The sequence below is a fragment of the Bremerella sp. JC817 genome (genome assembly GCF_040718835.1).
In the GTDB taxonomy this organism is placed as follows: domain Bacteria; phylum Planctomycetota; class Planctomycetia; order Pirellulales; family Pirellulaceae; genus Bremerella.
The window spans coordinates 519,044-634,386 of the sequence record NZ_JBFEFG010000274.1 but is presented as its reverse complement, the minus strand read 5'-3'; the positions used below and the strand labels follow the sequence as shown (position 1 = coordinate 634,386).

Genomic DNA, 115,343 nt, shown 5'->3' with positions numbered 1-115,343 from the left:
CCTTTTATCGATATCGGCTTGAGCCCCCAAGGAACTTGAGAACTTTTTTTCATGTCGACTGACGCCGAACAAAACGAAGCTCCTGAAGCAGCCGAAGGGGAAGCACCTCGCGGCGGTTTCATGGGCCTTTTGGGCAATCGGATCTTTCTGATTGTCGGCGTGATCGCTCTGGCAGGTATCGGCACCGGGACGGCCTGGGTCTTGATGGGAAGCAGCGAGACCGACGAGCAGTCGTTGGCACATGGCATCGCCCTTTACGAAGAAGGGGAAGTCACGAAAGCTCGCGAGATCGCTCGGGCTCATATCGACGACCTTCGCGTCGAAGAGCCGTATCAGGGAGCCGCTCCGTTTCTGCTGGGGATGACCCTGTTCGACGAAGCGAAGGACTATCTTAATCCGAAAGATCGCGAGACGGTCTATCGTGTCGCGGCTCAATACCTCGAAAAGGCGAAAGAACGAGGCTATCCGCCTGGTTACGAAGTCCGAGGCGATTTCCTGCTGGGCATCAGCCAGATGGAATCGAAGCAGTACGAGAAAGCGATCGAAACCCTTAAGGCCGTTTATCCTCAGTATCCAGTTCAGCAACTGGAAATCGAAGACGCTCTGGCCGACTGCTACCTGAAGCTGGATCCAACCACGCCGGAGAATCTCGAACAGTCTCGCAAGTGGAGCACGCAGTACGGCTCGCACCCGGGGCTTTCGCCGGACGATCAGTCGGGTGCCTTACTGCGATTGGCCAAGATCGAATATGAACTGGGTGACCTTGAAAAGGCCGAGCAAACAATCCAGAAGATCCCTCCGACTTCGCAGCGCTACGTCGATGCGATCATCGTTCAAGGTCTCGCCAGTCGCCGCCGTTATTTAAACCTGCTTGCCGCTGGCGAAAACGACAAAGCTCAAAGCGCCCTCGAAGCTGCCATTCGTTTGTTCCGCAAAGCGGCCAGCAACCAGTTGGTTGCTGCCGATTCGACTCGTAAGGCTTCGTACTTGTTGTCGGTGATGCTACGAGCGAACGGCCAAACCGAAGAAGCAATGGACCAGGCTTCGCGAACCCGAAAGATCTATTACCGCACGCACGAAAGTGTCGCCGCTGGTCTCGAAGAAGCAGAACTGCTTCGAGCCGCCGGGCAAGATGAAGAAGCGGTGGAAATCTATCGCCGTGCTCTTCGCGAATCGACCCTGACCGGTCGTTACGAAAACCCCTGGGTCGACGAAGTTACTTTCCGTCAGCGGGTCACTTCGGCAATCGATGCCTGGAAGTCGGTTCAAAAATATAAGCCAGCCGTCGAAGTTGCCCAGGTCTTGCGGCCTCTGTTTCCAGCCGATCAAGCTTTGCAGATCTTGGCCGATGTGCAGTACGAATGGGGTGACTACCTCGCAGCCCAGGCCGAAAAAGTTCCCTTCAACGAATCGCTCGAACTGCGAGCCAAAGCTCGCTTCCGTTTCCGCAGTGCCGGCAAGGTCTATTTTGACCTGGCGGAAAATCGCTTCGCCACGGCCGAATATACCAACGATCTATGGAAGAGCGCTTCCGCCTATCTGCGAGGGCAAGACTTCAGCAAAGCAGTCGAGATCCTGGCGGAGTATCAGCGTTACGAAACTCGCGAACATCAACCGCGAGCCCTGGTCGCTACGGGCCGAGCGCTCATCGCCCTTGATCGTGCCGAAGATGCGTTGGCTCCGTTGAATGAGTGCCTCGACTTCTATCCGAAAGATCCTTCGGTGTACGAAGCTCGCGTGTTGGCAGGCGAAGCCTACATGGAACTGGGCAAGCTGGCGGAAGCGAAGAATGTTCTGCGAGCTAATCTCGACGATGGTCGACTTGAACCAAGCAGCCGTGAATGGCAAGACTCGCTCTTCTCGCTCGGCCAGGTGCTGCAGTTGGAAGGGGAAATGTTTGAAGCCCAGGCACGCGTGAAAGGTGCTTTGGAGTCGCCGGAAGCGATTCCACGCGAAGCGTTCCAGTTCCTGGAGCAGTCCAACGAAAGCTATCAGGGTGCCATCAAGTATTTGCATGCCGCCGTGCGACGGTACCCAGACGATCCTCGTTCGGCGAGTGCTCGTTACCTGATTGCCGAGTGTCATCGTCGCTCGTCGATGTTGCCGAAGAAGAAGTTTCGCCTGGTGAATATCGAAACGCAGCGGATCAAGTTCGACAAAGAAGTGAAGGATCACCTGGAAACGGCGATCGAGATTTACAACCAACTGGAATACGAACTGACCACCAAGTTGGAAACGCAAGCCGAGCTTGATCCGGTTGAGTCAAAGATCTTACGAAATTGCTACTTCGCCCAGGGCGCGGCGATGTTTGAACTGGGCCGTTACAAGGAGGCGATCGAAGCTTACTCGACCGCCTCGAACCGCTATCAGAACGAACCGGTGTCGTTGGAAGCGTTCGTGCAAATCGCCCACTGTTACCGGTACTTAAATCAATCGAACGAAGCTCGCGGAACGGTCGAGCAGGCCAAGATTGTCTTGTCGCGATTGGATGACACCGTCGACTTTTCCAACACGACACATGGGTCTCGCGATGACTGGAAGAACTACCTCGACTGGTTAGGGACAACCCTTTAAGAGGAAAGCCAAAAGCATGCCTTGCCTGGAGGAAACCGACCAACTGGTCCAACTGATCGACCAGAAACATGAAGTGCTGACGCAGCTCTTGACGCTGTCGCAGTATCAACTGCGTTTGGCGGGCCACGAGCAATACATTGGCGACCTGATGCGAGTCCTGGGAGCCAAGCAAACCTTGATCGAACGCTTGACACGCATCGATCGAACCATGGATCCGTTTCGCCAGCAAGATCCGGAATCGCGGGTCTGGCGAAGTGCCAGTGAACGAACCCAATGCTCGCAGAAGGCCAAGCAGTGCGAAGTACTGCTGAGCGAACTGAAGCACATGGAACAGAAGAGCACCGACGTGGTTTCGGCCCACCGGGACGAGATCGCCAAGATGCTGCGGGACACCAACAGTTCCGTCGATTCTGCCTCCGCCTACACCGATATGAATACCCCCACGAGCCGCGGTTTCGATTTGACCGCCGAGTGAAAAAGGGACGGCCCATATGACCTCTCCTCAAGAGCAACCACAAATGCCTGAAACGAACCGACTGTTCAATATGTCGCCCGACGACGAGTCGATCGATCTGCGTGACCTGCTGCAATGCTGGGACAAGGCAACCGCTCGCCTGCAGGAAACACACGAATCGCTTCGCAAGGAAGTGACCCGGCTGACCGACGAGTTGGAAGTCAAGAATCGTGAACTGGCCCGCAAAAATCGGCTGGCCGATTTGGGGCTCGTCGCGTCGCATATCGCCCACGAAGTACGCAATGGCCTGATGCCATTAACGCTGTATACCGGTTTGCTCAAGCGAAAGATCGGCGCCGATCCCGAAACGAATCGGATCGTCGATAAGATCGAGTCCGGCCTTACCGTGCTCAACACGACCGTCGACGACCTGCTGCACTTCACCGCCGATCGTCAGCCGAACCAAACGTACGTGCCAACCTCGAAAATGATCCTCGAAATCTGCGAAGACCTTGCTCCGCAGTTTCAGGCCCAGAACGTTCAGTTGCGTCTCGATCTGACCGAGCAGGAGATGTTGCTGGCCGACAAGGACATGCTCAAGCGAGCGTTCCTCAATCTGACGCTGAATGCTTTGGATGTGATGCCCGAAGGTGGCATCCTGACGATTACCTCGCAGGTCAACTTTGGCCACTTGGAAGTCGAATTCGCCGACACCGGCTGTGGAATCGCGGCTGGCGATGTTCGACGCATCTTCGATCCGTTCTTCAGCACCAAAAGCACCGGAACTGGCCTTGGCCTGGCGATCGTGCAGCGGGTGATGGAAGTGCACCAAGGCCAGGTTTCCGCGATGAATTGCCCCGACTTCGGGGCCGCATTCATGCTTATGTTCCCCATGAAAGCAGCGAAGGCAGCCGCATGATTGATACGACCAAAAATCACTCGAACAACCACTCGGTCCTGGTGGTCGACGATAACCCGCACTCGCGCGAGAGCTTGTGCGATGCCGCGTCGATCATTGGCTATCAAGCGGTGAGCTGCGGCAGCGGTCGCGAAGCGTTGGATCTGCTGGCCAAGCAGTCATTCGACGTCGTCGTGACCGACCTGCAGATGCCCGGCATGGATGGCTTGGAGCTGGTTCGTCAGGTTCGTGCCCAGCACGAGAAGACGCAACTGGTCATGGTCACCGCGCATGCCAGCATTCATACGGCTGTCGAAGCGATGCGATTTGGCGCGCTCGATTACCTGGAAAAGCCAGTCCAGTTGGAACCGCTCGAAGCGGCCATCCGCCGAGCGATCGAATCGACCACGCGTGGCGACCGTGCCACGGCGATTCCTCCAGGCGGAACGAGCGACAGTGTCGTCATGATCGGCGACAGTCCCGCCATGCGAACGCTGCGGCAACGCATTGCCTTGGTCGCTCCGACCGACGAAACCGTGTTGGTAACTGGTGAAAGCGGCACTGGTAAAGAACTGGTCGCCCGTTCGATTCACCTGGCCAGCCGTCGTTGCCGCGAAGCGATGATCAGCTTGAACTGCCCTGTGCTGTCGGCTCACTTGATGGAAAGCGAACTGTTCGGGCACGAACGGGGTGCGTTCACCAGTGCCGATCATGCACGGGTCGGTCGTTTCGAGTTGGCGGACAAGGGAACGATCCTGCTCGACGAAATCACCGAAATCGACCTGCCGCTACAAGCCAAGTTGCTGCGAGTGCTGCAGGAGCGACGTTTCGAGAAAGTGGGCAGCAGCACCACGATCGAAGCGGACGTGCGTGTGCTGGCGACCTCGAACCGTGATCTGCTGGCGGAAGTCACCGCGAATCGTTTTCGACAGGACCTTTACTATCGCTTGAATGTCGTTCCGATCGAATTGCCACCGCTCCGCAATCGTACAGAAGACATTCCGTTACTGGTTGACCACTTCCTGGGGGCGGCCGTTCAGCGGGTTGGTCGCGAGATGTTGACCGTGGCGGACTCGGCGATGGATGTCCTGCAAAGTCATACCTGGCCAGGCAACGTTCGCGAACTGGAAAACATCGTCACGCGAGCCGCCCTGCTGACGATCGGGCATGATCTGACCGCCGATCAGATTCGCCCCTGGCTGCTGGAAGGCAATCAGGAAGCCATTTCGCTGCAGCCATCCGGCAATGTGTCGGTGGTCGGAATGCGACTGGAGGAAGTTGAACGCCAGTTGATCGAACAAACCCTGGAGCACTACGAAGGTCACCGAGAAAAGACGGCGGCCGCGTTAGGCATCAGCGTACGAACTTTAAGTAACAAACTGCGAAGCTACGGCCTGGCTCCTCGGGCTCGTACCTTCGCACATGTTTAGTCGAGGTGGCATGCATGAACTGCTATCGGCAAGACTTTCCGGAAACGTATCGGCAACATTTGCCGGTCGCCGAAAGGGTAAAAGTTGCCGGGAAAGTGGCTTGCCGCAAGATTTGCCGGACATGGCAAAGTTTGCGGGTCGCTGGCAAACGAATTTCATGCAAGCATCAACCTCGGCACACCCTTTGCAATACGTCGGTCGCCTAACTTAAGGAAGCCCACGATGGAATCTTCGATTCTCAATGCGAACACCGTCCCTGTTCTCGAACAGGTCGTGAACTTCGCGCAGAAGCGACATTCCATTCTGGCCACGAACATCGCCAATCAGCGTGTGCCTGGTTACAAGGGCCGCGACTTGAACGTCGATCGCTTCCACGAAGTTTTGGCCGAGGCGATCGAGCAGAAGAATCAACCGAACGAGTCGCTTCCGTCCGGGTTGGTCAGCACCAAGCAAGGTGACCCAATGCGAGAAGTGCGAGAATCACTCAACGGAATCCTGTTTCATGACGAGAGCAATCTCGACATCGAAAAGCAGGTTGCCGAGCTGACGAAGAATCAGCAGATGCACAACATGGCTCTTACCATTATGGAAAACCAGTTTCGTCTGTTGAATGTTGCCATCAGCGAACGACTTTAATCCCCCCCGGATTTTATTTAGTCAGGAAAGGACGTATCGATGATCTCCGCCTTGGATATCAGCACGAGTGGCCTGGTCGCCCAGCGCGAACGCCTGACCACGATTTCGCAAAACATTGCCAATATGTCGTCGCTGCGTGACGCCAATGGACGCATTGGTCCTTACAAAGCGAAACATGTGATTTTGGAAACCGATCACGAGTTGGCCACCACCAGTGGTGCCGCCGGCGTGAAGGTTGCCGAAGTGCGTGAAGACAACGTCGATCCGAAGCGACGTTGGCAGCCAGACCATCCTCTGGCAATCAAGGATGGCAAGTGGAAGGGATACGTCGAGTATCCGAACGTCGATATGACCGAGCAATTTGTCGATGCCCTGGAAGCGACCCGGGCCTACGAATCGAACGTCGGCGTGCTCGAAATGACCAAGAACATGACGAATCAAACGCTTCGCATTTTGGCGTAACAATGGTGATCTCCCCCGATGGCATCCATTAACGCAATCCAACAGCAACTGAACATCCCCACCACGCCGAACGTTTTGCCTGGCAAAGCGGACGAAGCGTCGGGATCGTTTGGTAAGTTCCTTCTCGAAGGAATTCAGGAAGTCAACCAGATGCAACAGGACGCCGACCGAGCGGTCGAGTCCTTGTTCACCGGCGGCGATGTCAATCCGGCCGAAGTTTTGACCGCCGTGCAGAAAGCCGACATGTCGTTCAAATTGATGATGCAGGTCCGCAACAAAATGATGCAGGCCTATGCGGAAGTGAAAGACATTCGCGTTTAGCGACAAAACGGTTAAGCTCACGGATCGAGCGACCGCCAGCGGCCATCCATCGAAGGAGTCGATGATGGCAAACCTTACCAACTAACGAACATTTTCGCAGCTTGAAGGGTCCAAGGATGGACTTTTTGAACAAAGCGTTCGAGCAAGTTAAAGACCTCTTCGTCTCGATGACACCCGGTTCCCGGATCATCGCAGGCCTGTTGGTCGTGGCTATTGTTACGAGCGTCGCCTTTCTGTTTCAAAGCGAGATGTTCCAGAAGGATGTCCCGATCCTGTCTGGCGCCCCGATCGCCCCGGCCGATCAAAAAGCCATTCTGGCCGCCTTCGCTGCCGAGACACTCGACGACTACGAAGTGATCGGTAGCCAGATCTACGTCCCCCGCAGTCGCCGTGTCGACTACATCGCGGCGCTGGTCAAGAACAACGCTATCCCGCCAGATTTTCACGACAGTGTCGAAAAGGCAATCGGCGAAGCGAGCCCATTTGAATCAGAGAAGCATCGCTCGGATCGGCAGAAGGTCGCTCGCGAAAAGGAGATGGCTCTCGTTCTACGGAACATGCGCGGCATCGAGTACGCCTCGGTTCAGTACGACATCGAAGACAAAGGTGGCTTTCCGCGTGTGAAGGTTTACACAGCTTCCGTCGTCGTGCGTCCTTCCGGCTCCGATGATATCGATCCTAAGACCGTTAAAAGCATTCAAAACTACGTCGCTCACTCGATCGCTGGGCTCAAAGCAGAGCATGTTTCGGTGACCGATCTGAATTCCCGTCGGACTTACAGCGGCTTGGACAACGACCTGGCCTCGGTCAACGACGATCCCTACGCGGCTCGTAAGCAATGGTTCGAGCAGCACTGGACCGACACCATCCAGAACGCCCTCCGTTTCATCAACGGTAACAACGTGACGGTCAACGTTGAACTCGATCCCGAGATGAACCGCATTGAAAAGGGAATCAAGTACGATCCACGTCCGACGCCACTGGCCTCTAAGGCTGAGAAAACGTCGGACATCAAACGGACGCCAATCAATGCAGGTCGTCCTGGGCTCGAAGCGCAGCAGCCCAATCAGCAAGCGGCCGTCAGCCAGACGCCCATGTCAGAGCAAACTTCTGAATCGAATCGCGAAGAAACGCTTGCTGTGACGAACCAGGATTACATGCAGAAGCAACTCGCTTCGTTGACTCCGAAACGGGTGACCGTTTCGGTAAGCATCCCAAGCCAGTATTACGCCGATGTCTGGCATTCCCGCAATCCAACGCCTGCTGGTCAGCCGGCCAAGACCCCCGATCCAGGCGAACTGAAAAAGATCGAAGATGAAACCAAGAAGGCGGTCGAAACCACCGTCGTGACTTTGCTGCCGGAACAAGCCCAGGGAGAAGATCCTTATCCGCAGGTCTACGTGATGACCGCTCCCCAACTTCCCGAGACCGCGACGGAAGAGCCTGCGATTGCCGACACGGCAATGGCCTGGTTGGCGACCAACTGGCAAACACTCGCAACCATCGGGTTTGCCATTTTCGGTTTGATGATGCTTCGCAGTATGTTGGCCGGCGGTGCTCCTGCGCCCGAGTCAGCGCAAGCCTTCAAGCTGGAAGATCCAGCGAACGCCCAAGCCAAAAAAGAGGCGAAGCCGAACGAAGAGTCCGAGAGCTCGATGCAGGGGCTACTCAAGAAACGATTCAATCAGGGTGGTGGTCCTAACCTGAAGAACGAACTGGCCGAAATGGTTCGCGAAGATCCTGACACGGCCCTGGGAATTCTGCAGAACTGGATCGGAAGCACCAACTAGCGGTTAAGCCACAACAGATCAACAAGCCATGAACACATCGCCTGAAACCATCCGCAAAGCCGCCATCGTGATCGCCAGTCTCGATGAAGTCTCGGCCGACAAGCTGCTCGACAGCATGCCGGAAGAGGTGGCCTCGCAAATTCGCTGGATGTCGATCGAACTCGAAAACGTTTCGGACGAAGAACGCCAAACCGTCCTCGACGAGTTTCTGCGGAACTCCGGTCGACAGGTTGCCATGGAAGATCCTGGCGTCGAGATGGAATTCACCTACCAGCAGCCTGAAGCACCGGTCGCCGCACCACAGCCTTCATCGGTGCCAACGCCTCCGCCGTTCGCTTTCTTGAACGACGCCCCCAGCGAGATGCTGGCCCCGTTCTTCGAGCAAGAACACCCGCAAGTGACCGCTATGGTCATGAGCTACCTCCAGCCAGAGCGAGCCTCGGAAATCTTGCGACAGCTGCCAGCTCGCCTCCAGGCCGAAGTGGTCCACCGCATCACCATGCTCGACGAGCCATCGCAAGAGATCGTGGCGGATGTTGAAGCCCGCATCAAGCAAATTGTTTCGCGTCAAACACTCGCCTTCGAGCGACGTCGACTCGGAATGGCTGCCGCCCAGGCAATCTTGAAGGCATCTTCCAACGACCAGGCCGAGCAGCTTCTCGCCGAACTAAGAAGTCGCGGTTCGCAGATTCCTGGCGACCTGGAAACTTTCCAGCAGACTGCCAACGCAGCCTCGGTGATTGTCCAGCCAACGCCCGCCGTCGTGCCCATGCCGCAGCCCAAGGTCGAACCCAAGGCACAGCCATTTGCCGCCACGGCTCCGATCGAAGTGAAGAAGCCCGAGCCGAAGACGCCGGAACCGAAGAAGGCACCGGTCGCCAAGATCGAAGCAACGGCTCGCGAGCTTCCGCAGCCGAAGTTCCCGTTCGAGAAGTTCGCAATGCTTGACGATGCTTCGCTGGCTCGCGTGCTGCATCAGACCGGACCGAAGGTCGTTTTGCTCGCACTTTGCGGGGCTTCACCAGCGGTGATGAAACGAATCTCGCGTGGTCTTGGTGCTGGCGATGTAAAGTTGCTGGAACGCAAGATTCGCGAGATGCAGCCGGTGTTGCTCTCGGACATCGATCATGCCAAGCGTCAGATGTGCCTTGCGGCAGATTCGACCCTGACGCCCACGCTGGCCCGCGCGGCTGGTCAACTTCAGGCCGCCGCATAAGGAGAAGCACCCATGGCAGTGATCAAATCTGGCAACCTGCAAAACGAACCCAACCTGATGGCGACCGTCGCGTTCAATCTCGACGATGTCAGCAGCAAGGCTCAAAACGATCTGAACAGCGTCAAGCTGAAAGCGGCCGAGCTGGTCAAGCAAGCCCAGGAACAAGCCAAGCAGATCCGGGCCCAGGCCGAACAACAAGGTCGTCAGGCAGCCGAAGAAAAGGCTCGCCAGTCGATGAAGGTAGAAGTCGATCAACAAGCCGCGACGCTGCTTCCAGCGTTGCGAACGTTAGTCCAAGAGCTGACGACCGCCCGTCAGGCCTGGCTGAACCAATGGGAGCAAGTCGGCTTACAGGTTGCTGTCGCGATCGCGGAAAAGATCATTCGCCGGGAAGTTGCCGCCGATCCGCAAGTCTCGGCCACGCTTGTTCGTGAATCGTTGCAACTTGCCTCTGGCTGTGGCGAGATCCATGTGCGACTCAACCCACAAGATCTCAGCAGCATGCAAAGTGGCGAAGCGATGTTGTGCGATGAACTGAAGAAGCTGGCTCCGGCACAAATCATCGCCGACAGCTCAATCACCCGTGGTGGTTGCATTGTCGAAACCAAGTTTGGTTCGATCGATAATCGCATTGAAACCCAACTCAGCCGCATTGCCGAAGAACTGGGAGGTGCCGCGTGATTGCTTCCCTGAAAAGTCGCCTGGCCCAGGTTATGCCGACATCGGTGACCGGAAGTGTTGTCGAGACCTTCGGGACCACCACCGCCGTAGCCGGTTTTCCGGTGCCGATTGGTGCGGTCGTCGAAATCGAACGCCAGGTCGGGCCGGCGATTCCTGCCGAAGTGATTGGGTTTAAGGGAGAACACACCCTGGTCTATCCGTTGACCGGAGTGCAGGGGATTCGCCGCGGCAACATCGTGCGTTTGCGAAAATCGTTCCGCACGGTCGGCGTGGGGGATCAACTGCTGGGGCGAATTGTCGATGCCCACGGCAAGTGCCTCGATCACCTTCCACCGCCGATCGCTGTCGACCGGCTGGGACTCGATCGCGATCCACCGAATGCGGTCAATCGTCCGCGAATTGATCAAACGATCTCGACGGGCGTGCGTGCCATCGACGGCATGCTGACGTGCGGTCTCGGTCAGCGTGTGGGGATCTTCGCTGGTAGTGGCGTCGGTAAGAGCGTCACGCTGGGGATGATGGCCCGTTACACGTCGGCCGATGTGAACGTGATTGCCTTGATCGGTGAACGTGGTCGTGAAGTGAACGACTTCATCGAACGCGACCTCGGTCCTGAAGGGATGGCTCGTAGCGTGGTCGTTGTGGCGACCAGCGATCAGCCTGCCATTCAGCGAATGCAGGCCGCATTAACCGCGACGACCATTGCCGAATACTTCCGCTCGTGTGGCAAGAATGTGTTGTTCCTGATGGACAGCGTGACCCGCTTCGCAATGGCTCAACGAGAGATCGGTTTGGCCGCCGGCGAGCCGCCAACGACGAAGGGCTATCCGCCGTCGATGTTTGCCTTACTGCCGCGCCTGGTCGAACGAACCGGACGCACGGCACAGGGGAGTATCACTGCCTTTTATACCGTGCTGGTCGAAGGGGACGATACCAACGAACCGGTCGCCGATACGGTGCGAGGGCTCCTGGATGGCCACATCGTGCTTTCCCGAAAGTTGGCTGGCAAAGGGCACTATCCGGCGATCGACATCATGCAGAGCATCAGCCGTTTGATGAACGACCTGGTTAGCGACGAAGTTCGCACCGGCGCGCTGGTGATTCGCGATTTGATGGCGACCTATGCCGAAAATGAAGACCTGATCAACATCGGAGCCTACCGCCAGGGAGCGAATCCTCGGATCGATATGGCGATTCGATTGAAGGACGAGATTGATCGTTTCCTGCGACAGCGGGTGGACGAACAAGCCAGTGTCGAATCAGCCCAGCAGCAGTTGCTGGCCCTGGTTCGTAAATGCAGCGCACCGCAGCCCAACCTGGGCGGCGCCCGAGTTAACTCCAAGTAGCTCAGAGAACCTGAATGGCCAAGTTTCGCTTCCGACTCGAGACCTACCTCCGGCTGAAGATGGCCGCGCGCGATCAATGTCGTGCCGACCTGGCCGAGGTGCTGCGAGCGGAAGATCAACTGAAACAGCACCAGGCCGACATCGAACGCGAGATGGAAGAGCACAACACATACGTTCGATCAGTTTCACAAAAGGGAACCTTGAACGTCGACCTGATCGCGGCATCGCAAAGCGAGTTCGTATTTTTGAAAGCCCTGCGGCAAGAGAAGTTGAATTTGATGCAGCAGTTGCAGCCGCACATTCAACAACGTCGTCAAGCATTGATCGACGCCGACCACGAAGTCCGCACCCTGGAACGATTGAAGGAACAGAAGCACGAGCAGCACCAACAGTGGGAGCTCGCTCTGGAAGCAAAACAAATGGACGAAATCGCCCTGGGCGGTTTTCGGCGTAAAGGAGACTAGACGTGGCTTTGGTACGTATGGCAGGAGCATTTATTGCCTACCTCTGCGTAGCGACCGTCCTGGCGCAGGTAATCTGCGTGGCGATGTTCGCCAACTCCGGGACGTTCACCAAAGAGCGTTTCTACTCGCTGATGGCGATCGTCTATGGCATCGACGAAGATGCGATCCGGGAAGAAATCCAGAAAGAGGACGAGCCGGAAGAAGACAACGAAGAGCCGGACATGCAGCAGATTATCGACGAGCGTGCCCAGCGACATCTGGCACTCGACTTTCGCCTGCAAGCACTGGATACCGGGATCGAGAACCTGCGGAACATGCAATCGAGCCTGATGGAAGAACGTCGGCGTTACGACCAGTTAAAGCAAGGTTTCGATCAGCGTCTGAAAGCCCTGGAAGATGGTGTGCTGGATGAAGCTATCGTGGAAGTGCAGCGGACGCTGGAAGCATTAGATCCACGCCAGGCGAAAGAACAAATTCTGATGATGCTCGAGCGGGACGACAAGGCGATGACCGACGTGGTGAAGATCGTCAAAGCGATGTCGACCGACAAGCGTAAGAAAATTATGGGCGAGTTCCGTAGCGAGGAAGAACAGCAGAAGCTGGCCGATATTCTAGACGAGATTCGCCGGGGCATGCCGGATACGGACATTTTGGGAGACGCTCGCGATCAGCTTCAGCAGTTCGCGCCGCCGTCCAAATAACGAGGAAGCAGATGGAAACCTCATCATCGAGTTCGATCAATTCCACCTCCAACTGGGCGGGGAATTCGCGCAATCAGCAAGCTTCGGCTGCGGATCCGATGGCCTTCTTCGACTTAATCATGAAGACCTCGCAGTCGCTGTCGGGGAAAGGGAAGAACATTTTCGACCCAGCCGCGCCCGCCAGCGGTAAAACCAGTGTCGCCGACGAACCCTACACGGCGGTTACCGACGATCCCAGTCTGCACGACGATCACTACGAAGAAGCGGCGAGTGCCGTTCCGGTTGAAGCGGCTCGGAACGATGTGTCTGACAGCAGTCAGCGAGCGGATGACTCGATCGATGCGGAAGATGTCGCTGCCGTGGCGGAACTTTCGGAGAAGGGTTCCAACGAAGAAGATACCGACAACCCTGATCAAGCCGCGCTCGAAACGGCCGCTGCTAGTCAACAAGAACAGACTCTCGCCACGCCAGAAATCGTGGCCACTACCGAGGGAGACGAATCAGAAGTCGCCGCAGAGCAGGGCGGGGCGGTCGAAGTCAACCAACAGAAGACATCACAGGCCAACGCCGGCAACATCGATACCGACCAGCCGCTCGATACCAGTCCGATCGAGGAATCAGCGACAGACGCGGATCAGGAAAATCTGGGAACCGATGCCAATGCGGTTGCTCAGAAGAGTGATGGCAAGGATCAGGCCGAAGCAGCCCAACAGGCTGAACAGATTACCACTGAAGTCGCCGCGACCGACGAATCGCAGGCTGATCACGAGACCGTGGCCAGTGCAGACGAAACCAACGGCGAAGAGCTAACCGCGGAGCAAACCGAGGATGCCAGCGCGCCTGAGATCGAAACCACTTCGGGTGAAGAAGCGAGCGGACACGATTCGTCACGCGACAACGAGTCCCGTTCGGTGCAACGCCGAACCGACAAGCCGGATGCGAAAGTTGACGCAGCGAAGGCACCAGCAGAGGTCTCCGCCGAAACCACTTCGAACATCGCCGCCAGCAGTGAAGCAAGCGAAGCGGTTGCCGCAGCAGCGGCAGCTTCCGCCGCGGCGCGAACAACAACGACGCCAGGCGGCAGCACGTCCAATACCAACGGTGGCGTGAACAACATCGCCTCGCTGCTGCAACGCGGGATGCAACGTGGAACGCTGCAAAAGACCACCGAAGGAAAGCCTTCAACGCAGCTCGATTCGCGTCAGCAAATTCGTTTGATAAACCGAGTTGCCCGAGCCGTTGAATCGACTCCGCCAGGCCAGTCGATCAAGATCCGCTTGAACCCTTCCGAATTGGGGCAACTCAAGGTCGAGATCAAGGTTGAAGATGGGAACATGATCGCCAAGATCGAGGCCGAGAACACTTCGACTCGCCAGGTGTTACTCGACAATCTGCCGCAACTTCGCGAACGATTAGCCGAGTCGAACATTAACGTGCAGCAGTTCGAGGTAGAGCTAATGGGGCAGCAGACGTCGCATGACGGGGCTGCTTCCGACATGGCCGGTCAGTCATCCGAGCAAGGAAATCAACGCACGCCAACTGGTTCGTCGTTAGGCAAATCGGATGGCGAAGAAGCAACTCCGACGATGACCGAAACGGTCAACAAAGAAGCCGAACGAGACAGTCGAAATTTGAACATCACCATTTGATGTTCGCTGGCAGCAAGACACCAGTAAACAGATCGCATATTGTCCGCATTTCATGTTGAAGTGAGCGAATCATGTCAAGAGTCGATTCGAGTACGTCGACCAATACTACGAGCAGCGGTGCTTCGAAACCGACAGATCTTCGTGAACTGTCGATGGACCATTTTCTGCAGCTGATGATCACTGAGCTTCAAAACCAGGATCCGCTCGATCCGATGGAGAACTCGGAGATGTTGCAGCAAATCAGCCAGATTCGTGAGATCGGGGCGACCGATCAGCTTCGCGAGTCGTTGGAGTCGATGCAGCAGAGCCAAGGCATCTCGACGGCCAGTGGGCTGATTGGCAAACAAGTCCAAGCCCTGACCGATGACGGGTACGTTTTGTTTGGCGTGGTACAAAGCGTGCAACTGGCTCCGAATGATGATGGAACTCGTCAGTTGACCTTAAAGGTGAACACTGGCGACCAGACGGTTGACGTGAATATGGACGACATCTTCACGATTCTTCCGGCGAACGTCAGCGATACCGACGTCGATGGAACGGATTCGACTGGCAACGGTACCGGAACGGATGAAACCGATACCGACAGCAGCGACGATTCCACTAGCGACGAAACTGAAGAAGTCACTTCCTAAAACAACCACGCTCTCCAAGGATTTGGAGAACGCATCATATCTTTGAAGGAGTTTATCCATGGGTCTGGCATCGGCACTATCGACCGCTTTGACGGGGATGACCGCCGCGGAAACGCAGATCGACGTTACCGGCAATAACCTGGCCAACTCGCAAACGGTCGGCTTCAAAGCGTCGGAAGCTCGGTTTGCGACGCAGTTCCTGCAGACCCAAAGCTTGGGGTCGAAGCCGACTTCTTCCAACGGTGGTACCAACCCACGTCAGACCGGTCTGGGTACGAAGGTTGCCGAAATCACACCGAACTTCACTCAGGGTACGATCGAAGTCAGTAACAGCCCTTCCGACCTGGCGATCCAGGGAGACGGTTTCTTCATCGTCGAAGGTGGCAACGGCGAAACGCTGTATACCCGTAACGGTATCTTCAAGACGAACTCGCAGAACGAACTGGTGACGATCACCGGTCAACGCGTGCTTGGTTTCGGTATCGACGAGAACTTCCAGATCCAGCGCACGCAGTTGGTGCCGCTGACCATTCCGCTGGGTGCCAAGAGCGTGGCCAAGGCGACTGAAAACGTTTACCTCGAAGGTACGTTAACTGCAACGGGCGACCTGGCAACGCAGGCTCAGGTGATTGAAAGTGCCATTCTCGGTAACTCGGCCGTACCACGACCCGATACGACCTCGTCTTCGGTCGGTGTCGCCGCGCAGCCTAGTATCGCCGCGACCACCTCGGCATCTGCCGTGACCCCAGGCGTTGCCACTACGACTGATGCGCAGACTGAAGGTGCCGGTGGTAGCGTTCCCGATGGTAACTTCAACTATCGCTTCACGTTCTCGAACGTCGGGCTGTCGGGCGAAACGTTGGCTTCGGCAGACTACGCCGTCGCGTTGGCAGATGGTAATGCCTCGGCTAACGACAATACGGTGACCTTCACCGATCCTCCGCAGTCGAGTTCGTTCTCGCAATTGAACATGTACCGCAGTAATGACGGCGGTGCGACCTATTACCTGGTGAACTCGTTCGCCATGGGCGCCGCCGTTGAAGATACGGCCGCCGCCCCGACCGCTACGCAGTTGTCCGCTTCGATGATCGGTGGAACCGGTGTCGACGGTATGCTCGATGGCGGCGACGTGTATCAGTACCGCTACACTTACCTTGATTCCGACGGCAACGAAACCGCTCCGTCGAACTCGCACACTGTGACCGTGTCGGGCGCTCCTGCCGATGGCAACGGTTACTCGATTCTGCTGGATAATATTCCAACCAGTGCCGACTACGATTCGGTTCGTATCTACCGCACGCAGCCAGGTGGATCGGACTTCTACGAGTTGGACACCCTCGACATGGCGACCGCTGCCGGTGGTTACGTCGACGATGGAACGACGGTGCTGTCGACCAACCAGCTTGATGCCCAGACCATCAATGGCAACTACACGTACCTGGTCACCTTCGCTCGTTCGGGTGAAGAAGAAAGCCGACCATCGCTGGCCCTGGGGCCACAAAACGTGGTGAATGGTCGTATCGAACTTTCCAACTTGCCGATTCCACCAACCCCGCCAGCTGAAGGTGGTTTTCCGGCTTACGACAAGGTTCGCATCTATCGTAACCTTTCCACGGACTCGTCGTCGTTCTACCTGGTCGATGAACTCGATCCTGGCGAAGACTACATCGACACCAAAGCCGACTCCGAAATCTCGGACTTGTCGATCACCGGTAACAAGACGATCGACCTCGATGGTCCGAAGATCGACTCAAATACCTTGCTGGTCGACGTTGTCAAACGTGACGGTCTGAATTTCGAGAACGTCTTTGAAGTGGGCGAGCTGAGTTTCACTGGCTACAAGGGCGAACGTAAACTGGATGAGCAGACGTTCACGATCACCGATACGACGATCGTGCAGGAACTGCTCGAGTTCATTCGGGCATCGACCGGTATTCAGCCATCGGTGAATGGCAATGCCAACCCGATCCCTGGTTCCGAGAACTCCATTCCTGGAGAATCGACTGACCTGACCCAGGGGCTTTCGATCCAGGATGGTCGCATCCGAATCGTCTCGAACAACGGTGTCGACAATGGCGTCGATATCAAACTGTCGTCGTTCACGCTGGACAACAACAGCGGCGTGCTTCAGAACCCGAACCTCAACTTTGGTACCGTGCAAGAGGCGGTCGGCCAAAGCACGGTTTCCGACTTCGTGGTTTATGACACGTTGGGTATCCCCGTCAACGTCCGTGTGACCGCCGTGCTGGAACATCGCGATGGTACCAATACGGTGTATCGCTGGTTTGCCGACTCGCCGGACAACGACGCCGCCATGGACACCGGCGATATTGGTGAAGCCCAGATCGCGGTTGGTACCGGTCTGATTTACTTCGACGGCGATGGTAACTTCGTCGGGAGCGATAACAACACGGTTACCATTCAGCGTCGCGACGTTCCTTCGCAGTCGCCATTGGAGTTCGACCTCGACTTCACGCAGTTGTCGGGCCTGGCCCAGGACGAACCTACCCTCAACGCTTCGCGACAGGATGGTTCGGGGACCGGTACCCTCAACAGCTTTATCATCGGTGAAGATGGTGTGATCCGAGGCGTGTTCTCGAATGGTGTCGACCGCGACCTGGGGATGTTGCAGTTGGCTCGTTTTGGTAACCCGGCCGGTTTGGAACAACGTGGTGAAAACCTGTTTGCCACCGGCGTGAACTCCGGTTTGCCGGTCACCGGCGATCCGGGGGCGGATGGCCTGGGTGATGTGATCGCTGGTGCGGTCGAACTGAGTAACACCGACATCGGTGGTAACCTGATCGACCTGATTCTGGCGTCGACGCAATATCGTGGTAGCTCTCGGGTTATCACCACGGCTCAGCAGTTGTTTGACGAACTTCTGAACCTGCGTCGATAAAACGCTAGCACGCCACTAATTCTGACCTAAGTTTGAACGCCTAGTGCGCACCAGAAGTGCACTAGGTGTTCGGTGCTTCGAACGGGAGCGGTTTGCGATGATCAAGTTGACCCATCTTGCGGGCGAACCTTTCGTCTTGAATGCGGAACTGATCCGCTACATCGAGGCCAGCCCCGACACGTTCATCACCCTGGTGAATGGGGACCGAATTGTTGTCCGCGAGGGAACTGACGTTGTGGTGGATCGTGTAATTGAGTACCACCAACGCAAAAATCTGTTGCCTCCTGGTATACCCAGGCCCAATTCCGGGGAAACTTAGAACAAAACGTTATGGATATCGCATCCGTCGTCGGACTGCTGGCTGCCTTTGGGCTGATCTTGGTCGCGATCTTGATCGCACCAGGTTCTTCGCTCATGGCGTTCATCGACGTGCCATCGCTTTTGGTGGTGTGCGGCGGGGCCCTTGCGGCGTGTCTGATCGCCTTTCCGCTGAAATCGATGCTCGCGATGCCGATGACCATCAAGGTGGTCTTTCTGAACAAAGCGGTCGACTACGGCGCATTGATCAAGCAGATCGTCAGCCTGGCTGAAACTGCCCGTCGCGATGGTCTTCTGGCCCTGGAAAATCGCATCGGCGAGATTGATAACCCGTTTATCATCACCGGAATTCAAATGGCAGTCGACGGTACGCGGCCCGATGCTATTGAAGATATCATGCGCACCGAAATGGACGCCGTGTCGACCCGGCACCGAGATGCCAAGGCTGTCTCGGACCAGATGGGACGATTTGCTCCGGCGTACGGGATGATCGGGACGCTGCTTGGTCTGATCATTATGCTCGGTAACATGAGCGATCCGAGCTCGATTGGTTCCGGTATGGCCGTGGCGTTGCTCACGACGCTCTACGGAGCGGTCGTGTCGAACGTGCTCTTTCTACCATTCTCGGAAAAGCTTGGCTTCCTCAACAAGCAGGAACTGCTGGGCATGGAAATCGTGATCCGAGGCATCATGTCGATTCAGTCGGGCGAAAACCCGCGCGTGATCGAACAGAAGCTACGCACGTTCCTGCCGCCGTCAGTTCGCGCCAAGATGGACGCCGATAAGTAAAGGGGCTGTGCCGTGGATGATGATGAGGGAGACGCAGGGATTCCTGAGTGGGTCGTGACCTTCGGCGATATGATGTCGCTGCTGCTGACCTTCTTTATTATGCTCGTCTCGATGAGCGAAATTAAAAAAGACGAGCAATACCAGGCCCTCGTCGAGTCGTTTCGACGTCAGTTTGGCCACGATAGTTCGATGGAAAGTGTGATCGCCGGCAACGCGAAGCCACGTAACTCGAATCTTGCCAAGCTGGCCACCATGGGGCGTGCCAAGCGATTCTCGACCCACGCAGGTGGCGACAAAGTGAAGGCTCCGGTCGGGGATAGTCCGCAGGTGCGGATTATTCGGCCTGGATCGAAAACCGCGATTGGAACGGTTGTCTACTTCGACGAAGACAGCGACAAGCTGACCGACGCCGCCAAAGAAGCGCTTCAAGCCCAAGGTCTCGAGTTTGGTGGGAAGCCGCAGAAAATCGAAATTCGCGGCCATACCTCGCTCAAACCACTGCCGAAAGACAGTCCCTTCAAATCGCATTGGGACCTGGCTTACGCCCGCTGCGTAAAGGTAAAGGAATTTTTGATCTCGTTAGGGATCGACGAACGACGCATCCGGGTCGCGGTTTCGGGCAAGAACGAACCCTTCCACATCGGGACCGATCCGCTGCTGCTGAAGCAGAATCCAAGGGTCGAGGTCTTCCTGTTGGACGAGGTTATCGACGACCTGGTCGGCACCGCCCAAGAGCAGGCCAATCGCCGGGCTCCGCCAATCGAGGCAACTGGAAAATAGCGCCGGACGCGCACATTTTCGCATGCTACGTTTAGGAAGCGTAATAAGAATTGACCTTCCAATAAGCGGAAATCATGTCCGACTCAGCGACAAGTCCGGTACCTCAGGATGCGAAAAAGGGCCCACCCATGAAAGCGAAGTTGCAAATTCTGGGGGGTATCCTGGTTCTGGTGATCCTTGAATGTGCCGTCGCGTACATCGTAATCCCTAGTCCGCAAGATGTGATTCGGGCCGCAGAAATGCAAGCTCAGGTTGCCGAGGCGGAAGGGGAAGAGAACGTCGACGAACCGAAGCCATTGGCTCCGAATGAAGAGACCGTCGAGATCGATCTGGGCGATCCGTTTGGCATTACGGCCTATCGTCCGTTGAGCGAGTCGACCATGCGAATCGACTTCCACCTGTATGCTACCATCCGTGCCAGCGACCAGTCCGACTTCGAGGCTGCGATGGAAAAGAACAAGAATCGCTTCCGCGAACAGGTGATCGTCACCGTCCGCAGTAGCGACGAAGGCGAATTGACCGATCCAAGTTTGGGGTTGCTCAAGCGTAAGATTTTAGAGAAAACCAACAACATCCTCGGAAAACCAATGGTTCACTCCATTGTTTTCAGTGAGTTTTCTTTCGTCGAGCAATAAGACGCCGACCGCGACATTATCATCTGGAATGGAATCCGATGACTGACGATCAAATGGGACAGGACGAGATTGAAGAACTGCTTCGTCAGGCCCAAGGGGCTGAATCGAGTGCCAGTGCTCCTCCGCCCCAGCCCAAGGAAGAGCTCGAATCTCTTGATCAAAGCGAGATCGAAGCCTTGTTCCAGCAGCCAGGATCTTCCGGACCTCCGAAGCCAGCAGCAGCGCCTCAGGCGGCGCCTGCCGCCGCACGTCCAGCTGCACAAGCAGCCTCGGCAGCGGGTGGCAATGGTCCTTCCGACATGGAATACCTGCTGAACCAGGCCGAAGCCGCCCTGGCTTCTCTCAGCTCTCCCAACGAAAACCTGCCAGCCGGGATTGCTCCATTTACGCTGCGTGATTTCGGCGGCTCTCCTGCGAGCACCGATAAGGCCACCCTCGATCTGGTTCGCGACGTCGAACTGGAAGTGAAGATCGAACTGGGCCAGGCTGAAATGCACCTGCAGGAAGTGCTGCAGATGAAGAAGGGCTCGGTCGTGCCGCTCGATAAGCTGGCAGGCGACCCGGTCGATGTCTTCGTGAATGGGCGTCTGATTGCCCGCGGCGAAGTGTTGATTCTCAACGACAACTTCTGTGTTCGTATTACCGAACTGATTGTCGGAGACGCGGTGGTCTAAGTGACAATCGCCATTTGCTAGCAGAATCGGCCAGCCAGTCTCTCGGATTCGTCTTGAGCCAAGTCGCCCCAGTTCCTAAGATGCCACACCCCTCGTTTTCGAGCGGGTGATGGGAGGCGGCAGGAAGCTAACTCCCCACTATCTTTTTCGGCCTGATCGCTTCGGCGACTTGAGGAATATCGGGAAGATTTTCATGCGGAACGGAATCCTGGGCGGGTGTCTGGCGTTGCTGGTGTCGTTGACCTGGTCGAACATAGTCGTGGGGAACGATTACGCCGGCTCGCAGGTACCGCCGAATCGTCCTCTTCAGATTCGCGAACAGCAGCAACAGATGCCGGCCGAATTTCCTCCGTTGGCTCAGGCCCTGCATGTCGAGCAGCTTCCTCCTGAGCAGGCCGGCCACGCTCAACCAGTCGTCGCCGAACTTCCTCAGGCTGGCGAACCGTTGCCATTGCCGAAGCGCAACGACACCCCTGCGGAATCGATGTCGTTGCCCTCATTCAATTTCAAAGGCAACCAAACCGCCAGCATCGCGGCCAGCTTGTTCGTGGTGGTTGGCTTGTTTCTGGTGTTTGCCTGGGTTGGTAAGAAGAACATGAAGCCTGGCTCGACCCGGCTTTCCAAAGAGATTCTGCAAGTCCTCGGTAAGAGCCAACTCAGCGGCAAGCAGCAACTCGAACTCGTTCGCGTGGGTCAGAAACTGCTGCTGCTGTGTGTCACTTCCAGCAGCGTCGAAACGCTGACCGAGATCACCGACCCGACCGAAGTCGAACGCCTGTTGACGATCATTCGTCAAGACTCGCCGGGCAGCATGACGGCGACCTTTCAGGAAGTGTTGACGCAGATGGGACACAAGCCAACTCGCGGATTCCTGGAGGCTTAACGATGCGAACCTTGCTGCTGATCGCCATTGCTCTGCTGGGAACACTTTCGCTCGATTCGATCGCGCTGGGTCAGAATGGCACGTCGATCCCCGACATGCTGATCGAGTCGCCGCTCGATCGTCCGGTACAGAAAGAAGTCGAAGACCTGAGCGACTTCGTCAAAGCGGGACCAGAGCATTGGACCAGTCCTGAAGGACTTTCCAGCACGATTCAAATCATGGTGCTGTTGACCGTGATCAGTATCGCTCCAGCGCTGCTGATCATGACGACCAGCTTCATTCGCATCACGATCGTGCTGGGGCTTTTGCGACAAGCAATCGGCACGCAGCAGTTGCCGCCAAGCCAGGTGATTACGGCGCTGGCGATGTTCATGACCTTCATGGTCATGCATCCGTACTGGCAAGAGGTTTACCACGAGGCGATCGGTCCTTACACGCGTCAGGAAATTAATCCTGCCACCGGACAGCCATTCAAACTGTTCGCGGAGGACGACCCGGTGACCGGTGCCCCAGGGCCTGACGAAGCTTGGGAACGGGGTGTCCTGCCGATTCGCCGCTTCATGTCGAAGCAGATCGATATCGCCGGTAATAGCGACGATGTCTGGATGTTCTACGAGTTCCTACCGAAGAAAACTCGCGAAGAAATCGGCGAACCCAAGTCGTACGACGACGTTCCGCTGCAGGCGCTTGTACCTGCCTTCATGCTGAGTGAATTGAAAACTGCCTTCCTGATTGGCTTTCAGATCTACCTGCCGTTTTTGATTCTAGACATTGTGATCGCCAGCGTGACGATCTCGATGGGGATGATGATGTTGCCGCCGGTGATGATCTCGTTGCCGTTCAAAATCTTGCTGTTCGTGCTGGTCGATGGCTGGACGCTGATTGTCGGCATGTTAATGCAAAGCTTTGCCCCCACCCTTTAACGAAAGCCTCGCCGCATGGATGCGCAAACGACAATCGATCTTACCCGTCAGGCGATGACGATGTGCCTGATCATTGGTGCCCCGGTGCTGATTGTCGGGATGGTGGTTGGTCTGCTGATCGGTTTTCTGCAGGCTTTGACCCAGGTCCAGGACCAAACGGTGTCGTTTGTCCCGAAGATCCTGGCGATGGCGATCACCCTGGCATTCACCTTGCCTTGGCTCTTTCAGAAGTTGGCGAGCTACAGCATCGAATTGTTCAGCCACATCCCCGATCGAATCGCGGGTGGTTAATTGCAGGCGGAAGGGGGCGTGACATGGAATTGCTCCGGTATCTGGAACCGAGCCTGGAACAACTGCTGATTTTCGCGGCAATCGTGACGCGAGTCGGTGGACTGGTGGCAACGGCGCCGGTGCTGGGAGCGAGCTATGCTCCGATCCAAATCAAATCGTTCCTGGCGGTCGCCATCTCGCTGATGCTGACGCCTGTCTTTTGGGACTATGACTTTCCCGAGCCCGGCAACGCGGCGAACCTGCTTCTGATTATGGTCGGCGAGCTGTTGATCGGCTTGTCGCTCGGGCTGGGGATTAAGATTCTCTTTGCCGGCGTGCAGATGACCGGTCAGTTGCTGGGACAGATCGGTGGTCTTTCGATTGCCGACGTCTTCAACCCGGCATTCGACGACAACGTGCCGATGCTGGCGATCATTTTCGATTTGGTCGTGTTGGCCGTGTTCCTGGTGATCGGTGGGCATCGTTTTTTGATGTCGGCCCTGCTGGGCACCTTCACCGAGATTCCCCCAGGGATTGCCGCCGTCGACGTGCAACTGGTGCATGTCATTCGCGAAACGTTGGCGAACTCGCTGATGTTGGGCGTTCAGGCGGCCGCACCCGGAACGGTCGCGCTGCTGGTCGGCGTGTTGGTGATGGGCGTCATCAGTCGAACGCTCCCGCAATTGAACCTGATGGCGGTTGGTTTCAGCATGAACACAATGCTGCTAATGGCATTTGTCATGCTGACCATTGGTAGCGTGGTGTGGATCTTCCAGGGTTCGGTCGAACCGACAGTCGATAATATTCGATCGATGTTTCATACGTCCGTCGAGGCAGCGAAGAACTAGGCCATGTCGGACCAAGAAAAAACAGAAGAAGCAACCCAGCACCGGCGCGATCAAGCGCGCGAGAAGGGGCAGATCCCGAAGAGCCAGGATCTGATCTCGGCGGTAATGCTGGCGGTCGCCCTGGGATCGCTGATGTATCTCGGTCGCGATATCGTCGACTTCCTGGGGCAGTTTACCCGTGACGAACTCGGGACCGTCCCACCTTTGAACCCTTCTGAATTGTGGGCCACGAACCACACCGCGACCGCGATCTGGCGGATGTCGATGGTTATGGTACCGATGCTGGTCATTTTGTTCATCGCCGCAATCGCGATCAACATGATGCAGTCAGGCGTGTTGTTTCTGCCGGATAAGGTAGGCTTCGACTGGAGCCGCATCAATCCGGCGTCTGGCATCCAACGCATGTTCTCGCTAACGAACCTGATGAAGCTGCTCTTCGGCATCGGCAAGGTGATTATCGTTTCGGTAGTGGCCTGCGTGACGTTGTACTTCGAGATGGAAACGATCCTTGGTCTGTCGGCGATGAGCACGATTGAGGTGGCCAGCTATCTGCTGGATACTGCGCTATGGACCTCGATGAAGATTGCGATCGCGTTAGTGATCCTGGCGATTCTCGACTACGGCTACCAGGTCTGGAAGCAAGAACAAGACTTGATGATGACCAAGGAAGAGATTCGCGAAGAAATCAAATCGATGCAGGGGGATCCGCAAGTGGTCGCTCGGCGTCGTCAGGTGGCGCGGCAGTTGGCCATGAGCCGCATGGCAAGCGATATCCCGAAAGCGGACGTCGTGGTGACCAATCCCACCGAGTTGGCGATCGCTTTGAAGTACGACCCTTATGAAATGTCGGCGCCCGTGGTCGTGGCCAAAGGGGCCGGGACTGTGGCCCAGCGAATCCGACGCCTTGCTCTCGAAAACAACATTCCGGTCGTGGAACGCAAAGAACTTGCCCGAGCACTTTATCAAGAGGCTGAGATTGGGCATCCTGTGCCGGCCGATCGCTACGCGGCCGTCGCCGAAGTGCTGCGTTATGTCTATGAACTGCAAGGGAAGCAGCTGCCGACGATGGCCGATCTGGAACAAGCCGACCGAGACCGGGGCAGGGCAGCGTAAGCGAACAGGCTGCTTCTTTAGGCTGCTTGCGAGCGACGAGCCTTTTTCGCCCACGCAATCCAATTCGTAACCTCGGCCAGGTCGGGCGGATTGCTACTACGGATGATCCGTTGTCCTTCGTTCGTTTCGGCGAACTGCGCGACTTCGTCCAGCAACTGTTTCGCCGAAGCCCTCGCGACATCTTCCGGAGCCTCGTAGCCGCAAGCGGTCAACAGTTGAGCGTCGTGCCCGCGAAGCATCGGGATGCGATAGGCCAATTCGGCTTGGGCTTGCCACTCGGCGAACAACTTCGGTGTGATGTGTTTTGCCTTCAGCTTGGGAGCGACCGCTTTAGGATCGGCGGAAATCAACTGAGCCACCGTGCGGATGCCAACCGCGGTCAAACGCTTGGCGGTCTTGTTGCCGATGGAAGGGGCATCGACGACGTCGTCTTCCCAGTTGAGGTAAAACTTCAGCGTCGAATCTTCGACCGGCTTCTTCTCTTGAATCGCTCGATCAGCTCGAACCGTCTCCGATGCCTGGTGCGTAGGCTTGGTGCCAGGATTCGGCATCGGCCGCGATGGTTCTGGCCTAGGAGCTTCCGCCGATTCGTCCTCGTCGAGCTCGGGTTCCGACACACGCAGATTGATGCGGTTGCGTTTGGCGGGCCGAGGATCGGAGTGAACTGGCAACTCTTCGTCGTCCGGTTCGTCGCTCTTTAGCTTCGGGCGAATGGTCACGCCCTTGGTTGGATGAAACTCCTCTTTTCGCTCGACGGTCTCTTCGCGAGGCGGCTCGGGGAGAGGCTTTTCAGCGGCTGGCTTCTTCTCGGCAGCGACCGATTTCGGCTCGACCTTGGGCGGCTCTTCTTCCACCGAGGGCAAGGGAATCGAAATCCGTGGCTGGGCAGGTTCTTCTTCGACCTTTGGTTTGGGCTTTGCCTTGGGAGCCGTCGGTTTAATCGATGCAGCCTTCGGTGTCCCGGCCAGCCGCAAGCTCGAAAGGCTGACTTCGGGGAGCTGCGGTACTTCGTATAGCGGTGTGCCTGATTGCTCGGCAACCTTATCGGGATTCATGGCTTCGAACAGTTCGTCTCGAACGGTTCGGACGTCTTCCGGCAGGTACTTCTCGACTTTGCCGCACTTCTGGTACTCGCGGAACATCCGTTTGACTTCTTCGGCTTGCTCGGCGTTCTCCATGCGGTTGGTGACCCACTGGATCGGCATCTCAAGGGTCGCGAAGACCGTTTCAACCACCAGAAAAACGGCAGGCGGTTCGGTGGCGGCTTCCTCGAAGGCTCGAGTCAAAATCTTGGCGATGCCAGCGATCGCATGCCCTAGAAGCTCGGCGACCAGATCGCGACAAACGACATCGAGCCCGCGCGGTGGATTGCGACGACCAAGTTTGAAGTTGTAGTGGTCGATCAGCGTCTGGTAGTGCTTGTGCGATTTCTCGGCCCCATCGCGGACCATTCTCTCGAGCCAGTCGGAACCGCTCGGAACGCGAACGGCCGGCAACCCGCGTAGCTCGGCCGTGGCTCGAAGCCGATCGTACGAGCAACTGATGCTCCACTCAGCAGCTCGGTGAATGTTGTTCTCCGCTTCCGACTGCGCGGTATGAAACGGCATGATCGGGTCCGAGTAATAATGAGAAAGCACGCCAGCGTTATAAGCGACTTCGCTCCAGTTACCACTGCGAATCGATTCGACCAGCGTGTCGTACCATTTGCGAGCGGCTTTCTCCGCGCCACCCCAGTAGTTTTGCGAGACATGCAAAACGTGATTGCGGAAGTCTTTGAACTTCTTATCCGGATCTTTCGATCCGCGAAGGTAAGCCTCGTGATGCTTCAAGAAGATATTGCGGCGCCGATCGGCCTGATCGCTAGTCAGATGGTTCAAAGCATCCATGGCCAGCTTGTGGTGCGTCCCATTGGCATGGGCGGCGTACAGAATATCGAACAGCAAATGCATCCGGGCGTCCTTTCCCGTCCCAACTCGGCGTTTGCGGGGTAAACCTAATCGATCGGTGACTTGCTATTCTAGCGAAAATAGGCTGTTTCCCCCAAGTCGGATTTCCGGACTAAACCTCGTCGAGCGGGTATCCGTTCGCCTCGAAGTAACCTCGCCAGCGTCGCTGGATCTCTTGGCGGGTCGCATCGTCCATGGTGTGACGGTTGCGGCGGAAGTCTTTGGTACGCTCGGCGTAGGCCCGGACGCCTGGTTCGACCTTGTCGAGGCCATCGAGCCCCAGTTCGCCATAGATCTTGCCGATCACGGCCATCGGGTCAGCGACCAGATCTTCGTAACGAATCTGGCAGACACGATCCTGCGGGACGGTTGCCAGGCCCCGATCGTAGGCGGCATACATCCGCTCGAAGCAATCGAAGACATACTCGCGGTAGTCATCTTTCGAGAACTGGAACGATTGAACTTCGTCCATCGTGTTCCACAAGCGGACCGTCGACGCGAAGACGTCGTACGGATCTCGGGCAATATGGATAAACTTGGCGTCTGGGTAGCGCTGGGCAAGCTCGCCAATACGGCCGGTATGGGTAGGAGACTTCAGGATCAAAGGCTTCTTTTCCTGAACGATCACCATCCGCATGAACAAGTCGAGCGTGTCGAGCCACTCTTCGCGGTCTTTTTCCGGCACAGCGGCTAAATCGAGGAAGTCTGGATCTGGCTTCGCGTTGTTGGGGAAGGCCATGCGAATGTAGGGGGACATCTTTCCCAGGTTCAGCACGGCGAATTCATCTTCCTGCGGTTTGTCCCACCCCATGGTCATGTTGTCCATCGGGCGATTGCGGGGCATGAAGAAGCTGAAGTACTTCTGGATGATTGGCCCGTAGTTCAGGAACAAGCAAGGAGCAAAGCACTGGATGGTGCTGGGAGTCGCGTACCGATCGTCGGAAGACATTAGTTCGTGCAGCAGCGTGGTGCCGCTTCGCCAATGTCCCAGAATGAAGATCGGGGCTTCGATCTTCGCCTCGCGGATCTTCTTGCCGAAGATCAGGTTCTGCAGTTGATAGCTGAGGCTGTTATTGATCGAAAACAGCGTCGCTGTGGCTGCCAGGCCAAGCTTGAACGGATGGATCTTGCATTGATTCTGGAGAACCAGCTTCGACCAGGTACCAAACCGCATGCCATGCCAAACCCGCGGACTGTACCAGGGATAGCTGTTGGCTTTGGGCTTCTTGCCACCGGCGGTAGCGTCGGATCGGCCCTTGGAATCGGCAGCGGAAGATGTAGCGTTCAAGTCGCTCGTTGTCCTGATGGCGGCGTGAATTAAGTCTTTAGGAACCGAAGTTTACGTCAAAATCGCCGGATCGACTAGCGAAGCTCCCCTCATGGGGAGTGCTGGCGAGGGTGACGATTGCGCCCGGAAATCGCCGTGAAGGCCTAAGCCAGCAACCGGCTTGCCCGGGCGAACTTCGTCGACGGGACTGCATCCACGGGCTAACCGCCGCCAGGAAGGCACGGAAATGCTAGCAGGCGAGGCCGTGGATAACTCGTCTGAGAGCAACGACTTCCACTCGATTGATCGCTCTAGACACCCAAAGTGGGTTTCAGTAATCTTCGCCACGCTCGATGTCGGATCGGGCCGCAGAAAACTTGACACAAACCTCAAAAATAATCGCAAATCGTCGTGGATTTAAGTCTCAGCAGACTCAAGGACCTCATCTTACCGATTGGTATCATCACCAGCGTGCTGGTGATTCTGATGCCATTGCCGGCATGGTTGATGAACTTATTGCTGACCGCCAACATCACGGCGGGGGTCATCATTCTGCTCACGACGATCTACGTGAAGACCCCGCTCGAGTTCAATATTTTCCCGTCGCTACTGCTGGCCACCACGTTGGCTCGGCTCGTTTTGAACGTTGCGACCACTCGATTAATTTTGACAGGGGCCGCTTCCGAAGGGATGGATGCCGCCGGCGGGGTGATCCAAAGCTTTGGCGAGTTTGTCGCCGGCGACCGGGTCGAAGTCGGGATCATTATCTTTATTATTATCGTGCTCATCCAGTTTCTGGTGATCACCAAAGGTGCGACCCGTATTAGTGAAGTCGCCGCCCGCTTTGCGTTGGATGGTATGCCGGGTCGTCAGATGGCGATCGATGCCGACCTCAATGCAGGCATCATCGATGAAATCGAAGCCCAGCAGCGCCGAGCCGAAATCACGCAGCAGGCCGACTTCTTCGGGGCCATGGACGGTGCTAGTAAGTTCGTCCGTGGTGATGCCATCGCCGGTATCGTGATCACGCTGATCAATATCATCGGTGGTCTGATCATCGGTGTGACCTCGGGAATGGAAGTCTTCGAGGCGGCACAGGTCTATACCAAGCTGACGATCGGTGACGGTCTGGTGAGCCAGGTTCCCGCGTTTCTGATCTCGTTGGCTGCCGGTTTGCTGGTGACTCGTAGCACGGAAGAATCGAACCTGCCCGTCGAATTCATCCGCCAGCTGTTCTCGCGCCCCGAAGCCTTGAGCGTCGCAGGCTGTTTCCTGGGACTGCTAGTGTTCTCGGGGCTGCCGACATTGCCGCTGCTGATCATTGGTGCCGGCTGCGTGGGTATCGCCGTGATGACCAAGAAGGGGCAGACCGATCAAACCAAGGCCGAGACCGAAGCGGTCGAGAAGAAACAGAAGGAAGAACAAGAGGCTGCCAAGAAGGACGACCGCATCGAGGATTACTTGACGGTCGATCCGATGGAGATGGAGCTAGGCGTCGGCCTGGTGCGTTTGGCAGCGCCGGCACGCGGAGGCGACTTACTGCCTCGCATCACCGGCGTGCGGCAGAACGTGGCGAGCGAAATCGGCTTGATCCTGCCGAAGGTTCGTATCCGCGACAACATGCGGCTGCACGAGAACCAATACCGAATCAAAATCAGCAACAACGTCGTCGCCGAGAATACCGTCTATCCCGATGGCCTGTTGGCGATTGCCATGGGCGGTGCCAAGGGAGAACTGCCAGGCGAAAGGACTCGCGACCCTGCGTTCAATCAGCCAGCCGTCTGGATCGAACCTGGCATGCGGCCTCAAGCCGAAATGATGGGCTACACCATCGTCGAGCCAACTTCGGTCTTGGCAACGCATCTGCAGCGGGTCGCTAAGAAGCATGCCGACGAACTGTTGACCCGCGACGCGGCGAAACACCTGATCGACGAACTTCGCGAAACTTCGCCGGCTGTGGTCGACGAGCTAATTCCGGGCGCGATGAAGGTTGGCGACGTGCAGGCCGTCCTGCAACTTCTGCTTCGCGAAGAAGTCTCGGTTCGTCAGCTGGCCCGTATTCTGGAAACCTTGGGTGACCATATCGGCCGCACTAAGGACCCTGTATGGCTGACTGAGTTCGTCCGTCACAAGCTGGCCCGGACGATCTGCACCAAGTACCGCGACAAAGAAGGCCGCATCTACGTAGTGCCTCTCGACCCGGCGATGCAGGACCGTATTGCCTCGGGCATTGATATGGAACGAGGAGCCTTCGCTCGCATGAGTCCTCAGGCAATCGAGATGACTTGTAAGTCGATTGCTTTGGGGATCGAGAAGCTTCGCGAGATTGGTAAGCCACCGATCGTGTTGGTGAATCCACAGATTCGACCCGCTGTGAAACAACTGACCACGAACTTCATTCCCGATCTGATTGTGCTGAGCCACAACGAGATCACCAACGACACCATGATTGAATCGATGGGCATCATCAGCGACGCGATGCCGAACAATCCGCCGCCTGGGAAGGGCCCCAAGCCGCAGTAGTTAAGTGACCGCCATGAATATCAAATCATTTCGCGCCAAATCGATGCACGAAGCCCTGGAACTGGTTCGCCAGGAACTGGGGCCTGATGCCGCACTGCTGCATACGCGAGAAGTTCCCCAGCGAGGTATCTGGGGTCTGCTCGGTGGCAAGGAAATCGAACTGGCCGCTGCGCCCGATTCCAATTTGAAGAGCCGCTTCGAAATCGAAGAGCCAGAGCCTGAGCCCGAATACGAAGAGGGTGACCTTCTCGAAGAACCGAACGATATCGAACAGACGTACTCTTCGGTCGAAGACATTCTCGAACAAATCGAACCTGCCATCGAAATGTCGCTGGCCGATAACCTGGGTATCGATCTTGAATCGCTTGAGTTCAGTCAAAGCTTCTTCAGCAATACACCGGCGTTGCCGCCAGAGATTCAGCAACTGCGACAACGATTGATCGATGCGGAAGTCCCGCCGACTTTGGCAACGACGTTGTGCGAGAAGTTGCTGGCGACGTACGAAGGGCAAACCAACTTCGACGAGACGACTTTGCTGGAACAACTGCGTCGGCAGATTGCCGGCTCGATCAATATCGGCCGCGATATCGACGATCCGCGTCTCTACCCCCGAGTCGTCGCTGCGATTGGGCCGACCGGGGTGGGTAAGACAACGACGATTGCCAAGATGGCGGCCCGAGCCAAGTTCGATCACAAACGTCGCGTTGGTCTGGTAACGGTCGATACCTATCGGATTGCCGCGGTCGATCAATTGCAGACCTATGCCGAGATCATGGATCTTCCGATGAAGATCGTGTCGACGCCGATGGAAGTCCGCAATGCTATCAATGAACTGTCGGATTGCCAGCAGATTTTCATCGATACGGCCGGCCGCAGCCCGCGCGACGAGGTGCAAGTACAGCAGCTTCGTTCTTTGATAAAAGCCGCTTCCCCTGATGAGACCTATTTGGTACTTTCCGCCCCCAGCAGTTGCAAGAGCCTGGCGGACGCTGTCGAAAAGTTCGCTCCGGTTGCACCAACTAGTTGGGTACTTACCAAGATTGATGAGGTTGGATCGTTGGGTAATACGTTGAGATTTCTACAAGATCCGCAGCTTCCGCTCGCTTATGTGACCAATGGACAGGATGTCCCTCAGGCCATTGCCGCGGCCGAAGCGGACGACCTGGTCGCTCGGATCGTATAGCCCTCACCCAACTCACCAAATCACCGCGCTTCTGAAATCGTTATGTCGTTTGAACCTTCCTTTCCCCGCGATCAAGCTACGCTGCTGCGAATGCTGGCAAAGCGTGCGATGATCGGCGGTACACCTGCGTTTGCGAAAGCCAAGACCTTCGTGGTCTATGGCGGCAATGCGCAGCTAGGAACGACAACCGTCTGCCATAACCTGGCATGTGCTTTAGGGCTGGCCGGGCAGCGTGTGGCGACGATCGATTTAAACCCGAACAATCAAGGTCTCGCGCAGATCGCAGGCAGAACGCCTGCAGTCGCGATCGACGAACTTCTTACCGGCCGACTCGATCTTCACGAGTACCTGGTGCCGGGCCTCGCTGCCTCGCTGCTGCTTCCCACGGATGCAAGCGATGGAAACGGCGGCTGGCCGGTGGCATCGGTGGATCGGCTGATCGAACAAATCATGGGGCTGGGCCGCCATGCCGATATCGTGCTGATCGATGCTGGCAGCGACCTGACCTCTCTTACCAGAGAACTGTGGCGGATGGCCCAGCTCTTTGTTGTGGTACTGAATCCGACCGCCGATGCGATCACCGCCGGCTACGAACGGATTCGGACGCTGCATAACGGATCACCTAGAAAAGTGGCTCACGTTGTCATGAACCGAGCTGCCAGCGAGACAGGCCATGTCGACCTGGTTGCCGGAATGGATACGACGTCTCGCAAGTTCCTTGACCTGGCGATCGAATCGATCGGCCATGTGGAAGTCGCCTCCGAGATCGGAGCTGCGGCGCGGGCCTCGCAGCCGTTTGTCCAACGTTACGCCGAACATGCCGCCAGCAAGTCGATCCAACGCATTGCGGATCGTCTGGTGCGACTGTCGTTAAGCCTTTCCCAATCGCCAACCTCGAAACGGGCTGCTTAACACGTCATGCTATCGTTGCAATCACTTCAGAACTGGCGACAAGTTTTTCAAGCAAAACAAATGATATCCGTAAAATTACCTCAATTCTCGTTTTTGGAGCGTCGATTCAACGAGATAACGTCACGTGCGCACGTGACGAATGAGGTTTGCGGATCGATAGAATTCAACCAACCTGGAATCGATGGGACGCGACTACGCGGGAATCTTGGCTTCGACGGCATTCGTCACCGTAGTGATGCGGGGACTGATTACGTCGGGCGGGATCGAATCCATCCTTCCAACTGCGATCGGGGCTATGTTCCTGTTCGCGGCCATCGGTTGGCTGATAGGAAATGCTGCAGCCCGTATTGTGGACGAATCGGTGCAGCAGCGCATCAACGCGGAGCTGGATGCGATGGAGCAAAACGAGAAACTCGTGGCTTCTTCCACCAGAACCGCGTAACCCGCGAGAAAGGCAGACAACGAAATTCCTCCCCGGGAATCTCTGAGTCCCTAACGCGAGATTGGATAACCTGATCGATTCCCTTTCCGAAGTGGCATTTTGCCAACAACGGGGAAGTGACCTGAAGGATTCAGGTCCGTCGATTTCATAAGAAATACGTGGTAGCTCAAGATGGGCATTCACGGAGGAACGCATGGCAACGACGACCGCGACCAGGGATGACGTGTCAGAATTGTGGCAGAGCTACAAGGAAGACCCGTCGCGGAAAGAACTACGAAACCGACTAGTTGAACGCTATCTGCCGCTTGTTAAATACAACGGCGAACGCATTTGGGCTCGCCTGCCAGAAGGGGTCGAACTTGACGACCTGATCTCGGCAGGGGTCTTCGGCTTGATGGACGCAATCGATGCGTTCGACATGAGCCGAGGCGTGAAGTTCGAAACGTATTGCGTACCGCGTATTCGCGGGGCAATGCTGGACGAACTGCGAACCATGGACTGGGTACCCCGTCTGGTTCGTTCGAAGGCGAGCAAGCTGAACGAAGCAACCAAGCAATTGGAAGCCAAGTTCGGTCGCCAACCGACACACGCCGAGCTGGCTGACCACATGGGCATGCCGCTCAAAGAGCTCGAAAAGATGGTCTCCGACGCAAACGCGGTCGGGCTCATCAGTCTGAACAAGAAATGGTACGAAACGGACAGCTACAAAGACGTCCGTGAAATCGACATTCTCGAAGACAAGAAGGGTGAAGACCCTACGCGTCGCATTCAGAAGAACGATCTGATGCGTCTGGTGACCAAGGGGCTTAATCGCAACGAACGTCTGATCATCATTCTGTATTACTACGAAGAACTGACCATGAAAGAAATCGGCGCCACGCTCGATCTGAGCGAAAGCCGAGTCAGCCAGATGCACAGCAGCATTGTGCAGCGGCTGCAAAGCCAACTCGGCCGTCGCAAGCCAGAGTTCGGTACGGTCTAACTTCGTTCTGAAGACAGAAGCGACAACAAGACACGGCGACCTGTTCACAGGTCGCCGTTTTTTTATGCGCCGGACCGACTACGACATACGGCCAATATGAACGATGCCGTCTCCTTGATGGGCGATCGGATTGTGCGAGTGACCAATCACGATGCCGTCGAACGGAGCCTTCAGCTTCTGCGGGCCATCGCCAAAGACGTCGGTGATCAGGCCAATCTGTTCGCCAGCCGAGACCAGGTCGCCCAGGTCATGACTTAAACGCACGATTCCGCTGCGTTTGGCTCGGACCCATTTCGATTCGCGGATTAACGCTGCGAGTCGCTTGGGTGGTTTGACGGGGGTCTTCAGCATCTTCAAATACGAAAGCACCCGCATGATGCCGCTGACGCCCAGCTTGATGGCTTCATCATTGAAACGCATCGGCTCGCCTGCTTCGTACAGCAAGACCTTGATCCCTTCGGCCGAAGCCGCCGCGCGAAGCGAACCGTCGCGCATGTCGGAATGCACGACGACCGGCGTTCCAAACGCCAACGCACACTCGTACGTTTCGTCGTCATCCATATCGCCTCGTATCTGAGGTAAGTTCGTACGGTGGTTCGCTCCGGTATGCAGATCGATACCGTATTGGCATCGCTGAACTACTTCCGTCATCAGCAGTCGCGCCAGTCGCGAGGCGAGCGAGCCTGTTTTCGAGCCCGGAAATGAGCGATTCAAATCGCGCCGATCCGGCAGGTAACGACTTTGATTGATCACGCCAAAGCCGTTTACCATCGGAGCGATGATCAACGTGCCGAACAGCTTATTCGGCTTCAGCTTCTCGGCCAGAAGACGTGCGATCTCGACGCCGTTCAGTTCGTCGCCATGGACCGCAGCGGAAACCCAGACGGTTGGCCCTTCGAACGCACCATGGAGCACTTCAATTGGCAGGTTGATGTGCGTGCCGGTCGGCAGACGAGCCACGGGGATGTCGAACCGAAGCCGATTGCCAGCGGCAATGGTTTGGCCGCCAATCAAAAAGGTGCGACTGGTGGGGGGAAGCTTTTCTTTCCGGGAACTCGCGTCCATACGAGCTGGCTCCTACGCTTATCGCGAGATTAAATTCCTTGAGAGATCTGCATGAACCGGTTTCGCAATTCGCTGGCAGCCGAGTCGAGTGGGCTGGAAGCGGGAACCGAAGTCATTTCAATGGGGCCGACCGAACCGCCCGCGGTGTGCGCGTCGTTCTGATCCGAGTTCGGCCGAGGGATCGAAACCGCATCAGTTTGCGTGCCTTCGATTGGCAACAGCGAATCGCCGTTGTTCACAAAGCCACAGTTGCGACCGTTGGTCTTGGCCGCGTAAAGTGCTTCGTCGGCACCCTTCAGAAGTTCTTCGGGCGACTGGGCATGGATGGCTGGCATCAGGCCGCAGCTCATCGTGATATCGATTTCAAGGCTGCCATAAACAATCGGTGTCGAGCGAACTGCCTGCAGCACCTTGTGGGCGACCGACACGATCGAGTGCCAATCGGCTTCCGGAATCAGGATCGCCAGTTCTTCGCCGCCAATCCGTGCCAGGTAGTCGGTCTGACGCATCACGCTACTCAGGCGAGCCGCCACTTCCTGCAGCACTTTGTCACCGGCATCGTGGCCGTAGCGATCGTTAACTTGCTTGAAGTGATCGATGTCCATCAACATCAAGCTGTAAGGTTGTTCCTTGCGTTGCCAGTGAGCCCAGCGGCGATTGCTTTCTTCATCGAACGCTCGGCGATTGAGCAGCCCGGTCAATGCGTCGGTACGAGCTTCCGACAGCGAGTCTTCCAGGTCGCGGGCCTGGGTCTTCAAAGTGGCTTCCGCCGATTCCAGACGCTGCTTGAGCTTTTGATTGGCCGAGGTGATCTGAGCGATCAGTTCGACCGCCTTCGACGAGATCCCGCCACTTTCATCGGCCGACTTCTCGCCGGTTGGCGTGGCCAGCTTCTGTTCCAGATTTTGCAGCAGTTCAATATGCTTCGAGATGTCGCCCGAGAAGTGCGTGGTGAACTGGATCATGCCAGCCAACTGCTCGCGATACGCTTCCGATTCAGGATTGGCAGACACTTCTGGAGCCGAGGACGGCGTAGGCGTCATGAACTTCGCCCAGAGCCGCCCGAGCCAGAAGCCAATGAAAATGCCTACCACCAGGGTGATGACGCCAAAGACGTCCCCTAGAACAAAAGTCAGTAACTCGGCCATAGTTCGGTCAATCGTGATGAAGCTGGATCGTGTGTTCGGGCCTCGGATCGCCAAGATCGCCCGCACCTGTCTGGCCTCGTTTCGGGGCAAAACAGTTGGGAAACCTTAGGTTACAGCTTGAGGAATGCGACAGGGCAACAGTATTTGAGGGGGAATCGCTCTGCGAAATGTTCGGGTACAACCATCTAGCAGGGAATTGTAAGCAAAGATTACAAAAATATCGGTCGTAAAACTGCCTTATGTCTCTGAATGCGTAGGCGGGTTACCACCGAGTTCCCAAAATAGCCCTTTTGCGGTAGCAGATTCGCTACCACCGGAACCCTAACAGTCACGTGGCGGGGGGCCGAGGAAGACCTGTGGCATGAACTGCATCCTATTTGAAGACCGAGCCGTCTCGCAGATGTATCCCATCGTGTTGGCCCGCCCAGCCTATGGAATTACGTGCGGTGGCTTCCGGCTGGCCGAACTCGTTTCGCAGGCCTTCCAGGCTTGTCGAGGTGTCGTCCGCCATCATCTAGGAGCATTGCAGGCCCAGAACCAGCCTCAGTTGCACGAAACGCCGCTGGCCGACGATCAGCCGACGCTGCTGCTCAACGCCCGGCTCGTGCCGCGTGTGCGAACCCTGGCGGCGTTACAAAGCTGGATCGCTTCCGGTCAGCCAGGAATCGTGCAGCATGAAGGCCAACTGGTTGCCGCGTTATTGCCAGCCGGACATCGAGTCCCTTCCGCGAAAGTGACTTACGACGAATTCCTGGCCTTTGCCGAGGCGTTGCAGCCCGGGGCAAAGCTGCCGGCCCGCGACGAAGCGTTCGAGGTCTTTCAATATGCCCACGACGTGGTCCGGTTTAACGAAGAAATCATTCACGAAAACTTAGAATTCCGCCTGAAGCAGGGAGCCTATCGCGAGATCCGCGACGGGCTGTTTGCCGCTGGCGAAATCAGCCTGGGCGAGAACGTCGTCATCGATGCCTCGCACGGGCCAATCCTGGTAGAGGAGGGGGCCTCGATCGGGCCGTTTTGTTTCCTCCGTGGTCCTGCCTATCTTGGCCGAAACGTCAAAGTGATCGAGCATTCTGCGATTAAGGATGCCGTTTCGCTCGGGCATACCACCAAGATCGGCGGCGAAGTCGAAGCCACCATCATCGAGCCTTATTCCAATAAGCAGCACCATGGTTTCCTGGGGCACAGCTATTTGGGAAGCTGGATTAACCTGGGGGCAGGCACTTCCAACAGTGACCTGAAGAACACTTATGGCACCGTTAATATGGAGTATCCCAGCGGTCGCGTCGCCACGAACATGCAATTCGTGGGATCGATTTTCGGAGACTACTCAAAGACGGCGATCAATACCGGTATATTTACGGGCAAGACCATTGGCGTGTGCAGCATGCTGTACGGGTTTGTGACCACCAACGTCGCAAGCTTCGTCAACTATGCCCGGTTGTTTGGCCAGGTGACCGAACTTCCCCCCGAGGTCATGATTTCCACCCAGCAACGAATGTTCCAGCGGCGAAGCGTCGAACAGACCCCCGCCGATATTCAACTCATTCACGATATGTACCTGCTCACTCAGGAAGAACGTCAACTGACGGGTGAGCCCCTCGTTTTTTAGAACTGCCCCATGCTTTCCGACTTTTACAAACCGGGCGAACTGCCGGTCTCGTTTGAACTGTATCCTCCCAAGACCGACAAGGGATTGCGGTCGCTCATGCTGCAGGTCGAGCGACTCATGAAGTACAAACCCGCGTACATCACCTGCACGTACGGAGCAGGCGGATCGACGCGTGGTAAAACGCTCGAGATCGTCGAGAAGGTCAAAACGATCTTCCAGGTCCCCGTGGCCGCTCACCTGACGGTGGTCGGTTCCAGCGTGGCGGACCTGCGCAGCTTTCTGGCGGAAGCCGAACGCCGCGGCGTCGATTTCATCGTCGCGCTGCGAGGTGATCCACCTCAAGGCGAAACAACCTTCAAGCCCAACCCGAAAGGCCTGAAGTACGCCAACGAGCTGGTCGAACTGATCAACGACGAGTTCAGCGAGCTGGGAGTGCTGGTCGCCGGTTACCCGGAAGTCCACCGCGAAGCACCTAGCCCGCAGGCCGACCTCGACAACCTCAAGCGGAAAGTCGACGCCGGTGCCCAGGTCGTCGTCTCGCAGCTCTTCTTCAACAACAGCGACTTCTACACCTGGCGAGAGAAGTGCGAGAAGGCCGGAATCACCGTGCCGATCGTGCCAGGGATCTTCCCGATCAACAGCCTCGCTCAGATCTCGAAGATCGCCAGTTTGTGCGGCGCTGGTATTCCGAAGAAGCTGCTGGAGAAGCTCAGCCAGAAACCGGACGATGCCGAGTGGCACTCGGCCGTCGGGACGGCGTACGCCAGCCAGCAGGTCAACGACCTGGTCGACAACGGCGTGCCAGGGTTCCACTTCTACGTGCTGAACCAGGCCGAAGCGACCGGCAAGATCCTCGAGAACCTTGCCGAGCACCGCAAAAGCAACAAAGCGGAAGCCAAGTAAGGCGACCGGAAAGCAGGTACGGTAGCCCAGTCCCAGTTAGCGACAGCCTCTCTTCCCATGGAACGAGAGGCCTGGCCCCTGGGACGCCGGGCGATCGAGCTCGCCACTGGCAGGCTTTCCGGCGGGAACGACCCGATTTAAGTGACCGCAGCAACAAAAGTTAGCACCGGTCATTGCCGGGATTAAGATTTCCGTTTAAAATCCTCGGTTTCCACAGCAAAGTGGCCTGAAACCAGGTCACCCGATGTCCGCTGACAGGCCCCAAAGCCTGATTTTCTTAAGCGGCCATCCCATTGTGCCAGAGTGGCGGAATTGGCAGACGCGCTGGATTCAAAATCCAGTTCCCGCAAGGGAGTGGGGGTTCGATTCCCCCCTCTGGTACTTTTCTAACTAGCGTTCTTCGCTATACTTGTGCACCTGCCACACGTAGGCAGGGGATCTCTCAATTTCGAGGTGTCACCAAAAGTGTCACCTGCGTCAAGTCAGCAAGCCTTCTCGTGTCTTTTTAAGTAGATGCTGTGGTTAGTCCAGACGCGTTTAACAGATCACTAGCAAATCGCATTGAAAATTTTCGCCAGCAACTCGATGCGTTAATAGTTGTATTTGCCGATTCCACGAAGACACCCGGGCAGCGGGCCGCCCAAGCTACAGAACTCGCGAAAGCTGCCCAGGACATCTTCGATATTCTCGATGCGAAAGATCGTCCGACTTGGATTTTGCCGATCATGAATGCCGCGAGTCATTACGCTTCTTCACGCAATACAGCATCGGGAAAAGCACTCTTTCAAACGATCTTGAAGCACCATCCAGATATTAAGCCGATCCGTGCATCAGTTGACGCAAGCAATGTTAGTTTTGATCAAGTTTTCCAACGACTATTGCAGGAAGGTAATCTGCCCGAGTTGTTTCAAACTTTGATTGAGCAAACAGAAGTATTGATTCGGTCTGGAAAAATCGAAAGTGTTACTGCGTTAAACGCCTTACAACGCCTACTCGACGTTGTGCGTGGCAATCAAAATGGCTCCTTTGTCGCGATCACTCAGACATCGTTCTTGGCGCGATACGTGAAAAACTTTTCCGTCGAATACCTAAAAGTCGTTCCTGGACTGGGGCCTGCTGTCTCTGCTTGGGAAAAAACCATCGATCAGATTGATCACGAAAGAGATCAGCTTCAGCAACAACTACAACATGAGTCGCTTTTGGCAGTGCTTGATCAGCGCACCATGTCACGGATCGAATTGCTCCCGAGTCAGGTGCACCTGATGCTCGACGACGGCGGGGAATCATCCCAAACTCTACAGATCGAGCAACACACGATGAATCACAACGATCCTTCGGAATCCGACGGGGACACCACGCAAGGCCAAAGTGATTGAGCAGTTCTCGTGGCATTTGCTCCGACGTAGAATTTTAATGTTGTTTCTATCGCCTCATGCCTCGTCAATTCCATCAATTGTTGCGGAAGAAGTCTTTGAGCCCAACGCTCGCCAAATGATCACCGAAGATCATGTAGTCCGGCATATCTCTCCTTGCCACTCTCGGGATCTTTTTCGACAGCGATTCCTGCGGCTTTTCCGATCAAAGTGCCAATCTTGGAGTAGTGCGTCCGCTGCCGCTCGACGCCAGGTCCTGCTGGCTCAAAGATCTTCCCAATTCGTTCACCCGTCGGTGTTCGTTCTAGGAACTTGGCAAACTCCGGGGCCATCGGCAAAATACGATCCCGCTTTCCCTTCTCGAACTCTGCCAGAATCCGAAACATCGGATATTCCCCGCTGAAGTCGACGGACAGCCGGTCCCGCCGATCCCAGTAGAGATCAATTGCCTCACTGACGCGAAGGCCTGACCACCACAATCCCTCAAGGAAATACTTCCAGCCTTCTGCCAGGTCGTCGCCGACTACTTGGGGAACGGCATCCCGCATTCGTTGGAATTCCTCATCTGTCAGAGGCCGCCCACGCATGAGCTTGGCCCCTTTGAGTTGCTTCGGGATCTTGATCTTGGGAACGCGATGGATATGCCCAACGTCCTTGCCCCAGTTAAGCACCGACTTCAAATGCCGAAGATGCCGGGCTACCGTTGCTGGCCGTTTGCCATCTTTGATCAACTGAGCCTGGTAGTAGCTGATCCGAGACGCGGTTAGGTCGCTGACCTTGGCCGGATTCAAGTAACGCTGCATCACATTCAAGCTGGCGGAATAGGCATCCATCGAACCAGGTGCCAGGATTGCGAGTTTCTCTTGCTCGAATCGTTCGCGAAAGACTTCCCAGCTTAGGCGGCTGGGAGCCTCGTACCGACCTTTGCGAAGATCGGCTTCAAGTTCCCCTGCCAGGCGTTCCGCCGCCTTTCGGTTGGCTGTCTTGGCGGACTGTTGTGTTTCTCGTCCAGACTCGGGATCGACCCAGCGCAGCACGAGATTCTTACGGCTGTTATCAGATCTTTAGTGGCGAGTCTTTGTACAAGACATCGGAGAGATATTTTCTAAGCTCATCCGTTTCGACCAGCGCCTGATCTCTTTGCTTTTCACGCGACAGCGATGAACGCCGCAAAGTATCTGTTTCGGACGCTGCTTCTTCTAACTTGGCGGTATGATCTGAATTTGACAAAGCAGCACTTGTGGCAATCAAAAGGTCGCATAAATCGCAGACTTGGGTCTCATGGTCAAATAGACGGTCGAGAGCGTTTAGAACGTTTTCGAGGAGCATTCTTTCAGTTTTATCCATGATGTCTCCAAATTTGGGAGTATTAACGTTCGCAATCACTGCGCCGCATGATTGTCCATTTGAAAACGCCCGGCCTTGCGGCTCCCGTTCATTAAATTCTGTCCGACCGGAATTTGTGGTCAGGCCGGATCTGCTAGATGCGAGCGGATCCAATCTGCCATTTGATCGACCGTAAGCTGGCCTTCGGAGAGTTGCATGATCGTGTGGTATTTTTCTTCATTGGTTGCGATCAGGTTCTGACCGTTCAAGAGAAGAAAGGTTCTGTAAACGACCAGAGCGGTTCTCTTGTTGCCGTCAACGAATACCTGATTGCGGGCGATGGCAAATGCGTACTGAGCCGCTAACTCAGCAATATCAGGTTTCGGATCTCCGTATGCCAAGAGATTTTTGGGACTGGCAAGTGCGGACTCCAGTCCGTTGCGATCCCGCAGACCATCTAACCCTCCATGTTCTGCAAGCTGCGCATCATGGATTGAGATAACAACGTCTAGTCGGATCCACTTCGGTTCCATCACTTCGACAGTGCCCTAAGGGCGTCGCGATCTTCGCGCATTACCATCTCGGCAATTTCCATTTGCTTTTGGAACTCAGGATCGTAAGCCGTTAAGCGAATGCCATCGGCCGTTTCCTGAACAAAGAGCTGATCCCCCTTCGAGACCCGCAAGCGCGCAATCAGTTCCTTGGGAAGAACCACGCCCAAGGAATTGCCGATCTCTCGAATTTTGATTGTCGTCATCGGGACGCTCCTGTGTAGCTACTGCTGTAATAACTTGCGTTGACACAATAGTATGCACTGAGGATCGGCGGGGGAAGCGAGCAAATAAAGGGTTTCAGCGGGTTTCCAGTGAGAAAATCCCTCAACAGTGGAGCATAAACGTTTGTTCAGAAAATTAATCGCAAAACTAGGTATTGCTCAGGGGCTTCTGTAAATTAGCCCTACCAACACGGGATCATTTTGCGAAATCCACTCCCATCTCGGGTAATCCAAGCGTATAGCAAGCATCTCCTGTGGGAGTTTTTTCTGCGTACCCAGTCATCCAAATGATCTACACGGTAGCCAGGAATTCCCATTTGTTGGACTGTCAACGCGAGGCCTTGCTGGCTAGGGGTTGGCCGAGGGGGGAAAGGTCTTTGTCGGAGAATACGCGGAAAATCGCATTAGCGCGAAGCGCTCAAAGAGGTTGGAATGAGGCTCTTGGAAGGACGTACGAAAACTCCCTACTTAACCCCGTCCAGCAGCTCCAAGAACTCAGCCTTCCCAACCCCGCCTGCTTTCCACTTTAAGGCTTTGCCTGCTGGGTCGGTGACGATCGTTACCGGCGGGCCGGTTACCTGGTATTGGGTCATGATGTCGGCGTTCTCGGGGGCGTCGACGTCGATCGCGACGGGGATGAAGTTCGCGTTGACCAGGGCGGTGACTTCTTCGTCGGCCCAGACCTGGCGTTTCATGATCCGACAGGGAACGCACCAGGTGCCGGTGAAGTAGAGGATCATGGGCTTGCCGCTCTCGGCCGCTTGTTGCTGGGCGGCGTTGTGATCTTTCGCCCAGACAATGTCATTCGGCGGCACATAAAAGCTGTACCACGCAAATGCCAGCGACACGACCAGAAAGGCCAGCCAGAAGCATCGCCAGAAATGAAAAACTCGCTTGGGGGCACTCGGCGTTTCGGTATCGGCCGAAGGAGAAGCTTCGTTCATGAATCCAGACAAGCCAAAAGGAACAGCGGACAAGAGACGCGGTCAAAGATCAACCACGTTCGATCAGTGCCACACCCTAAGTGGTTTCGCCTGACGATTCAATCCGCCCAGAGCCGGAAACGGCGGCCAATCTCGATAAGGTCGTTGCCTCAACATCATCCCGCATGTCTTACTACAAGAACGGGAACCTCGTTCGCGCCTACGTGTCTTCCGGGCAAGACGATGCCGCGATGCTCCGGCGTTGTTACGATTGATGCCAGAGAGCCCTTCTACCAGCGAACCATTGCGATGAACATCGAATCCACAACACTCCAGCAGCGGGTGCTAGAACTTCGGCAGCGACGCGCCGCGAGGGCTGCGGCCGAAGGACCATTGGCAAGCCTGCCTGGGGAAGGGCAAGCGTTCCGGCTCGACGGTTCTCGGCTGGTCGATGTCGCTGCGGTCTATCTCGAGTTGGGGCAACGGCTGGAGCCGACCTTCGGCTATTACGGGGCGTGCCTCGATTCGCTGGACGATTGTCTTTCAGGCGGGATTGGTGGAGTCTGTGCCCCGTTCAAGCTAACCGTGACCGATGGGCAGACGCTCGCCGAATCGCTCGATTGGCAGGCCTGGTTTCGATACACGGCGGTGACCGACTTTGCGGAAGGGCTGCCGGAGATTTCCGACCTAGTGGAATCGGGCCGGCTCCCGGAGACCAATCCGGAGGAAGCCATCCAATTCCTTCGCCGAGTCGCAGAAGGTGAGCCGATCACCGAGGCCTGGGCGGAACGCTTCGATCTGAAACGGGTTTCGTTTTGGGAGAGCCTTGTCGCGCTGTTGCAACGACACAGTGTGGAAGTGGTGATGGTCTAGGTTCAAAGCGGAGACGTGCTGAGGGCATCAAAGCATATTCGGCCAGAGTTTGTCGAGCATTTGATTGACGAAACCTGACTCGCCGCTCCAGACGAGATAGCCAATCACGGCAATGTTCAGAAAGACCGTGATCCAAAACGTGAAGAGGAATTTCTTCTTACTCGATTTGTGCCGCACCAGCCGTTGGGCGTACAAGGCGCCTGGCCAACCGCCGAGAAGGCCCATCAGGTGCAGCGTCGCTTCCGGAATGCGTCGTTTGTCGAGCTTGGCTGAGAGCTTATCGAAGCTGTAAACGAGAAACGTCGCGATGCTCATCACGCCGCACGCGGCGACGACCAGCCACGAGATGCGATGGAAGAAGGCTGCCCCGATCAGGAAGCCAACGAACAGCAACGCCGCGGCCACCGAAGTTCCGCCCAACTTGCTTCGGCTGGAGGAGGATTTCCGAACCGGTTCCTTCTCGTCGGAGAATCGAACGTTCTCGGCCCGCGATTTTCCGTTGTCGCCGTTGGCAAGCTCGTACGTGACCATGTCCCCGACTGCTGGCCGTCGCGACGATCCTGAGAACTCTTTGATATGGACGAAGACAGAGTCTTCTTCGCCTTGCCAAGAGATAAACCCAAAACCACGTATATCGTCCCAGCGTGTTATTTTTCCCTCGGTTCGCATGTAATGGCTTTTCAAAAAGAGCTTTGTCAGATCGCGGCTGCGATCGTTCGGTGTTCGATAGGGTGATCAGCGTAACGCTGATTCGATTGATGAGCGAGACCGCCCACCGGCTTGCTACAGCACCACGCCGCCAATGGGCGGCTGCTTCGCCGGCAGGTTCTTCTCGTCGAGCATCTCTTTCAGGTTGCCTTCAATGGTGACGCTGATCGAGGTTAGTGGTGTATCGCCAGGGCGGTTCTCGAAAGGATCTTCCGTTCGTTCACCGATCTGATCGAGGCTGAGGAAGATGAAATTGATGACCATCGCCAGTGGAATGTTGAACATGCCAAGGTCTTCGATAAACGCGAATGGGACGAGCGTACCATGCAGGTAGACGAAGATCCGCGAGTAATAGCTATAGGCACGGGGGAACGGCGTGTTCTTGATGCGCTCGCTCTTCCCTTGATGGTTGTTGAACTCGGTCAGCGTGTTGTTCAACTGGACGAAGCGATAATCGGAAAGCCACCCACGCTGATAGGCCTCTTGCAGTTCGCGTCCCTGGATCATGAGGAGGTAGTTGGGGGGATTGTTTTTGGCGAGCACGTCGTTCGCTTCTTCGCACGGCAGAAAGGGACGAATGTCGTCATAGTCGTTGGTCGTTTGGATCCACTGCTCGCCAATCTCGTTGTACTCGTGCCGCTTACGCAGAAAAACTCGGAGGGAATGGACGAAGGCAATATGCCGATAGACGAGCTGGCGTTGCCATGTTTTCAGTTCTGGGTTATCGGAATGACTCTCGTCCAGGCTGAGGGTGAGCACTTCACGCCCCCACGCTCGGCTGTAGTTCACCAGCAAGCCCCAAATCTTACGCGCTTCCCACCAACGGTCGTACGCACTGTTGTTCTTAAAACCGAGGAAGATGGCCAAGGCCGTGCCCAACACGGCCACCGCGTTGAAAGGAACCGAGAGGGACGACATATCGAATTCGTGATGCAGCACGTATACCAGCACTGACAACGCGAAGAAATAAAGCATGCTCTTCCAGCTGTAGAACAAGACCTGGCGCCAGTTGAGGCTTCGACTTACGATCATAAACGTTAGTTACCGTGATTGTTGTCAGAGAAATCGAGGGCTTGTTTCAGGCCAACCATGACCGGAATGAGAACTGAGCAAGGCGACTGCGTATAGTGCAATCGGAGTGCCGCCTGATATCACCTTCGGCGGGGAATGCTGCACTTTCATCAGCATTTCCAGGCTTTCTACCTTGCTAGCTATGCCTCAGATCGAAATTCCCTTGTGGCATTCTGATATCCCATGTACATATCCCCCATCTGGCGTCGATGAGAATCGTAACGTGGCAAATCATTCGCTGGTCCCAGCGAGTCGCGATCCGCCGTTTGAGCTCAAGGAAACCAAGATGAAACGATTGATGATCGTTGCCGGTCTGGCTCTGCTCATGACCTGCTCTGGCTGTGCCGTGTCGGACATGCTGTTTGGCGCGTTCGGCAGCCACTATTCCGGCGGCGGAGAGACACGGGCCGAAAGGGAGTATCATTACAACCAGCAGCTCGGGTCGTACGGCAATTCCGGCTACTAATCTGCCGGCAACGTAACTGCCCCTCTAACCGAGTAGGCTTCTACCCTTGAGCCGCTCGCGCGTGCATGGTTTCATACAGCAAACCACCTCTTCCCGCACAAAGGGCTTTCGATGTCTCGGATACAGTTGCGTATTGTCTTGTTGATCGTGGTCCTGGCGGTTACCGGGATCGGTTCGCTGATCGAGTGGATCAACGGAGAGAAGCAAGGGGCCCGGCCGGCTCGCGAGAATGTCAATTCACCGTCGGGTGTCGTGGTCGATCTACCAGCTGCCAAGCCGACCAACGAGAAGGCACCTTCCGCAGAAGATTCGCTGTCCGAGTGGAACCGGGGAATCTTACGTGGTCCGGACGAAGTCGCGATCGTGCGGCACATCATGCAAAAGGGAACGCTTCCTGATTCGTTCGTTACCAAGAGCCAGGCTCGTGACTTGGGTTGGAATGCCTCGGATGGCAACCTGCGCGAGGTAGCCCCAGGCAAAAGCATCGGGGGCGATCGGTTCATGAACCGCGAAAAAGAACTGCCTGATGCCCCGGGTCGAAAGTACTACGAGGCAGACCTTGGTTACGACGGTGGGCATCGCGGTGCCGAACGCCTGGTCTACTCGAATGACGGTTTGATCTTCGTCACGCGCGACCACTACAAAAGCTTCCAGGAAGTGAAGACCAAACCATGAGCGGCACGAACCTTCCACGCGTGATCGTGCCTGACACGTTGAACTCGGTCGAAGCGATCCACACGTTTCTGAAAGAGGCCCTGGGCTTTCCGGATTACTACGGCAGAACGCTCGACGGGCTGTGGGATTGCCTGGGGGATCTCGATCAGCCGGTTTGCATTGTCTGGCCACATCGCTGGCAGACGGAAAACATATGGTTCGTGCAGCGATCGTATAAGCTGCTAGGTGTACTGATGGAAGCGGCTGAAGAGTTCGATAACGTTCATCTGGAAATCGCCGGCGAAAATCTCTCGTCGGAGTAGATTCGCAGGGCAGGGCATCCCCAAGAAATAGCGAAAGGACGGGGGCTTTGTCGCCGAGCCTTCCGTCCTTTCACACACCCAATTTGGAGAGCGGGTTTGCTGCTTACGCGGTTTCCGCGGTATCGGCAGCGAGAATTTCTTCGGCACCTTCCAGGAAGCTGGCCAGACCACGCGAGCGGTAAGGCTGCTGCAGCTTGCGGACCGCCTTCGATTCGATCTGGCGAACACGTTCGCGAGTGACGCTGAAGATCTTGCCGACTTCTTCCAGCGTGTAGGCATAACCATCGGTCAGGCCATAACGCAGGCGAATGATCTCACGTTCGCGATGGTTGAGGTGCTGCATCACTTCGCCCAGACGCTGCTTCAAGGCTTCCTGGTGGGTTTCGTACAACGGGTCATCGTTGCGGTGATCTTCCAGGAATTCACCGAAGAAGCTGTCGTCGTGATCGCCCACAGGCTGATCGAGCGAGAGCGGATTGCGATTCATCTTGGTGATGACCTTCGCATCGTCCAGCGAGATTCCCATCCGCTGAGCGACTTCTTCAGGCGAAGGTTCGCGGCCCAGTTCTTGAACCAGTTCGCGAGTGACCGCACGGACCTTGCCCATGGTGTCGATCATGTGAACGGGAACGCGGATGGTTCGGCTCTGATCGGCAATGGCTCGGGTAATGGCCTGACGAATCCACCAGGTGGCGTAGGTCGAGAACTTGTAGCCACGTTCATGCTCGAACTTATCGACCGCACGCATCAGGCCCGTATTGCCTTCCTGGATCAAGTCGAGGAAGCTCAAACCACGGTTGCGATACTTCTTAGCGATCGAAACGACCAGACGCAGGTTGCCAGCCGAAAGACGTCGCTTGGCGGCATCGTATTCTTCCTGGTACTCGGCGATCTTCTGGATACGACGTCGAAGCGTGGCTGGGCTTTCCAGGGTGACACGCATCAGGCCGTGCAGTTCGCGTTGCATCTCTTCCAGCGTCTGGCCGTTTAGGTGACCACCGTACTCTTTGGCCAGTTCGATGTTTTCGACCAGGGTGTCCATTCGCTGCGAGATTTCGCGAAGCTTGGACAGCTGCGGCATGATTTTGTTGGTACGCAGGTTCAACTCTTCGACAAGCTGGACTGCCTTCGAGCGGCGACGCGTCAGACGCTTCCAGGCATTCTGGCGAGCGGTCGGAGTAGCACTTTTCGAGATGGCCGTTCGCCAGTCGGCGGCGTTGGCGTCGAGCATGCCCTGCATGGTGATCAGATTCGGAACGATCCGCTTCATGATCAGCTTCTTCTCTTTGGCATTGGTCACCGAGACTTCCACGGTGCGATCCAAGCGAAGCTGGCCATCGCGGACCTTCGAGAGGAGGTCGAACGCGTTGCGGAGAATCAAATCGTTCGTGATCACCGCGTGACGGAAACGAGCTCGCCACTTGTCGATCTGGGTGGCGGCTTCCACTTCCTCGGTGCGGGACAGCATCGGAATCTCACCCATCTGCATCAGGTACATCCGAACCGGATCGTCGACCTGGCTGACTTCCTCGAACGTCTCTTCTTCGTCGCTGCTGTCGCTGGCGTTCGGAAGGCTGTTGATCGAGAGGTTGTCGAAGTCGTCGTCTTCGTGGAAAGCTTCGTGCGAGCGATTCATGGGTGCGTTCTCCATCGGTGATTTTGGGTTCGACCGTGTTGAGCACGATCGGGCGACGCCACCGTTAATCGCAGCACCTATGCCGAAAGCTAATTCCCGCGCCAAGGTATTTGCCTAACTTGTTATTGGGTAACACGTTGTGAAGAAGTCGGTTTGCCTAAGTGAAAATGCCAATGTTGTCGATTTGCAACAATTGGGTCTCAAAATTGGTGGTGAAAAGCCATCAATTCGCTCTCACTCGCTGCTCGGCACCGAGACTCTGGCAAGGCTTTTGGACGGTAAAACCAGGAGAAACGTTCCATCAGATTATCGCGATGCTCGATTCCGGCACCTCTGCAGGCCCCCATGTTGCGTTTGGGAAACATCCCCTAGTGGGCTAGAGCGGTAGGCGATTTTTGGCGGAACCTGTTACCATACGAGTCTTCTCTGTTTGTTGACTCCAGCCCCATACATTGTCGTGATCAAAATGACCGAGCCCACCATTCAGGTAAAAGTTCATCAAGCGGTTGGTACGATTTCGATTCACCGCGACGAGAAACGCAACGCGTTGACGCGGACGATGATCTTCGATCTGATCCAGGCCTTTCGTGACTTGCATGGCGAAAAGAAAGTGCGTGCCGTGATTTTGACCGGCGGCGGCTCGGCGTTCTGCTCGGGACTTTGCCTGGACGAAATGCACCAGATCATCCAGGAAGACGACAACCTGGAGCGTTGGCACCAAGACACGTCGACCCTGGCCGAACTGCTGCAATTGATGCTGCATTTCCCTAAACCGATCATCGCGGCGGTTAACGGACCAGCCATCGGGTTTGGGGCAGGGCTCGTGTTGGCATCCGACCTGGCGATCGCCGGCCCTGAGGCAACCCTCGGTTTTCCGGAGCCAAAGCGGGGAATCATCTCGGGCCTTTGTGCTCCGCTGCTGTTCTTCCGCGTCGGCGGACGTCATGCGGCCCGGCTGTTGCTGACCGGCGAAACAATCTCGGCCGAACGCGCCGCTCAGATCGGGGCTTATGACGAGATTGTGCCGGCCAAGAATCTGTGGGCCTACGGCGCGGAGCTTACCAAGCAAATCGCTCAATCGGCTCCCCAGGCGATTCAGCAGACCAAGCGGCACTTGAACGAGACCGTAGGCGAACAGCTCGAGATGTTGATCTCGCTCGGGGCGGCCGCAAGTGCCACCAGCCGTACGACCGAAGCAGCGAAGGAAGGATTGCAGGCCTTCATCGAAAAACGCGAGCCTGAGTGGCCCTAGCTTGCATAATGAGGCGATGCCCCTAAGTTGGGATCCACGCCGTTAATAGCATAGCGTTGGGGTGTTGCTGTAAAGTAACGGAAAAAGAAATTTCAAATATGGCAAATTCCTGGAATAATTCTGAGCCGGTTGGTCTACTGGGCCATTCTCGGGGTTCAACTCCGATAGATTCGTAGCGGCCTATGGAACTTAGGCCGCTGCAACAAGGGCAATGGAGAGGCGCCCTTGCCCCTTTTCGCATCTATGCCGGAACATAGGTCTTGTCATGCACCACCCTGTCTGTCGTTCTCGACGTGGGTTTACCCTCGTCGAGCTATTGGTCGTTATTGCCATTATTGGCGTGTTAATCGCTTTGCTGCTGCCGGCTGTGCAACAGGCCCGCGAAGCGGCTCGTCGCAGCACATGCACCAACAACCTCAAGCAATTGGGGCTGGCACTGCACAACTATCACGATACCTACAAGGCATTTCCGTACGGATCGCGAGGCACGACCGATCTGATGGGATGGCATGTTTCGCTGCTGCCATTCATCGAGCAAACTGCCCTGTTTGATAGTGCGGATACCACCCTCAGCTACGGAACGGGGGTGAACAATGCGTTGCTAACCGTGACGATCGATGGGTATCAGTGCCCCAGCGGAACCGAAAAGTTTGCCGACGATAGCCCGACCCAAGTCACGACCCACTACTACGGGGTGATGGGGCCAACCGGAACCAAGCCTGGGACGAGCAGCACAAACTATCCAGAAGGCTATTCTTCGAACGTTTATGGCGGCTTTTCTCAGGCCGGTATGTGGTACCATGAAGAAGTTCGTCGGATGCGTGACGTGACCGACGGCACTAGTAATACGCTCTTCGTTGGTGAAATCTCGTGGTCCGACCGCAACGGGAAAGATACCCGTTACCGAGTTTGGTCTCGTGGTGGTCGTGAAGGAAACTGGATGGCACCGTGCAAGAATGTTGCCTTCGCAATCAACTCGGATCAAACGAGTATCTTCAACGACATGAGCTTTGGTAGTAACCATCCCGGCGGATGTCTATTTGCCTTGGGGGACGCATCGGTGCGATTCCTGCCGGAAACGGTTGACTTCGACTCTTATCTTTCGGCTGCCAGCATGAATGGCGGCGAGGTCTATTCGTTCAATGCAAACTAGCTCTTCGTTTGGTCTGCGACAACTCGGCACGCGCGGGTTTGTTTTCTCGCTGCTACTCGCGGCGACAGTTACAGCCTTGACGGGGTGTTCGCAGAAGCCGTCCGACGCCTATCCGGTTTCGGGCACGGTCTTGTTCAAAGGTCGTCCGCTGCCCCGCGGCATCTTGCAGATGCGTCCCGATTCCTCGCGAGGCAACTCGGGGCCGGCCATCATGTTCGACGTGGTCCAAGGGAAATACGAAACGACCAGCATCGAACAGAACTACCATCGTGGTGGTGCCTATAAGGTGACCATCCATGGTTTCGATGGGATTCCACAGCCAGGCAAAGAAATGCCTCTGGGCGAGCGGATCTTCTCCGACTATTCGACTTCCGTCATGCTGCCGAACGAAGCCGCCTCGGAAATTGACTTCGAGATCAAGAAGTAAGTTCCCTTTCCATTCAACTACCGAAAAGAGCGGCCGCATCAGCATGGGGCCGCTCTTTTTTTGGTTGAGATGGCCAGCGTAGCGTTAGTTGCTCGCCGCCAGCTTCCGTTTTAGATCGTCGCAGTTGATCACTTTCTCGATCACATCTTGCGGCACATAAAAGTAATGATTCGAGGCCTCGTAACCGATGCGCGAGTCCGCCGCCACCACCGGATAGAAACGCACCGCCGTTTGCAGCTCTTGCTCGAGTGCTTCCAAGGCAGCAGCTTTGGCGGCTTCTTTCTCCGCGGGATCTTTCGCGGCCTGCCAGCGATCGCGCGCGGCGATGAACCGTGCTTGTTGGCTCACGGTTGCGAAGTGCATTTGAGCCGCTCTGGCAACATTCAAATCATCAGCAACAAAAGCCTGCTTCGCGGCCGTGGCTTTCTTCGCTGCCGCTTCCAGATGCTGGAGACCTGAAGCGAAGCCCTCAGCCATCTTCGCAAACTGGCTCGCGTAAACGTCGGCTGGGAAAGGTGCCGACCAGCGGCTCAACGCGTCGTAAGGATAGCAAACCATGCCGGGGGCGTAGCCGGTTGGTTGAAGATACAGCAGGTTGGCCGGACCGCTATGCTGCGGACCGGTGTACATGCCGGCGTAAGGAAACTCGGAGTAGCCATCGCTGAACTTCTGCCATGCCAAACGGACATCCGGTGCAGCCGCCTCGCCGTAGGTGCTAACCGCTAACTGATCGAGAGCCTGGTCGATCGTTTGGTTAGGGTTCTCGGCGAAGAGCCGAGCCAGTTCCAAGTTCGGCGAAGGATAGCCACCGAGTGACCAACTCAACATCTGGCCATCTAGCTTGGCCTCTGCGAGGTTGGCATTGTGCTGAGCGATCAAGTTCATCACCGGCACGTAAGGAACCGCGGCGATTTCCCAGGTCACGTTGAACTGAACCTTGGCCAGAGTTCGCAAGCCATGTTCTTGCGCGACTTGCCAATGCTTGGTGGCTCGCGGTCCAGGGCCGACCGCCGAGATCGCGTACTCGCCGATCGTTGCTTTCACGCCCCCTCGTTCAATCGGCAGCGACCACTCGCTGACCGACATCAACCAAATGTCTTTCGGCAAGCGAGCAACCGTTCCGCTGGCATCTCCGTGACGGGCCCAACCCCAGTCCCACGCAATCACCTTGGCATCCGGTGCCGAACGATGGACCCCTTCGGCAATCGCCGTGTTGATTTCGACGAGAATGTCACTCGGCGTGCGATCTTTGCAGCGAGGGCATTGGGCCTGGGTGAATTTCGATGAGCAATTGGTCAGGTTCTCCGACGCGGAAATTGTGAACACGCCGCCAAGGTGCGGAACACGCTCGAAGACATATGCCAGGCTATCGCTGACCCACGCTCGTACTTCCGGCGTGCTGGTGCACATGGCGAAATAAGGAACCGGCGAACCAGGATCAGGCACGCCACGAAGTGACTCGCGTTTCGAGAAGAACTCGGCCGGCATAGCCCGAGGTTCGTTCATGTAGAGATAGACATCGATGTTGTACTTGCGGGCACGTTCGACCAACTTCGCCAGGTTCGCAAGTCGCTCGCGGTGCTCGGCCCCGAACTCTGGAAATGCGGGCGAAGGGGGCGCCAGGTCACGTAAAACGACATGCAGCCAAACACCATTCACGCCGCGCTGTTGCAGCCGAGCCAACAAACCATCGGGAAACGGATCGAGCGAAGGGTCGCTGAGCGGATCGCCGAACATCGCAAAGTAGGAATAGATGAACCGGGGATGCTGATCGTCGCGGGGCAGGGGAGTGGCCGGTTCTCTACTGGGATCGACCTGGCTCAGTTCTTCAATAAACGAAAAGCGTGGTTCGGCTGGCTGCTGCATGACTTCGCCGAAGTTTGCTTCGACCAGCGACTTGATTTCTGCGGCGCGAGCTTTGGCTGAGGCGGACGGCGTTTGATAAACAACCTTGGGGCAGTCTGGTTTCAGGTTTCCCAGTTTGATCAGCAGGAAGTCATCTTCACGTAGTCGATGGGCGAACTCTTCTTCGGTGAGCGAGAGCAGCGGGAGAAGTTGTTCGTACGGCAGCAAGTGCCAGTTGCGTCGCACCAGCGTAATGTAGCCGCGTGTTGCCATTTCCGGCGGAACATTGACCGACGCAGGCAAGCCCATCGAGGTCGCGATTTGCGTGATGTTCTCAGGCGTCGTTTCGAGGACGGTTGCCAACCGCTCGGTGGGAACCAATCCCCAGTTTCGCCAGACGACGGCATGCAGCGTATCGGGAAAATGGTCGACGGGAACCGGTGCCTTGGAAGGTGTCGGAAGTTCGCTGGCCAGCGAGAACGCGGCAGCCCAAAGAACCATCGACCAGGCGATGGGGAATCGAAGCGGCGACATGTTGGCAGGTCTCAAAGAGTGGGAAGGGAGAGCAAAGGAGGGACGCACATCTTCCTTGTTTGAGATCGCCACGTCAACGTTTTTCAGTAGCGGCTGTCGCGGCGCATAAAAAAAGCGTGCCAGGTTGCCCTGACACGCTTTTCGGTTCAAGGGGATGAACCGGGTTCCTTAGCTGGTCTGAATCTTGAAGTCGATTGGGTTGTCACCGTTGGTGACTTCGACTTCTTGAGTCGTGTTCGAGTTGTATTCTTTGGGCAACTTTTCTTTGACGCCCGGTTCGGTCACGCGGCCGTTGTCGTCACGCGTTGCGTCACGAGCCGTGATCAGGCGAACGCGATGCTTGCCGAGCAAGGCACCTTCGGCATCGCCTTTGTACATCAGCTTGTAATTGCCGTTTTCGTCGGTCATCGCACCCGAGCTGCGACCACCTGCCAACGGTTCAAACATGACGTGACAGTTCGGCACTGGTTGACCATTCAACGTAACCTGGCCATGGACTTCGCCGACTGGCGGCGTGTTGGAACCGCAACCTACGCCCATCGAAAGGACAAAAACCGCGAGCAGGGCAACGATACGTTTCATCTCGGTAATATCTCCAGGGGATGCAAGCCACGTCGAGATGTCGATGACGTGGCTTGTTTGAGCTAACTTGAAAACTAGAACGACAGATCCAGTGGCTGGCCATCGAGGCTGTTCAGCAGTCGTTCGTAGGTCGAATCGGTTGGACCACCAAAGTTGTCGTCGATGTTTTCACTGATGAAGTGAACTGAACCATCCACGAAGGCGAACTGCGATCCACCAGGATGATTGCTGGAAAAGCCTTGGCGGCCATCGACGTCGTTGCACGAGGCACCGCAGGTGTCTGTCGTGTTGATGTGAGTCTTGCCACCACCGACCACGGCAATAAAACCATCGAGATAGTTGTGGCTGTTGGTAATGTCTTCGTTACCCGTGTGACCATAAATCAAGCCGGCACCCAGTTCGACACCTTGCAGCATCCAGGCCCGTTCGCCGACCATCGCCGTGTTGCTGGTGCCGTCCAGAATATGATGGATCGAAACCTGCATACGGGTGTTGCCCTGCACGTTGGTGCCTGGGCAAAACACGCCGTTGTGGAAGCGGGCACGGTCGATGTTCCCCTGCGAGTTCACACCCAGGTAGTTCGCCGTGGCGATCTGCACGTCTTGCGACTGATTGCCCGAGCCGTTGTTAATGGTCAGGTGGCTATTCAAGTCAGGACCGGTGTCCGAAGGACATCGCCAAGTGGTGATTGGGTTCTGAACAACGGCCAGCTTCGCTGGCTTGTTGACCGCTTCGTGCAGACGATCTGGACTGCTAGGTGCGAGGATGTCGTATGCGGCACCTTGTTCCATTTGAGGAAGAATGAGCGTGCCCCAGCTCCAGCTTGCGTGCCGGGTTTCGTCGCCGCCGTTGACTTCATGGTCGTAGCTGATGGCAGGGAAGGCGCCGAAGGTGTCGTGATAGTTGTGCAACGCCAACGCGATTTGCTTCAGGTGGTTGGTGCATTGCATGCGGCGGGCCGCTTCGCGAGCTTGCTGAACTGCTGGCAGCAGAAGGGCGATCAATACGCCGATGATGGCGATGACCACCAGCAATTCGACGAGCGTGAACCCTTTGTTCAGTTTCATCTTCATGAGAATACTGAGACCTCTTTTGTGGGGCATAAATAGGAATGAAAAGGAAACGAGAAAAAGTTGGTTAGATGGGACGGGCCACAACGGTTGGAACGACCCAATCTCTGTGGGAGCTTCCCAGTGGGCCGATCTCTAGTTCGCCGCCGTCTCGCAGAATGGCTCGCCAAACGCGTAGTGAGACGTCGACTGATTTGCCTGGGCCTTCTTCCTGATCCAGTTGATACTTGGTGGACGTGCGAGCATCCTCGTGCGAGCCCTTATCGAGCCCGACCAGCACGCCGGTGTCGGTAAATTTCTGGGGAAGCCAACTCGGAATCGAGAGTCGTTCGTCATAAAGCAGGTAAACGACTGCGGGACTATTGAAAACGAATGTCGCTTTGACGTTATTGCGTCGCTTCCAGTCTTCGGTGAACTTCAAGTCGTTGGGCATCTGCACGTAGTCAAGGTCGACCATGTAGCTTGGCAAGCCGCCTGCATCGATCCCTTTCCAGCGATGGACACGGTCAACATAGGCCAGCGCATCTTCGGTGAAGCCACCTTTGACGATCTTGTAGTCCTTCACTTCGCTGCCGTTGTTGAAACGAACTTCGCTGATCACCGAAGCAGGCACATCGGCTGGCTGCAGAAACCCGTCGCGATCGATCATGGCGACCTCTTGGCGCTCGCCATAGATCGGAATCGTGATCGCTTCTCCCTTGGACATCTTGTGCGTCATCGAGCCAGAGGACACGGAAACGCTTCCCTCGTAGACAACCACTTCCGTCAGATTTTTACCACTGATAGCGACGCCGAACTCGGTACCCAGGTCGACCACATCGGCTTGATGCGTCCGAATCGTGAAGCCATGTCCGAGCGGCGAAACCTTTGCCAGGACTTTGCCATGGAACATTCGCCACAGCATGGGATCTTCCACCCGAATACGTGCCGGGCCGACAATCTGAACTTTCACGCCGGACGAGGTCACCCCGTCAAACGTTCCCTCAGGAAGTTCGATCATCTGGCGACCGAAGTAAGGTGTCGGCGTGGTTTCGCCAGGGACACCATTGAGGACTAAGGCAGGGGGGACCGGACCGCTGTCTTTTCCAGCGATTGGTCCCGACTTCGAAGCCTCTTGAAACATCTGGACAATCAGCGGGCTTCCCAGAAAGATCATCGCCGAGGCCGCCAGCGCGAACGTCGCCACCGCGACCCGTCGCAGCGAGAACAACCGGGAATCTGCCGTGGGGGTGAGGTCTTTGAACTCGTCTTTGCTTTCCAGGTGATCCAGGACTTCGCGTTCCTGGGCTTCGTCCAAGCGGCTGACCATAGCCAGACGAGCACCGACGATCGCCTGGGCGGCGTAGTACTCGCTGACATCAGGGCGATTGACGATCAACTCGCTGAGCGTCTTCCATTGTTCAGGGCTCGCTCGATCAGTGAGGCAAAGGTCGACCAGATCGCGAATCTCGAGGTCGTCGATCATCTTGCCGACAATCGGTCGTGGCTCTTGCGATTGGCTCATTATCCTTCACCCCAGGCTGACAGCCTTATGTCGATACAGCGATGCAGTTGTTCTCGAATTTTCCGCAGTCGCTTATAGACGGCGTTGGCGGAGAGGCCGAACAGTTGCCCAACCTCTTCGATCGAAGCAGACTTGCGATACGAGGCCCATAGGATTGACCGTTGCCGTGCCGGAAGCTTCCGGACGCAATGCTCAAGGGCGGCCAGGCGGTCCTGAAGGCCATCGGCATTCTGCACGATGACGGTGTCGAGGGTTTCCATGGCCGAATCGCTCAGCATCTTCTGCTGTCGGTTTCGTTCCGAGAGAAAACGTTTCACCTCGATGCGGGCGATACCAAACGCCCACGGTAGGAATTCGCGATCCTGATCGAACTGTTCCCACTTCCGCCACAGCAACAGACTGGTGCGCTGGAAGACTTCTTCCGCGTCATTCCAGTTGGAAACCAACGAGTACACGTACCCTTTGAGCCTTTCCTGGTTCGAAATATAAACTTCCGCAAAACGCGACTGTTTCATCGCGTCTTCGTCTGAGGATGTCACCATTGGGAAATGAGGACCGCGCCACCTCCGAAAAATCATCGAGACGAAATCATTTTCGATCTCTTGCAAGCACTCGACGCCACTGGCCTAAGTTTGGCCAAAAAAAGCTGACGTTTTTTCGATGACTTGGGGAGATTGCGGTAATCGCTGCCCGAGTCCAGGGCTCTGAGGGAAGATTGATGACCGAAAAGGCCAACGATTGGTCATTCAGCGGGGCAGATCGGCCCGAAAGCCGTAAGTCATAATTTGACGTTAAGAATTCGCTATTTTGTACATTCGTAAGGGCATCGCACCGGATGGAGTACTTCGGTAGAAGGGGTGTGATTAAGTCACGACCCAAGCACCCACCATGCCCAGACCTGCAGCCAGCAAGATGAGAGCGCCTGCGCAGCCACTCGATGTCGGAAGAACTTCGCCATCCGCTGCCATCTTGGCCTGGATTGCTTCGACCTGATCTTTGGCTTCTTTCAGGCCGATGCCCGATTCTTCTCGCAGCAGCTTGATGGCCTCGATCTTTTTGCCTTCACGCAGCTTCTGCTTGATTGCTTCGAGGGACGATGGTTTTTCTGCCATGCGTTTGCTCTCCTGACAAGAAAAAAGAGTGCCCCGGCAAAGGGCACCCTTAGTTTAGATCAAAATTCAGAGATGGGACGACGCCAAAACCTGGATAAGTGGATGAGAATGGGATAATGACGTGCACCGACCTTTTACTAGGAGTTCGGTACTACTTTCGCCCAATCATTCAAACGATGCGATTTGGCTGTCTCGAAGTCATGGAATTCGAGTCGGAGTTTGACCAACTCTTTATCCATCCATTCGGACAGCTCCATGTAGGGGGCTAAGCCTACCATGATCGAGGCTTCTTCCCGATCGCGGGCATCTTCCAGCTTGATTTGCATGGTATCGAAAAGCGAGTCGTTCATTAGCGAACTCCCGGGGGAAAGTTCACTACGGTCCCTGTAGCTGACGGCAACGAATCCTGCGTTGCACATGCTGGTAATTTCTACATTTTTAGACGTGAAAAGGCCGTGGCGTGTTCACGTGATTCTTAGATTTAGTAAAAAAGGCTCCGCGATGCAATAGGACTAATGTGAGATGAAATCACATTAAAAATATTCTAGCGGGGGTGAAGTTTGCGAAAAGGCTATTCGAGGGATGTGGCATTCGCCCAAATAGGGTGGTGCGTACTGCCTGATCAACCGCACGTCTTGCGGATCCAGGGCCCTTAAGGTCATTCGCCGGGCACGCTGCAGTCTGGGGGATTATCTGGTCATTCAGAGAAGAAGTTGACAAGATTCCCTGTATGAAGAGTAATGTACTCCGCTACAGGTTGAATTAACCAACATCCGAAATAATCCCAGGAAATGGTTGGGAATGAATCGGAATTTCTCAAGATTCAGGCTACGACGGTCGCAATTGCGATTGAGTCGCTCTGCCAAATTACGTACTCTCGGGCACGTTTGCCTGGGAAAGCCAAATAATGGTGCTCCAGCAGGTGAATGCCGTATTTTTGGCAAACCATTTGCGTAGACCAGTCGTAACGATTGTGCGACACGCAAGGCAGGTGTTCGCCGTCGAAGCCAACCTTTGATGAGCCACACAAAACGATTATCCAGATTGTTTTGCCAAACTCGCAGAGGCTACCTGGTCGGCGACGTTGCCAGGGACTGCATAATAAGACCGTGTTGGTTATCGCTGAATGTCGAGTGCTAGCAAGTCGATAAGAAGGGTACTTCCTGACAAACTCTTCGCCGTGAGTCACTTGCTTCACACGGATGGCTAAACCTGACACGGAATACGGCACCATGGAAGACGCCAATGAACTATATTTGCGAGGTAGGGTAACTGCCTCCCTCCGGTGGCCTGTAGAAGCCAGGCCAATTACCTAGGGAAAACCCAGACCTCCAATTCCGGTCATGATTTTAGGGACGTCGCGATCGAGCGGACCCAATCCAAACAAGCTCGTTTAGAGACGACGTTCAAAGGGAGTTAGGATTCACCATGCACATTAATGGCCCAACCGCAGTTCACCCGGCACAGTCCATCCGAGGCCCGCACCACACCGCGCAGGCCCCGGCCGTCGATACACGAACGCAATTCGATACTGTGGATGAACTCGACATTTCGCACGAAGCCGACTTCGCCAGCCAGGTGAAGGACATTCCGGACATTCGTGCCGACCGTGTCGCGCAGATCAAGGCTCAGATCGCCGATGGCTCGTATCTGACCGACGATAAGCTCGACCTGGCGCTGGAACGTCTGTTGGACGAAATCGGCTAAACGCCCACGCCAGAACAACTTAGTAAAACGATACACATCGGGTCGTTTCCCTCGGGAACTCGGCCCGTTTTTTATGCGCCGATCACCGTCGCGGATCTCGCCAGAATCGCACCAACTGGGGCTTGTACCTCGATAACTTTGGCCTAGAATTCGGTGTTGAGACTGATAGCCACAGTGGTTGCGTATCTCGTTACTCCGCAATTAGATAGAAATAGCAACTCAGTCTCAATAAAGCGGAAGTCCTTATTGTTCCTGTTGAGATTCGAATGTCCGATCCGTTTGCGTTGGAAGCCGTAGATGTCGCTCTTACTCCGATGGAGCGATTCGAGGAATACCTCAAAAGTAAGGGTAAGCGGATCACGCAACCTCGCCGGATTCTGATTGAACATGTCTTCAGCCATCACGAGCATTTCGATGCCGATGGTTTGATCGACGAGCTGTCACACCAGAGTAAGGGTGCCGACCGAGTGAGTCGGCCGACTGTCTATCGCACGTTGAACGAACTGGTCGAGTCTGGCCTGCTGCGAAAGATGGAAATCGGTGGCCGCGCCGTTTATGAACACGACTATGGCTACCCGGACCATGACCATCTTTACTGCACCAAGTGCCAGAACCTGATCGAGTTTCAGAGCCCGGAACTGCGAGAACTGCGTGACAACGTGGCTCGGATGTATCAGTTCCGCGCCACGGGTCACCGTTTTATCGTGAATGGTGTCTGCGAAGAGTGCCAGAAGCAGACGCGTCGAAAGAAGCGGCGGATCGACTTGATCTAAGAAGCCAATACAAGCAAAAAGCCCCCGATGATTCGGGGGCTTTTTTTATGGAATGGCTGGGGGAGCCAGCTTAGTTGCTGGTCAGCGAGATGACTTCTTTTCCCTTTCGCGAGCCAGCACCACGCCAGATTTCGACGTCGATGGTTTCAGCGACAAACTGCGTGCTGCCGTCGGCCAGAACGATGTTCGCTCCGCCTGGATGGTAGCTGCCGTACGATCGTTCCAGCACATCGCCGTCGGTCGACTTCGAGTTGATCGAGTCGTAGGTCGAGCCAAGCGTTTCCGAGAAGTCCGAGCCGTTGCCGCTGTCCGCGTTCGAGTGGAAGAAGAGGAAGTGATCGCAGACACCGCAGTCGTCGTCCAGCTTGTAGTACGCTTCGCCGATTAGCAGCGTCGACGACAAACCATCTTTGACATCGCGGAATGCAAAAACTTTGCCGGTCGGCGAACTGGTATTCATCCGCACGGCATGGAACAAACCGTTCGAGACATCCATCCCGCCAGTGCCAAGGTTGTCGTTGGTGGCGTTGCCGCCGGCATTGGCCAGATAGTTCGTCTTGGCTCGCAGCGTCAGCCCGTTCACATCCGCTCCTTCAATCGGACCATCGGCCTGGGATGGGCAGAAATAGGTCGCGACCGGGGTGCGAACCAGTTGGCGTAGCTGTTCACTACGGGTATCGGACCCACCGAACGAACCGGAGTCGTTCACTGGATTAGGCATTACGTCGAACAAAGCTTGCTGTTCGATGAAGGGGAGAATGCTCCAACTCCACGAACCACCCCACGCGGCTTGGATGCCGATCGGGAAGCTCTGGTAGGTGTCGTGATACATGTGCATCGCCAGTCCCAACTGCTTTAAGTTGTTCTTGCACTGCGAACGGCGAGCCGCTTCGCGGGCTTGTTGCACGGCCGGCAGCAGCAGGGCGATCAAAATACCGATGATGGCGATTACCACCAGAAGCTCGACCAGGGTAAAGCCGCGACGCTGGGCGGTCAAAGAGACGTTCATGGGTGGACCTATCAGATACAAAATCAAGTTGGATGGAAGACGTTCTGCAGATGAATTCTCGGCTACGGGCCTTCTTCAACCAGTTCAGGTTCACTGCCGTCGGTGGGGCTTGTCCAGGCAGCTGGGTCAGATGGTTTGGGTTCTGGAAGGGAATTGGAACATCCCAGAGAATTCAAGGCAGCAAACAGGGTCAGCGCGACCAGAACCTTCTTCATGAAACGTGGCTCACAGAATCAATGGATAGCGATCGAGGAACTATTGGACCCCATTTTCATGCGAGTGTCTTGCAGGTCAACAAACGTGAAGTTAAGTCAATGTTAAGTTCATGACTCTTTGCCTCGAAGATCAGTCACTGTAGCCGATATTGCGGGAGAAAAACCCTCAAACGTGGCAGAGTAGTAGACAGAGAAGGGGCCGGGCGTGCCACGGAACGCTGTGCCCTCAGGTTGATTGCCAGTAAACCTTCTACAGCCCCATGTCGACGAAAAAAGGCCTGAGTTACCTCAGGCCTTCCAATGCAGATTGGCAAGTTGGATCGTGGTGGAAGCGATTAAACTTTGAGCTCTTCGTTATCGAGCGTCACGTGCGGGTAACGATCGCGAATCGGCTGAATGATGTCGGCCAGGAAGTCGTCGACTTGTTCCGGTGCACGACCCACATACTGCAGCGGCTCGAGAATCGCTTCGGCATCGAATTTCGGGAACGCCGGGTCTTCTTTGATACGGTCGAGCATGTCGTTGGTCAGGCCTTCGTTCTTGATCCGAGCCCCTGCGTTGCGCGAGTGAATGCGGATCTTTTCATGCAGGTCTTGGCGATCACCACCAGCTTTAACCGCGGCCATCATCAGGTTTTCGGTCGCCATGAACGGCAGTTCTTCCTGCAGGTGTCGCTTGATCAGGGCAGGGTAAACCACCATGCCGTCGCAAACGTTTGCCAGGATGATCAAAATCGCGTCAATACCCAGGAATGAAAGAGGCAGACTCAAGCGGCGATTGGCGCTGTCGTCCAGGGTTCGTTCCATCCATTGCGTCGCCAGCGTGTTGGCACCGTTGGCCTGATTGCTGATCACGTAGCGAGCCAGACCGCAAATGCGTTCGCTTCGCATTGGATTGCGTTTGTAAGGCATAGCGGACGAACCGATCTGATCCTTTTCGATCGGTTCTTCCACTTCGCGGCGATGAGCCAGAATACGGATGTCGGTGGCGATCTTGTGCGTCGATTGGGCGATGCCACTCAAGCAGTCGAGAACCTGGCTGTCGATCTTACGCGAGTAGGTCTGGCCGGTGACGGCATACAGCTGATCGAAGCCCATCTTTTCGGCGACTCGCTTTTCCAAGGCCTTCACCTTGGTGTGGTCACCCTCGAACAGTTCGAGGAAGCTGGCCTGGGTTCCGGTCGTGCCTTTGGTGCTGCGGAAGCGAAGTAGTTCCAACCGATGTTCGACTTCTTCCAAGTCGAGCACCAGGTCGTAGCACCACAAGGTCGCTCGCTTGCCGATCGTCGTTGGCTGAGCCGACTGCAGGTGAGTAAAGCCAAGGCAAGCGACATCGCGGTACTGCTTGGCAAAGTTCGCCAGCAGGTAGATGCAGCGAACCAGGCGATCGCGGACCAGTTCCAGCGATTCGCGAAGCAAGATCAGGTCGGTGTTGTCGGTGACAAAGCAGCTGGTGGCGCCCAGGTGAATGATTGGCTTGGCGATCGGGGCAGCTTCGCCAAAGGTCTCGACGTGGGCCATCACGTCGTGGCGACGACGCTTTTCATGCTTGGCGGCGAGATCGAAGTCGATGTTGTCGAGGTTGGCTCGCATCGCTTCCAACTGCTCGTCGGTAATCGAGAGGCCCAGTTCCTGTTCCGACTCGGCCAAAGCCAACCATAGACGGCGCCAGGTCGAATGCTTCTTCTGGGGACTCCACAAAAAGCTCATGTCCCGCGAGGCATATCGAGAGATCAACGGGTTTTCGTATTGTTCGTGCGACACGTGAAGGTTCCCTGGTTCGAATCGAAAAGGACGACGGAATCGGTTGATTTTAGCGTAGAATGGGCGGTTTCGGCAGGGCTGGACGGGAATCTTCCGATTTGCCCCAATCCCCGCCGCAAAGAGACGAAGTCCTTGCTGATTCTGGTGCCGAAACGCAACGGAGAAAGACGATGTGGGGCGGGTACGCTCAGTATTACTTCTGGTTGGTGATGGTGGCGGGGCTGTTATTGCTCACGTTCCCGTGGTGGAAGATCCGTGAAATCACAGAGGATAGCTATTTCGGCCGAACGCGCCTGGTCAAGCTGTTTCAAGTGCGGATCTCAACGGTCGCTTTCCTCGGCCTGCTTATCGGGGCGGTTGTTTTGTGGGTGATCTTCTTTGGGATCAACGACTGGAGCGAACTGCCAGGGGCGCTGGTTGTTGCCGCGGTGGTCGTTGGCGCCGTCTTCGCGGCGATCAGCCTGGCGTGGTATTTCAGTCAGCAGCTTTACGCGAAGAACGTTCGCGAAGCGATACAGCAGCGAAGAGAAGGGCAGGAAAACCAGTTCACTCTGCGGCATCTGCTGGCCGGCATCTTGGTGATCTCGCTGGTCCTTGGATATCTGCGGTTGGTCAGCACCGACGTAGAAATGGCTAAACGCTTGATCGCCATTGTGGCCGTGATGGTAGGCCTGGGGCTGATCGCGGCGATCGGTTACGCCATCATCCTTGGTTTCGACACCCTCTTCTTCGGCCGGGGAAGTCGCGCGAGGGCCAATCGGCTACGAGAGCTGGAAGAGCAGCGTTCGCGTAAAAAGAGTGGAAACGATTGAGCAAAAAGGAAATGCGGCAGGTCTCCCTCCTCATTTACGATAGGGGAACCACCTAAGCATTTGTTCGGCCGAGAGATGTTTCAATGACAAAGCCACACGACAACGAAGCCCGGCAAAAGCCTGAGCCACGCGAAATTTCTTCTGGTCAGGCCGCCTACAACATCGTCTCGGATACTTACACCGGCGTAAATGTTCGTTGGCGCGACAATCTTCTTCAGGCAGCGTTCACTTTGGGCATGGCCCTGCTGGCAGCAGCGGTGGTGGCGATTCTCGCGGTGCTGAATCCAAGCTGGAAGCTACCGTGGTACGGCGGCGCATTGATCGGAGCGTTCGTCGGACTGGTGCTCGGCGTATTTACCAGTGGGATTTTTCTGATGTTCTATCGCGGCATCCGCCATCTTCGCGGACGCCATGACTGATTCATCGCCTAGGATTTGCTTCGACTTACATGTTGGTCAAGTCGTCGACCGCATGATTGCCCACCAACCGGTCGAGGGCGGCCGCCAATTGCGGTGCCAGCGACGCGTCCTGGGCATAGATGCGGCAAACCAGACGGCTGACCGGAAGCGAACGGAAAAGTCGATCCGTGGTCAGCTCTTTGATCTTCTTCTGGGCCGAATCGTAAAGGAAGTTCTGGTGATCGCTCGGGCCACGCGTGTTCGGGCGGAACACGGTCCGGTTCAAGGCGATCTTCACGGGAGTTTCTTTCAGCTCGGCCGGCAGAACGTCTCGCAGTGCTGCCAAGGCAAAGCTTTCACTGCGGAAGATCGTCATTTCCTGGCTTTCCCCTTCGTCAAAGCGAAGCGAACGCTCGCAAACGAATCGCCACGGAATGTTGCGGCTGAGCAGTTGCTGCCAACGCTTGCCCACTTCGGCTTGCTGGGGATTTTCCGACTTATGCCAGCGGGCGGCATCGACCAGCAGGCTGAACTCGGTAAAGCCTTGGTAGTCGGCCAGGTGCTCCATCGGATTGCCCGGGAACATCCAAGGCCGGCTATCGGCGAACAGATCTTCCAGCGTCTTATCGATCGCCATCACTTCGCGATGGAAATAAACGGTCTGGAAGAGCTCGGCCCGAACGTTCATGAAGCGGATCAGTGCCGCCATGCCTCGTTCGTGGATCGTGAGACCCTTTTCCGTAAAGAAACTGTAACGCAGCAAGCGTTCCAGGTCGTAAGACTGTTGGCTGTAGCCGGTCATGTAAGCGTCGCGAAGGACGAAGTCCATGTTGTCGACGGTATAGATGCCGCTGAGCAGGCTGCGGAGGAAAACGAGCCATTTCGGGCGATCGGTCGCATCACCAGCTTGGGGCCGCTGAATCATCCAGGCAATTTGTTCAGGTTCGATTCGTTCATTTTCTTCCATTTGCGAAAATGGATTTCGGCGAAGCTGCGAAAGCATCTCGCCCAGCTCGGTGCGAATAATATGAGCGCCGAGTGATTCGTGTGTCAGGCCATAGTGTTGGAGGAAATGACTGTCGAAGAAATGACCGAAAGGACCATGCCCCACGTCATGCAATAGGCCCGCCATTCGCATGAGAGATTCGACATACCCACGTGAAGGCGCGTCGGGGCAGGTTTCCTTCAGGCTGGGGTAAAGCTGGTTGACCAAACGACTTGCGAGATGCATCACCCCGAGAATGTGTTGAAATCGGGTGTGTTCAGCGGTTGGGTAGACCCACCAGGCAGTCTGCAACTGGTGAATCTGTCGCATGCGCTGCAGCCAGGGGTGGTCGATAATGTCCCGCTCTGTCAGCTCGTCGACCGACGTGCCTTCCGAGACGAAGGGAACATATCCATGGACAGGGTCGTAGCAGAGACTTTCGGCCGCAAATTTATCGAGGTTCACCCTTACTCCTTTGGGGTTTGGTGGGCAAGCTGGGCTAGCAGAGCTTGCACCAGATTCGCTAGTTTCGCAGAATCAGGGAGTTTCGTTAATTGTTGTAATCGCTACATCTTAATGAAGTTGAGCGTCGTATTACCGGTAGATGCCAGGAACCGAGGCAGTTCCGAGCTGGAATTTTAAACGCATTTGCCGATAGAAATAGCACCTCGGATTTTCCCGAATGTACGCCAGGCAGCCGATTGGGGAAATCCGCATACTCAGGCGGAGGAGTTTTGATTGTGATGCATGCATATCGCTGGGCCCAGACCGGCCTACTTATCGTAGGGTTTCTATTTCTTGCTCAGCAACATGTGGTAGCGGCCCCTAAGGCGGCCACCGTACTTCCGCAGACCACGAAGAGCTACGTGTCGATCCCTGATTACGATCAGGCTTCGGCCAACTTCGATGCGACCCAGATCGGCAAGCTGATGGCCGATCCGGTGATGAAGCCGTTTACCGAAGACCTTAAGGAACAGGTCAAGCAAAAGCTGGTCGCCGGTGGCGTGAAGCTGGCTTTGACCCTGGACGACCTGAAGGGGGTTTACGCTGGTGAAATCTGTTTCGCCAACGATCAGCCCAATGGCGACAAGTCGGACGGCGTTGTGCTGACCGTCGACGTCACCGGTAAGAAGGTTCAGGTCGATGCCCTGTTGGCCAAGATCTCGGCCAACCAGAAGAAGAACGGTGCTACCCAGTCGCAAACCCAGATCGCTGGGGTTGCGGTTACCAAGTTCGATTTGCCAGCTCAGGGCGGTAAGCCTGCTGGTGAAGCCTTCTACGTGATGCAGTCCGATCTGCTGATCGCGACCGATTCGAAGGCAACCCTGTCGTACATTCTGGAAGCCATAGCGGCTCCTAAGAAAGACAACCTGGCTTCGCTGGTCGCTTTCCAGGAAGTTCTGAAGCGAGCCGAAGCTGGTCGTGGTGCCCGCGGTTACGACTTCGAATGGTTCGTCGAGCCGTTTGGCTACGCCGAAGTGATCCGTTCGCAGCAAGGTGGTCGTAAGAAGCGTGGTACTGACATGCTGAACCTGCTGCGAAACCAAGGTTTCGACGCGATCAAGGGCCTGGGCGGTTACGTCACGTTCTCGGTCGCCGATGGCGGACCGAACGATAAGCAGTTGGAAATGGTTCACAGCTCGTTTGTCTACGCTCCCCAAGATCCGAAAGCTGAGAATGGCGAACGGTTCCACCTGGGTGCTCGTGTTCTGGCCTTCCCGAACGATAAGAACTTCCAGCCATATGATTGGGTTCCAGCCCAGTTGGCTTCGTTCCTCGACTTCCGCTGGGACGTTCAGGACGCCTTCAAGTTCAGCGAAACGATCGTCAACGAATACGCCGACGACGAGATCTTCGACGAACTGATCGAAAGCCTGGAAAAGGACCCAGCCGGCCCGAAGGTCGACGTGGTCAACCAGATCGTGAAGCATCTCGACAGCAAGGTTTGCATGCTGGTCGACGTCAAGCAGCCGATCACTCCGCAGTCGGAAGAACGCCTGGTGGCTGTGCACCTGCTGAACGCTGCCCCTGTCAAAGCGGCGATCACGCAGATCATGCAGCAAGATCCGAATGCTGAAAAGCATGAAGTGGGTGCCGAAGAGATCTGGGAAATCCATGAGGAAGAAGAAGAGATTCCAACGCTGGTCATCAGCGGTCCTGGTTTCCCAGACGCCATGGCAGCCAATAACCAGTTCGCCCAAGGTGGCGCTGGCAAGCCAGCTATCCCGAACGCAGCCGTTTCGGTCGTGGGCGACTGGGTCTTCTTTGCCAACAACAAAGACCTGATCAAGAAGGTCATCCTGACCAAGACGGGCGGAGCCAACATCGAACGGTTGTCGGCTGCTCCTGATTACTTGCGAGTGGAAGAAGCCCTGACGGTCCTTGGCAGCGGCGAAGATAGCTTCCGTCACTTTGCCCGCACTGACGAATCGGCTCGTATCACTTACGAACTGATGCAGCAGGGCAAGATGCCAGAGTCGGAATCGGCTCTTGGTAAGGTGATCAACGAACTGTGGAGCATGGGTCAGGACGACGAAACCGCAATTCGCGAACAGCAGATCGATGCTGGCAAGTTGCCTCCATTTGCCCAGGTCGAAGGCTACCTCGGACCGGCTGGTTCGTATGCCCGAACGGTCAAAGATGGCTGGTTCGTCGCAGGTGCGATGCTGAAGAAGTAAATCGCTTCTGACCGGCAAGCTAAAACAAAAAGCCTCGGCCAAGTGCCGGGGCTTTTTTTATGCCGTGGCTTCCGTGGCTGGCTTCTCGCCGTAGTGATCCAGCAGGTAGCTGCGGATCGGTTCTAGGATTTGTAGGGTGGAAGTGAACTTGGTGATTTGGCCGTGGAAGTGGGGTAGGCCTTGGGCGTCGATGGTCTTGAGCTGCGTACGGACCTTGTAAACCATCACGACGCGGTCCTCTTGAAAGGCACTGGGACGCAGCACCACGTCTTGCCAGGGAATCATATGAAACGAAGATTGAACGGCCCCGTTTTCAAAAAATTCGACCGTTCCTATCGGACGTCCCCAAGACAACTGCATCAGAAAAGCGCCTGCAAAGCTTCCCAGTTGAATCTGCTGCACCAGATAGAACGGAATGCCGGTTGCCAAAGGCATCGAGGTAAACAAGATCGCGAGACACAATTGGGCCAATCCGATCATTAGCAGCGCGAGACTGCTAATGAGGGCCGGGGTGTGTTTGCCAGGGATCGTGCCTGGATATCCAATGCCGATCCGTTTGCCAGAGCGGTGAACGAGCGACTTGCGACGAATCATGAAATAGAAGACCGTGACGCCCATCACGCCCACTTGAATGGTGACAATCGCCACGAATATCAGCAGCTCGTTTTGTTTGTAAGTACGCAAAAAGGGTGCGGCCAGCGCGAACAGAAAGGCCAAACCTGTCAGCAAACCCATGATGTGTGACAAACCGAATTGAGCCATCGGTTCGTCAACCACTTCCAGTTCCGGTTCAGCATTGTTCGGCGGCGTGTTCATATAGGTCCCAGTGAGGCCAAGGCTATGGGGGGCTTTCCCATAGCCATCAGGCTACCTCACCCGCCTGCCAAAGTACATTACTTGGGCGAGTTCACATCGCCAGGCTCTTTGGCCTCTTCGATCAGTTTGTTCAGAAACGCGAAAAGGACGTTCGTCGTTTCGTCTCCTTCGGTTCCCAGATCGTTGTTGATACTGGCGTGATCTTTGCCAGGGGCCGCGTAGGTCTCAGCCGTGCCGCCAACCTGCTGGATCGCTTTGGCAAAGTGAGTGGCGGCCAAAGTGGCATCTCGCCGCGACTCACAAAACAGCAGCAGGAAGTCAGGGTAGTCGGTTCCTTTCTGCAAGTGGGTGATGGGCGAGTACTTTTGCTGGCTGGCGGTCTCTTCGCCAAAGGCGTTGGTATACAAGGAAACGCGGTTGCTCCGCAGCAGCTTCAGCCCGGAAACCAGCTTGGCGCAGTCGTACGTCGCCGTATCGACCGGAAAACAGCCCTTCAAGGTGCCAAGACTCAAACCTTGGGCTTTCAGGTAGCGCTCGTCTGTCGAAACCAAGGCGGACAGATGGGCACCTGCCGAGTGGCCACCAATAAAGATGATCTCCGGCGAGCCGCCATGTGTTTCGATGTTTTCGGTCACCCATTTCACCGCCGTGGCAACGTCGGTTGCCAGGTCGCTCATGGTGAACTCCGGTGTAAAGCGGTAGTTGATCGAAACAAAGACATAGCCCTGATCGACGAACGCTTGAGGTTTCTGCTGGACCAGAATCTTGTTACCCCGACGCCAGCCACCTCCATGCAACCAGATGACCACTGGTTGCTGTTTGCCGTCTTTCGCCGCGTAAACATCGAGGGTTTGCCGTACGTTGTTGGTCCCGGCATAGTTGATATTTCGCGTGACGACCGGTTCAGCAGAAGACGCCACGGAACTGAAGAGGAGCAGAAGCAGGATCGATCTCATGGTATCAATGCCTTACAGAGTCCTAGAGGCAGGGAATTGCGTCGCGGGAAATCTCAGCCGAGGAGTCTCGGCGTCAGGGGGAACCACCTGACCTGGCTTCCAAGCAGCGGCTTTTTGGCGGATTAAGCTCCGTAGAAGTCCCAAAGCTTGGCGATTAGGCTTACTGCGCTATAATTCCGGAAGTTTCCAAAAAACGACATCCACACGGAAGATTCGCTAGTGACAAATCCGAACGAACCCACCCCGGCCACTTCACGCCCTGTCAACATGAAGGAATTGAAGGAAAGCGGTTGGAAGTCGCGCTCAGTCAAGCAGGAAATTCAAGAGAACTTTATCCACATGCTCGCTGCCGGCGAAGAAACATTTCCGGGCATGGTCGGCTACGAAGATACCGTGCTGCCGGAAATTCACCTCGCTTTGATCGCCGGGCACGACATGCTCTTCATGGGCGAGAAAGGGCAGGGGAAGAGCCGCATGATGCGGATGATGGTTCGCTTTCTCGACGAAGCGGTCCCCTATCTGAATATTGAAGGCTGCCCGGTTCACGAAGATCCCTATCACCCGATCACCGCGGTAGGCAAAAAGTTTGTGGCCGAGCATGGGGACGAAGAGATCCCGATCGCCTGGTGGCCCCGTCAAGAACGCTATGCCGAGCGTCTGGCACCTGGAACCAAGTTTGCCGACGTGATCGGCGAAATCGACCCGGCCAAACTGGCCAGCGGTGTCAGCATGAGCACCGAAGAAGCACTGCACTTTGGTTTGATCCCGCGCATGCATCGTGGCATCTTCGCAATGAACGAACTGCCAGAGCTTGACGAGCTGGTTCAGGTCGGTTTGTTCAACATGCTCGAAGAGCGTGACGTTCAGATCCGCGGCTATCCCGTCAACTTCGATATCGACCTGGTGCTCCTCTTCTCGGCGAATCCTTCCACGTTCAACCGAAGTGGCAAAGTGATTCCGCAGCTGAAGGACCGCATCGGGACGGTGATCCATACTCACTATCCGCGGCAACGCGACCTGGGAATTCAGATCATCGAGCAAGAGGCCGACGTCACGCTGGATGGCGAGTACCCGGTCGTCATTCCTTACTTCATGAAGGAAGTCCTCGAGCAAATCACCGAGGCGGCCCGTCGGAGCAAGTTCGTCGATCAGCAATCAGGCGTCAGTGCTCGTTTCAGCATCGCGAACTACAGCACGGTCATCGCGTCGGCTCGGCATCGCGGGATTCTGCTGAACGAAAGGCCAGCCGTCGTGCGGCTGAGTGACTTTGGGCATATCTATAGCTCCAGCCTCGGCAAGTTAGAGCTGGATATGATGGGAAGCCATCAGATGTCGGAAAGCCAGGTGCTGGACGCCTTGATTGCCGAGGCGGTCGGTACCGTGTTTCAGGAATATATCCAGGAACATGGCCTCGAGCAGATCGCGGAGATCTTCCAGAAGGGTGTGAAGATCGAAGTGGGGGACTTGTTGCCTTCTGACTATTACGGCGAACGCTTAAAGCGTGTTCCGCCGGTTTGGGATCGAGCGTTTGAGGTGAATGCCTCCGAGAATCCTGCCATGCGAGCCTCGTGCGTCGAGTTCGTGTTGGCAGGTCTGTATGCCGTGGATCGGATCAGCCGAGCCCAGCAGCACGGTAAGATTACCTACGAGTTCGAATAGGAACCTCGTCTTATGCCTCAACGCAAGAAGATGCCTGGCGGAATCATCCATACGTACCAGAAGTACGATCCCGCCAAGTTCCCCAGTCCCAAGACGCCTCCGCCTGACATGGTGTCGCCGGCGATGGAACATTGGCTGATGTATGGCGATCGCTTCGAGCTGACGCCAGAACAGTTGGCCAATGCGGTGAAGATCGACCCGAGCCAGATTTCCGGCTTGGGCCCGAGCATTGACTCGCTGATCAAGATGCTGGAAGAGCGGAAGCGAAAGATCCTGGAGACCTACGAGACCGATCAGGCTCGTGATGCGGCTAAGAAGGCCTATCGCCAGCATGGCGAGCCGATGGATCCCCCTCAGCGAATGCGTGAGCGGTATCAGTTGGGCTTCGAGCAAGAGCAGCTCTATGATCTGGAACGCATCTGGTACAACCTCGACGACGAGCGGTCTCCCTTCGCGCTCGATCTGATTCAGCTGATGGAGCACCTCAGCCGGAAATACGAAGTCGATCAGTTAGCTGCCAAGTATCACTTCACCGGTCGCACGCCGATGACCATCGATCAGGCGATCGAGGTGAAGGAAGAGCTGGAAAAGATCGACGAACTGCTCGAGCAACTAAAGCAAGCCCGCGAGAACGCTCAAATCGGCATTATCGATATGGAGCAACTCTCGGAGTACGCTGATCCTGGCGAAATGGAGCAGCTCATGCAGCTTCAGCGTCAGGTCGAGCAGTACCTCCGCGAGCAAGCCGAGCAGCAAGGCCTGACCAGCCAATCGGGGCACATCCATCTGACCCCCCAGGCCTTCAAAATCTTTCAAGGCAAGCTGCTTGAGCGCATCTTCAGCAACATGGAGGCCTCGCGTTCTGGCCGGCATTCCGGTCCGATCGTGGGGGAAGGCGCGGTCGAGCTGCAATCGACCAAAGATTATGAGTTCGGGGACTCCCTCACCAACATGGATATCCCCCAGACGTTGATCAACGTCATGCTGCGCCAGGGAACCGAACGCCCACTGCGGATGCGCAGCGAAGATATCGTCATCCATAAGACGAAAAACAATCCGAAGTGTGCGACCTGCGTCATCATGGATATGAGCGGGAGCATGCGTTACGACGCCCAGTACGCCAACGTCAAACGGATGGCTCTGGCGATGCAGGGACTTATTCGGAGCGAATTCCCAGGCGATTTCCTGCAGATGATCGAGATGTACTCGTTCGCCAAGCCGGTTGCCCCCGGCGATGTAATTGGTTTGCTACCCAAGCCAGTGACTATTCACGACCCGGTCGTGCGGCTACGAGCCGATATGAGCAAGCCAGAGGTGAGCGAATATCGAATTCCGCCGCACTTCACCAACATTCAGCACGCTTTGCAGCAAGCTCGCTTGTTCCTTAGCAGCCAGGACACGCCCAATCGGCAAATTATTTTGATTACCGATGGACTGCCGACGGCCCATTTCGAGGGGCACGAACTCTTTTTGCTGTATCCTCCCGATGCCCGGACCGAAGCGGCCACGATGCGCGAAGGGAAGCTTTGTCAGCAGCAAGGAATCACGATCAACATGTTTCTGGTGCCAAGCTGGTCGCAAAGCGAAGAAGATATTCGCTTCGCATATCGCCTGGCGGAATCGACGCATGGCCGCGTTTTCTTTACTGCCGGCAACGACCTCGATCGCTACGTCGTGTGGGACTACATCAAGCGAAAACGAGAAGTCTTGGGCTGATTTCTTTGCGATTGCAGCACGTGAAGTGCGATCGCAGCGAGCTTTCATTAGATCTCGGATCCGAATTCCTCGTTTTACTGAAAACGAACGGGATCAGATTGAGACAATCATTGGTCGCTGCGCTGCCAATCATTGCCTGAGATTGCCGGAATCAGGCAATGCTTTGCTCCTAGTGCGTGTGGTTTCCCTCAACTAATCGAAAAAACGGGCACAACTTCCCCGAGAAACGGTTTTGGCCAAGAGAAACAAGGTACTTTGCCGATGAAGTGGATACGGCGTGATCACTTTCATGGCTATCGGTGATGGCGCTGACGACTCAGGAACACCCACGGGAGCAGATTATGACGAGTGTAGAAGGTATTGCGGGGCAAGCTTCCGCGATTCAGCAGTCGCAGGTCAAGAATCAAGTCGATGTCGCCGTGGCCAAGAAGACCTTGGACGCCCAAAAACAAATTGGCGACGCCGCGGTGCAGTTGATTGAAAGCGCTGCCCGAATCAGCAAAGCACCTGGTACCGGCAACTTGATCAACACCAGCGGCTAGTCTGCTTGAAGCAACATCGAAAAACAAATCACGCCGCATGGTTCATCGCCATGCGGCGTTTTCGTTTCTTGTTTGCAGCGCGACAAGATGCGTTGGATTCGTTCGAGCGCGCGACTAGTTAGTTGCCTTCGCTCGTGGAAGAGCTATGGTTCGTATTGCACGAACGACGTGTGATGTTGTGGTCGTCGAACGATCAACGTTCAACACAAAAATGAGACGACAAACAACGCGTAAGTTATTGCGTTTTTAAAACGCCGTCGTTAGTCTAAAGAAGAGTGACATGCTTGCACGTCACGCAAGTCGCAAAAGCAAATCGTTGGCAACGAAAGATCGCTTGCGAATTTGCTCCCTGGCGAACACGTTCTGAAGGCTTTGAATGATCGATCACTACCAGGCATTTCTCGAAGCACCTAGCCGAGAGGGCTTCCTCAAACTTCAAGAGGAAGTGCAATCGGAAGCCGACTTTTGTGCGGCAGGTGGCTTTGTCGATCAACTGGCAGACCTCTGCCAGGGAGGAAGGTACGAACAGATGTTCGACCTGACCGAGTTGATGCCGTTTGCCTGGGTTGGTTCTCCTTCGGCACATCTCTATGCGTCGATCGCCGCCCAGCAGATGGGCTGCCCCGACGATGCCGAGCTCGAGCGTTTCCTGTGCGAAACGATGCTCGAAGGTCTGCTGGAAACAGGAGACGGTTCGCTCGATCATCCTTACCAGATCACCTACCTGTCCGATCGTCAGGATTTGCTGGCCTATTTCAGCCTTACCTGCGAAAAACAGCATCTGGTACGTTCGCCGCAAGGCATGATGGATGTCGTCACCGCCACGACAGGCGAGCAAATCTGCTTCCTGCTGGGTGACACGATGACCGATACGCAGCTGAACGATCGTCATCCGGTCCGAATCTCGGCCGCGCATCCACGTTTGGCCTCGAAACGCCTGGCAGCCTGCTCGCCACGTCGCGTTTAATACACTGCGTCTCTCTGCGATGCTTCACGCACTGTCGCTCGCCGGAAGGTTCTCGATCTCATGCCTGTTCAATGTGTCATCTTTGACTTGGACGGTACGCTGGTCGATAGCGAGACCGTCGGTTCCCAGGTCTTGCTGGAAATGTTCCCTGATCTCGACGACACGCTCGATTCGATCTCGGAACGTTACCGCGGTTGGCGGATGGCGAACATTCTGGCCGATATTGAACAGCGTTTGGGCCGGAAGCTTCCGGAAAGCTTCGAGCACGACTACCGCCAGTTGGCGGCTGTCCGTCTGGAAGAAGGGCTCCGCCCGATGCCAGGCGTTCGCGAGATGCTCGATCAATTGACGCTCCCGAGCTGTGTCGCCTCGAATGCCCCGCCAGAGAAGATCGCGTTGGCGCTGCGGATTGGTGGCCTGAGTGACTACTTCGGCGAGCGGATGTTCAGTTGCTATACGGTTGGGGCCTGGAAGCCAGATCCCCAGATCTTTCTACATGCCAGTCAGGCAATGGGCTTCGCGCCGCAGCAGTGCGTGGTGGTCGAAGACAGCGACGTCGGTGTCGCAGCCGGCGTAGCGGCAGGCATCCCTGTGCTGCGGTACGACCCGATCGGCAAGTACGAGTCGTCCGACGCGGTGCAGTGCTTCGATCAAATGGCCAAGCTTCTACCGCTGATCGCAGGGCTCTAAATCGCGGATCGATCCAGCGATCGGCAGGTCTGCCCCCTTCTTCTTACGTCATTCGAGGGGCGTTTCGTTCAATCTGTAACGATTTTATTGCCCCTCTGGCAGGTTCCTGAATAATGGAAGAGGCAACACTGGGGGTTCGTTTGGGAACCCTCGACGTGTGATCTACGTTATATAGCTATGGATTCGCTTCGATCATTTACCCCTCCTCTGCGATTTTATGAAACGACAGATCGGCTCACTTCTGACGCTCGGCGTGGTTTGGCTCTGTCTTCCGGTGGTTGCCATGGCTACGATCGTGGAACTGAAAAACGGCATGCGGCTGGAAGGCTCGGTCGGCAAGATCGCCAGCATGAGCGACGATCCACTGAAGACCCCCACCGCCGGCGCGGTCGACAACCAGTTGATCGTCTTCGTCGATAACGATTTGAAACGCACGTTCGTCTCGACCTACCAGGTGCAAGACGTGCAAGAGGCCGCATCAACGCCCGTCGAACGGGTCAAGATCGACCAACGCGTGGCAAGTTCCGGGCGAACGGTTCACGCGGTCGGGGAAGGGATCCGCATCACGCCCTGGGACGAATTCGGTCGACGCATCTATTCGATGCAGACCGCCCGGGGGCAAATCGATGTGATCCAGGGCATTACGGAAATCACCCCGCAGTGGACGCGCGTCGAAGGTCTAATGGCCGATGATCCTTACGTCTGGGACATGCGAATCCGTACCAGCAACATCCCGCGCGAAAAGCTCAGCGCGATTTTGATGCGCCGAATCGATCCAAGCAACGCTTCGCAGCGTCTGCAGATCGTGCGTCTTTATCTGCAAGCAGAACGGTATCGCGATGCGGCCGCGGAACTGAGCGCGCTGATGAACGACTTCGCGGATTTGAAAGCTCAGTTCGGCAAGCAGCTTGATGAACTGTATCAGTTAAGCGCCACGACGCTAATCGACGAAGTGGAACTGCGAAAAGAGACCGGGCAGCACAATCTTGCCTATGGCATGCTGAACAAGTTCCCTGAAGACAAGGTCGCCAGTTCGACGCTCCTGCGGGTCAAGCAGATGCTGACCGAGTACCAGACCGCGTATGAACGTCGCGACAAGATGTTTACGCTGTTGAAGGATCACCTGGCAGCGTTTGAAGATCCGACGCTCAAGCCATTGGTCGAGAAAGCAGTTGCCGAGATCGAAGCGGAGCTGAACATTAACAATATGGATCGCCTCGGACCTTACCAACGGCTTTCGGACGACCAGAAATTGAAGGTGGGCGAAAAGCTCTCGCTGGCGATCAGTGGCTGGATTTTGGGAGCGAACGATTCGACCGAGAACCTGGCGGTCGCTTTAAGCGTGTACGAAGCCCGCGACCTGGTTAGCGAGTACATCACGAACAATCCTGGCGTCAATCGCCAAGCGATCCTCGACAAGCTGAAGGGGATGGAAGGTGGTGTTCCGGCCTACGTCGCCAAGATTCTACTGAACATGAAGCCGCCGCTGGGCAATGCCGCTCCGGAAACCGCTTCCGAGATCGCCGGCTATTACCTGATGCGTGTCCCTGGCGTTCCAGGCCGGTCAGACTTCTTTTACTACGTACAGCTTCCGCAAGGCTACGATCCATATCGCAAGTATCCAACGATCGTCACGCTGCATGGTGCCGGTACGACCGCCGAACAGCAGATCGATTGGTGGGCCGGAACGCATAGTGAGAAAGCGAAGATCCGCACCGGTCAGGCCGCGCGCAACGGCTACATCGTCATTGCTCCGATGTGGGCCGAAGAGCATCAGTTTGAATACAACTATTCTGCCTACGAACATGCCTCGGTGCTGTTCAGCTTGCGACATGCACTACGGCACTTTTCGATCGATACCGACCGTGTCTACCTGACCGGACACTCGATGGGTGGCGACGCTGCTTGGGACATTGGTTTAGCGCATCCTGACCTATGGGCTGGAGTGATTCCGATCGTTGCCCAAGCCGACAAGTACGTGGCACGCTATTGGGAGAATGCCCGCGATGTACCCATGTATTTCGTTTGCGGTGAACTGGATGGCAGCAAACGCGAGATCAACTCGCGTGACTTCGATCGTTACCTGACGAAGACTAATTTCGACACGATGATTGTCGAATATCGTGGTCGCGGCCATGAACATTTCCAGGACGAGATCCCTGATATCTTCGAGTGGATGTCGCTTCACAAGCGGCAATTCTTCCCGAAAGAGTTCGAGGTGGTCTCGATGCGTCCTTGGGACAACTTCTTCTTCTGGCTGGAGGTGAGTGACTTCCCCGAGCGAAGCCTCGTGCTGCCGGCGAACTATCCAGAACCGAAGAAGTCGCCCGTCAAGATTGCCGGCAAGGTACTCGCGACGAATGGTGTGCTGGTCACCAGCGGAACCGGGAAGGCGATTATCTATCTGACGCCAGATCTGGTGAACTTCGACGAGCGAATGACAGTGACCTACGGCGGGCGAAACTATGGCGGCAACGTCGTTCCGTCGACCGAGGTGATGTTGGAAGATGCCCGCACGCGAGCCGATCGGATTCATCCCTTCTGGGCGAAGGTCGATACGAGCGAACGCTAGTTCCTCGCGCACAAAAAAAGCGAGCACCCACACACTGCGTGGATGCTCGCTTCGCTGTTTCTTGGCGGGACCTTATTCGTCGGTCACGCAACCTTCCGAAGCGCTCTTCACATTCTTGATGTACTTGTAGAGCGTGCCTCGCGTCACCTTGTAAGGTGGAGCGACCCAGGCTTCCTTACGCTTGGCGAGTTCTTCTTCCGAGACTTCCAGGTCGATCGAACGCTTCTCGGCATCGATCGTGATGATGTCACCATCCTTCGCCAACGCGATCGGGCCACCGACCTGGGCTTCTGGCGTGACGTGACCCACGATGAAGCCGTGCGAACCGCCTGAGAAGCGACCATCGGTCAACAAAGCGACATGGGAGCCGAGGCCGGCGCCCATGATTGCCGAAGTCGGGGTCAGCATTTCTGGCATGCCAGGGCCACCCTTTGGACCTTCGTAGCGAATCACGACGACGTCACCCTTGACGATCTTCTTATCTTCCAGGGCGTGCAGCATGTCTTCTTCCGAGTCGAACACCTTGGCTGGGCCGCTGAACTGCAGACCTTCCTTGCCGGTGATCTTCGCCACGGCACCTTCCGGTGCGAGCGAACCGAACAGCATCTGCAAGTGACCGGTCTTCTTGATTGGGTTCGACAGCGGACGAACGATGTCTTGGCCTTCTGGGAAGCCAGGAACCTCGGCACAGTTTTCGGCCAGTGTCTTGCCGGTGACCGTCAAGCAGTCGCCGTTCATTAGACCTTCCTGCAGCAGGTACTTCATCACGGCTGGCGTGCCGCCGATCTTGTGCAGGTCTTCTTGCACGTACTTGCCGCTTGGCTTGAAGTCGGCCAGCATCGGAACGCGATCGCTGACCGCTTGCCAGTCGGCCAGGCCGAGATCGATGTCGACGCTACGAGCCATGGCGATCAAGTGCAGCACGGCGTTGGTCGAACCTCCCAATGCCATGACGACCACCATCGCGTTCTCGAACGCCTCGCGGGTCATGATGTCGCGTGGCTTGATGTCTTTTTCCAGCAAGTTGCGAATGGCGGCACCCGCGCGGTGGCATTCGTCGATCTTGCCTTCGTCTTCAGCTGGGATGCTGGCAGAGAAGGGGAGCGACATGCCCAGTGCTTCGATCGCCGAAGCCATGGTGTTGGCCGTGTACATACCGCCGCAGGCACCGGCCCCTGGGCACGAACTACGAACGATTTCCTTACGTTCGTCTTCGGTGATGGTGCCGGCCAGGAACTGACCATAGCACTGGAATGCCGAAACGACGTCTAGCTTCTCGCCGTTGCGGAAGCCTGGCTTGATGGTCCCGCCGTAAACCATCAATGCTGGACGATTCAAACGGCCCATCGCGATCAAGCAGCCTGGCATGTTCTTGTCGCAGCCTGGGATCGCAACCAGGGCGTCGTACCACTGACCACCCATGATCGTTTCGATCGAGTCGGCGATCAGATCGCGGGACTGCAGCGAGAAGCTCATCCCGTCGGTTCCCATCGAGATACCATCGCTCACGCCGATGGTGTTGAATCGCATGCCGACCATGTCGGCCCCAACCACGCCCTGCTTGACCTCTTCGCCCAGCTTGTTGAGGTGCATGTTGCAGGTATTACCTTCGTACCAGACGCTGCAGATACCAACTTGGGCCTTTTGCATGTCGGCGTCGGTGAGCCCCGTTCCATACAACATGGCCTGAGATGCACCTTGGCTTTTGGGTTGGGTCACACGCGAGCTGTACTTATTCAGGGGCTGGGACACGCGAAAGTTTCCTGCTGCTGCTTACTAAGGGGCGGGGATAGGACGTAAGGAACCCGATATTCTAGCCAGACAAGGGAAATCTCGCCAGGATCGGCATGAATTGCGGAAAAACTGCCTTAACCGCTTAAATACCGGCATTTCTGATCTGACTCGGGGGGCTTGCTTGAGGTAAAATAGTTTGAGAGCCAACCTTTCCCAACTCTTCCGTAGCGACCCACCCTGGGAGCCCACCGCGAACATGAGAATTACGCCCCTCCTGCTACTCGGCTGCCTTTTGGCAGTCGGAGTGCCGTCGATTGTTTCGGCCCAGAACGACGATTTGCTTTTCGACAAGACTTCCTTCGCGGGCTGGGAAGGAAACCTCGATTGGTTCCGCATCGAGAACGATTCGGTCGTTGCAGGACGCCTTGATCAAGATATCCCCCGCAATGAGTTTCTTTGTACCGAGCAAGAGTTTGCGGACTTTGAATTAACGCTCGAAGCGAAGCTCGTGGGCGATGGAAAGAACGCGGGAATCCAATTTCGCAGCAAGCGGATTCCAGACCATCACGAAGTGATCGGATACCAGTGCGACATGGGCTGGCAAGGCGATAAGCCGATCTGGGGATCGCTGTACGACGAATCGCGACGTCGCAAATTCTTGGCGGAAGGCGATACCGAGAAACTGCGGAAAGAAATCGCCGGCAAAGAGTTTATTCCCCTGAAAATCCGGGCCCAAGGCAAACATATTCAGATCTGGGTTGGCAGTCTGAAGACGGTCGATTATCACGAAGCGGACGACAACATTCCTCAGTCAGGGATCATTGGTCTCCAGATTCATTCCGGGCCAAAGTGTGAAGCCTGGTATCGCAACATCCGTCTTAAAAAGCTCTAAATCGTCGCGGAAATGAGTTCCCCACCCGATTTCTTTTACTTCGATCTGGGCAAGGTGCTGCTCGATTTCGATCACGGGATCGCCTGCCGACAACTGGCAGAGCTGATGGGGACCACTGAAAATGTTATCCAGCGCGACGTCTTCGCGTCGGGGCAGCAATGGAAGTACGAACGTGGCGAGATCGACACGCAACAGTTTCATCGATGGCTCTGCGAGCGGTACGAAATCGAGCCTTCGATCGAAGATGTTGTCTATGCGGCCTCGGCGATCTTCCAGCCGATGCCCGAGGTGATCGAGATTGCCCAGGCCTTGAACGGGGCTGGGCATCGCCTGGGAATCTTGTCGAATACCTGCGACGCGCACTGGCAGTATTGCCTCGATCGCCCTTACTCTTTTCTCGATGAACTGTTCTCGGTTCATGCACTCAGCTTTCGGCTGGGATGTGCCAAACCGGAGTCGGCAATTTACGAAAAAGCCGCACAACTGTGCGAATCAGACCCCAAAAAGGTCTTTTTTGTGGATGACCGCAGCGAAAACGTCGAGGGTGCCGTTTCTGCCGGTTATGACGCCATCTTGTTCCAAGATGCGGCTCAATTGCGTGCCGAGTTGCATGCTCGGGGAGTCCACCTGTAGGTGGTGGTAACGATTCTACGGTCACCCCCCGTTTTGTCTTCGTCTGCGGTGCCACTGCTGGGTTGCCTACCTCTGATACCGACCTAACTTTGCCCAGATTGTTATGGCAACTCTCGGATCTTGTTTGGGGCACCGTAAAAATGGGATCAATCTCGCCAACGAATGAAAAACTGATTCTTCACGTCGACGACGACTCGACGTTCCTGAAGCTCGCCAACCATCGATTGACACAGCGTGGGTACGAAGTGACGTCGCTCGATCGGCCTGATCAGGCCCTCAAGCAACTCCTCAATTCCAACTGCCGTGTGTGCATCCTCGATATCGACATGCCACGTATTAACGGCTTGGACTTGCTACAGGAAATCAAGGCGTACGATGGTGGCATTCAAGTCATCATGCTGACCGGCCTGGTTTCGCAGATGACGGTGTTGGAGTCACTTCGCGGGGGAGCCGAAGCGTGCTTCTTCAAACCGATGAACGACTTCACCCCACTGTACGAAGCGCTGGATGCGGTCTTCCTCAAAGCAGCACGCTGGTGGCAATGCCTTCACGAGCTGAAGAACCGTCGTCAGCACGAACTGGGTGAAGCGAAGAGTAGTATCACTGTCTAAGTGTTCAACGACCTCTATGAAGTCACAGGCATATGACCAGTAACACGGAAGCCAACGACGAACTGCTGTTAGCCTTCATCGATGAATCGCTGCATTCGATTCATGGATTGGCGGATCAAATCACAGCTTATTTGAAGAGTCCCAGTAATGCGGATTCAATCAATGGCGTATTTCGAACCGTCCATTCGATTAAGGGTAACGCCGGCTTCTTTGGTCTATCGGCGATCAAAAGATTCGCACACGCGGTCGAAAATACCCTCGACGATGTTCGTAACCAGAAGCTTGCGCTAACCGAAGACCTGACTCGCGCGCTGATTGATGCCTTCGATCGACTGAATTCGCTGCTGCAACGCGTTGAGGAAAACCGGTACGAAGACACGCTTTCTCCAGAAGAAATCTCTCTGCTGGAACGTATCTCGGAGCTATCGGTCCAGGCGAGTGGATCGTCTGGTGGTGAAGATTCGCTGCTGCGCGAACTGCAAGAGCTGGCCCTCGAAATGAACGCGGCTGGTTTTCCAGAGTCGCTACGTTGGGCTGAAAAAATCTCGGGACTGGTCGGAAACACCGACGAAACAAAACAAGGAGAAGATGCTCCGGTTCCAACACCAGAGGAAGTGTTGGCTTCCACCTATCTTATCGACGGCGAAGATGTTTCTTCGATGCTTCATGACGTTGCCGATGCTTTCATTTGGCCGGCCGATTCGAAGTGGACCGACGAGCAGTCGACGTCCGTTCTTGATCGACTCGCCGACATGGTGATGGTCTGTCGCCTTAAGGGAGAAGGTGGTGGACACGAGAAAATTGAAGCCGCGCTTAAGGACTTCAAGGTCCTCTACGAAAGCCCGATCGGTGTCGACCAGGGCCTGCTTTCGGTGATCTGGGACCAGGTTGCCAGCGTGATTCAAACCTTCAATCTGCCTCCTGAAGTCCAAGAGCCGCAGGTTGTCAAAGAAGTTGCTTCGTCGTCTGCGGGTGATCAAGCCGCGGAATCACCATCGAGCCCGGCAGCGAATCACGCCAAGCGATCGCGTGCGATTCGTGTGAATGAAAATCACCTTGATCGATTCCTCGACGACGTTTCGGCATTGTTCATTACCTGCGAACGTTTGAAAGACGTTCAAAGTCGGATGGCTGCCTCGGAAGCCGTGGGAGAACTGGTCGAAGAACTCCGTCAAATAAACGTGACGTTCTCGACCCAGGCCAACGAGCTTCAGAAGAGTGTCGTAGCCCTGCGCAAGGTGCCGATCCGTGCCTTGCTGTCCAAGTTCCCACCGATGGCTCGCAAACTGGCCAGCGACTTAGGGAAGTCGATCGACGTGCATATCGAGGGGGAAGAAGTCGAAGTCGACAAGTCGTTGATCGAAGATCTCGATTCGCCGCTCACCCACATGATCCGGAACGTGGCCGACCATGCAATCGAAACGCCACAAGATCGACTGGCTCGTGGTGTCGCGGAAACCGGCAACCTGTGGATTCGTGCCGAAACGACCCGCACACATGTCGTGCTGACAATTCGCGACGATGGGCGCGGTATCGATCCGACACGGATTCGCCAAAAAGCCATCGACAAGCAGTTGATGCCGCCCGAACAACTTTACGCTATGTCCGATGCCGATGTGATCGACCTGATCTTTCACCCGGGCTTCTCGACTGCCGAACAGATCACCGATGTCTCGGGGCGTGGTGTCGGGATGGACGTGGTCCGAACGACGATTCGCGATCACGACGGCGACGTGCATGTCGAATCGGTGGTCGGGCAAGGAACAACGTTCACCATCGAGATTCCGATCCGTCAGGCCGTGCTTGTGATTGAAGGTTTGCTGGTCGCAGCCGACAACGAACAGTTCGTCCTGCCGTTCGAGAACATTCGCGAAGTGATGGAACTGGATAGCAAGGACATCAAGACCTGTCACGGCTTGCCAATGACCGTGGTGCGTGGCAAAACGGTCTCGGTGATGTCGCTGGCCGAACAGATGGAACTCGCCAGCACCTTGACATGGACCGACAAATTGAAGCACCATGCTGTGCTGGTCGCCAGCAAGCAAGGGGCTGCCTGTCTGCTGGTCGACAGCGTGCTTGGCAAACGCAAAGTTGTGGTGAACGATTTGCAGAACATCATCGAGAACTGCAGCCGTATTGGTGGCGTCGCTCAACTCGGAGGGGGACGTTTGTCGCTCGTAGTCAGTGTGCCTGAGCTGGTCAAAGGCATGGCACCAACGTTGACTGTTTAAAGCAACCCGGAATCAGGCGAGTTTGTCGTCTGATTCCAGATAATCGCCCAAGGGGAGCACGACTTCAATCGTTGTTCCCTTGCCGGGCGAGCTGGCAATGTCTGCCTGACCACCGAGTAACGTGGCCCGTTCGTGGATCCCTGACAAACCACAGCGTCGGGGATCGATCTTTTGGATATCGAAGCCACATCCATCATCTTCAATCTTGATGTGGATCGTTTTCTCGCTTTGCTGGATATCGACCGACGCCGCGTTGGTGCCGCTATGACGCCGTGCGTTGTTGACCCCTTCCTGGACCGTGCGATAAATCGCCATCTCAAGTGAAGGAGCGATGCGGCGAAAGAAGATTTCATGTTGGAAGTCGATCTGGAAATCTTCGTCCAACATACGGGTAACCAGGTCGTTGATCGCGGCGACCACACCACCTTCTTCCAGGCTCAAAGGACGCAAGCCATTGAGAAGACGACGAATCTCTCCGATCGCATTGGAAAGCAATGTCGTCCCGCGGCTAAGTTCGTGGTGGCCATCCACTTCGTCCGAAACAAAGCTGAGCCCGGTTTGTAGAAACATGAGCGCTCCGGTCATGTCTTGCACGACGCCGTCGTGGATTTCGTAGGCGATCAGGCGGCGGTCACGCTCGTTGGTATCAAGCAGCCGCCGCAGGGCACGACGATCTCGCAAAATCTCTTCCTCGCGCTGTTTGCGGGCACTCACGTCAAGGAAAAAGCCCAGCAGGGCAGGCTGCCCGGCATAAACAATCCGGTCCAGATAGACCGCGGCCCATACCGATTTGCCGGTGCCATCCTTCAGTTTCATGGTCATGCCGCGAATCGGCTGACTACTGGCAACGCGTTCAAGCAAGGCTGCCCGTTGGGCCGGATTCGCGTAGAAGTTACTGGTGAACTGTTCCTGCAGCGTTTCGTACGGCGTACCAAAAATTTGAGCCAGACCACGGTTGCCGTAGAGCACGCCGCCCGTTTCGAGGTCCGAGATCACCACCGGAATCGGCGTCGACTCTACCATGATCCGGAATCGTTCGTCACTTTCCAGCAAAGCGGCTTCGACTTCCGTTTTGCGCTTGAGCAGTTCGTTGACTTCGTCCCGCTCTTCGGTTACATCGAGCGTGACGCCGACCACGATCGAGTCGTGGGGATCGTTGTCGTTTTTCAGCGGAGCATAGCGGGCCTGTTCGATACGACCGGTTGTTTCGCTACGGACGCAGACAATTTGTTCTTTTTGCTCTTGGTAGGCCTTGTCGATCGCGGCTTCAAGTAGCGTCGCTTCTGTTTCCGAGACGAAGTCTCGCACATACATCCCGACCGGTTGATCGGCGCAGTCGTCGCGAAAGTGATTCAGATAGGTGATCTTATAGTCTTGCGACAACGTGAAAATGTGGACCGGAACCGATTTGAGGATCGCATGCAGTTGGGCGTTCTCTTGGCGGAGACGGGCATTCTCTTGTTCGAGATCGGCGACACGCCAGGCAAGGGTTTCTGCCGTGTCCCCTCGATAGCAAGATTGGTTATCGTCAAGCGTCACGTCCGAGGTCCCTCCTGCGGAAGAGTCGAGGCATGGCAATAAAAAATGGATTGCCAACATAACTGTCGACAATCCATTCTAGTCGTTCCTGCGGTTCAGGCGAGCCTGTTGCTCGCTCGAAACGGGCTTTACAGGTACATGTTGAAGATGTGTTCCAACAATTCCTGGCGACCACTCTTGTTCGGGCTGACTTCACCCTTCTCGAGCATGTAAGCTTCCAGCGTCTTGAAGTTGTGCTTGCCAGCTTCGATGTCGGCACCCACACCTTCGTCCCAGCTCTGGTAACGTTCTCGGACGAACGACTCGAGCTTGCCATCGGCGCGGATCGCAGCGGCCACTTTCAGCCCCTTGGCGAACGCATCCATCCCACCAATGTGGGCATAGAACAAGTCGATCGGCTCGAAGCTTTCACGCCGAACCTTAGCGTCGAAGTTCACGCCGCCAGAACCAAGACCGCCATACTTCAAGATCGACAGCATGCATTCGGTCGTCAGGTAGTAGTTCGTCGGGAACTGGTCGGTATCCCAGCCCAACAGCAGGTCGCCCGTGTTGGCGTCGATCGAACCGAGGATGCCGTTGGCACCTGCGTATTCGAGCTCGTGCTGCATGGTGTGACCCGCCAGCGTTGCGTGGTTGGTCTCGAGGTTCATCTTGAAATGCTTGTCCAAGTCGTACGACTTCAAAAACGCCAGGCAGTTGGCGGTGTCGAAATCGTATTGATGCTTGGTTGGCTCTTTCGGCTTGGGTTCGATCAGGAACTGACCGGTGAAGCCAATTTCCTTGGCGTAGTCGACCGCCATGTGGAAGAAGTTCGCCAGGTGATCCAGCTCACGCTTCAGGTCGGTGTTGAGCAGGTTCTGGTAACCTTCTCGGCCACCCCAGAACACGTAGTTCTCGCCACCCAGTTGCTTGGTCACTTCCAGGGCCTTTTTGACACTGCAAGCGGCGTAGGCAAAGGTATCGGCGTTGCAGCTTGTGGCGGCACCATGCATGAAGCGTGGGTGGCTGAACATGTTGGCCGTGCCCCACAGCAGCTTGATGCCGGTGCGTTCCTGTTCTTCCTGCAAGGCTGCGACGACGGTGTCGAAGTTCTTGTAGGTTTCCTTCAGGTTCGAGCCTTCCGGAGCGACGTCGCGATCGTGGAACGCGTAGTAAGGAGCCCCCAGCTTTTCGATGAACTCGAAAGCGACCTTCACACGTTTGACCGCGTTTTCGACGGTGTCGCTGCCATCGTCCCAAGGACGGATCGCCGTGCCAGGACCGAACGGATCGGAACCGGTGCCGCGGAAGGTGTGCCAATAGACGACGCTGAAGCGGAAGTGGTCCTTCATCGTCTTGCCTTCGATCACTTCATCCGGGTTGTACCAGCGGAACGCCAGCGGATTACGCGAATCGGGGCCTTCGTATTCGATCTTTCCGACTTCAGGGAACGCAGTCATGATTCTTTCCAAAATTGGGGGTGTTGAATATTGAGTCGTTACAGTTCCAGTTGCGATTCCGCGAACACCATTTCCTTTTGGTGGGCTTCAATCACTTTCTGGATCGATTCGATCACGGCCGGGTTTTGCTTGGCGAGATTGCGAGATTCGCCAGGATCTTCTTCCAGATTGAACAGCAGCGGCGGGTTGTGCACTTCGCGCTTGGCACCGCCATAACCGGTTTGCGTCTTCAAGTGAAGCTTCCACGGACCATGGCGAACCGCCATCAAATCGTAGCCGCGATAATAGAATAAAGCATTGCGGTTACTCTTCCCGGTTTGTTTGAGCACCGGGGTCAGGTCGTAACTGTCGAGTTTTCGGTCTTCTGGCAGGGGCAAACCGGCCAGCGAAGTGAACGTGGCCATCAGGTCCATCGTGCTTCCGACGTCCGCGGCCACTTCAGCCGAGGGGATCGTTTTCGGCCACCAGAAAATTGTCGGCTCTCGCATTCCGCCATCCCAGGTGCTTCCCTTCCCATCGCGCAGTGGGCCGGCCGAACCACCATGGTCGTCGAAGATCAACCAAGGGCCATTATCGCTGCAGAACACAACCAGCGTCTTCTCATCGAGGCCCGTATCGCGAAGCTTTTGCAGCACCTGGCCAACGCTCCAGTCGATCTCTTCGATCACGTCGCCATAGTAGCCACGTCGACTGACGCCAGTGAATTCAGGCGAGCGAAACAGCGGGATATGTGGCATCGAGTGCGCTAGGTAAACGAAGAACGGTTCGTCCTGATGCTCGTCGATGAACTTGAGTGTCTCTTCGGTGTAGCGTCGCGTGATTGTCGTTTGATCGGCCGGACGTTCGATGATCTCTTCGTTTCGCATCAGCGGCACATTGAAGTACTCACTCTTCGGTTCCCAGAACGACTCGCGTCCCTTCGGGGCACTGGCCAACCGGTCCATGTCGTTAGAGTAAGGAATGCCGAAGTAATAGTCGAAGCCGTTGTTGGTTGGCAGAAACTGCTTGTGATGACCCAGGTGCCATTTGCCAATGCAAGCGGTCGCATAGCCGCCTGGCTTGAGGGCTTCGGCCAGCGTGATTTCGTCGGCGGGCAGTCCACCTTTCGAGTCGGGAAACAGCACGCGACGCTTGTCGCTGCACATGCCTGAGCGGCAAGGGAGACGACCAGTCATCAGGGCTGCGCGGCTAGGCGTGCAGACGGAAGCACCCACATAGAACTGTGTGAACTTCATTCCCTCCGAGGCCATCTGGTCAAGATACTTCGTTCGGATCGTCGGGTTGCCGAAGCAGCCCAGGTCGCCATATCCCAGGTCATCGCAGAAGATGACGACGAAGTTAGGCTTATCAGCCGTGCTTTCGTCGGCAGCGTGAAGCGGAGCAACGCAGCAGAGGGTTACCGCTGCGAGCAGCGTCAACCGGCACCAATTTTCGCGAGAGGTGGTGTGCATGGGGCTTTTCAGGGGATGAGAGATCAGCGTTGGAAGGAGGGTAGGTGATCGTCATCATAAGGCCTACCCCGCCGTGATTCAACTAACGGAACTCTCAGGGATCTGAGAAATTTTGCAACACCAGACTCGCCGCATCACGACGAGGTGAAACGCCGTAAAACCCAGTCTCCCCAGGCTCCAGATAGTTGTGCGATGGCAAACAGAAGCCTCGCCTTGCCGGGCCAGACGATTTCGGTCTGACGTTTTTCACAGCCTTTGAGAATCGTATCCGCGAGCGTCGCGGGATCGATCGATTTCACCTTCACCCCGGCGCCTGGTTTCCGAGCGGAATCGGGGAGCCCATCCGTTTGATCGGCGTAGCGCTGCCCGGCATCGTCACGGGCAATGGGACCTGGGCAAACGAGCATGACATGAATGCCTGACTCGCCCAGTTCGAGTCGAAGCTGATGATTGAGCCCCGCCAGAGCGAACTTGGAAGTCGCATAAGGGCCGATAAACTTCGAGGCACTCTTCGACGCGAGCGAGCCCATGTTCACGATGTGCCCGCGCGATTGTTCCAGTAAAGGCCGAGCCGCCTGAACGCAGCGCACCGTCGAGAGAACATTCAAATCGAACGACAGCAGAAAGTCGTCGATGGAGGTCTCGCAGACCATTCCCCGTGAGCTCATGCCGGCGATGTTGAAAAGGGCATCCAGCCTGCCTGGCTGGCGACGCACTTCTTCAAACAACGCTACGACCGAGTCGTCGTTCGTCACATCGGTCGGGATCGCCGTCGAGAGCTTACCTTCGGGATCGATTTCGGCTGCTGCTCGCTCCAGCTTCTCGGAATCACGAGCCACCATCACAACATGACAGCCATTTTGGATAAGTCGAGCGGCCAGCACTTTGCCGAAGCCTTGCGAGGCTCCGGTCACGACGGCCACTTTTTCCTGCCAGTACGTCACCGTTGTCGTTCTATGTCTTATCTGAAGTCGCGAAGCGTTCCCTTGAACAAGTAAAAACCCCTGATCCGATCAAATCGAACCAGGGGAAGGGAAAGGCATGATGGGAGTTCAGATTATACGGTGACCTCGTATCCTTTGCGAGCTTCTCGCGATTGCATGGCGTTGGCCTGGTCGTCCCCTACGATCTGCTGGCTCTTGGGATCCCACTTGAGCGAGCGATTCAAGCGAATCGCGATGTTGGACAGGTGGCATGTCGTCAGGGCCCGGTGATGCGTGTAAACATCGGAAATTGGCAGGCTCCGCGTCTTCACGCACTCGAAGAAGTTCGTCATATGGGCATTGTTGGCCGCTGGATTCTTGCCGCCATAGATTTCGGCGATCGCATTTTCCGGGAGCGGATTGTCCTTCAAGGCATCGATCGGGGCACCGACCAGTTTGCCGCGATTGACCAGAAAACGTCCTTCGGTCCCGGTAAACATGATGCCGTTGTCGAAGCCGAGCTCTTGCTGGTGCGAATTCTTGATGTCCATGACCACGCCGTTGTCGAACGTCGCTTTGACATGGAATTCGGTCGCGCAGTTGTACTGGTCGTCTTGGACCGGCATGCCATCTTTCAACTCGACCGGATGCTTGGCGTAGATCGGCTCGATGGAAGTTGCGCCCATCCCTTCACCACTCTGGCCGATGGCCCACTGGGCGATATCGACATGATGGGCACCCCAGTCGGTCAGCTTGCCGCCGGAGTATTCGTACCACCAGCGGAACTCGTAGTGGCAACGCGTCTTGGCGAACTTGCCATCCATCCGCCAGCGATAGTCGACCATGGGAGCCTGACCGAGCCATTTTTCCCAGTTCAAACCATTCGGGATGTCGGCGACCGGGATTGTGCCACTAGTCGGAGCTCCCCCAATCGCGACGGCAATGTTCTGTACGTCCCCGATGCGGCCGCTGCGAACCAGGGCGACAGCCTGAAGGAAACGCAGCCCCATCTCGCTTCGCTGCTGGGTACCGACCTGGAAGACTCGCCCGGTCTCTTTAGCGACCTGGCAGATCTTCTTGCCTTCGTCGATCGTCAGCGTCAAAGGCTTTTCGCAGTAGACATCTTTGCCTGCCTTCATCGCTTCGATGGCAATCTTCGAGTGCCAATGGTCGGTGGTCACGATCGTGACGATCTCGATGTCGTTGCGTTCGAGGATCTTCTGGTAATCCTCATAGATATCGACCTTCCGCTCGACACCCTTCTTCGACTGAATGTCGGTCACCTTCTTATGCGCCGCAGCGGCATGGTTGGCGTCGACGTCGCACACGGCGACCACGTCGCCCAGATGCATTGCGTTGGGACCGACGGCATTCCAGCGACTGCCGGTTCCGATGCAACCAATCAGGGGGCGATCGTTGGATTCGGTCGCCTTCTGCTCGTCCGCACGAACATTGCTCCCAGTGACAAAATAAGGAACCGCTCCGACGGCTGCTGCGGCAGCGGTTGTTTTCAGGAAGGATCGGCGCTCAGTGAAGCGTTGGCTCATGGCAGAATTCTCCAGACCTCAAGGTGATGAAACAGATCGAGCCGTAAGGGGAGCCGGCGGTGTGGTGATCTCGGCTTTCCGCGAAAAGAAAAGAAGGGAAATTGAGGTCAGATTAATGGCAGGTTTATGGTGTAGGAGTCTTTATAGTGGTCATTCGAGCCCCGAGGAAGCTTCTATTTCGAAAAATTGATGACATCGTCATGAAAGGGGCAGGCGACTCCCCAGAGGATTTAGCTAAATGAAGCACCGTAAAGAAACTACAAGGTTGCCGCAGTTACCTTTAGAGCCCGATTGGGGGCGGGAAACTTCATGGAACATTCGCCAAAGTGAGAAAAATCCACGCTGATTGGGGATTCCCTGTGGTTAAGGATTCCCAAAACCCCATCGTCATGTGCTAAGTGATGGGCTAGATTTATGCGTGTTACCTTTTTCCGACCAGTTGTTTTAACCCTTGGCTACGAACTATGTCTGCCGCTCGAATACTCCCGAACCGTGCTCGCACGAAAATCGTGGCCACTGTTGGTCCGGCATGTCGCTCGCCGGAAATGCTGGAAGAGCTGGTCATGGCCGGTGTCGACGTGTTTCGCGTGAACCTGGCGCACGGCGATCTGAAAGATCACTCGGAAGTCGTGCGTGCCATTCGCGAGATCAGCGCCAAGGTCGATCGACCGATCGCCGCTCTGGCAGACCTTTCGGGGCCGAAGATTCGTTTGGGCGTGCTGAAAGACGACATCATTCATTGCCACGAGGACGAAATCTTCACCTTCGTCCGTGGTGACGAATGCCACGAACCAAACAAGCTGACTTGTAACTACAAGCCGCTGGTCGACGAGTTGGAAGTTGGTAACGACGTGATGCTGGCCGACGGTACCGTGATGATGACGGTGCTGGAAAAGACCGAAGACACCGCCGTCTGCAAAGTGGTCCAGGCCGGTCCCATCCGTAGCCGTCAGGGGATCAACCTGCCGGGCACGAAGCTGAGCGTCGAAGCTTTGACGCCGCAAGATATCGAACATGTGAAATGGGCCGCCGAAAACGACCTGGACTATGTCAGTCTCAGCTTCGTCCGTTCGGCCGACGATCTTCGCCATCTGCGAGATCTGCTGATGCAGCACGAATCACGTGCATTCATCATCGCCAAGATCGAAAAGCGTGAAGCTCTCGACAATCTCGAAGACATCGTTCGCGAATCGAATGGTGTGATGGTTGCCCGTGGTGACTTGGGTGTCGAAATCGACGTTGCCGAAGTTGCTGCCGCTCAGAAGTTGATCGTGACGACCTGCTCGCGAATCGGTCGCCCGGTGATTGTCGCCACGCAGATGCTCGACAGCATGACAACCTCGAATCGTCCGACGCGTGCCGAAGCAACCGACGTTGCCAATGCGATCCTCGACGGTGCCGATGCTTGTATGCTTTCCGGCGAAACGGCCGTGGGTGTGCATCCAGTCGCCGTGGTGAAGATGATGAACCGCATCATGCTCGCCACCGAAAAGATGTGGATGCAGGAACGTGGTCGCTCGAACCGAATCGACAACCGTGTGGCCCAGGTGCATCCTGTGACGCAAGCTGTTGTGTCTGGTGCCACCATCACGGCCGAGCATTTGGAAGCCAAGTTGGTGGTGACCGCGACACGTACCGGTGGAACCGCCCTGACCAAGGCCAAGCTTCGCGATGCGATTCCCACGATCAGCGTGAGCGACTCCGATGCGGCCCTGCGAAGGATGTGCTTGTACTGGGGCGTGACGCCGATCTCGAATGCTCCGGTTCATAACGGCATTCAGCTTCGCCGCTTCATCGACCAGTGGGGCATCTCGAACGGTTACCTGGAAGAAGGGGACCGCGTCGTGTTTGTCACCGGTGGTGGCATCATGCAGTCGGCCGAATACATCGTCGTGGTTCACCGCGTCGAAAAGCCGCAGGACTAAGTTGCCTGGTCGGTGGCCTTGGTGAACTCGCCTTGCCAGGCCGAGTGCAGCGAACGCCACAAATGCTCGACTAGATTTGTCGTGACGAAGCAGCCCATTCCACTCAGGGCTGCTCCGCTGAGCACGCAAACGGCAAGTACGCCGTAATTGAATTGATGGGCCGGGACCCAACTGCTACCAATTCCCCCGGCCACGGCTCCCAGGGCGATCGATTGCCCGGCTAAGCCTATCTGCCAAATGGAAACTCGCGTTCTCTCAGCGAGATTCGGTCCTTTCCAGCGTGGCTTCCCTTTCGGTTTTGTTTCTCCCGATGGTGGTGGGACCGGAGGCCGAGGTAATCGCTTCTTTTCCAAACCCATCCGCCGGCTCAAGAACGACGCGCCTAAGTGGACCGCCGAGATCAGCAGAAACAAGCAGGTCATCGTCGCGGCAAAAGGGCCCAGCAATCGCAAGATGGCGAATACGATTCCCCACAAGGCAATCACAATTGCTAAGGCCCACAACGAGAAGGTAAGCCGGAACTCGAAATGCTCGTGAGAATCGCCTGACATGCGGTTTTCTCAAGGAAGTCGGGGGAAGTATCGCAACTGCTTATTATAGTATCGAGGTTGCCTTCTCGACGCCAAAGGTTCCGTCCCAGTAAACTGTGCAAACAGCTATCGGGTATCCGCAAAATACCTCTTAATGTGGGCATCTTCGGTCTTAGAGTTGACATAAGATTTCGATGTATGCCTTTAGTGTGTTTGCAATCGGCGGAAGGATCGATCGAGATGACGTGGTTAACGGGAAGTTTGCTGGTCGTGGGCCTGGGGTTGGTCTGCATGGTGATCTACGACCTGACGCAGCGAAAGCATGCGATCCTGCGGAATTTTCCGATCGTGGGGCACTTCCGTTACTGGCTGGAAGCGATCGGTCCAGAGCTGCGGCAGTACATTGTCACCAGCGATAACGAAGAACGCCCCTTCAGCCGAGCTCAGCGCCGCTGGGTGTATGCCTCGTCAAAGCGAGAGAACAACTACTTCGGCTTCGGAACCGATAACGATCTGGAACTGGCCTCGAATCACTTGATCGTGAAGCATTCGGCCTTTCCGGTGAATACTCCGAATCCGACCGATCCATTGTACGACTCCGAGTTCCAATTGCCGTGCGCCAAGATCCTGGGCGGCTATCGCCAGCGGCGGCATGCATTTCGACCGACCAGTTTGATCAACATCTCCGGGATGAGCTACGGCTCGCTAAGCGGTCGCGCGGTTGAAGCATTGAATCGCGGGGCAGCCCTCGCTGGCTGCCTGCAAAACACCGGGGAAGGGGGCGTCAGTCCCTATCACCTGGCAGGCGGCGACTTGATGCTGCAGCTGGGGACGGCTTACTTCGGTTGCCGCGATGCCCATGGTCGCTTCGAGTTGTCGAAGCTGAAAGACATTTGCGCTGCCTATCCGATTCGAGCGATCGAAATCAAGTTGAGCCAGGGCGCCAAGCCAGGTGTCGGTGGTCTTCTACCGGCCAGCAAGATCACCAAAGAGATCGCCGCGATTCGTGGCATTCCGATGGGCAAGGATTGTGCCAGCCCGAGCGGGCATCAAGAGTTTCACGACGTCGACAGCATGCTCGACTTTGTGGAACGCATCGCAGACGCTACCGGTTTACCGGTCGGTATCAAGTCGGCGGTGGGGGAAACGAGATTCTGGACGGAACTCGCGCTGCAGATGGCGAACACGGCTCGTGGTGTCGACTTCGTGACCGTCGATGGTGGTGAAGGCGGGACCGGCGCAGCGCCGCTCGTCTTCGCGGATCACGTGGCGTTGCCATTCAAGATCGGCTTTGCCCGGGTCTATCACGAATTCATCGATGCCGGCGTGCACCATCATGTGGTGTTCAACGGTTCCGGAAAGCTCGGCTTCCCAGAGAACTCGTTGTTTGCCCTGGCCCTTGGCTGCGACATGATCAGCGTGGCTCGCGAAGCGATGCTGTCGATCGGCTGCATCCAGGCTCAACGCTGCCACACCGGGCATTGCCCGGCAGGGGTTGCGACTCAAAATGCCTGGCTGATGCGCGGACTCGATCCGACCTCGAAGGGCGTTCGAGCGGCGAACTACATCGTGACGCTACGGAAAGACTTGATGCGGCTGAGTCACTCGTGCGGTGTGTGGCATCCTGCCTTGGTGACGCTCGATCACTTCGAGCTGCTGAACGTCGGTTCGCCATCGAAGCCGGCAACCGAAGTCTTTGATCAGCGAGCCGACTGGGGACTTCCGTCGCCAGCCGACCAGCAGGTGATCCGAACCATCATGCAGACCCCTTACAAAGAACGAGGTCCGCTGATGGATGCCAAGAGCATCAAGCAGACCTCGCTGGGGTCGGACTTGATCTCGATGAACTAAACGAAAGCCGAAGACCTATTGGAACTCGGTTCGCATTTGATCGAGCCGAGCTCGCATCGCGTCTCGCTGCTTGGCGAACTTTGGATCGTCGATCAAGTTGTTCTCTTCCTGAGGATCGTTCTTCAGGTCGAAAAGCTGTTCCAGTTTCGGCTGGGTCTTTTCGTACGAGATGTACTTCCAATCTTCCGATCGCACCCCTTCGCTTTGCGGAATGGTCGCGTGCGGAAAAAGATGCTCGTAAAGGAATTCGGTTCGCCAGTCGGCCGGATGTTGGCCAGTCAGAAATGGCGTCAGGCTGCTGCCCTGCATCGACGATGGAACCGGCACGTGGGCCAGCGTCAGCAAGGTTGGAGCAACGTCGATACTCAGCACGATGTCGTCACAGCGTTGTCCTCGGTCCGCTTTTGGCAGACGCGGATCGTAGATGATCATCGGAATGCGAATCGAAGGTTCGTACATCAGCCACTTACCGGCCAGGCCATGTTCACCCAAAAAGAAGCCATGGTCCGACGTGTACACGATCACCGTGTTGTCGGCGAGCTTCTTTTCCGCCAGCTTCTTGGTCATCGCTCCGACGAAATCGTCGACGCCGGTGAGCAATCGGTAATAGTCCTTCACATTCTTCTGATACATTTCGTCGCCATCGAAGCGACGTCCCCAACGCACGCGTGATTCGCCACCTTGCAGCTGCGAAGGGAGTTTCTGGTAGCCCACCTCGTTGGCAGTCGAAGCAGGCGTGATGCCATCTTCTGCGTAGTAGTCGGCATACTCCGGGGCATGCTGGAACTGCCAGCCTGGTCCATCCTGGCAATGGGCCGCCTTAAAGCTGACCTGCAGGCAGAAAGGTTCATCCGGCTGGCAAGTGTCGAGGAACTCGAGCGTCTGGTTCTCGAGCCGACGGGTCATATGTGGCTGTCCGTCGACGAAGTACTTGCCTTGTCCGGCGAACCCTTTCCAGTAGTCATACTGATCGGCCGGCAGGTTATTGCCGACGCCCCATTTGCCGATGAATGCCGTTCGATAGCCCGCCTTGCGGAGCAGGGCAGGGAAGGTCTCGGAAAATGCTTCCGGCGTCAGCACGGTCTTGAAGTCGACTACTCCATGGCGGCGGGCATACTGTCCGGTCAGGAACGATGCTCGGCTGGTCGCACAGATGGCGGTCGTCGCGAAAGCGTTATCGAACACGACCCCTTCTTGGGCCAGGCGATCGATGTTCGGCGTCTTGATAACCGGATTGCCCATGCAGCCGAGGGCGTCAAAACGCTGGTCATCGGTCAGCAGGAAAATCAGGTTCGGACGCTCCCCAGCGAACGAAGTCGACGACGAAACAAAGGTGCCGAAAACGGCAAGCAGCAAGAGGGCAATTCGGTAGGGCATGGGTGTTTAGTCTTCGGGGGAGGGGAAAAGAAGAAGCAGGGCTGAATTGGATAAGGTACCAAAGTTTTTATTTCGGTTCACGAAAAAATTGAGCCGAAGCGTTCCGACTGCGATACTGACAGGTTGGTCTTTCCTTGCTTCATCGAACACCGTTCGAGAATTTCGTTGTCCCAGGCTGCCGCAAATCGAACCAATCCGCCTGAGATCTCGCGGACGATTTATCTGCCGCTGGTCTTATTGGCGGCTGCGTTGACTTTTGGCGTGCTGCTGGACTGGGCTTTCGATCTGCCAATGTTGACCTGGGGAGTTGGCTTCTTCCTGACGTTGTTGGCCTGGGCGATCTTATGGAGAAAACGGCACGATAGCTGGGCTTGTGGCGTGCTGCTTGGCGCGGTGGCGATCTTCGGCGGAGGGCTGCATCACGTCCACTGGAACTTCTATCGGACGAGCGAACTCAGCCTGGCTCTTTCCGCGGAGAAGCAGCCGGTGGCCTTGCGCGGGGTTGTGACCGACTATCCTCGCTTCGTTCCGGCCCAGCCGCCTCGGACAGCCTTCGAGTTTCAGCAGTCAGATCAATGGAAGTTGCCGCTAAGGCTCGAGCAGATTCGCAATCGAGCCGAGTGGATCGAAGTTTCTGGCGAGACCGAAGTGTATGTCACTGGTGCCAGCTGCGACTTTGAGCCAGGGCAACCGGTTGCCGTCTTTGCCCAAGCGACGATGGCCGAGCCACCGCTGAACCCTGGCGAGTTCGATCTGGCACGTTGGTCGCGGGGAAAACGATCGAGGATCTTTCTGCGGAGCAACTTTGTCGAGTGCATTCAGCCCATGGGTTCGGCTGCTTCGTTTACGTTACTTTCGCCGCTGCGGCTTGCTCGGCGATACGTGGCCGACCAACTCGTGGCATCGATTTCGCCGCAGTATGAAGGCCTGGCGGAAACCATTTTTCTCGGGCGACGTGAACGACTCGACGACAATACGGACGATGCGTTTCGCCAGACCGGCACGGTGCATCTGTTGGCATTGTCGGGACTGCATCTCGGAATCTTGGCGATGGCTGTCTACGGAGTCTTGCGATACTTGCCTGGCCCGGCGTGGCTACCAGGGGCGGGGTTGCTGCTGCTCACCATCACGTATGTTCTGCTGGTCGACGCGAGGCCGCCGATCCTGCGAGCATCTGGATTGGTGGCGATGATCTGTTTGGGAGAGTTGTTGTTTCGCAAATCGCAGTTCGGCAACAGTCTGGCGATGGCCTGGATCGGCATCGTGGCTTTCAGTCCGAGCGAGATCTTTCAGGCTGGTACACAATTGTCGTTTCTCGCGGTTGCGGTTCTGGCGTGGCTCGCATCTTGTCAGTCGCAAAGGAAAGTGCACGATCCGCTGAAAACCCTGATCGCTCAGACACGTCCCTGGCCGGTGAAGTGCTGGCACTCGATTCGAAGGATCGTGGTCGACGCCTTCCTCGTTTCCCTGGTGGTATGGCTGGTGACGTTGCCGTTGGTCGTGTATCACTTCCACGCGATTTCTCCGTGGACCGTGGTGCTTTCGCCGCTGTTGATGCTGCCGATGACGTTAGCCCTGGTCGGACTGTTGTTACTCGTGGGCGTGTCGATTGTCTTGCCGCCGGCGACCATTTGGATGGGTGCGTTGATTGACATTCCCTTGGCAGTGATTCAGACAATCGTCGAAACAACCCAGGCCAACGCCCCGCTAACCATCTGGTCGGCTGGGCCCGCTTTGTGGTGGCTGGTTGGTTTTTATGGCCTGGTGATCTTCAGCGGCTGGTCGATCCTGGCGCGGCAGATCCCGATTCGCTGGGGAGTTGGCGTCGTTGGGGTTTGGATCGCCGTCGGCTTCGGCGTGGCGATCTTTCAAGCGAATCAGTCGGTGGCCCGCGACGACCTGGTGTGTACGTTCGTCAGTGTTGGCCACGGAACGTGCGTTCTGGTGGAACTGCCAGGCGGACAGAACTTGCTGTATGACTGCGGAAGACTTGGCTCGCCGAACAGGGCAGCCCAATCGCTGTCGGCTGTACTTTGGAGTAAGGGGATCAGTCATCTCGACGCCATCGTGATCTCGCACGACGACGTCGATCACTTCAATGGTTTGCCCCTGATCCTGCAGCGATTCTCGGTCGGGGCGGTCTTCTGTTCGGACCTAATGGAAAAGATTCCCAGCGATCTCGTGAAAACGCTGCTGGACGAAATCGACGCTCGAGGAATCCCCCGCAAGACACTCTCGGCTGGCCAGCGATTGGCGACCCATCCCGATCTCGACGTGACCGTGCTGCATCCGACTCGCAAAGGGGTGCTGGGACGCGATAATGCCAATAGTCTGGTGTTGCTGTTGGAATATCAGAAGAAACGGGTGCTGTTGCCTGGCGATCTCGAGTCGCCCGGGACCGAGGCGGTAATTCTAGAACGGCCGATTGCCTGCGACGTGGTGATGGCCCCGCATCATGGGAGCCGGCACAGCAAGCCCGAGGCGTTTTATCAGTGGTGTCAGCCTCGCTGCATCGTCGTCAGCAGTGGTGATCGGCACTTGGAAGGCTTAGCGGACCCGATGGAGCCAGTCCGCTGGCTGAATACGGCGGGAGCTGGAATGATTGAAGTCCGATTGGCCGGCAATGGTGGGCCGATCGTGGTCACACCTTGGCAAGAAGCCCCGTTTATTTTGGGGAAATAGGAGGTGTGGGCGATTTTGACGGCAAAGCTGGTGCCATTCTGGGGGCGGATGGGCTATTAGGCGTTGCAAAAGTTGCTTTCACTGCTAAATTAACGGACTTATCAAGACATTGAGGATGAGTTTGATGCATTGGTGGCCGCGGTTTTGGTAGTCGCGACAAACCTGCTGGTTTCACAAGTCCTTGTCGTTATTGTGGTTAAGAAGAAGTCACCCTACTTGCGGACGTAAGTAAAGTTACCCATGTCGATTACCAAAGATAAGAAGAACGATGCCATCCAAGATTTCCAGCGTGGTGGCGAGGACACGGGTTCCCCGGAAGTTCAGATCGCGATTTTGACCAATCGCATCAACAACTTGACGGAGCACATGAAGAAGCACACCAAGGACTATGCGACGCGTCGTGGTCTGCTGGCCATGGTTAGCCGTCGTCGTCGCTTGCTGGACTACTTGAAGCGGCACGATCCGCAGAAGTACTTGGACATGCTGGCACGGCTTGGTATTCGTAAGTAGCTCTATAGCTGCTTCGGTCTGGTCGCACGAGGCTCGTTTCTTCTTCAGAACGAGCCTCTTAAGTTACTGTGGCAATGGATTTAGCCTGAAGACGCGCGCCTCTGGGCTGGACGCGTCTTTACCACGCCTCGCCGGTAGTGGATTGACTAGGCTGGCGGGGCAACCTTACGGGGTGCTGCTCTAAATTTCAGAGATCAATACAGCTGCCCCCACCCTTATATTGAACCAAGCATCGGATGTTCCAACTGGCGGGCCCCTCTCTCCTTCAGGCCCTGACCCTCTTGGCGCAAGCCCTCTCGGAAAGCTTCCGGTGCGCTGTGTAGGACGGAAAAAGTGGAAGAAATTCGTGTAGAGAAGCAAGTTGGAAGTGAAACCTTATCCCTCGAAACCGGCTTTCTAGCCAAGCAAGCCCACGGGGCAGTGCTCGTTAAATATGGCGAAACGGTTGTTTTTGTCGCCACCGTCTCTGGTCCTTCTCGACCTGGTACCGACTTCTTCCCGCTGACCTGTGACTATCGCGAACGTACCGCTGCGGCTGGTAAGTTCCCAGGTGGTTTCATCAAGCGAGAAGGTCGCCCGACCACCAAAGAAATTTTGTCGTCCCGTTTGATGGACCGCCCAATTCGTCCCATGTTCCCGAAGGGGTACCACGACGAAGTTCAGATTCAAGCCAACGTGGTTGCGAGCGATCGTCAACACGACGGTGACGTTCTGGCCATGATCGGTGCCTCGGCTGCTTTGTGCATTTCGCACCTGCCGTTCCAGGGCCCACTGGGTGCGGTTCGCATGGGTCGTGTCGACGGCGAACTGGTTGCCTTCCCATCCTTCGAGCAGCTGGAAAACAGCGACCTCGACCTGATCATTTCGGGTAACAAGGAATCGGTCCTGATGATCGAAGGCTTCTCGCGGGAAATGCCCGAAGACGAGATGGCCGAAGCGATCATGAAGGCTCATAGCATCGTCAAGGACATCTGCGATCTGCAGATCGAACTGGCCGAAAAGGTCGCTCCCACCAAGATGGAATTCGCCGAACCAGACGACGGTGGTTTGTACCAGCGTCTGATGGACAGCTACTACGCTGACCTGAAATCGGCCAAGCAGACCGCTGGCAAGCAGGACCGCGCCGAAAAGGTTCGCGAACTGAAGACCAAGGTCAAAGAAGAGCTGATCCCAGATCCATCCGCAGAAGGTGCGATCGACGAAGGTGCTTTCGGCACCGCCTGGCACGACATGGAAGAACGCGTTATTCGCGATCTGATCCTCAGCGGTACGCGTACCGATGGTCGTGACACCAAGACCCTGCGTCCGATCGTTTGCCGCGTCGACGTGTTGCCACGCGTTCACGGCTCGGCCGTGTTCCAACGTGGTGAAACCCAGTCGCTGATCACGGTGACTCTGGGTACGCCTCGCGATGAACAGCGCGTTGACGGTCTGATCGACGAGTACTCGAAGAAGTTCATGCTGGACTACAACTTCCCGAGCTTCTCGGTCGGTGAATGTCGTCCAATTCGTGGCCCAGGCCGACGTGAAATCGGTCACGGCGCTCTGGCCGAACGTAGCGTGAACCCAGTGCTGCCAGGTCCAGAAGACTTCCCTTACACGATCCGTGTCATCTCGGACATTCTGGAATCGAACGGTTCCAGCTCGATGGCTTCGGTCTGTGGTGCGACCCTCGGCCTGATGGCTGCTGGTGTGCCAATCACCAACCCAGTGGCTGGTATCTCGATCGGCCTGGTGAAGGAAGGGGACGACTACGTCCTGCTGACCGACATCCTGGGCGAAGAAGATCACCATGGCGACATGGACTTCAAGGTTGCCGGTACCCAGAACGGTATCACCGGTATCCAGCTCGACCTGAAGATCAAGGGTATCAACGAAGACATCATTCGTAAGACCCTCGTTCAGGCTCGCGAAGCCCGTATCGAAATCCTTCGCAAGATGCTGACCACCATCAGCCAGCCGAAGGACGAACCATCGCCATGGGCTCCACGCATGCTGCGAACCAAGATCAACCCAGACAAGATCGGTCTGCTGATCGGTCCTGGCGGCAAGACGATTCGTGCCATCCAGGAAGAAACCGGTGCGACCATCGACGTCGAAGACGACGGTACCGTCATCGTTGCCAGTGGCAACCAGGAATGGGCCGAAGCTGCCATGGCTCGCGTCCAGGCGATCACCGGCGAAGTCGAAGTTGGCAAGATCTACGAAGGTCGTGTCACCAGCGTTAAGGACTTCGGTGCATTCGTCGAAATCCTGCCAGGTCGTGACGGCTTGTGCCACATCTCGGAACTGTCGACCGAATACGTCTCGGACGTCAACTCGGTCGTCAAGGTCGGCGATATCCTGGCCGTGAAGGTCCTGTTGGTCGACGAACACGATCGCGTCAAGCTGAGCCACAAGGCCACGTTGCCAGGTGGTGAAGCTCCAGCCGGCGAAGAAGGCGATGAGCTCGAAGCTGCCGGTTCGCGTGGCGGTCGCGGTGGCGACCGTGGTGATCGCGGCGGTGACCGCCGTGGTGGTGGCGATCGCGGTGGACGTGGTGGTGACCGTGGCGGTCGTCCTCGTCGTCCTCGTCGCGAAGACTAAGAAATCAGCAGCGATTCTGATTTCCATCGAGAATAGATCTGCCCGGAGTGTTCATCACTCCGGGCTTTTTTCGTGAGGCCTATCCATGGATCCGCATTCTTCCTCGCGCGAACACTCCGAACCCGTTCGCGAAAAGTCGCGCGATCAGTACCTGGTCGATCAATACAACGAGATCGCCCGGCTGGCAGGTTCGTTGGCACACGAAATCAAGACGCCACTCTCGGTCATTCGAATGAACATGGAACTGCTGGCCGAGGATATGGAAGATCCTCAAACGCCGCAGCAGCGCCGCGCGAAGCAAAAGATCGCGACGGTTCAAGAGCAATGTCAGCGGCTGCAGGGCTTGCTGGACGACTTCCTGCGGTTCGCTCGGATTCGCGATCTGAACCTGTTGCCGGGCAACTTGAACGAGCAGATCGAACGTGTCCTCAACTTCGTCGAGCCGCAAGCCAATCAGCAAGGTGTCGAGATCATTCGTTATCTCGATTCCGAACTGCCCAGCATCGACCTCGATGCCGAACTGCTCTATTCGGCCTTGTTGAACCTGGTGGTCAACGCCATCCAGGCCATGCCGGATGGTGGCTCGCTAATGGTGCAGACCCGCGAGTTTCGCAGTGGTGTGCTGCTGCGATTGGTCGACACCGGCTGCGGCATGAGCGACACGACCGCCATTCGGATGTTCGATCCCTTTTATTCGACGAAAGAAGGGGGATCAGGGCTGGGCTTGCCGTTGGCGAAGAAGATCATCGAAGCGCATCACGCGATCATCGATGTCCAAAGCGAACTGGGCCGAGGAACGCAGTTCACGCTCGAATTTCCGCTTCCCCCCCGAATCGGACAAAAGCCGGCCGATGCTTCTGAAGAAGCCGCCGGATAATGCGATTCCCCCCAATGGAGAAGGGGAGGGGAGCGGCATTCGGTTCTAGAGGATTCGCCCCATCTTCGGTAGGATGGTCTGCATGACAACGACGCCACAGGATGAAGTTCAAACCGATGCCGCTCCAGTTCAGCCGGATCAGTTCCGCGTACTGGTAGTCGACAACGACAAGGCCCACGCCATGACCATGGCCGAAAGCCTTGAGCGGATCGGGTTTGTCTGCACCGTCGCCACCAGCGGTCCCGAAGGGGCCGAGAAGATCGTCGCAGAACCGTTCGAGATCGTCGTCACCGACCTGGTCATGAACGACATCGATGGTATGGGCATTCTGCAGCTTGCCAAAGAGAGCCGCCCCAACTGCGAAGTGATTGTGGTGACCGGGCACGCGACCGTTTCGACCGCGGTGGCTGCCATGCAGAAAGAGGCGCTGAACTTCCTCGAGAAGCCGCTTACCCCAGATAAGCTGCGAGCCGCGGCCCTCAAAGCGGCCGAGACGATTCAGCTGAAACGTCAGAACTCGGAACTGATGCGGCGGCTGGACGAGAAGTTTGGGTTCGAGGGGCTCATCTATTCCAGCAACAAGATGCGGCAAGTCGTGCAGCGATTGCAGCGTATCGCTCCGACCGACGCCAGCGTGCTGATCCTTGGGGAAACGGGAACGGGTAAAGAAGTCGTCGCCCAGGCCATCCATCAAAACAGTCCCCGCAAGAAGAAGCCGTTCGTCCCGCTGAACTGTGCCGAGCTGAGCGAGCACTTGCTCGAGAGCGAACTGTTTGGTCACGCGAAGGGGGCTTACACCGACGCTGCCAGCGAACGCATTGGCCGCCTCGAGTATGCCAATGGCGGGACGTTGTTCCTCGATGAAATCGGTGACATGCCGATGCCCACCCAGGTCAAGCTACTTCGTGTCCTTGAATCGAGCGAGATCACCCGCGTTGGTGAAAACAAGCCGATCCGGATTAATGTTCGTTTGCTTTCGGCAACCAACTGCGACCTGGAAGGGGCGATCGCCGCCGGTACCTTCCGGGCCGACTTGTACCATCGTCTGCGAATTGTCACCGTCCAGTTACCCGCCCTGCGAGAACGCCCTGACGACATCTTGCCGCTGTTCGATCACTTCCTGAAAGTGTTCTCGAAGAAGCACGACAAGAAGGTTCGCGGGATCGATCGCACCGTGTTTCAGCGATGCCTGGAATACGATTGGCCCGGCAACGTTCGCCAACTGCGAAACTTCGCCGAGAGCATGGTCGTGCTCGACTTGGATGGCACGATCGGTCTGGACGATCTGCCCCCCGAATTGATCCAGGAAGGGGACGACCTGGTCCCGCCGGTCGATCCGAAACCAGCCGTCGCTGGCAATGGCGAAATGCCAAGCATGGTCGGTCAACCGATCAGTGAAGTCGAAAAGTGGCTCATCGGCGAGACCTTGAAGTCGACCGGTGGAAATCGCGAAGAGGCCGCCAAGATGCTGGGCATCGGCGAGCGGACCTTGTACCGGAAAATCAAAGAATACGGACTACGCGGCGACTAGTTTCGCCAGGCCGAACCGAAGGGGAGTAGGCAGCGGATGCCGAAGATTCAACAGCTATCTGCAAGTGTCGTCAACAAGATCGCGGCCGGCGAGGTGATCGAACGCCCCGCCAGCGCCGTGAAAGAGTTGATGGAAAACTCGCTCGACGCCGGAGCCCGCCGCGTCGACGTCACCATCGAGCATGGCGGCACCGAACTGATTCGCATTGCCGACGATGGTTGCGGGATCTCGCCGGAAGACATGCCCCTGGCAATCGCTTCGCACGCGACCAGCAAGATTGGCAGTGCCGAAGAATTATTCCATGTGCGGACGCTCGGTTTCCGCGGCGAAGCACTCGCGTCGATCTCGGAAGTGAGCCACTTCCTGCTGCGAAGTCGTCCTCACGATCAAGACTGCGGCAGCGAGATGCTGGTGCATGGTGGAAACGTGCAGGAAGCTCAGCCGTGCGGTTGCCCACCCGGCACGATCCTCGAGATCCGCAACCTGTTCTACAACACGCCGGTCCGCAAGAAGTTCTTAAAGACAACCCAGACCGAGTTCGGTCACATCAGCGAAGCGTTCACCCGCATCGCGTTGGCGCATCCGCAGGTTCACTTCACGCTGAAGCATGGTCAGCGGATGGTGCACGACTTGCCTCCCTGCAGCGATCTTCGCGATCGCGTGCGGGTATTCTTCGGGGCGGAGGTTGCCGATCAGTTGATCGAAGTCGACAGCGAGAACGATCAGGTCACGCTGCGAGGTTACGTGGGCAATCCGCGTTTCAGCCGTAGCAACAACCGGATGCAGTATCTGTTTTTGAATGGCCGATTTATCAAAGACCGGGCTCTGCAACATGCGCTGGGGGAAGCGTATCGTGGCTTGCTGCTGCATGGCCGTTATCCGATGTCCTTCCTGCGGATGAACATGCCGCCCGAGATGGTCGACGTGAACGTCCATCCAACGAAGCTGGAAGTTCGTTTCCAAGATAGCGGACGGATCTACAGCCAACTGCTGGGTACGCTCCGAACGAAGTTTCTCGCCTCGAACCTCGACGCGACTTATCGCCCGGCCGATGTCGACGGGGACAGCGTGGCAGGCAACGGCCAATCGGCCGAGAACTTGCGCGAAGAGTTGGTGGCCTGGGCCAAAGGGGCGGTCGAAAGCAACAGCGGCGAGAGCGATCCGAACGCTCGCCGACAGACCGACTTCGATCTCGACTTCCGATCGGATCGACGAACGCCGCTGCAGCTGAATCCGATCCAGCGTTCGGCCGTCGGCGCTGGCAGCTTGCCTTTGCCCCCAATCCCAAGCGGGATCACGCCAGCTCATCTTCGAGAACAAGAAGAAGCCGAAGCCGACGCGACCGCCGAAGTCGAGCCAGACTCGTTCGGCGAGATGGAAGTTCGCGGCACCGGGATCGGCTCTCAGCAACGTGCCATCCAGCTTCACAACCGTTATCTAATTGCGGAAACGGACGAAGGAATGGCGGTCATCGACCAGCATGCCTTGCACGAGCGTATTCTGTATGAAGAGTTACGCGAAAAGGCGTTGGCTCGCCGTTTGGAAGTGCAGCGGTTGTTGGTTCCAGAAACGTTGAACCTGGCCGCTCAAGAGTTCGCCGCGGTCGAAGCCGCCACCGATACCTTGGCCCAGATCGGCCTGGAGGTGGAAGCCTTCGGCGGCGATACGATCCTCATTCGCAGCTACCCGGCGATCCTCGGACGCCGCAAACCGGCCGAAATCGTCCGCGATATGATCGATCACCTGATGACCGACGGCAAAAATCTCGAAAAGCGAGATTTGCTCGACGAGCTGCTCCATATGATGTCGTGCAAGGCGGCAATCAAGGCGGGAGATCGCCTTTCGACCGAGGAAATCGACGCTTTATTGGAACTTCGGCACCTTTGTCAGGATGCCCACCACTGTCCGCACGGGCGACCCACCGCTTTGGTCTTTACCAAAGAGGAACTCGACCGGAGATTCCAGCGGACTTAAAATAGAGAGTTTCCCCTGGCCAGGGGAGTGTCGTTCTATTCTGTTATCCACCCCATTGGCCCTACTCCCAGCCAGGCGACTTGAGATAGACCTATGATCTGCGTCAGTATCGGCCGCGGCCGACACAAACACGTTATCGCCGAGCACAAGCACCTGGTCGAACAAGGTGCCGAACTGTGCGAATTGCGCCTCGACTACATCAACGGCGCCATCAAACTCCGCCGTCTGCTGGAAAATCGCCCCAGCCCAGTCGTGGTGACCTACCGTCGCGAACGTGACGGGGGACGTTACAACGGGGACGAAGCCGAACGGCAGATGGTCTTGCGAACGGCGATTGCCGAAGGGGCTGACTACATCGATCTCGAAGAAGATATCGCAGCGGCCGTGCCACGCTATGGCAAGACGAAACGCATCATCAGCTACCACAACTTCCGCGAGACTCCTGCCGATCTGGAAGGGCTGCACAAGAAGATGCAGCAGTGCGATCCCGATATCATCAAGATCGCCACGATGGCCAACTCGCCGCAAGACAACGTTCGGATCCTGGAACTGGCCCGCAACAGCGAGATTCCCACGATCGGACTTTGCATGGGGGACATGGGAATGCCGTCGCGAATTCTGGGTGGGCGATTCGGTTGCCCGTTCACCTACGCGACCAGCTCCAACGAGAGAACCCTCGCCCCGGGCCAAATCGGTTTCCGGCAGATGGTCGATCTCTATCGCTACGAAGAGATCACTGACAACACCGAGCTGTTCGGCGTGGTGGCCGATCCGGTCGGACATAGCCTCAGCCCGCATCTGCACAATGCCGCGTTCAGCGAACAAGGGATGGACCGGCGCTACCTGCCGTTCCGTGTGCCTCGCGAACATCTTTCGGTCTTCTTGAACGAAGTCTGCCCGCAGCTTGGAGTGAAGGGACTTAGCGTGACGATTCCGCACAAGGAAGTCGCCGCGAAGTTCGTCAAAGTCGCTGACCATGCCGTCCAGGGCGTGGGTGCGACCAACACCGTGATCTTCGGCGAAGGTGGTCCGTTCGGTTACAACACCGACTGTGCCGCCGCCATGGAAAGCATCGACACGATGCTTCCAGCTGAGAATCGTGATGGTTCGCTGGAAGGCATGAAAGTGCTGATGCTGGGAACCGGCGGCGTGGCACGCGGCATTGTCTGGTCGTTGCTGCAACGCAAGGCCGCCGTGACGATCACTGGTCGCACACTCGAGAACGCCGAAGAACTAGCCAAGCACTTCGGTTGCCGTTCGATTCACTGGGACGATCGCGGTTCGGTTCAGCCAGACATCTTGATCAATGGCACCCCGGTCGGCATGCATCCGAATGTCAACGAATCGCCGTTCGACAAAAAGTGGATCAAGCCGAGCATGGTGGTCTTCGATACGGTCTACAACCCGGAGCAAACCTTGCTGATCAAAGAGGCCAAGGGAGCCGGGGCCCGCGTGGTGACTGGCGTCGAAATGTTCGTACGTCAGGCTGCCTTGCAGTTTAAGCACTTCACCGGGGTCGACACCTCGCGCGAGCTGATGCGTAGCACGCTCAAGCGAATGACCGGGGCTGTGCGAACCAACTAAACAGCATGGCAATGAACCTGGCACTGATTGGTTATCGTGGAACGGGCAAGTCGCATGTGGCTCGCCTGTTGGCAAAGTCGTTGGGCTGGCCAATGGTCGATGCCGATGTCCATGTCGAGCAAACCGCCGGCCGAACGATCGCTCAGATCTTTGCCGATCAAGGCGAAGCTGCTTTTCGGGACCTGGAATCGAGTTCGTTGCAAACATTGACCGAACATAGCGAGCATGTCCTTTCGCTGGGTGGCGGCGTCATCCTTCGCGAATCGAATCGGGCACGCATCGCCGATCGTTGTTTCACCGTCTGGCTGACCGCTCCGCCGGAGGAGATTGCCCGGCGGCTCTCGCTCGATCAAGTGACCCATACGCAGCGCCCCAGTCTGACGGGCAAGTCACCGCTGGAAGAGATAGCAGAAGTCCTCGCGGCGCGACTTCCCCTTTATCAACAATGTGCTGATCTGGTGATCGAAACCGAGGGCAAGACGCCCGAAGACGTGGCTCAGTCGATTCTCGACCAACTCCCGTCGTCTTTAACGCAGAAAGAGCCGTAACGTGAATTGGTGGGAGAACCTCGTTGATTTGTGGGTGAACCTTTCGATGTCGGTTCGCTTGATCCTGCTGTTTCTGCTCGGAACGGTGGTCGGAGGACAGTTGAACCGGGCCGTCTATCGCTGGACCTGGGTCCCCAAACATTACGATCCCTGGTCGAAGCCACTTCCCGGGGCACCATCTCGCAGTATCTTCGATAAGGTCCCCGTCTTCGGCTGGCTTGGTTTGGCTCGCGAAAGCAAGTTGCATGGCACCGCCCACTGGGTGCAGCCGTTTTTCGTCGAACTGGGCTGCGGCTTCTTCTTCGCCTGGTATTATCACTGGCTTGTCGATGGCGAACTCGCCTCGATCACCATCAACACCGCCATGAGCCAAGGGGCGATCCACTCGCTCTTTGTGCAGCATATCGTGCTGATCTCGCTGATGGTGATTGCCACGTTTGTCGACTTCGACTCGCGGACAATCCCTGACTTGGTAACCGTCCCTGGTTTTGTGATCGGCCTGGTGCTTTGCTGGCTGCTTCCCTTCGTGGGATTGCCGATCCCAGGCGGTCCTCCTTACTTTGGTCTCGCACCGGCAGGGCGTGCGATTGAAGCGGTGCCGTTGGATGCCGCCACGTTGGATGCCTGGCCTGCATGGTTCAACGGACCGTGGGGACTCGCGATTGGTTTGTTCCTGGTCGTTGGATGGTGGTTCGCCCTTTCTCCGAAGATCGTTTGGACTAAGTGGGGCATGGCCAAGTTCTTTCGCTATTTAATCGCGAGCTTCGTTCGCTACGCCTTCCGTTGGTTCTATCTGACGCTACTCGCGTTTCTGGTTTTATTTGTGACGGCGGCCTGGCTTTGGGGCGGACCGGCGACGTGGCAGATGGTGTTCACCTCGTTGCTGGGGATGTCATTCGCAGGGATGCTGATCTGGATGGTGCGTTTCTTCGCCAGCTTTGCCATGGGACAAGAAGCGATGGGCTTCGGCGACGTTACGCTGATGTGCATGATCGGTGCCTATATCGGCTGGCAACCGGTGATGGTGATCTTCTTTTTGGCGCCGTTTATTGCATGCGTATTTGCCATCATCAACTATCTGCTGACGGGCGACGCTTACCTGGCGTATGGTCCTTATCTATGTATCGGGACGCTGGTCACGATGGTTTTCTGGGCGAAGATCTGGCAGCAGTATGGTCCGCTCCTGGGACTGGGAGTCTGGCTGCCGGCACTGTTCCTGGCGTTGCCGGTCGTGCTCGGCGTGATGCTGACCGCGTGGGTCTGGATCAAATTCACGTTCATCTACCCGGAAGAAGCGAAGTAACGGTCAACGCGGATCGAAGGGATTCGGCCGAAAAATCGTTGCGACCTGACCTCAATTGGTGAGCTATCCTTTTTCCAGGGAGCTCACCGATGCTTTGGTTTGAAACGATCGACAATCTGAACGACGCTGCCGCGCTGGTTCGCCAGCGACGCTATGGCGTGATCTGCGTTGAGGAAGGAGACTTCCGCGGGCTGTCGTTTCGACCCTGGCCGAAGCTGATCTCGCGGCTCGAGATCGTCACGCTGGGGCGCCGCAAGCATGCCCAAGGGGGCGATCACTGCCGGCTGTATTACAACTTGCCGCTCAGTTCGCCCGGCTTTCTGACGCTGGCCTATGTCGAGTCGACGCGGCAGACCAGTTGGAAGACGCTTCGTCGTAGTGCAGAAGTGTTGGACTGGGTCGCCGCCCATCGCCGCGTTCATGCGACCGTCTGCGAGCTATCGAACGAACGAATCAGCACACGATTGATGCAGCGGGTTGGATGGGAAACCCACTGCGAGCATCTGCCCGGCAGGCATTTCATCAAACGCTATTACGGCCAGTACCCTCAGCATGCATGGCTGCCAGCAGTCGAACGCCTATCGGGGCACTTTCGCCACGAATCTCTTGGCTGCGACGAGACTTTCGACGCTTCGCTTTCTTAAATCGGCCTTGTCGACGATTGGGTGGGTTGTTAATATCCCGCCGCAAATCAGATTTTTCCCTCAAGTTTCCTCGGCCCTTTGTCGACACGGCCTGCCATGTTTCGCCATTGCTGTCTGACACTCGTTTCGCTAGCAGTTGCTGGCCTCGGTTGCAATCAGAATGCAGCCTGGCGTCAGCAGCAGGTGCTTGCGCAGCAGCAAACCCAGGCTCAGATCGCTGAATTTGAACGCCGGGCGTCGGGACTGGATGCCTCGAATCAGGATCTCCATTCGCAGTTGGCCCAAGCCCAACAGCAATCGAAGATCCTGCAAGACGAACTCACGCTGGTTCGTCGGCAGCTCGGAGACACCGCTAATCAGCTCGCCCAGTCGCAGCAGATGGCGAAAGAGAAAGATGAAAAGGTGCAAACGCTCCTCGCTTCGACCCAGTATCGAGGGGGAGCTGTCATTCGCCCGAACAACAGCCTGACCGCGGATCTCAGCAAAATTCAAATCCCTGGGGTAACGGCCCGGCAAGATGGCGATGTCATTCGCATCGAGATTCCAGCCGACATGCTGTTCCATCCCGGAACGAACTCGCTGAGCCCCAATGCCGACAATGTGTTGTCTCAGGTCAGCAGTATTCTGCAGCGTGACTTCCCCACCAATAAGATTGGGGTCGAAGGGCATACCGACAACCAGCCGGTCAATCCGCCCTATACGTCGAATCATCAGCTTTCGGCCAGCATGGCTCAGTCGATCTTCGACCAGTTGACCGGCCGTTATCGGCTCGATCCGTCACGGATTGTGGTCGTCGGGCATGGCTCGAACCACCCGGTTGTCTCCAATGCGACCCCTGCCGGGCAGCAGCGAAATCGTCGCGTCGACCTGGTGATCTACGCCGAATCGTCGAACTAGCGGCGATCTCTGCCGGGGCACGTCTGCCAGAATGGGGGCGGACGAATTACAATGGGTGGCCTAGGCGAACTTATGTTCGTCGTTTGTGTCCGCCAGGGGAATCCTTTCATCTCCGGCTGCTGGCCTGTTCGTACTGTCCCGTGAAGAGAATTCGTTCGCTGATGATTACGATCGTCGACTACCAGATGGGAAACCTCCGCAGTGTCCAAAAAGCTTTCGAGCGAACCGGGCACGAGGCCCATATCACCAGCGATCCGAAGGAAATCGCGTCGGCCAGCAAGCTTGTCTTGCCAGGCGTCGGGGCGTGTGGCGACGCCGTCGACGAGCTACGTCGCCGTGACCTGGTAGGTCCGATCAAAGATCAGATCGAAGCAGGCACGCCGTTTCTGGGGATTTGCCTCGGTCTGCAGATGCTGTTCGACGTCAGCTACGAAGGTGGCGAGCACGAAGGCCTGGGGATCTTGCCAGGCGAAGTGGTCAAGTTCGACCTGCCACATGGCTACAAAGTCCCCCACATGGGTTGGAATCAGGCCTGCTTCCTCCACAAGCCGCCGATTTTCGAGGGGATCGACGAAGGGACGAACTTCTATTTCGTCCACTCTTATTATGTCGTTCCCAAAGATACGGATGTCGTTGCGATCGAGGCGGACTACGGCGGTCGATTTTGTGCGGCTGTCTGGAAAGACAATCTCTACGCGACGCAGTTCCACCCTGAAAAGAGCCAGCATGCTGGTTTGAAGGTGCTGCAGAACTTCGCCGAATTGGCGTAAGGCCGACGGCGGTCTAACTTCCCGGCGGCAGGAATTTTCTTGCCGTGTTTCTCCCTATTTGAGATATTGCCAGAACGCCACCGGTTTCGATCGTGTGGTGCAGAAAGGAACCCACCATGCAGATTTGGCCCGCGATCGATCTCCTCGGCGGCAAGTGTGTCCGACTCCAGCAAGGGGATTACAACCGCGAAACGGTCTATGGCGACGACCCCGCCGAGATGGCCAAGCGTTGGGTTGGTGAAGGTGCCGACTGTCTGCATCTGGTCGATCTGGATGGTGCCAAAGATGGCAGCCTGAAGAATCGTGCCGCGATCTCCGCCATTGTCTCGGCGGTCGATATTCCTTGCGAAGTGGGTGGCGGCATCCGCGATGAGCAAACGATCGAGCAGCTACTCGACCTCGGATTGGCTCGTTTGGTGATCGGAACTAAAGCCCTGCGAGAACCAGACTGGTTCGCCGCGATGTGCGAGAAGTTCCCCGAGAAGCTTGTGCTGGGGATCGATGCCAAAGAAGGCATGGTCGCTACCGATGGTTGGTTGGAAGTGAGCAGCACGTCGGCTATCGATCTGGCGAAGACGTACGAGCACCTGCCTATCGCCGCCCTCATTTACACCGACATCGCGACCGACGGCATGCTGGCCGGTCCGAATGTCGAAGCGATGCAAGCTATGAAGCAGGCCGTCCGTCTGCCGGTCGTCGCCTCGGGCGGCGTGACTACCGTCGAAGATGTCACGAACCTGGCTCAAGCAGGTCTCGATGGTGCCATCGTTGGTCGTTCGCTCTACGAAGGACGTTTAACCGTCAGTCAGGCAGTGGAAGCTGCCGGTGGCGTGAGGTAACTGCCTGCCATGAAGCCTGAGCGTTTGGAACCTTCTGAATCCCAACCCCAACGCTCGGCTCGTCGAAGTTCGCTTCGATTCAGTCTGGGAACCATGATGCTGATCGTCACTCTGTTGGCGATCGGCTTGGGAATCTGGGGATACCATCGACCTGCCAAGGCGGTCGTTCTTTATCAGATTTACGATCTGCCAACTTTCGATGTCAAAGCGATCGACACGACGTGGAACCCCATGGCGAACTCGACCTCTGCCTGGGCCGTGATCACCGAGCAGCAACGCGCCTCGCTACTGAAGGGTTCCAGCAAACCTTTGCTCGAGAACGAGGTGCACGTCGGAGATTGGCCGGCGGTCGCACATGCCAGTTCATTCATCTATCCCGAACTGTTTCCATCCGATACCGCACCTCGCCATTTATTCGACACCGGACAAATTGCAGGCTTCTTCGGTGTGAGAAATTCTGGTGGACAACTGCAGTTTCGGATGCAGTTAAACCTGCGCCATCAGAAGGATGATCGCGAAGCCTGGGCGACCGAGCAGGTTTCGCGTTCCGATCGGATTGAGGAGCGATTCTTATACGAAGGCAACGCACCAGAAGCTTACCTTTTGGTCGCGTCGCAGTTCAATGAAAAGGAACATCATGTGTTGATTGTCCAGGTACATCCGGTCGAGAAATTTCCACCA

General features: G+C 56.3%; 104 protein-coding genes and 1 tRNA gene (1 of these 105 cut by a window edge). 73 read left to right on the top strand and 32 right to left on the bottom strand.

The genetic code is table 11. The annotated features are described in order from the left end of the window. Nucleotides 1-51: 51 nt before the first annotated feature. The 26 genes from AB1L30_RS16795 to flhB all read left to right on the top strand — a co-directional run bounded on the left by AB1L30_RS16795 (nt 52) and on the right by flhB (nt 25,386). Nucleotides 52-2,574 carry a tetratricopeptide repeat protein gene (locus tag AB1L30_RS16795; RefSeq protein WP_367014567.1) on the top strand — a complete coding sequence of 841 codons (2,523 nt, stop codon included), beginning with the start codon at nt 52-54 and terminating at the stop codon, nt 2,572-2,574. A 16-nt stretch (nt 2,575-2,590) separates the two neighbouring features. Further along, nucleotides 2,591-3,049, top strand: coding sequence for a hypothetical protein (locus AB1L30_RS16790; protein ID WP_367014566.1), 459 nt, complete (start codon nt 2,591-2,593; stop codon nt 3,047-3,049). Between the two features lie 16 nt (nt 3,050-3,065). Then, nucleotides 3,066-3,947 (top strand): ATP-binding protein, encoded by an 882-nt coding sequence (locus AB1L30_RS16785; protein ID WP_367014565.1) that lies wholly within the window; start codon nt 3,066-3,068, stop codon nt 3,945-3,947. Beyond that, the gene (locus AB1L30_RS16780; protein WP_367014564.1) at nt 3,944-5,356 is read left to right on the top strand and encodes a sigma-54 dependent transcriptional regulator; all 1,413 of its coding nucleotides are present in this window, start codon (nt 3,944-3,946) and stop codon (nt 5,354-5,356) included. Before AB1L30_RS16785 ends, AB1L30_RS16780 begins: the two co-directional genes overlap by 4 nt. A gap of 222 nt (nt 5,357-5,578) precedes the next feature. Next, entirely contained in the window at nt 5,579-5,992 is a 414-nt protein-coding gene (gene flgB / locus AB1L30_RS16775) for a flagellar basal body rod protein FlgB (RefSeq protein WP_367014563.1), read from the top strand. 39 nt (nt 5,993-6,031) lie between these two features. Next, the gene (gene flgC / locus AB1L30_RS16770) at nt 6,032-6,454 is read left to right on the top strand and encodes a flagellar basal body rod protein FlgC (protein WP_345086713.1); all 423 of its coding nucleotides are present in this window, start codon (nt 6,032-6,034) and stop codon (nt 6,452-6,454) included. Nucleotides 6,455-6,472: 18 nt separating this feature from the next. Beyond that, the gene (gene fliE, locus AB1L30_RS16765) at nt 6,473-6,775 is read left to right on the top strand and encodes a flagellar hook-basal body complex protein FliE (RefSeq protein ID WP_345086712.1); all 303 of its coding nucleotides are present in this window, start codon (nt 6,473-6,475) and stop codon (nt 6,773-6,775) included. Nucleotides 6,776-6,891: 116 nt separating this feature from the next. Beyond that, complete coding sequence (locus AB1L30_RS16760) at nt 6,892-8,565, top strand: hypothetical protein (RefSeq protein ID WP_367014562.1); 1,674 nt, start codon at nt 6,892-6,894, stop codon at nt 8,563-8,565. A 28-nt stretch (nt 8,566-8,593) separates the two neighbouring features. Then, on the top strand, nt 8,594-9,781 hold the full coding sequence (locus AB1L30_RS16755) for a FliG C-terminal domain-containing protein (protein WP_367014561.1): 1,188 nt from the start codon (nt 8,594-8,596) through the stop codon (nt 9,779-9,781). 12 nt (nt 9,782-9,793) lie between these two features. Next, complete coding sequence (locus AB1L30_RS16750; RefSeq protein ID WP_367014560.1) at nt 9,794-10,462, top strand: FliH/SctL family protein; 669 nt, start codon at nt 9,794-9,796, stop codon at nt 10,460-10,462. Beyond that, nucleotides 10,459-11,808 (top strand): FliI/YscN family ATPase, encoded by a 1,350-nt coding sequence (locus tag AB1L30_RS16745; RefSeq protein WP_367014559.1) that lies wholly within the window; start codon nt 10,459-10,461, stop codon nt 11,806-11,808. The genes AB1L30_RS16750 and AB1L30_RS16745 overlap by 4 nt, the downstream gene beginning before the upstream one ends. 14 nt (nt 11,809-11,822) lie before the next feature. After that, complete coding sequence (locus AB1L30_RS16740) at nt 11,823-12,272, top strand: flagellar FliJ family protein (protein WP_367014558.1); 450 nt, start codon at nt 11,823-11,825, stop codon at nt 12,270-12,272. Nucleotides 12,273-12,274: 2 nt separating this feature from the next. Then, nucleotides 12,275-12,973, top strand: coding sequence for a hypothetical protein (locus AB1L30_RS16735; protein WP_367014557.1), 699 nt, complete (start codon nt 12,275-12,277; stop codon nt 12,971-12,973). An 11-nt stretch (nt 12,974-12,984) separates the two neighbouring features. Beyond that, nucleotides 12,985-14,622, top strand: a complete 1,638-nt coding sequence (locus AB1L30_RS16730) for a flagellar hook-length control protein FliK (RefSeq protein ID WP_367014556.1) — start codon at nt 12,985-12,987, stop codon at nt 14,620-14,622. 71 nt (nt 14,623-14,693) lie between these two features. Beyond that, the gene (locus tag AB1L30_RS16725) at nt 14,694-15,254 is read left to right on the top strand and encodes a flagellar hook capping FlgD N-terminal domain-containing protein (protein WP_367014555.1); all 561 of its coding nucleotides are present in this window, start codon (nt 14,694-14,696) and stop codon (nt 15,252-15,254) included. Nucleotides 15,255-15,312: 58 nt separating this feature from the next. Beyond that, complete coding sequence (locus AB1L30_RS16720) at nt 15,313-18,153, top strand: flagellar hook-basal body complex protein (RefSeq protein ID WP_367014554.1); 2,841 nt, start codon at nt 15,313-15,315, stop codon at nt 18,151-18,153. A gap of 97 nt (nt 18,154-18,250) precedes the next feature. Then, nucleotides 18,251-18,472 (top strand): flagellar FlbD family protein, encoded by a 222-nt coding sequence (locus AB1L30_RS16715; protein WP_367014553.1) that lies wholly within the window; start codon nt 18,251-18,253, stop codon nt 18,470-18,472. Between the two features lie 11 nt (nt 18,473-18,483). Further along, entirely contained in the window at nt 18,484-19,260 is a 777-nt protein-coding gene (locus AB1L30_RS16710; RefSeq protein WP_345086696.1) for a motility protein A, read from the top strand. 12 nt (nt 19,261-19,272) lie between these two features. After that, nucleotides 19,273-20,040, top strand: a complete 768-nt coding sequence (locus AB1L30_RS16705; RefSeq protein ID WP_345086694.1) for a flagellar motor protein MotB — start codon at nt 19,273-19,275, stop codon at nt 20,038-20,040. Nucleotides 20,041-20,168: 128 nt separating this feature from the next. Then, nucleotides 20,169-20,675, top strand: a complete 507-nt coding sequence (locus AB1L30_RS16700; protein WP_345086692.1) for a hypothetical protein — start codon at nt 20,169-20,171, stop codon at nt 20,673-20,675. 38 nt (nt 20,676-20,713) lie between these two features. Next, nucleotides 20,714-21,349 carry a flagellar motor switch protein FliN gene (gene fliN / locus AB1L30_RS16695; RefSeq protein WP_367014552.1) on the top strand — a complete coding sequence of 212 codons (636 nt, stop codon included), beginning with the start codon at nt 20,714-20,716 and terminating at the stop codon, nt 21,347-21,349. 193 nt (nt 21,350-21,542) lie between these two features. Next, a complete protein-coding gene (locus AB1L30_RS16690) occupies nt 21,543-22,232 on the top strand; it encodes a flagellar biosynthetic protein FliO (RefSeq protein ID WP_367014551.1) in 690 nt (229 codons plus the stop codon). 95 nt (nt 22,233-22,327) lie between these two features. Further along, nucleotides 22,328-23,155: a flagellar type III secretion system pore protein FliP gene (locus AB1L30_RS16685; RefSeq protein WP_367014815.1), complete on the top strand. Its 828-nt coding sequence runs from the start codon at nt 22,328-22,330 to the stop codon at nt 23,153-23,155. Between the two features lie 15 nt (nt 23,156-23,170). After that, the gene (fliQ, locus tag AB1L30_RS16680; RefSeq protein ID WP_367014550.1) at nt 23,171-23,446 is read left to right on the top strand and encodes a flagellar biosynthesis protein FliQ; all 276 of its coding nucleotides are present in this window, start codon (nt 23,171-23,173) and stop codon (nt 23,444-23,446) included. A gap of 23 nt (nt 23,447-23,469) precedes the next feature. After that, nucleotides 23,470-24,273, top strand: coding sequence for a flagellar biosynthetic protein FliR (locus tag AB1L30_RS16675; protein WP_367014549.1), 804 nt, complete (start codon nt 23,470-23,472; stop codon nt 24,271-24,273). A gap of 3 nt (nt 24,274-24,276) precedes the next feature. Next, entirely contained in the window at nt 24,277-25,386 is a 1,110-nt protein-coding gene (flhB, locus tag AB1L30_RS16670) for a flagellar biosynthesis protein FlhB (RefSeq protein ID WP_367014548.1), read from the top strand. Between the two features lie 17 nt (nt 25,387-25,403). Here the strand turns inward: flhB and AB1L30_RS16665 are convergent, their stop codons facing one another. Both AB1L30_RS16665 and AB1L30_RS16660 read right to left on the bottom strand, forming a co-directional pair. Further along, nucleotides 25,404-27,335 carry a DUF4332 domain-containing protein gene (locus AB1L30_RS16665; protein ID WP_367014547.1) on the bottom strand — a complete coding sequence of 644 codons (1,932 nt, stop codon included), beginning with the start codon at nt 27,333-27,335 and terminating at the stop codon, nt 25,404-25,406. A gap of 109 nt (nt 27,336-27,444) precedes the next feature. Beyond that, a complete protein-coding gene (locus AB1L30_RS16660) occupies nt 27,445-28,620 on the bottom strand; it encodes a sulfotransferase (protein ID WP_367014546.1) in 1,176 nt (391 codons plus the stop codon). 390 nt (nt 28,621-29,010) lie between these two features. On the opposite strand from AB1L30_RS16660, the gene flhA reads away from it, so the two are divergent. The 5 genes from flhA (at nt 29,011) to AB1L30_RS16635 (ending at nt 34,641) form a co-directional block, all read left to right on the top strand. Next, entirely contained in the window at nt 29,011-31,122 is a 2,112-nt protein-coding gene (gene flhA / locus AB1L30_RS16655; RefSeq protein ID WP_367014545.1) for a flagellar biosynthesis protein FlhA, read from the top strand. Nucleotides 31,123-31,135: 13 nt separating this feature from the next. Next, nucleotides 31,136-32,305 carry a flagellar biosynthesis protein FlhF gene (gene flhF, locus AB1L30_RS16650; protein WP_367014544.1) on the top strand — a complete coding sequence of 390 codons (1,170 nt, stop codon included), beginning with the start codon at nt 31,136-31,138 and terminating at the stop codon, nt 32,303-32,305. Nucleotides 32,306-32,347: 42 nt separating this feature from the next. Then, complete coding sequence (locus tag AB1L30_RS16645) at nt 32,348-33,217, top strand: hypothetical protein (protein ID WP_367014543.1); 870 nt, start codon at nt 32,348-32,350, stop codon at nt 33,215-33,217. Nucleotides 33,218-33,398: 181 nt separating this feature from the next. Further along, a complete protein-coding gene (locus tag AB1L30_RS16640; protein WP_367014542.1) occupies nt 33,399-33,659 on the top strand; it encodes a hypothetical protein in 261 nt (86 codons plus the stop codon). Nucleotides 33,660-33,852: 193 nt separating this feature from the next. After that, on the top strand, nt 33,853-34,641 hold the full coding sequence (locus AB1L30_RS16635) for a FliA/WhiG family RNA polymerase sigma factor (RefSeq protein WP_367014541.1): 789 nt from the start codon (nt 33,853-33,855) through the stop codon (nt 34,639-34,641). Nucleotides 34,642-34,719: 78 nt separating this feature from the next. Here AB1L30_RS16635 and AB1L30_RS16630 read toward each other — a convergent pair whose 3' ends face one another. Both AB1L30_RS16630 and AB1L30_RS16625 read right to left on the bottom strand, forming a co-directional pair. Then, entirely contained in the window at nt 34,720-35,706 is a 987-nt protein-coding gene (locus tag AB1L30_RS16630) for a succinylglutamate desuccinylase/aspartoacylase family protein (RefSeq protein ID WP_367014540.1), read from the bottom strand. Nucleotides 35,707-35,735: 29 nt separating this feature from the next. Further along, nucleotides 35,736-36,854, bottom strand: a complete 1,119-nt coding sequence (locus tag AB1L30_RS16625) for a GGDEF domain-containing protein (RefSeq protein ID WP_367014539.1) — start codon at nt 36,852-36,854, stop codon at nt 35,736-35,738. A 361-nt stretch (nt 36,855-37,215) separates the two neighbouring features. Here AB1L30_RS16625 and AB1L30_RS16620 point away from each other — a divergent pair, with 361 nt between their 5' ends. From AB1L30_RS16620 to AB1L30_RS16605, 4 genes are all read left to right on the top strand, one after another. Continuing rightward, on the top strand, nt 37,216-38,466 hold the full coding sequence (locus AB1L30_RS16620) for a putative sugar nucleotidyl transferase (RefSeq protein ID WP_367014538.1): 1,251 nt from the start codon (nt 37,216-37,218) through the stop codon (nt 38,464-38,466). A gap of 9 nt (nt 38,467-38,475) precedes the next feature. Further along, nucleotides 38,476-39,369 carry a methylenetetrahydrofolate reductase [NAD(P)H] gene (gene metF / locus AB1L30_RS16615; protein ID WP_367014537.1) on the top strand — a complete coding sequence of 298 codons (894 nt, stop codon included), beginning with the start codon at nt 38,476-38,478 and terminating at the stop codon, nt 39,367-39,369. A gap of 297 nt (nt 39,370-39,666) precedes the next feature. Then, a tRNA-Leu gene (locus AB1L30_RS16610) sits at nt 39,667-39,750 on the top strand. A gap of 137 nt (nt 39,751-39,887) precedes the next feature. Beyond that, the gene (locus tag AB1L30_RS16605) at nt 39,888-40,745 is read left to right on the top strand and encodes a hypothetical protein (protein WP_367014536.1); all 858 of its coding nucleotides are present in this window, start codon (nt 39,888-39,890) and stop codon (nt 40,743-40,745) included. Nucleotides 40,746-40,864: 119 nt separating this feature from the next. On the opposite strand, the gene AB1L30_RS16600 is transcribed toward AB1L30_RS16605, so the two are convergent. From AB1L30_RS16600 to AB1L30_RS16580, 5 genes are all read right to left on the bottom strand, one after another. After that, nucleotides 40,865-41,779: a hypothetical protein gene (locus tag AB1L30_RS16600; protein ID WP_367014535.1), complete on the bottom strand. Its 915-nt coding sequence runs from the start codon at nt 41,777-41,779 to the stop codon at nt 40,865-40,867. A gap of 19 nt (nt 41,780-41,798) precedes the next feature. Continuing rightward, nucleotides 41,799-42,089: a hypothetical protein gene (locus AB1L30_RS16595; RefSeq protein WP_367014534.1), complete on the bottom strand. Its 291-nt coding sequence runs from the start codon at nt 42,087-42,089 to the stop codon at nt 41,799-41,801. Nucleotides 42,090-42,208: 119 nt separating this feature from the next. Then, nucleotides 42,209-42,601 carry a type II toxin-antitoxin system death-on-curing family toxin gene (locus AB1L30_RS16590; protein ID WP_367014814.1) on the bottom strand — a complete coding sequence of 131 codons (393 nt, stop codon included), beginning with the start codon at nt 42,599-42,601 and terminating at the stop codon, nt 42,209-42,211. Next, the gene (locus tag AB1L30_RS16585) at nt 42,601-42,825 is read right to left on the bottom strand and encodes an AbrB/MazE/SpoVT family DNA-binding domain-containing protein (protein WP_367014533.1); all 225 of its coding nucleotides are present in this window, start codon (nt 42,823-42,825) and stop codon (nt 42,601-42,603) included. The genes AB1L30_RS16590 and AB1L30_RS16585 overlap by 1 nt, the downstream gene beginning before the upstream one ends. 482 nt (nt 42,826-43,307) lie before the next feature. Next, nucleotides 43,308-43,787 (bottom strand): thioredoxin family protein, encoded by a 480-nt coding sequence (locus tag AB1L30_RS16580; RefSeq protein ID WP_367014532.1) that lies wholly within the window; start codon nt 43,785-43,787, stop codon nt 43,308-43,310. A 288-nt stretch (nt 43,788-44,075) separates the two neighbouring features. Between AB1L30_RS16580 and AB1L30_RS16575 the strand changes: the two genes are divergently transcribed. Next, nucleotides 44,076-44,639 carry a hypothetical protein gene (locus tag AB1L30_RS16575; RefSeq protein WP_367014531.1) on the top strand — a complete coding sequence of 188 codons (564 nt, stop codon included), beginning with the start codon at nt 44,076-44,078 and terminating at the stop codon, nt 44,637-44,639. Nucleotides 44,640-44,666: 27 nt separating this feature from the next. Here the strand turns inward: AB1L30_RS16575 and AB1L30_RS16570 are convergent, their stop codons facing one another. Both AB1L30_RS16570 and AB1L30_RS16565 read right to left on the bottom strand, forming a co-directional pair. Next, nucleotides 44,667-45,308, bottom strand: a complete 642-nt coding sequence (locus tag AB1L30_RS16570; RefSeq protein WP_367014530.1) for a cold shock and DUF1294 domain-containing protein — start codon at nt 45,306-45,308, stop codon at nt 44,667-44,669. A gap of 114 nt (nt 45,309-45,422) precedes the next feature. Next, nucleotides 45,423-46,379 carry a bestrophin family ion channel gene (locus AB1L30_RS16565; RefSeq protein WP_367014529.1) on the bottom strand — a complete coding sequence of 319 codons (957 nt, stop codon included), beginning with the start codon at nt 46,377-46,379 and terminating at the stop codon, nt 45,423-45,425. Between the two features lie 325 nt (nt 46,380-46,704). Between AB1L30_RS16565 and AB1L30_RS16560 the strand changes: the two genes are divergently transcribed. The 3 genes from AB1L30_RS16560 (at nt 46,705) to AB1L30_RS16550 (ending at nt 47,861) form a co-directional block, all read left to right on the top strand. Beyond that, nucleotides 46,705-46,884 carry a hypothetical protein gene (locus AB1L30_RS16560; RefSeq protein WP_367014528.1) on the top strand — a complete coding sequence of 60 codons (180 nt, stop codon included), beginning with the start codon at nt 46,705-46,707 and terminating at the stop codon, nt 46,882-46,884. Between the two features lie 111 nt (nt 46,885-46,995). Then, on the top strand, nt 46,996-47,559 hold the full coding sequence (locus AB1L30_RS16555; RefSeq protein ID WP_367014527.1) for a ribonuclease domain-containing protein: 564 nt from the start codon (nt 46,996-46,998) through the stop codon (nt 47,557-47,559). Next, on the top strand, nt 47,556-47,861 hold the full coding sequence (locus tag AB1L30_RS16550; protein ID WP_367014526.1) for a barstar family protein: 306 nt from the start codon (nt 47,556-47,558) through the stop codon (nt 47,859-47,861). Before AB1L30_RS16555 ends, AB1L30_RS16550 begins: the two co-directional genes overlap by 4 nt. A gap of 103 nt (nt 47,862-47,964) precedes the next feature. Here AB1L30_RS16550 and AB1L30_RS16545 read toward each other — a convergent pair whose 3' ends face one another. Continuing rightward, a complete protein-coding gene (locus tag AB1L30_RS16545) occupies nt 47,965-49,497 on the bottom strand; it encodes a sigma-70 family RNA polymerase sigma factor (RefSeq protein ID WP_367014525.1) in 1,533 nt (510 codons plus the stop codon). Nucleotides 49,498-49,963: 466 nt separating this feature from the next. Between AB1L30_RS16545 and AB1L30_RS16540 the strand changes: the two genes are divergently transcribed. From AB1L30_RS16540 to AB1L30_RS16530, 3 genes are all read left to right on the top strand, one after another. Then, the gene (locus AB1L30_RS16540; protein WP_367014524.1) at nt 49,964-50,749 is read left to right on the top strand and encodes an enoyl-CoA hydratase-related protein; all 786 of its coding nucleotides are present in this window, start codon (nt 49,964-49,966) and stop codon (nt 50,747-50,749) included. A gap of 265 nt (nt 50,750-51,014) precedes the next feature. Further along, nucleotides 51,015-51,902 carry a DUF1559 domain-containing protein gene (locus AB1L30_RS16535; protein ID WP_367014523.1) on the top strand — a complete coding sequence of 296 codons (888 nt, stop codon included), beginning with the start codon at nt 51,015-51,017 and terminating at the stop codon, nt 51,900-51,902. Continuing rightward, nucleotides 51,892-52,329: a hypothetical protein gene (locus tag AB1L30_RS16530; RefSeq protein ID WP_367014522.1), complete on the top strand. Its 438-nt coding sequence runs from the start codon at nt 51,892-51,894 to the stop codon at nt 52,327-52,329. Before AB1L30_RS16535 ends, AB1L30_RS16530 begins: the two co-directional genes overlap by 11 nt. An 84-nt stretch (nt 52,330-52,413) precedes the next feature. On the opposite strand, the gene AB1L30_RS16525 is transcribed toward AB1L30_RS16530, so the two are convergent. The 7 genes from AB1L30_RS16525 to AB1L30_RS16495 form a co-directional block, all read right to left on the bottom strand. Continuing rightward, nucleotides 52,414-54,708 carry a hypothetical protein gene (locus AB1L30_RS16525; protein WP_367014521.1) on the bottom strand — a complete coding sequence of 765 codons (2,295 nt, stop codon included), beginning with the start codon at nt 54,706-54,708 and terminating at the stop codon, nt 52,414-52,416. A gap of 168 nt (nt 54,709-54,876) precedes the next feature. Next, entirely contained in the window at nt 54,877-55,290 is a 414-nt protein-coding gene (locus AB1L30_RS16520; RefSeq protein WP_367014520.1) for a carboxypeptidase-like regulatory domain-containing protein, read from the bottom strand. A 74-nt stretch (nt 55,291-55,364) separates the two neighbouring features. After that, a complete protein-coding gene (locus AB1L30_RS16515; RefSeq protein ID WP_367014519.1) occupies nt 55,365-56,363 on the bottom strand; it encodes a DUF1559 domain-containing protein in 999 nt (332 codons plus the stop codon). A 64-nt stretch (nt 56,364-56,427) separates the two neighbouring features. After that, nucleotides 56,428-57,864: a FecR domain-containing protein gene (locus tag AB1L30_RS16510; protein WP_367014518.1), complete on the bottom strand. Its 1,437-nt coding sequence runs from the start codon at nt 57,862-57,864 to the stop codon at nt 56,428-56,430. After that, nucleotides 57,864-58,379, bottom strand: coding sequence for a sigma-70 family RNA polymerase sigma factor (locus AB1L30_RS16505; protein ID WP_367014517.1), 516 nt, complete (start codon nt 58,377-58,379; stop codon nt 57,864-57,866). The genes AB1L30_RS16510 and AB1L30_RS16505 overlap by 1 nt, the downstream gene beginning before the upstream one ends. Nucleotides 58,380-58,727: 348 nt before the next feature. Beyond that, nucleotides 58,728-58,976: a ribosomal protein L7/L12 gene (locus AB1L30_RS16500; RefSeq protein WP_367014516.1), complete on the bottom strand. Its 249-nt coding sequence runs from the start codon at nt 58,974-58,976 to the stop codon at nt 58,728-58,730. A gap of 137 nt (nt 58,977-59,113) precedes the next feature. Continuing rightward, nucleotides 59,114-59,326, bottom strand: coding sequence for a hypothetical protein (locus AB1L30_RS16495; RefSeq protein ID WP_367014515.1), 213 nt, complete (start codon nt 59,324-59,326; stop codon nt 59,114-59,116). A gap of 1,078 nt (nt 59,327-60,404) precedes the next feature. Here AB1L30_RS16495 and AB1L30_RS16490 point away from each other — a divergent pair. Further along, on the top strand, nt 60,405-60,683 hold the full coding sequence (locus AB1L30_RS16490; RefSeq protein WP_345086619.1) for a flagellar biosynthesis anti-sigma factor FlgM: 279 nt from the start codon (nt 60,405-60,407) through the stop codon (nt 60,681-60,683). A gap of 266 nt (nt 60,684-60,949) precedes the next feature. Next, nucleotides 60,950-61,456, top strand: a complete 507-nt coding sequence (locus AB1L30_RS16485; protein WP_345086617.1) for a Fur family transcriptional regulator — start codon at nt 60,950-60,952, stop codon at nt 61,454-61,456. Between the two features lie 70 nt (nt 61,457-61,526). On the opposite strand, the gene AB1L30_RS16480 is transcribed toward AB1L30_RS16485, so the two are convergent. After that, nucleotides 61,527-62,465 (bottom strand): DUF1559 domain-containing protein, encoded by a 939-nt coding sequence (locus tag AB1L30_RS16480; protein WP_367014514.1) that lies wholly within the window; start codon nt 62,463-62,465, stop codon nt 61,527-61,529. A gap of 550 nt (nt 62,466-63,015) precedes the next feature. Next, nucleotides 63,016-64,443, bottom strand: coding sequence for an adenylosuccinate lyase (gene purB, locus AB1L30_RS16475; RefSeq protein ID WP_367014513.1), 1,428 nt, complete (start codon nt 64,441-64,443; stop codon nt 63,016-63,018). 170 nt (nt 64,444-64,613) lie between these two features. Between purB and AB1L30_RS16470 the strand changes: the two genes are divergently transcribed. Together AB1L30_RS16470 and AB1L30_RS16465 are read left to right on the top strand one after the other, a co-directional pair. Further along, nucleotides 64,614-65,255, top strand: a complete 642-nt coding sequence (locus AB1L30_RS16470; protein ID WP_367014512.1) for a hypothetical protein — start codon at nt 64,614-64,616, stop codon at nt 65,253-65,255. 83 nt (nt 65,256-65,338) lie between these two features. After that, on the top strand, nt 65,339-65,674 hold the full coding sequence (locus AB1L30_RS16465) for a hypothetical protein (RefSeq protein ID WP_367014511.1): 336 nt from the start codon (nt 65,339-65,341) through the stop codon (nt 65,672-65,674). A 25-nt stretch (nt 65,675-65,699) separates the two neighbouring features. Here AB1L30_RS16465 and AB1L30_RS16460 read toward each other — a convergent pair whose 3' ends face one another. After that, nucleotides 65,700-67,103 carry an HD domain-containing protein gene (locus tag AB1L30_RS16460; RefSeq protein WP_367014510.1) on the bottom strand — a complete coding sequence of 468 codons (1,404 nt, stop codon included), beginning with the start codon at nt 67,101-67,103 and terminating at the stop codon, nt 65,700-65,702. 401 nt (nt 67,104-67,504) lie between these two features. On the opposite strand from AB1L30_RS16460, the gene AB1L30_RS16455 reads away from it, so the two are divergent. Further along, nucleotides 67,505-69,316 carry a hypothetical protein gene (locus tag AB1L30_RS16455; protein ID WP_367014509.1) on the top strand — a complete coding sequence of 604 codons (1,812 nt, stop codon included), beginning with the start codon at nt 67,505-67,507 and terminating at the stop codon, nt 69,314-69,316. A gap of 57 nt (nt 69,317-69,373) precedes the next feature. On the opposite strand, the gene AB1L30_RS16450 is transcribed toward AB1L30_RS16455, so the two are convergent. After that, nucleotides 69,374-70,132 carry a hypothetical protein gene (locus AB1L30_RS16450; protein WP_367014508.1) on the bottom strand — a complete coding sequence of 253 codons (759 nt, stop codon included), beginning with the start codon at nt 70,130-70,132 and terminating at the stop codon, nt 69,374-69,376. A 77-nt stretch (nt 70,133-70,209) separates the two neighbouring features. Further along, entirely contained in the window at nt 70,210-71,088 is an 879-nt protein-coding gene (locus tag AB1L30_RS16445; protein WP_367014507.1) for an alpha/beta hydrolase, read from the bottom strand. Between the two features lie 267 nt (nt 71,089-71,355). Between AB1L30_RS16445 and AB1L30_RS16440 the strand changes: the two genes are divergently transcribed. The 6 genes from AB1L30_RS16440 (at nt 71,356) to AB1L30_RS16415 (ending at nt 79,234) form a co-directional block, all read left to right on the top strand. Next, complete coding sequence (locus AB1L30_RS16440; protein WP_367014813.1) at nt 71,356-72,747, top strand: magnesium chelatase; 1,392 nt, start codon at nt 71,356-71,358, stop codon at nt 72,745-72,747. Between the two features lie 12 nt (nt 72,748-72,759). Continuing rightward, nucleotides 72,760-74,463 carry a hypothetical protein gene (locus AB1L30_RS16435; RefSeq protein ID WP_367014506.1) on the top strand — a complete coding sequence of 568 codons (1,704 nt, stop codon included), beginning with the start codon at nt 72,760-72,762 and terminating at the stop codon, nt 74,461-74,463. A gap of 341 nt (nt 74,464-74,804) precedes the next feature. Beyond that, nucleotides 74,805-75,005, top strand: coding sequence for a YjfB family protein (locus AB1L30_RS16430; RefSeq protein WP_345086595.1), 201 nt, complete (start codon nt 74,805-74,807; stop codon nt 75,003-75,005). Nucleotides 75,006-75,381: 376 nt separating this feature from the next. After that, nucleotides 75,382-75,972: a hypothetical protein gene (locus AB1L30_RS16425; protein ID WP_367014505.1), complete on the top strand. Its 591-nt coding sequence runs from the start codon at nt 75,382-75,384 to the stop codon at nt 75,970-75,972. Between the two features lie 60 nt (nt 75,973-76,032). Beyond that, entirely contained in the window at nt 76,033-76,662 is a 630-nt protein-coding gene (locus AB1L30_RS16420; protein ID WP_367014504.1) for an HAD-IA family hydrolase, read from the top strand. 217 nt (nt 76,663-76,879) lie between these two features. Beyond that, nucleotides 76,880-79,234 carry a peptidase gene (locus AB1L30_RS16415; protein ID WP_367014503.1) on the top strand — a complete coding sequence of 785 codons (2,355 nt, stop codon included), beginning with the start codon at nt 76,880-76,882 and terminating at the stop codon, nt 79,232-79,234. Nucleotides 79,235-79,306: 72 nt separating this feature from the next. Here AB1L30_RS16415 and ilvD read toward each other — a convergent pair whose 3' ends face one another. Then, nucleotides 79,307-80,986 carry a dihydroxy-acid dehydratase gene (ilvD, locus tag AB1L30_RS16410; RefSeq protein WP_367014502.1) on the bottom strand — a complete coding sequence of 560 codons (1,680 nt, stop codon included), beginning with the start codon at nt 80,984-80,986 and terminating at the stop codon, nt 79,307-79,309. A gap of 238 nt (nt 80,987-81,224) precedes the next feature. Between ilvD and AB1L30_RS16405 the strand changes: the two genes are divergently transcribed. From AB1L30_RS16405 to AB1L30_RS16390, 4 genes are all read left to right on the top strand, one after another. After that, nucleotides 81,225-81,860 carry a DUF1080 domain-containing protein gene (locus AB1L30_RS16405; protein WP_367014501.1) on the top strand — a complete coding sequence of 212 codons (636 nt, stop codon included), beginning with the start codon at nt 81,225-81,227 and terminating at the stop codon, nt 81,858-81,860. 12 nt (nt 81,861-81,872) lie between these two features. After that, nucleotides 81,873-82,493 carry an HAD family phosphatase gene (locus tag AB1L30_RS16400; protein ID WP_367014500.1) on the top strand — a complete coding sequence of 207 codons (621 nt, stop codon included), beginning with the start codon at nt 81,873-81,875 and terminating at the stop codon, nt 82,491-82,493. A 140-nt stretch (nt 82,494-82,633) separates the two neighbouring features. Next, nucleotides 82,634-83,104: a response regulator gene (locus AB1L30_RS16395; RefSeq protein WP_345086582.1), complete on the top strand. Its 471-nt coding sequence runs from the start codon at nt 82,634-82,636 to the stop codon at nt 83,102-83,104. A 32-nt stretch (nt 83,105-83,136) separates the two neighbouring features. After that, nucleotides 83,137-85,335 (top strand): chemotaxis protein CheA, encoded by a 2,199-nt coding sequence (locus AB1L30_RS16390; protein ID WP_367014499.1) that lies wholly within the window; start codon nt 83,137-83,139, stop codon nt 85,333-85,335. A 12-nt stretch (nt 85,336-85,347) separates the two neighbouring features. On the opposite strand, the gene AB1L30_RS16385 is transcribed toward AB1L30_RS16390, so the two are convergent. The 5 genes from AB1L30_RS16385 to AB1L30_RS16365 all read right to left on the bottom strand — a co-directional run bounded on the left by AB1L30_RS16385 (nt 85,348) and on the right by AB1L30_RS16365 (nt 92,234). Continuing rightward, on the bottom strand, nt 85,348-86,874 hold the full coding sequence (locus AB1L30_RS16385; protein WP_367014498.1) for a PAS domain S-box protein: 1,527 nt from the start codon (nt 86,872-86,874) through the stop codon (nt 85,348-85,350). Between the two features lie 128 nt (nt 86,875-87,002). Beyond that, nucleotides 87,003-88,313, bottom strand: a complete 1,311-nt coding sequence (xylA, locus tag AB1L30_RS16380) for a xylose isomerase (protein ID WP_345086576.1) — start codon at nt 88,311-88,313, stop codon at nt 87,003-87,005. A 38-nt stretch (nt 88,314-88,351) separates the two neighbouring features. Next, a complete protein-coding gene (locus AB1L30_RS16375) occupies nt 88,352-89,764 on the bottom strand; it encodes a sulfatase (RefSeq protein ID WP_367014497.1) in 1,413 nt (470 codons plus the stop codon). Nucleotides 89,765-89,898: 134 nt separating this feature from the next. Then, nucleotides 89,899-90,708 carry an SDR family NAD(P)-dependent oxidoreductase gene (locus AB1L30_RS16370; protein ID WP_367014496.1) on the bottom strand — a complete coding sequence of 270 codons (810 nt, stop codon included), beginning with the start codon at nt 90,706-90,708 and terminating at the stop codon, nt 89,899-89,901. Between the two features lie 113 nt (nt 90,709-90,821). Next, nucleotides 90,822-92,234 carry a Gfo/Idh/MocA family oxidoreductase gene (locus AB1L30_RS16365; protein WP_367014495.1) on the bottom strand — a complete coding sequence of 471 codons (1,413 nt, stop codon included), beginning with the start codon at nt 92,232-92,234 and terminating at the stop codon, nt 90,822-90,824. A gap of 464 nt (nt 92,235-92,698) precedes the next feature. Here AB1L30_RS16365 and pyk point away from each other — a divergent pair, with 464 nt between their 5' ends. Continuing rightward, nucleotides 92,699-94,159, top strand: a complete 1,461-nt coding sequence (gene pyk, locus AB1L30_RS16360; protein WP_367014494.1) for a pyruvate kinase — start codon at nt 92,699-92,701, stop codon at nt 94,157-94,159. Here the strand turns inward: pyk and AB1L30_RS16355 are convergent. Continuing rightward, nucleotides 94,156-94,710, bottom strand: a complete 555-nt coding sequence (locus tag AB1L30_RS16355) for a hypothetical protein (protein ID WP_367014493.1) — start codon at nt 94,708-94,710, stop codon at nt 94,156-94,158. The genes pyk and AB1L30_RS16355 overlap by 4 nt on opposite strands. A 219-nt stretch (nt 94,711-94,929) precedes the next feature. Between AB1L30_RS16355 and AB1L30_RS16350 the strand changes: the two genes are divergently transcribed. Beyond that, nucleotides 94,930-96,540, top strand: coding sequence for an FMN-binding glutamate synthase family protein (locus AB1L30_RS16350; RefSeq protein WP_367014492.1), 1,611 nt, complete (start codon nt 94,930-94,932; stop codon nt 96,538-96,540). 15 nt (nt 96,541-96,555) lie between these two features. Here the strand turns inward: AB1L30_RS16350 and AB1L30_RS16345 are convergent, their stop codons facing one another. Continuing rightward, nucleotides 96,556-97,917 carry a sulfatase gene (locus AB1L30_RS16345; protein ID WP_367014491.1) on the bottom strand — a complete coding sequence of 454 codons (1,362 nt, stop codon included), beginning with the start codon at nt 97,915-97,917 and terminating at the stop codon, nt 96,556-96,558. 165 nt (nt 97,918-98,082) lie between these two features. On the opposite strand from AB1L30_RS16345, the gene AB1L30_RS16340 reads away from it, so the two are divergent. The 14 genes from AB1L30_RS16340 to AB1L30_RS16275 form a co-directional block, all read left to right on the top strand. Next, nucleotides 98,083-100,599, top strand: a complete 2,517-nt coding sequence (locus AB1L30_RS16340; protein WP_367014490.1) for a ComEC/Rec2 family competence protein — start codon at nt 98,083-98,085, stop codon at nt 100,597-100,599. Nucleotides 100,600-100,839: 240 nt separating this feature from the next. Next, the gene (gene rpsO / locus AB1L30_RS16335) at nt 100,840-101,109 is read left to right on the top strand and encodes a 30S ribosomal protein S15 (protein WP_345086558.1); all 270 of its coding nucleotides are present in this window, start codon (nt 100,840-100,842) and stop codon (nt 101,107-101,109) included. A gap of 333 nt (nt 101,110-101,442) precedes the next feature. After that, nucleotides 101,443-103,695 carry a polyribonucleotide nucleotidyltransferase gene (locus AB1L30_RS16330; RefSeq protein ID WP_367014489.1) on the top strand — a complete coding sequence of 751 codons (2,253 nt, stop codon included), beginning with the start codon at nt 101,443-101,445 and terminating at the stop codon, nt 103,693-103,695. A gap of 85 nt (nt 103,696-103,780) precedes the next feature. Then, nucleotides 103,781-104,572, top strand: coding sequence for an ATP-binding protein (locus tag AB1L30_RS16325; RefSeq protein WP_367014488.1), 792 nt, complete (start codon nt 103,781-103,783; stop codon nt 104,570-104,572). 82 nt (nt 104,573-104,654) lie between these two features. Further along, entirely contained in the window at nt 104,655-106,103 is a 1,449-nt protein-coding gene (locus tag AB1L30_RS16320; protein WP_367014487.1) for a sigma-54 dependent transcriptional regulator, read from the top strand. 36 nt (nt 106,104-106,139) lie between these two features. Further along, nucleotides 106,140-108,077, top strand: coding sequence for a DNA mismatch repair endonuclease MutL (mutL, locus tag AB1L30_RS16315; protein WP_367014486.1), 1,938 nt, complete (start codon nt 106,140-106,142; stop codon nt 108,075-108,077). Nucleotides 108,078-108,170: 93 nt separating this feature from the next. Then, nucleotides 108,171-109,661 carry a shikimate dehydrogenase gene (gene aroE, locus AB1L30_RS16310; RefSeq protein ID WP_367014485.1) on the top strand — a complete coding sequence of 497 codons (1,491 nt, stop codon included), beginning with the start codon at nt 108,171-108,173 and terminating at the stop codon, nt 109,659-109,661. 5 nt (nt 109,662-109,666) lie between these two features. After that, a complete protein-coding gene (locus AB1L30_RS16305; protein WP_367014484.1) occupies nt 109,667-110,209 on the top strand; it encodes a shikimate kinase in 543 nt (180 codons plus the stop codon). Nucleotide 110,210: 1 nt separating this feature from the next. Beyond that, nucleotides 110,211-111,512, top strand: a complete 1,302-nt coding sequence (locus AB1L30_RS16300; RefSeq protein WP_367014483.1) for a prepilin peptidase — start codon at nt 110,211-110,213, stop codon at nt 111,510-111,512. 89 nt (nt 111,513-111,601) lie between these two features. Further along, the gene (locus tag AB1L30_RS16295; protein ID WP_367014482.1) at nt 111,602-112,156 is read left to right on the top strand and encodes a hypothetical protein; all 555 of its coding nucleotides are present in this window, start codon (nt 111,602-111,604) and stop codon (nt 112,154-112,156) included. 96 nt (nt 112,157-112,252) lie between these two features. Further along, nucleotides 112,253-113,053 (top strand): OmpA family protein, encoded by an 801-nt coding sequence (locus tag AB1L30_RS16290; RefSeq protein ID WP_367014481.1) that lies wholly within the window; start codon nt 112,253-112,255, stop codon nt 113,051-113,053. A 161-nt stretch (nt 113,054-113,214) separates the two neighbouring features. Next, nucleotides 113,215-113,823: an imidazole glycerol phosphate synthase subunit HisH gene (gene hisH, locus AB1L30_RS16285; RefSeq protein ID WP_367014480.1), complete on the top strand. Its 609-nt coding sequence runs from the start codon at nt 113,215-113,217 to the stop codon at nt 113,821-113,823. Between the two features lie 116 nt (nt 113,824-113,939). Next, entirely contained in the window at nt 113,940-114,662 is a 723-nt protein-coding gene (gene hisA, locus AB1L30_RS16280; RefSeq protein WP_367014479.1) for a 1-(5-phosphoribosyl)-5-[(5-phosphoribosylamino)methylideneamino]imidazole-4-carboxamide isomerase, read from the top strand. A gap of 93 nt (nt 114,663-114,755) precedes the next feature. Continuing rightward, on the top strand, nt 114,756-115,343 hold the 5' portion of the coding sequence (locus AB1L30_RS16275) for a hypothetical protein (RefSeq protein WP_367014478.1). It continues 45 nt past the right edge of the window; 588 of the gene's 633 nt are visible here — the first part of the coding sequence; it begins with the start codon at nt 114,756-114,758; the stop codon falls past the right edge of the window.

Coding starts and splice junctions, on each gene's coding strand:
- AB1L30_RS16700 (WP_345086692.1), top strand. CDS start 20,169: ATGAAAGCGAAGTTGCAAATTCTGGGGGGTATCCTGGTTCTGGTGATC.
- AB1L30_RS16425 (WP_367014505.1), top strand. CDS start 75,382: ATGATCGATCACTACCAGGCATTTCTCGAAGCACCTAGCCGAGAGGGC.
- AB1L30_RS16350 (WP_367014492.1), top strand. CDS start 94,930: ATGACGTGGTTAACGGGAAGTTTGCTGGTCGTGGGCCTGGGGTTGGTC.
- AB1L30_RS16355 (WP_367014493.1), bottom strand. CDS start 94,710: ATGTCAGGCGATTCTCACGAGCATTTCGAGTTCCGGCTTACCTTCTCG.
- mutL (WP_367014486.1), top strand. CDS start 106,140: ATGCCGAAGATTCAACAGCTATCTGCAAGTGTCGTCAACAAGATCGCG.
- flhB (WP_367014548.1), top strand. CDS start 24,277: ATGTCGGACCAAGAAAAAACAGAAGAAGCAACCCAGCACCGGCGCGAT.
- AB1L30_RS16780 (WP_367014564.1), top strand. CDS start 3,944: ATGATTGATACGACCAAAAATCACTCGAACAACCACTCGGTCCTGGTG.
- AB1L30_RS16405 (WP_367014501.1), top strand. CDS start 81,225: ATGAGAATTACGCCCCTCCTGCTACTCGGCTGCCTTTTGGCAGTCGGA.
- AB1L30_RS16490 (WP_345086619.1), top strand. CDS start 60,405: ATGCACATTAATGGCCCAACCGCAGTTCACCCGGCACAGTCCATCCGA.
- AB1L30_RS16320 (WP_367014487.1), top strand. CDS start 104,655: ATGACAACGACGCCACAGGATGAAGTTCAAACCGATGCCGCTCCAGTT.
- AB1L30_RS16625 (WP_367014539.1), bottom strand. CDS start 36,854: ATGGCCGAGTTACTGACTTTTGTTCTAGGGGACGTCTTTGGCGTCATC.
- AB1L30_RS16500 (WP_367014516.1), bottom strand. CDS start 58,976: ATGGCAGAAAAACCATCGTCCCTCGAAGCAATCAAGCAGAAGCTGCGT.
- AB1L30_RS16750 (WP_367014560.1), top strand. CDS start 9,794: ATGGCAGTGATCAAATCTGGCAACCTGCAAAACGAACCCAACCTGATG.
- AB1L30_RS16400 (WP_367014500.1), top strand. CDS start 81,873: ATGAGTTCCCCACCCGATTTCTTTTACTTCGATCTGGGCAAGGTGCTG.
- fliN (WP_367014552.1), top strand. CDS start 20,714: ATGACTGACGATCAAATGGGACAGGACGAGATTGAAGAACTGCTTCGT.
- hisA (WP_367014479.1), top strand. CDS start 113,940: ATGCAGATTTGGCCCGCGATCGATCTCCTCGGCGGCAAGTGTGTCCGA.
- AB1L30_RS16640 (WP_367014542.1), top strand. CDS start 33,399: ATGGGACGCGACTACGCGGGAATCTTGGCTTCGACGGCATTCGTCACC.
- AB1L30_RS16545 (WP_367014525.1), bottom strand. CDS start 49,497: ATGAATCGCTCGCACGAAGCTTTCCACGAAGACGACGACTTCGACAAC.
- AB1L30_RS16505 (WP_367014517.1), bottom strand. CDS start 58,379: ATGAAACAGTCGCGTTTTGCGGAAGTTTATATTTCGAACCAGGAAAGG.
- AB1L30_RS16760 (WP_367014562.1), top strand. CDS start 6,892: ATGGACTTTTTGAACAAAGCGTTCGAGCAAGTTAAAGACCTCTTCGTC.
- AB1L30_RS16480 (WP_367014514.1), bottom strand. CDS start 62,465: ATGAACGTCTCTTTGACCGCCCAGCGTCGCGGCTTTACCCTGGTCGAG.
- AB1L30_RS16790 (WP_367014566.1), top strand. CDS start 2,591: ATGCCTTGCCTGGAGGAAACCGACCAACTGGTCCAACTGATCGACCAG.
- AB1L30_RS16435 (WP_367014506.1), top strand. CDS start 72,760: ATGCCTCAACGCAAGAAGATGCCTGGCGGAATCATCCATACGTACCAG.
- AB1L30_RS16665 (WP_367014547.1), bottom strand. CDS start 27,335: ATGCATTTGCTGTTCGATATTCTGTACGCCGCCCATGCCAATGGGACG.
- AB1L30_RS16530 (WP_367014522.1), top strand. CDS start 51,892: ATGCAAACTAGCTCTTCGTTTGGTCTGCGACAACTCGGCACGCGCGGG.
- AB1L30_RS16725 (WP_367014555.1), top strand. CDS start 14,694: ATGTCAAGAGTCGATTCGAGTACGTCGACCAATACTACGAGCAGCGGT.
- AB1L30_RS16590 (WP_367014814.1), bottom strand. CDS start 42,601: ATGGAACCGAAGTGGATCCGACTAGACGTTGTTATCTCAATCCATGAT.
- AB1L30_RS16635 (WP_367014541.1), top strand. CDS start 33,853: ATGGCAACGACGACCGCGACCAGGGATGACGTGTCAGAATTGTGGCAG.
- AB1L30_RS16795 (WP_367014567.1), top strand. CDS start 52: ATGTCGACTGACGCCGAACAAAACGAAGCTCCTGAAGCAGCCGAAGGG.
- AB1L30_RS16550 (WP_367014526.1), top strand. CDS start 47,556: ATGAGCGGCACGAACCTTCCACGCGTGATCGTGCCTGACACGTTGAAC.
- AB1L30_RS16395 (WP_345086582.1), top strand. CDS start 82,634: ATGGGATCAATCTCGCCAACGAATGAAAAACTGATTCTTCACGTCGAC.
- AB1L30_RS16785 (WP_367014565.1), top strand. CDS start 3,066: ATGACCTCTCCTCAAGAGCAACCACAAATGCCTGAAACGAACCGACTG.
- flgC (WP_345086713.1), top strand. CDS start 6,032: ATGATCTCCGCCTTGGATATCAGCACGAGTGGCCTGGTCGCCCAGCGC.
- AB1L30_RS16470 (WP_367014512.1), top strand. CDS start 64,614: ATGTGGGGCGGGTACGCTCAGTATTACTTCTGGTTGGTGATGGTGGCG.
- AB1L30_RS16515 (WP_367014519.1), bottom strand. CDS start 56,363: ATGAAGATGAAACTGAACAAAGGGTTCACGCTCGTCGAATTGCTGGTG.
- AB1L30_RS16740 (WP_367014558.1), top strand. CDS start 11,823: ATGGCCAAGTTTCGCTTCCGACTCGAGACCTACCTCCGGCTGAAGATG.
- AB1L30_RS16365 (WP_367014495.1), bottom strand. CDS start 92,234: ATGAGCCAACGCTTCACTGAGCGCCGATCCTTCCTGAAAACAACCGCT.
- AB1L30_RS16630 (WP_367014540.1), bottom strand. CDS start 35,706: ATGGACGCGAGTTCCCGGAAAGAAAAGCTTCCCCCCACCAGTCGCACC.
- xylA (WP_345086576.1), bottom strand. CDS start 88,313: ATGACTGCGTTCCCTGAAGTCGGAAAGATCGAATACGAAGGCCCCGAT.
- AB1L30_RS16525 (WP_367014521.1), bottom strand. CDS start 54,708: ATGTCGCCGCTTCGATTCCCCATCGCCTGGTCGATGGTTCTTTGGGCT.
- AB1L30_RS16560 (WP_367014528.1), top strand. CDS start 46,705: ATGAAACGATTGATGATCGTTGCCGGTCTGGCTCTGCTCATGACCTGC.
- aroE (WP_367014485.1), top strand. CDS start 108,171: ATGATCTGCGTCAGTATCGGCCGCGGCCGACACAAACACGTTATCGCC.
- AB1L30_RS16510 (WP_367014518.1), bottom strand. CDS start 57,864: ATGAGCCAATCGCAAGAGCCACGACCGATTGTCGGCAAGATGATCGAC.
- fliQ (WP_367014550.1), top strand. CDS start 23,171: ATGGATGCGCAAACGACAATCGATCTTACCCGTCAGGCGATGACGATG.
- AB1L30_RS16690 (WP_367014551.1), top strand. CDS start 21,543: ATGCGGAACGGAATCCTGGGCGGGTGTCTGGCGTTGCTGGTGTCGTTG.
- AB1L30_RS16290 (WP_367014481.1), top strand. CDS start 112,253: ATGTTTCGCCATTGCTGTCTGACACTCGTTTCGCTAGCAGTTGCTGGC.
- AB1L30_RS16755 (WP_367014561.1), top strand. CDS start 8,594: ATGAACACATCGCCTGAAACCATCCGCAAAGCCGCCATCGTGATCGCC.
- AB1L30_RS16565 (WP_367014529.1), bottom strand. CDS start 46,379: ATGATCGTAAGTCGAAGCCTCAACTGGCGCCAGGTCTTGTTCTACAGC.
- AB1L30_RS16445 (WP_367014507.1), bottom strand. CDS start 71,088: ATGAGATCGATCCTGCTTCTGCTCCTCTTCAGTTCCGTGGCGTCTTCT.
- AB1L30_RS16580 (WP_367014532.1), bottom strand. CDS start 43,787: ATGAACGAAGCTTCTCCTTCGGCCGATACCGAAACGCCGAGTGCCCCC.
- AB1L30_RS16620 (WP_367014538.1), top strand. CDS start 37,216: ATGAACTGCATCCTATTTGAAGACCGAGCCGTCTCGCAGATGTATCCC.
- AB1L30_RS16575 (WP_367014531.1), top strand. CDS start 44,076: ATGAACATCGAATCCACAACACTCCAGCAGCGGGTGCTAGAACTTCGG.
- AB1L30_RS16325 (WP_367014488.1), top strand. CDS start 103,781: ATGGATCCGCATTCTTCCTCGCGCGAACACTCCGAACCCGTTCGCGAA.
- hisH (WP_367014480.1), top strand. CDS start 113,215: ATGATTACGATCGTCGACTACCAGATGGGAAACCTCCGCAGTGTCCAA.
- AB1L30_RS16450 (WP_367014508.1), bottom strand. CDS start 70,132: ATGAACACGCCGCCGAACAATGCTGAACCGGAACTGGAAGTGGTTGAC.
- AB1L30_RS16540 (WP_367014524.1), top strand. CDS start 49,964: ATGACCGAGCCCACCATTCAGGTAAAAGTTCATCAAGCGGTTGGTACG.
- flgB (WP_367014563.1), top strand. CDS start 5,579: ATGGAATCTTCGATTCTCAATGCGAACACCGTCCCTGTTCTCGAACAG.
- AB1L30_RS16720 (WP_367014554.1), top strand. CDS start 15,313: ATGGGTCTGGCATCGGCACTATCGACCGCTTTGACGGGGATGACCGCC.
- AB1L30_RS16520 (WP_367014520.1), bottom strand. CDS start 55,290: ATGAAACGTATCGTTGCCCTGCTCGCGGTTTTTGTCCTTTCGATGGGC.
- AB1L30_RS16295 (WP_367014482.1), top strand. CDS start 111,602: ATGCTTTGGTTTGAAACGATCGACAATCTGAACGACGCTGCCGCGCTG.
- AB1L30_RS16485 (WP_345086617.1), top strand. CDS start 60,950: ATGTCCGATCCGTTTGCGTTGGAAGCCGTAGATGTCGCTCTTACTCCG.
- AB1L30_RS16440 (WP_367014813.1), top strand. CDS start 71,356: ATGAAGGAATTGAAGGAAAGCGGTTGGAAGTCGCGCTCAGTCAAGCAG.
- AB1L30_RS16305 (WP_367014484.1), top strand. CDS start 109,667: ATGGCAATGAACCTGGCACTGATTGGTTATCGTGGAACGGGCAAGTCG.
- AB1L30_RS16345 (WP_367014491.1), bottom strand. CDS start 97,917: ATGCCCTACCGAATTGCCCTCTTGCTGCTTGCCGTTTTCGGCACCTTT.
- AB1L30_RS16390 (WP_367014499.1), top strand. CDS start 83,137: ATGACCAGTAACACGGAAGCCAACGACGAACTGCTGTTAGCCTTCATC.
- AB1L30_RS16420 (WP_367014504.1), top strand. CDS start 76,033: ATGCCTGTTCAATGTGTCATCTTTGACTTGGACGGTACGCTGGTCGAT.
- AB1L30_RS16495 (WP_367014515.1), bottom strand. CDS start 59,326: ATGAACGACTCGCTTTTCGATACCATGCAAATCAAGCTGGAAGATGCC.
- AB1L30_RS16710 (WP_345086696.1), top strand. CDS start 18,484: ATGGATATCGCATCCGTCGTCGGACTGCTGGCTGCCTTTGGGCTGATC.
- flhF (WP_367014544.1), top strand. CDS start 31,136: ATGAATATCAAATCATTTCGCGCCAAATCGATGCACGAAGCCCTGGAA.
- AB1L30_RS16430 (WP_345086595.1), top strand. CDS start 74,805: ATGACGAGTGTAGAAGGTATTGCGGGGCAAGCTTCCGCGATTCAGCAG.
- metF (WP_367014537.1), top strand. CDS start 38,476: ATGCTTTCCGACTTTTACAAACCGGGCGAACTGCCGGTCTCGTTTGAA.
- AB1L30_RS16415 (WP_367014503.1), top strand. CDS start 76,880: ATGAAACGACAGATCGGCTCACTTCTGACGCTCGGCGTGGTTTGGCTC.
- AB1L30_RS16535 (WP_367014523.1), top strand. CDS start 51,015: ATGCACCACCCTGTCTGTCGTTCTCGACGTGGGTTTACCCTCGTCGAG.
- AB1L30_RS16595 (WP_367014534.1), bottom strand. CDS start 42,089: ATGGATAAAACTGAAAGAATGCTCCTCGAAAACGTTCTAAACGCTCTC.
- AB1L30_RS16730 (WP_367014556.1), top strand. CDS start 12,985: ATGGAAACCTCATCATCGAGTTCGATCAATTCCACCTCCAACTGGGCG.
- fliE (WP_345086712.1), top strand. CDS start 6,473: ATGGCATCCATTAACGCAATCCAACAGCAACTGAACATCCCCACCACG.
- rpsO (WP_345086558.1), top strand. CDS start 100,840: ATGTCGATTACCAAAGATAAGAAGAACGATGCCATCCAAGATTTCCAG.
- AB1L30_RS16645 (WP_367014543.1), top strand. CDS start 32,348: ATGTCGTTTGAACCTTCCTTTCCCCGCGATCAAGCTACGCTGCTGCGA.
- AB1L30_RS16715 (WP_367014553.1), top strand. CDS start 18,251: ATGATCAAGTTGACCCATCTTGCGGGCGAACCTTTCGTCTTGAATGCG.
- AB1L30_RS16375 (WP_367014497.1), bottom strand. CDS start 89,764: ATGCACACCACCTCTCGCGAAAATTGGTGCCGGTTGACGCTGCTCGCA.
- AB1L30_RS16685 (WP_367014815.1), top strand. CDS start 22,328: ATGCTGATCGAGTCGCCGCTCGATCGTCCGGTACAGAAAGAAGTCGAA.
- AB1L30_RS16585 (WP_367014533.1), bottom strand. CDS start 42,825: ATGACGACAATCAAAATTCGAGAGATCGGCAATTCCTTGGGCGTGGTT.
- AB1L30_RS16465 (WP_367014511.1), top strand. CDS start 65,339: ATGACAAAGCCACACGACAACGAAGCCCGGCAAAAGCCTGAGCCACGC.
- AB1L30_RS16555 (WP_367014527.1), top strand. CDS start 46,996: ATGTCTCGGATACAGTTGCGTATTGTCTTGTTGATCGTGGTCCTGGCG.
- pyk (WP_367014494.1), top strand. CDS start 92,699: ATGTCTGCCGCTCGAATACTCCCGAACCGTGCTCGCACGAAAATCGTG.
- AB1L30_RS16675 (WP_367014549.1), top strand. CDS start 23,470: ATGGAATTGCTCCGGTATCTGGAACCGAGCCTGGAACAACTGCTGATT.
- AB1L30_RS16570 (WP_367014530.1), bottom strand. CDS start 45,308: ATGCGAACCGAGGGAAAAATAACACGCTGGGACGATATACGTGGTTTT.